At 72.7% G+C, this 93,238-nt stretch carries 84 protein-coding genes, 1 tRNA gene, 1 other RNA gene and 1 pseudogene; 59 read left to right on the top strand and 28 right to left on the bottom strand.

The genetic code is table 11. The annotated features are described in order from the left end of the window. The first annotated feature begins 213 nt into the window (after positions 1-213). The 5 genes from AB0D28_RS20700 to AB0D28_RS20680 all read left to right on the top strand — a co-directional run bounded on the left by AB0D28_RS20700 (position 214) and on the right by AB0D28_RS20680 (position 5,724). Positions 214-2,739 (top strand): bifunctional FO biosynthesis protein CofGH, encoded by a 2,526-nt coding sequence (locus tag AB0D28_RS20700; protein WP_357387982.1) that lies wholly within the window; start codon positions 214-216, stop codon positions 2,737-2,739. 150 nt (positions 2,740-2,889) lie between these two features. Beyond that, positions 2,890-3,183 carry a hypothetical protein gene (locus tag AB0D28_RS20695; RefSeq protein ID WP_357387980.1) on the top strand — a complete coding sequence of 98 codons (294 nt, stop codon included), beginning with the start codon at positions 2,890-2,892 and terminating at the stop codon, positions 3,181-3,183. A gap of 71 nt (positions 3,184-3,254) precedes the next feature. Further along, a complete protein-coding gene (locus AB0D28_RS20690) occupies positions 3,255-4,652 on the top strand; it encodes a DUF4331 domain-containing protein (RefSeq protein WP_357387978.1) in 1,398 nt (465 codons plus the stop codon). Positions 4,653-4,665: 13 nt separating this feature from the next. Next, positions 4,666-5,004 carry a phospholipase gene (locus tag AB0D28_RS20685; RefSeq protein ID WP_357387976.1) on the top strand — a complete coding sequence of 113 codons (339 nt, stop codon included), beginning with the start codon at positions 4,666-4,668 and terminating at the stop codon, positions 5,002-5,004. Positions 5,005-5,463: 459 nt separating this feature from the next. Next, a complete protein-coding gene (locus AB0D28_RS20680; protein ID WP_013284161.1) occupies positions 5,464-5,724 on the top strand; it encodes a WhiB family transcriptional regulator in 261 nt (86 codons plus the stop codon). Positions 5,725-5,825: 101 nt separating this feature from the next. Here AB0D28_RS20680 and AB0D28_RS20675 read toward each other — a convergent pair whose 3' ends face one another. Then, positions 5,826-6,275 carry a metallopeptidase family protein gene (locus AB0D28_RS20675; RefSeq protein ID WP_357387974.1) on the bottom strand — a complete coding sequence of 150 codons (450 nt, stop codon included), beginning with the start codon at positions 6,273-6,275 and terminating at the stop codon, positions 5,826-5,828. A gap of 153 nt (positions 6,276-6,428) precedes the next feature. Here AB0D28_RS20675 and AB0D28_RS20670 point away from each other — a divergent pair, with 153 nt between their 5' ends. Next, the gene (locus AB0D28_RS20670; protein WP_357387972.1) at positions 6,429-6,800 is read left to right on the top strand and encodes a DUF3499 domain-containing protein; all 372 of its coding nucleotides are present in this window, start codon (positions 6,429-6,431) and stop codon (positions 6,798-6,800) included. A 125-nt stretch (positions 6,801-6,925) separates the two neighbouring features. On the opposite strand, the gene AB0D28_RS20665 is transcribed toward AB0D28_RS20670, so the two are convergent. The 3 genes from AB0D28_RS20665 to AB0D28_RS20655 form a co-directional block, all read right to left on the bottom strand. Continuing rightward, on the bottom strand, positions 6,926-8,305 hold the full coding sequence (locus tag AB0D28_RS20665; protein ID WP_357387988.1) for an FAD-dependent oxidoreductase: 1,380 nt from the start codon (positions 8,303-8,305) through the stop codon (positions 6,926-6,928). 5 nt (positions 8,306-8,310) lie between these two features. Further along, positions 8,311-9,657, bottom strand: coding sequence for an aspartate aminotransferase family protein (locus tag AB0D28_RS20660; RefSeq protein ID WP_116504134.1), 1,347 nt, complete (start codon positions 9,655-9,657; stop codon positions 8,311-8,313). 148 nt (positions 9,658-9,805) lie between these two features. Next, entirely contained in the window at positions 9,806-10,318 is a 513-nt protein-coding gene (locus AB0D28_RS20655; RefSeq protein ID WP_357387970.1) for an Lrp/AsnC family transcriptional regulator, read from the bottom strand. 206 nt (positions 10,319-10,524) lie between these two features. Here AB0D28_RS20655 and AB0D28_RS20650 point away from each other — a divergent pair, with 206 nt between their 5' ends. From AB0D28_RS20650 to AB0D28_RS20610, 9 genes and pseudogenes are all read left to right on the top strand, one after another. Then, positions 10,525-11,709 (top strand): spermidine/putrescine ABC transporter substrate-binding protein, encoded by a 1,185-nt coding sequence (locus AB0D28_RS20650; protein WP_357387969.1) that lies wholly within the window; start codon positions 10,525-10,527, stop codon positions 11,707-11,709. After that, positions 11,706-12,863 carry an ABC transporter ATP-binding protein gene (locus tag AB0D28_RS20645; RefSeq protein ID WP_357387968.1) on the top strand — a complete coding sequence of 386 codons (1,158 nt, stop codon included), beginning with the start codon at positions 11,706-11,708 and terminating at the stop codon, positions 12,861-12,863. The genes AB0D28_RS20650 and AB0D28_RS20645 overlap by 4 nt, the downstream gene beginning before the upstream one ends. Before the next feature lie 22 nt (positions 12,864-12,885). Next, positions 12,886-13,794 carry an ABC transporter permease gene (locus tag AB0D28_RS20640; protein ID WP_357387966.1) on the top strand — a complete coding sequence of 303 codons (909 nt, stop codon included), beginning with the start codon at positions 12,886-12,888 and terminating at the stop codon, positions 13,792-13,794. A 58-nt stretch (positions 13,795-13,852) separates the two neighbouring features. After that, complete coding sequence (locus AB0D28_RS20635; protein WP_357387964.1) at positions 13,853-14,683, top strand: ABC transporter permease; 831 nt, start codon at positions 13,853-13,855, stop codon at positions 14,681-14,683. Continuing rightward, a complete protein-coding gene (locus tag AB0D28_RS20630; protein ID WP_357387962.1) occupies positions 14,680-16,101 on the top strand; it encodes an FAD-dependent oxidoreductase in 1,422 nt (473 codons plus the stop codon). Before AB0D28_RS20635 ends, AB0D28_RS20630 begins: the two co-directional genes overlap by 4 nt. After that, positions 16,101-17,303 carry a saccharopine dehydrogenase C-terminal domain-containing protein gene (locus AB0D28_RS20625; protein WP_357387960.1) on the top strand — a complete coding sequence of 401 codons (1,203 nt, stop codon included), beginning with the start codon at positions 16,101-16,103 and terminating at the stop codon, positions 17,301-17,303. Before AB0D28_RS20630 ends, AB0D28_RS20625 begins: the two co-directional genes overlap by 1 nt. Next, a complete protein-coding gene (speB, locus tag AB0D28_RS20620; RefSeq protein WP_357387958.1) occupies positions 17,300-18,313 on the top strand; it encodes an agmatinase in 1,014 nt (337 codons plus the stop codon). The genes AB0D28_RS20625 and speB overlap by 4 nt, the downstream gene beginning before the upstream one ends. A gap of 40 nt (positions 18,314-18,353) precedes the next feature. Then, a pseudogene (locus AB0D28_RS20615) lies at positions 18,354-18,712 on the top strand (type II toxin-antitoxin system RelE/ParE family toxin); the annotation flags it as partial. Positions 18,713-18,740: 28 nt separating this feature from the next. Beyond that, positions 18,741-19,052: a helix-turn-helix domain-containing protein gene (locus AB0D28_RS20610; protein WP_216932161.1), complete on the top strand. Its 312-nt coding sequence runs from the start codon at positions 18,741-18,743 to the stop codon at positions 19,050-19,052. 18 nt (positions 19,053-19,070) lie between these two features. Here AB0D28_RS20610 and AB0D28_RS20605 read toward each other — a convergent pair whose 3' ends face one another. The 4 genes from AB0D28_RS20605 to AB0D28_RS20590 all read right to left on the bottom strand — a co-directional run bounded on the left by AB0D28_RS20605 (position 19,071) and on the right by AB0D28_RS20590 (position 22,798). After that, positions 19,071-19,520 carry a hypothetical protein gene (locus AB0D28_RS20605; protein WP_357387956.1) on the bottom strand — a complete coding sequence of 150 codons (450 nt, stop codon included), beginning with the start codon at positions 19,518-19,520 and terminating at the stop codon, positions 19,071-19,073. Between the two features lie 101 nt (positions 19,521-19,621). Then, positions 19,622-19,969 carry a DUF779 domain-containing protein gene (locus tag AB0D28_RS20600; protein WP_357387954.1) on the bottom strand — a complete coding sequence of 116 codons (348 nt, stop codon included), beginning with the start codon at positions 19,967-19,969 and terminating at the stop codon, positions 19,622-19,624. After that, complete coding sequence (adh, locus tag AB0D28_RS20595; protein WP_357387952.1) at positions 19,969-21,474, bottom strand: aldehyde dehydrogenase; 1,506 nt, start codon at positions 21,472-21,474, stop codon at positions 19,969-19,971. The genes AB0D28_RS20600 and adh overlap by 1 nt, the downstream gene beginning before the upstream one ends. A 40-nt stretch (positions 21,475-21,514) precedes the next feature. Next, entirely contained in the window at positions 21,515-22,798 is a 1,284-nt protein-coding gene (locus AB0D28_RS20590) for a transcriptional regulator (RefSeq protein ID WP_357387950.1), read from the bottom strand. Positions 22,799-22,985: 187 nt separating this feature from the next. On the opposite strand from AB0D28_RS20590, the gene AB0D28_RS20585 reads away from it, so the two are divergent. Further along, on the top strand, positions 22,986-23,645 hold the full coding sequence (locus AB0D28_RS20585; RefSeq protein ID WP_357387948.1) for a hypothetical protein: 660 nt from the start codon (positions 22,986-22,988) through the stop codon (positions 23,643-23,645). An 84-nt stretch (positions 23,646-23,729) separates the two neighbouring features. Here the strand turns inward: AB0D28_RS20585 and gabT are convergent, their stop codons facing one another. Beyond that, positions 23,730-25,001 (bottom strand): 4-aminobutyrate--2-oxoglutarate transaminase, encoded by a 1,272-nt coding sequence (gabT, locus tag AB0D28_RS20580; protein WP_357387946.1) that lies wholly within the window; start codon positions 24,999-25,001, stop codon positions 23,730-23,732. A gap of 6 nt (positions 25,002-25,007) precedes the next feature. Continuing rightward, complete coding sequence (locus tag AB0D28_RS20575) at positions 25,008-26,444, bottom strand: gamma-aminobutyraldehyde dehydrogenase (RefSeq protein WP_354865071.1); 1,437 nt, start codon at positions 26,442-26,444, stop codon at positions 25,008-25,010. Between the two features lie 142 nt (positions 26,445-26,586). On the opposite strand from AB0D28_RS20575, the gene AB0D28_RS20570 reads away from it, so the two are divergent. Continuing rightward, positions 26,587-28,026, top strand: a complete 1,440-nt coding sequence (locus AB0D28_RS20570) for an aldehyde dehydrogenase family protein (protein ID WP_357387944.1) — start codon at positions 26,587-26,589, stop codon at positions 28,024-28,026. Between the two features lie 3 nt (positions 28,027-28,029). Here AB0D28_RS20570 and AB0D28_RS20565 read toward each other — a convergent pair whose 3' ends face one another. Continuing rightward, entirely contained in the window at positions 28,030-29,262 is a 1,233-nt protein-coding gene (locus tag AB0D28_RS20565; RefSeq protein WP_357387942.1) for an SUKH-3 domain-containing protein, read from the bottom strand. Positions 29,263-29,343: 81 nt separating this feature from the next. Between AB0D28_RS20565 and AB0D28_RS20560 the strand changes: the two genes are divergently transcribed. From AB0D28_RS20560 to efeB, 14 genes are all read left to right on the top strand, one after another. Further along, positions 29,344-29,757, top strand: a complete 414-nt coding sequence (locus AB0D28_RS20560) for a YbaB/EbfC family nucleoid-associated protein (protein ID WP_357387940.1) — start codon at positions 29,344-29,346, stop codon at positions 29,755-29,757. A 3-nt stretch (positions 29,758-29,760) separates the two neighbouring features. Further along, a complete protein-coding gene (locus tag AB0D28_RS20555; protein ID WP_357387938.1) occupies positions 29,761-30,117 on the top strand; it encodes a hypothetical protein in 357 nt (118 codons plus the stop codon). A 24-nt stretch (positions 30,118-30,141) separates the two neighbouring features. Then, complete coding sequence (locus AB0D28_RS20550) at positions 30,142-34,347, top strand: toxin glutamine deamidase domain-containing protein (RefSeq protein ID WP_357387986.1); 4,206 nt, start codon at positions 30,142-30,144, stop codon at positions 34,345-34,347. Continuing rightward, a complete protein-coding gene (locus AB0D28_RS20545) occupies positions 34,347-34,781 on the top strand; it encodes a hypothetical protein (RefSeq protein WP_357387936.1) in 435 nt (144 codons plus the stop codon). The genes AB0D28_RS20550 and AB0D28_RS20545 overlap by 1 nt, the downstream gene beginning before the upstream one ends. A gap of 16 nt (positions 34,782-34,797) precedes the next feature. Beyond that, positions 34,798-35,517, top strand: a complete 720-nt coding sequence (gene nfi / locus AB0D28_RS20540; protein WP_357387934.1) for a deoxyribonuclease V — start codon at positions 34,798-34,800, stop codon at positions 35,515-35,517. Between the two features lie 105 nt (positions 35,518-35,622). Beyond that, positions 35,623-36,618, top strand: coding sequence for a hypothetical protein (locus AB0D28_RS20535; protein ID WP_357387932.1), 996 nt, complete (start codon positions 35,623-35,625; stop codon positions 36,616-36,618). A 199-nt stretch (positions 36,619-36,817) separates the two neighbouring features. Further along, positions 36,818-37,024 (top strand): Trm112 family protein, encoded by a 207-nt coding sequence (locus AB0D28_RS20530; protein WP_357387930.1) that lies wholly within the window; start codon positions 36,818-36,820, stop codon positions 37,022-37,024. Beyond that, positions 37,021-38,217 (top strand): SIS domain-containing protein, encoded by a 1,197-nt coding sequence (locus AB0D28_RS20525; RefSeq protein WP_302904039.1) that lies wholly within the window; start codon positions 37,021-37,023, stop codon positions 38,215-38,217. The genes AB0D28_RS20530 and AB0D28_RS20525 overlap by 4 nt, the downstream gene beginning before the upstream one ends. Before the next feature lie 28 nt (positions 38,218-38,245). Beyond that, entirely contained in the window at positions 38,246-39,304 is a 1,059-nt protein-coding gene (locus AB0D28_RS20520) for a cation diffusion facilitator family transporter (protein WP_357387928.1), read from the top strand. Between the two features lie 3 nt (positions 39,305-39,307). Continuing rightward, a complete protein-coding gene (gene manA, locus AB0D28_RS20515; protein ID WP_357387926.1) occupies positions 39,308-40,468 on the top strand; it encodes a mannose-6-phosphate isomerase, class I in 1,161 nt (386 codons plus the stop codon). A 289-nt stretch (positions 40,469-40,757) separates the two neighbouring features. After that, positions 40,758-42,257 (top strand): adenosylhomocysteinase, encoded by a 1,500-nt coding sequence (gene ahcY / locus AB0D28_RS20510; RefSeq protein WP_357387924.1) that lies wholly within the window; start codon positions 40,758-40,760, stop codon positions 42,255-42,257. 188 nt (positions 42,258-42,445) lie between these two features. Further along, positions 42,446-43,345, top strand: coding sequence for an iron uptake transporter permease EfeU (gene efeU / locus AB0D28_RS20505; RefSeq protein WP_357387922.1), 900 nt, complete (start codon positions 42,446-42,448; stop codon positions 43,343-43,345). Between the two features lie 28 nt (positions 43,346-43,373). Next, positions 43,374-44,501 carry an iron uptake system protein EfeO gene (gene efeO / locus AB0D28_RS20500; RefSeq protein WP_357387920.1) on the top strand — a complete coding sequence of 376 codons (1,128 nt, stop codon included), beginning with the start codon at positions 43,374-43,376 and terminating at the stop codon, positions 44,499-44,501. Further along, a complete protein-coding gene (gene efeB / locus AB0D28_RS20495) occupies positions 44,498-45,820 on the top strand; it encodes an iron uptake transporter deferrochelatase/peroxidase subunit (protein ID WP_357387918.1) in 1,323 nt (440 codons plus the stop codon). Before efeO ends, efeB begins: the two co-directional genes overlap by 4 nt. Positions 45,821-45,827: 7 nt before the next feature. Here the strand turns inward: efeB and AB0D28_RS20490 are convergent, their stop codons facing one another. Then, on the bottom strand, positions 45,828-46,769 hold the full coding sequence (locus AB0D28_RS20490; protein ID WP_357387916.1) for an RDD family protein: 942 nt from the start codon (positions 46,767-46,769) through the stop codon (positions 45,828-45,830). Positions 46,770-46,810: 41 nt separating this feature from the next. Here AB0D28_RS20490 and AB0D28_RS20485 point away from each other — a divergent pair, with 41 nt between their 5' ends. After that, entirely contained in the window at positions 46,811-47,764 is a 954-nt protein-coding gene (locus AB0D28_RS20485) for a stage II sporulation protein M (protein WP_357387914.1), read from the top strand. Here the strand turns inward: AB0D28_RS20485 and AB0D28_RS20480 are convergent. From AB0D28_RS20480 to AB0D28_RS20460, 5 genes are read right to left on the bottom strand one after another with little or no spacing between them, the layout of a single operon-like run. Beyond that, positions 47,742-49,052, bottom strand: a complete 1,311-nt coding sequence (locus AB0D28_RS20480; RefSeq protein ID WP_357387912.1) for a DUF58 domain-containing protein — start codon at positions 49,050-49,052, stop codon at positions 47,742-47,744. The two genes, AB0D28_RS20485 and AB0D28_RS20480, sit on opposite strands and share 23 nt — an antisense overlap. Continuing rightward, a complete protein-coding gene (locus AB0D28_RS20475; protein ID WP_357387910.1) occupies positions 49,049-50,026 on the bottom strand; it encodes a MoxR family ATPase in 978 nt (325 codons plus the stop codon). The genes AB0D28_RS20480 and AB0D28_RS20475 overlap by 4 nt, the downstream gene beginning before the upstream one ends. Beyond that, positions 50,023-51,321, bottom strand: a complete 1,299-nt coding sequence (locus tag AB0D28_RS20470; RefSeq protein WP_357387908.1) for a DUF4350 domain-containing protein — start codon at positions 51,319-51,321, stop codon at positions 50,023-50,025. Before AB0D28_RS20470 ends, AB0D28_RS20475 begins: the two co-directional genes overlap by 4 nt. Continuing rightward, positions 51,318-51,908 carry a DUF4129 domain-containing protein gene (locus AB0D28_RS20465; protein ID WP_357387906.1) on the bottom strand — a complete coding sequence of 197 codons (591 nt, stop codon included), beginning with the start codon at positions 51,906-51,908 and terminating at the stop codon, positions 51,318-51,320. Before AB0D28_RS20465 ends, AB0D28_RS20470 begins: the two co-directional genes overlap by 4 nt. Further along, positions 51,905-52,750, bottom strand: coding sequence for a hypothetical protein (locus AB0D28_RS20460; protein WP_357387904.1), 846 nt, complete (start codon positions 52,748-52,750; stop codon positions 51,905-51,907). The genes AB0D28_RS20465 and AB0D28_RS20460 overlap by 4 nt, the downstream gene beginning before the upstream one ends. A gap of 213 nt (positions 52,751-52,963) precedes the next feature. Between AB0D28_RS20460 and mtrA the strand changes: the two genes are divergently transcribed. The 5 genes from mtrA to raiA all read left to right on the top strand — a co-directional run bounded on the left by mtrA (position 52,964) and on the right by raiA (position 58,795). After that, positions 52,964-53,653, top strand: a complete 690-nt coding sequence (gene mtrA, locus AB0D28_RS20455) for an MtrAB system response regulator MtrA (RefSeq protein ID WP_013284210.1) — start codon at positions 52,964-52,966, stop codon at positions 53,651-53,653. A gap of 13 nt (positions 53,654-53,666) precedes the next feature. Then, positions 53,667-55,400, top strand: a complete 1,734-nt coding sequence (mtrB, locus tag AB0D28_RS20450) for an MtrAB system histidine kinase MtrB (RefSeq protein WP_357387902.1) — start codon at positions 53,667-53,669, stop codon at positions 55,398-55,400. Continuing rightward, on the top strand, positions 55,397-57,193 hold the full coding sequence (locus AB0D28_RS20445; RefSeq protein WP_357387900.1) for a hypothetical protein: 1,797 nt from the start codon (positions 55,397-55,399) through the stop codon (positions 57,191-57,193). The genes mtrB and AB0D28_RS20445 overlap by 4 nt, the downstream gene beginning before the upstream one ends. Positions 57,194-57,199: 6 nt before the next feature. Then, complete coding sequence (locus AB0D28_RS20440; protein WP_357387898.1) at positions 57,200-57,904, top strand: ComF family protein; 705 nt, start codon at positions 57,200-57,202, stop codon at positions 57,902-57,904. Between the two features lie 249 nt (positions 57,905-58,153). Then, positions 58,154-58,795, top strand: coding sequence for a ribosome-associated translation inhibitor RaiA (gene raiA, locus AB0D28_RS20435; RefSeq protein ID WP_357387897.1), 642 nt, complete (start codon positions 58,154-58,156; stop codon positions 58,793-58,795). 41 nt (positions 58,796-58,836) lie between these two features. Here raiA and AB0D28_RS20430 read toward each other — a convergent pair whose 3' ends face one another. Both AB0D28_RS20430 and AB0D28_RS20425 read right to left on the bottom strand, forming a co-directional pair. Further along, positions 58,837-59,943, bottom strand: coding sequence for a GNAT family N-acetyltransferase (locus tag AB0D28_RS20430; RefSeq protein ID WP_357387895.1), 1,107 nt, complete (start codon positions 59,941-59,943; stop codon positions 58,837-58,839). After that, positions 59,940-61,097, bottom strand: coding sequence for a GNAT family N-acetyltransferase (locus AB0D28_RS20425; protein ID WP_357387893.1), 1,158 nt, complete (start codon positions 61,095-61,097; stop codon positions 59,940-59,942). The genes AB0D28_RS20430 and AB0D28_RS20425 overlap by 4 nt, the downstream gene beginning before the upstream one ends. Positions 61,098-61,266: 169 nt before the next feature. Between AB0D28_RS20425 and secA the strand changes: the two genes are divergently transcribed. Next, complete coding sequence (secA, locus tag AB0D28_RS20420) at positions 61,267-64,167, top strand: preprotein translocase subunit SecA (protein ID WP_357387891.1); 2,901 nt, start codon at positions 61,267-61,269, stop codon at positions 64,165-64,167. 455 nt (positions 64,168-64,622) lie between these two features. Here the strand turns inward: secA and AB0D28_RS20415 are convergent, their stop codons facing one another. Continuing rightward, on the bottom strand, positions 64,623-65,201 hold the full coding sequence (locus AB0D28_RS20415) for an Rv3235 family protein (RefSeq protein WP_357387889.1): 579 nt from the start codon (positions 65,199-65,201) through the stop codon (positions 64,623-64,625). A gap of 95 nt (positions 65,202-65,296) precedes the next feature. Beyond that, positions 65,297-65,524, bottom strand: a complete 228-nt coding sequence (locus tag AB0D28_RS20410) for a helix-turn-helix domain-containing protein (RefSeq protein WP_013474124.1) — start codon at positions 65,522-65,524, stop codon at positions 65,297-65,299. A 195-nt stretch (positions 65,525-65,719) separates the two neighbouring features. Between AB0D28_RS20410 and AB0D28_RS20405 the strand changes: the two genes are divergently transcribed. Further along, a complete protein-coding gene (locus AB0D28_RS20405; protein ID WP_357387886.1) occupies positions 65,720-66,229 on the top strand; it encodes a hypothetical protein in 510 nt (169 codons plus the stop codon). A gap of 12 nt (positions 66,230-66,241) precedes the next feature. Here AB0D28_RS20405 and AB0D28_RS20400 read toward each other — a convergent pair whose 3' ends face one another. Continuing rightward, a complete protein-coding gene (locus AB0D28_RS20400) occupies positions 66,242-67,246 on the bottom strand; it encodes a hypothetical protein (protein ID WP_357387984.1) in 1,005 nt (334 codons plus the stop codon). A gap of 375 nt (positions 67,247-67,621) precedes the next feature. Between AB0D28_RS20400 and pruA the strand changes: the two genes are divergently transcribed. From pruA to AB0D28_RS20355, 9 genes are all read left to right on the top strand, one after another. Then, entirely contained in the window at positions 67,622-69,250 is a 1,629-nt protein-coding gene (gene pruA / locus AB0D28_RS20395) for an L-glutamate gamma-semialdehyde dehydrogenase (RefSeq protein WP_357387884.1), read from the top strand. Positions 69,251-69,384: 134 nt separating this feature from the next. Then, positions 69,385-69,900, top strand: coding sequence for a PadR family transcriptional regulator (locus AB0D28_RS20390; protein ID WP_354865139.1), 516 nt, complete (start codon positions 69,385-69,387; stop codon positions 69,898-69,900). Positions 69,901-70,002: 102 nt separating this feature from the next. Next, complete coding sequence (gene prfB / locus AB0D28_RS20385) at positions 70,003-71,124, top strand: peptide chain release factor 2 (RefSeq protein WP_357387882.1); 1,122 nt, start codon at positions 70,003-70,005, stop codon at positions 71,122-71,124. Between the two features lie 118 nt (positions 71,125-71,242). Further along, on the top strand, positions 71,243-71,923 hold the full coding sequence (gene ftsE / locus AB0D28_RS20380) for a cell division ATP-binding protein FtsE (RefSeq protein WP_013284225.1): 681 nt from the start codon (positions 71,243-71,245) through the stop codon (positions 71,921-71,923). A 64-nt stretch (positions 71,924-71,987) separates the two neighbouring features. Beyond that, entirely contained in the window at positions 71,988-72,863 is an 876-nt protein-coding gene (gene ftsX, locus AB0D28_RS20375) for a permease-like cell division protein FtsX (protein ID WP_357387880.1), read from the top strand. Between the two features lie 133 nt (positions 72,864-72,996). Further along, a complete protein-coding gene (smpB, locus tag AB0D28_RS20370; RefSeq protein WP_116511188.1) occupies positions 72,997-73,476 on the top strand; it encodes an SsrA-binding protein SmpB in 480 nt (159 codons plus the stop codon). Between the two features lie 103 nt (positions 73,477-73,579). Then, positions 73,580-73,955: a transfer-messenger RNA gene (gene ssrA / locus AB0D28_RS20365) on the top strand. Positions 73,956-74,132: 177 nt separating this feature from the next. Continuing rightward, entirely contained in the window at positions 74,133-74,561 is a 429-nt protein-coding gene (locus AB0D28_RS20360; protein ID WP_357387877.1) for a hypothetical protein, read from the top strand. Between the two features lie 38 nt (positions 74,562-74,599). Next, the gene (locus AB0D28_RS20355; protein WP_357387875.1) at positions 74,600-75,544 is read left to right on the top strand and encodes a hypothetical protein; all 945 of its coding nucleotides are present in this window, start codon (positions 74,600-74,602) and stop codon (positions 75,542-75,544) included. A 3-nt stretch (positions 75,545-75,547) separates the two neighbouring features. On the opposite strand, the gene mdlC is transcribed toward AB0D28_RS20355, so the two are convergent. Both mdlC and AB0D28_RS20345 read right to left on the bottom strand, forming a co-directional pair. After that, positions 75,548-77,140 (bottom strand): benzoylformate decarboxylase, encoded by a 1,593-nt coding sequence (mdlC, locus tag AB0D28_RS20350; protein ID WP_357387873.1) that lies wholly within the window; start codon positions 77,138-77,140, stop codon positions 75,548-75,550. Between the two features lie 110 nt (positions 77,141-77,250). Then, a complete protein-coding gene (locus AB0D28_RS20345) occupies positions 77,251-78,051 on the bottom strand; it encodes an S-methyl-5'-thioadenosine phosphorylase (RefSeq protein ID WP_357387871.1) in 801 nt (266 codons plus the stop codon). A 148-nt stretch (positions 78,052-78,199) separates the two neighbouring features. On the opposite strand from AB0D28_RS20345, the gene AB0D28_RS20340 reads away from it, so the two are divergent. Both AB0D28_RS20340 and AB0D28_RS20335 read left to right on the top strand, forming a co-directional pair. Then, positions 78,200-78,790: a YqgE/AlgH family protein gene (locus AB0D28_RS20340; protein ID WP_357387869.1), complete on the top strand. Its 591-nt coding sequence runs from the start codon at positions 78,200-78,202 to the stop codon at positions 78,788-78,790. A gap of 88 nt (positions 78,791-78,878) precedes the next feature. Beyond that, a tRNA-Ala gene (locus tag AB0D28_RS20335) sits at positions 78,879-78,951 on the top strand. Between the two features lie 297 nt (positions 78,952-79,248). Here AB0D28_RS20335 and AB0D28_RS20330 read toward each other — a convergent pair. Beyond that, positions 79,249-79,875: a hypothetical protein gene (locus AB0D28_RS20330; protein WP_357387867.1), complete on the bottom strand. Its 627-nt coding sequence runs from the start codon at positions 79,873-79,875 to the stop codon at positions 79,249-79,251. A 288-nt stretch (positions 79,876-80,163) separates the two neighbouring features. On the opposite strand from AB0D28_RS20330, the gene AB0D28_RS20325 reads away from it, so the two are divergent. The 3 genes from AB0D28_RS20325 to AB0D28_RS20315 all read left to right on the top strand — a co-directional run bounded on the left by AB0D28_RS20325 (position 80,164) and on the right by AB0D28_RS20315 (position 81,393). Further along, entirely contained in the window at positions 80,164-80,418 is a 255-nt protein-coding gene (locus tag AB0D28_RS20325) for a hypothetical protein (protein WP_030501430.1), read from the top strand. Next, positions 80,415-80,816 carry a type II toxin-antitoxin system VapC family toxin gene (locus tag AB0D28_RS20320; protein ID WP_357387865.1) on the top strand — a complete coding sequence of 134 codons (402 nt, stop codon included), beginning with the start codon at positions 80,415-80,417 and terminating at the stop codon, positions 80,814-80,816. Before AB0D28_RS20325 ends, AB0D28_RS20320 begins: the two co-directional genes overlap by 4 nt. Positions 80,817-80,913: 97 nt before the next feature. Continuing rightward, positions 80,914-81,393 (top strand): GNAT family N-acetyltransferase, encoded by a 480-nt coding sequence (locus AB0D28_RS20315; protein WP_357387863.1) that lies wholly within the window; start codon positions 80,914-80,916, stop codon positions 81,391-81,393. Positions 81,394-81,397: 4 nt separating this feature from the next. On the opposite strand, the gene AB0D28_RS20310 is transcribed toward AB0D28_RS20315, so the two are convergent. Next, positions 81,398-81,886: an anthrone oxygenase family protein gene (locus AB0D28_RS20310; protein WP_357387861.1), complete on the bottom strand. Its 489-nt coding sequence runs from the start codon at positions 81,884-81,886 to the stop codon at positions 81,398-81,400. 70 nt (positions 81,887-81,956) lie between these two features. On the opposite strand from AB0D28_RS20310, the gene AB0D28_RS20305 reads away from it, so the two are divergent. Both AB0D28_RS20305 and AB0D28_RS20300 read left to right on the top strand, forming a co-directional pair. After that, on the top strand, positions 81,957-82,901 hold the full coding sequence (locus tag AB0D28_RS20305) for an AraC family transcriptional regulator (protein WP_357387859.1): 945 nt from the start codon (positions 81,957-81,959) through the stop codon (positions 82,899-82,901). Continuing rightward, the gene (locus AB0D28_RS20300; protein WP_357387857.1) at positions 82,898-83,239 is read left to right on the top strand and encodes a VOC family protein; all 342 of its coding nucleotides are present in this window, start codon (positions 82,898-82,900) and stop codon (positions 83,237-83,239) included. Before AB0D28_RS20305 ends, AB0D28_RS20300 begins: the two co-directional genes overlap by 4 nt. A gap of 35 nt (positions 83,240-83,274) precedes the next feature. Here AB0D28_RS20300 and AB0D28_RS20295 read toward each other — a convergent pair whose 3' ends face one another. Continuing rightward, positions 83,275-85,644, bottom strand: coding sequence for a DUF4153 domain-containing protein (locus AB0D28_RS20295; protein ID WP_357387855.1), 2,370 nt, complete (start codon positions 85,642-85,644; stop codon positions 83,275-83,277). Between the two features lie 155 nt (positions 85,645-85,799). Here AB0D28_RS20295 and AB0D28_RS20290 point away from each other — a divergent pair, with 155 nt between their 5' ends. Next, positions 85,800-86,702, top strand: coding sequence for a lytic polysaccharide monooxygenase (locus tag AB0D28_RS20290; RefSeq protein ID WP_357387853.1), 903 nt, complete (start codon positions 85,800-85,802; stop codon positions 86,700-86,702). Between the two features lies 1 nt (position 86,703). On the opposite strand, the gene mgrA is transcribed toward AB0D28_RS20290, so the two are convergent. Continuing rightward, positions 86,704-87,693: an L-glyceraldehyde 3-phosphate reductase gene (mgrA, locus tag AB0D28_RS20285; protein WP_357387851.1), complete on the bottom strand. Its 990-nt coding sequence runs from the start codon at positions 87,691-87,693 to the stop codon at positions 86,704-86,706. A gap of 57 nt (positions 87,694-87,750) precedes the next feature. Between mgrA and AB0D28_RS20280 the strand changes: the two genes are divergently transcribed. From AB0D28_RS20280 to AB0D28_RS20270, 3 genes are all read left to right on the top strand, one after another. After that, positions 87,751-88,719, top strand: coding sequence for an aldo/keto reductase (locus AB0D28_RS20280; protein ID WP_357387850.1), 969 nt, complete (start codon positions 87,751-87,753; stop codon positions 88,717-88,719). A gap of 67 nt (positions 88,720-88,786) precedes the next feature. After that, a complete protein-coding gene (locus AB0D28_RS20275; protein WP_357387848.1) occupies positions 88,787-90,322 on the top strand; it encodes a magnesium chelatase in 1,536 nt (511 codons plus the stop codon). A 2-nt stretch (positions 90,323-90,324) separates the two neighbouring features. Further along, the gene (locus tag AB0D28_RS20270; RefSeq protein WP_357387846.1) at positions 90,325-92,280 is read left to right on the top strand and encodes a VWA domain-containing protein; all 1,956 of its coding nucleotides are present in this window, start codon (positions 90,325-90,327) and stop codon (positions 92,278-92,280) included. Positions 92,281-93,238 lie beyond the last annotated feature (958 nt).

The raw sequence follows: 93,238 nt of genomic DNA, 5'->3' as shown, positions 1-93,238 counted from the left end.
CGCCCCCCCGCGCCCCCCCAAACACCCCCGCCGCCCCCGGGGGGGGGGGGCGCCGACCCCCCCGGCCCCCCCCCCCGGCGGTTCCGCCGCGCGGCCGCCCCGGTCGTACGCGTCCGGGCCGTCGCCGTGCGGCGGGTCACCGCCGGCGTCCCGCTGCCCGGACCGGAACCGGGCGCGGGCGGCGAGGCGTCCGGCAGCGCATAGGCTGGGCGGATGGTTGATCGCAGCGACCCCGAACCGACCGAGGCGAGCATCCGGCGGGCGCTGGGGCGGGCCGCCACCGGCCGGGCGCTCGACGCCGCCGAGGCGGGCGCGCTGCTGGCCGCGCGCGGGCCGATGCTCGACGAGCTGCTCCGGATCGCCTCCGACATCCGGGACGCCGGGCTGCGCGAGGCCGGGCGGCCGGGCGTGGTCACGTACTCGAAGAAGGTCTTCATCCCGCTGACCCGGCTCTGCCGGGACCGCTGCCACTACTGCACGTTCGCCACCGTGCCGCACCGGCTGCCCGCCGCCTACCTGGAACGCGACGAGGTGCTGGCGATCGCCCGCGAGGGCGCCGCGCAGGGCTGCAAGGAGGCGCTCTTCACGCTCGGTGACCGGCCGGAGGAGCGGTGGCCGGCGGCCCGCCGGTGGCTGGACGAGCGGGGGTACGACTCGACGCTGGACTACCTGCGCGCCTGCGCGGTGGCGGTGCTGGAGGAGACCGGCCTGCTGCCGCACCTGAACCCGGGCGTGCTCACCTGGTCGGAGTTGCAGCGGCTCAAGCCGGTCGCGCCGAGCATGGGCATGATGCTGGAGACCACGGCCACCCGGCTCTGGTCGGAACCGGGCGGCCCGCACTACGGCTCGCCGGACAAGGAGCCCGCGGTACGCCTGCGGGCGCTCGACGACGCCGGCCGGGTCGGGGTGCCGTTCACCACCGGAATCCTGATCGGCATCGGCGAGGACCGGGCGGAGCGGGTCGACGCGATCTTCGCGATCCGCCGGGCGATGCGGGAGTACGGCCACCTCCAGGAGGTGATCGTGCAGAACTTCCGCGCCAAGCCGGACACCGCGATGCGCGGCATGCCCGACGCGGAGCTGCACGACCTGGCCGCCACAGTGGCGGTGGCCCGGGTGCTGCTCGGCCCGAAGGCCCGCATCCAGGCCCCGCCGAACCTCATCGCGGGCGAGTACGACCTGCTGCTGAGCGCCGGCATCGACGACTGGGGCGGCGTCTCCCCGGTCACGCCCGACCACGTCAACCCGGAGCGGCCCTGGCCGCACCTGGAGGAGCTGGCCGCGCGTACCGCGATTGCCGGGTTCACGCTGCGCGAGCGGCTGACCGTCTACCCGGAGTACGTCCGCGCGGGCGAGCCGTGGCTCGATCCGCGTCTGCTGCCGCACGTCACAGCGCTCGCCGACCCGGCCACCGGGCTCGCGGTCGAGACGGCCCGCCCGGTGGGCCGGCCGTGGCAGGAGCCGGAGGAGGTCTACGGCGGCCGGACGGACCTGCACGCCACCATCGACGTCACCGGCCGCACCGGGGACCGGCGGGGCGACTTCGACAGCGTCTACGGCGACTGGGCCGAGGTGGCCGGCAAGGTGGCGCCGGAGGCGCGCGCGAGCGTACCCCCGGGTGGTGGCGCGGACGCCGACCTGCGCGCGGGCCTGCGGCTGGCCGCCGACGACCCGGCCGCGCTGCTCACGCCGGCGCACGAGGCCAAGGCGCTGGCGCTGTTCGGCGCGGACGGCCCGGCGCTGGACGAGCTGTGCCGGCTCGCCGACGACGCGCGCCGGGACGCGGTCGGCGACGACGTCACCTACGTGGTCAACCGCAACATCAACTTCACGAACGTCTGCTACGTGGGCTGCCGTTTCTGCGCGTTCGCCCAGCGGGAGAGCGACGCCGACGCGTTCCGGCTCTCCCTGGAGCAGGTCGCCGACCGCGCCGAGGAGGCCTGGGTGGCGGGCGCGACCGAGGTCTGCCTCCAGGGCGGCATCGACCCGAAGATGCCGGTGACCGGTTACGCCGACATCGTCCGCGCGATCAAGGCGCGGGTGCCGGGCATGCACGTGCACGCGTTCTCCCCGATGGAGATCGTCACCGCCGCCGCGAAGGCCGGCGTGCCGGTGCGGGAGTGGCTGCTGCGGCTCCGCGAGGCCGGGCTGGACACCATCCCGGGCACCGCCGCCGAGATCCTCGACGACGACGTGCGCTGGGTGCTCACCAAGGGCAAGCTCCCGGCCGCCGCCTGGGTCGAGGTGGTGAGCACGGCGCACGAGCTGGGCATCCGGTCCAGCTCCACGATGATGTACGGCCATGTGGACCACCCGGGGCAGTGGCTGGCCCACTTCCGGGTGCTGGCCGGCGTGCAGGACCGCACCGGCGGGTTCACCGAGTTCGTGGCGCTGCCGTTCGTGCACACGAACGCGCCGATCTACCTGGCCGGCATCGCCCGTCCGGGCCCGACCTGGCGGGAGAACCGGGTGGTGCACGCGATGGCACGGCTGCTGCTGCACGGCCGGATCGACAACATCCAGTGCTCCTGGGTGAAGCTCGGCGACGAGGGCACCGTGGCGATGCTGCGCGGCGGCTGCAACGACCTGGGCGGCACGCTGATGGAGGAGACCATCTCCCGGATGGCCGGCTCGGGCAACGGGTCGGCCCGTACCGAGGAGCAGTTGCGCGCGATCGCCACCGCTGCGGGGCGGCCGTTCCGCAAGCGGACGACCGCGTACGGTCACGCCCGCGCCTGAGGTCGAACCTTTCCCCGCCGCGCGCCGTACCTGTGGATGCCGGCGGCGGTTTCGGCGAGGACCGCCGCCGGTGACCCCGAACCGGGGCCCGGCGGCGTCCGGGTGCCCGGCCCGCTGCGGCGCTGCGGCGCCGGTCCGGAAAGGTTGCCGATGAGCACTGACGAGACCACCGACGCGCCGAAACGGCGGACCTGGCCGCGGTTGACCCGCAGGCAGACGCTCACCGCCGCGGCGAGCGCGACACTTGGCGCCGCCGCCCTCACCGTGCCGGGCCTGTCCGCCGCCCAGAACGCCCCCACGGCGAGCCGGCGCGACGAGCCGATCGTGGTCCACCTGCGCGACGCCGCCGCCGGCGTCATGGACGTCTTCGTCGGTACCAACCGGGTCGAGGTGCGCGACCGCGGCCTGGCCGACCGCCTGGTGCGCGCCGCCGGCCGGCGCTGATCCACGCTCCGCCGGCGCGGTTTCCCGGCGCCGGTTCCGCTTTCCGTTCCCCCGACGAAGGTGCGTCCGCCATGTCCTCTCACCGCGAGGCCCCGGAGATCGCCAAGGATCCGGTCGCCGACAGTTCCGACCTGTACGCGTTCGTCACGCCGAGCCAGCCGGACACCGTCACGTTGATCGCCAACTACGTGCCGGTGCAGCTCCCCTCCGGCGGCCCGAACTTCTTCGAGTTCGGAGACGACGTCCGGTACGAGATTCACATCGACAACGACGGAGACGGTTATCCGGACGTCACCTATCGTTTCGAATTCACTACCGAGATCACGAACCAGAACAGTTTTCTCTACAACACCGGGCCGATCGAGTCGCTGGAGAGCAAGAACTGGAACCGGCGGCAGTTCTACCGGCTGACCCGGATCGCCGACGGCCGTGCCCGGGTGCTGGCGCACAAGCTGCCCTGTCCGCCGTGCAACGTCGGCCCGCTCTCCACGCCGAACTACCAGAACCTGGTCCGGCAGGCGACGTTCAAGCTGTCCACCGGCGAGAAGGTCTTCGCCGGCCAGCGTGCCGACGGTTTCTTCGTCGACCTGGGCGCGGTGTTCGACCTGGGTACGCTGCGGCCGTTCCAGCAGTTGCACGTCGCCGGCAAGAAGCTGTTCCGGAACGAGGGGGAGCCGGTCAACGCGCTGGACCGGCTCAACGTGCACTCCCTCGCCGTGCAGGTGCCGCTGAACCAGGTACGCCGCAAGGCCGCCCGCTACGGCTACGCCGACCGTGCCTCGACGATCGGGGTCTGGACCAGCGCGTCCCGCCAGCAGGTGCGGGTGCTCGGTGACCGGGTGTCCGCCGACACCGCAGCCGGGCCCTTCACCCAGGTGTCGCGGCTCGGTAACCCGTTGTTCAACGAGGTCGTCGTGCCGATGTCCAGGAAGGACCTGTGGAACACGCTGCCGCCGTCGGAGGACAAGCGGTTCGCCGGGTTCGTCGAGCGGCCCGAGCTGGCCGCGCTGCTGCCGGCGCTCTACCCGGGCGTGTTCGGAAACCTGGACGCGCTGAACAAGTCCAAGAAGCCGCGCGCCGACCTGGTGGCGATCCTGCTCACCGGCATCCCGGCCGGACTGATCGACGGCTTCGCCAACACCACCGGCGACACGCAGGCGGACATGCTGCGGTTGAACACGGCGATCCGGCCCACCGGCAAGCCGGACCGGTTCGGCGTGCTCGGCGGCGATCTGGCCGGGTTCCCCAACGGCCGCCGGGTCGCCGACGACGTGGTGACGATCGCGCTGCGTGCCATCGCCGGGCTGACCGTGCCGCTCGTCGACAAGACGTTCCGGCCGGACGCCGCGGCGGCGGCCGTGACACCGGGCCTGAGCGCGGCCGACGTCACCGCGCCGTTCCTGGCCGACTTCCCGTTCCTCGGTACGCCGTACGACGGGTTCGGCAACCCGCAGGCGAAGAAGTCCTGACGGGAGCCGGCGAATGTCACACCGTCACGATCTCGGCCCGTCTGAGGTCGGCAGCGTCGTGCTCGACCTCGGCGGCGACCGGGGCGCACTGATCATCCACACCGGCCGGGACCTGCACGGCCGGGAGATCGAGATCAGCCGCGTGGACCTCGGCGGTCCGCGGACGCACTCCGCCGTACGCGAGCGGCACGTCCGGGACGGGGTTTTCCACAGTGCCGTCTACCCGGATCTGGAGGCGGGTGTCTATACCGTCTGGTGGGACGAGAAGACGTCGGCCGGCGCGATCTCGGTCACCGGCGGGTCGATCGCCGAATTCGTCTGGCCCACCAGCTCACCAGCCCGCTTGGACTGATCCGTCAGTCACGCCGGAACCCGCGCCCCGTCCACATGGTGGACGGGGCGCGGTCGGCGTCGGCCGGCTCGACGGGCGGTACCGCGGGAGGCGCGTTACCCTTTGCCCCACCATTCTGATCTTGGTACGAGCGGCCGGCGGGGGCGTCCGGCCGGCCTGTCGGCGATACGCCACGGCAGAAAACTTCCGGCAACTCGCCGGGGAGGGCGTTACTCGTCCGGGGTCTGAATCGATAGGGCAGGTTGCGAGGCTACGGGCGACCGCGGCGGTCGTCCCGGACGTGTCGGGAGGGCGACTCCATTATCAAGTTTGGCTTGACGGCGCACGCATTACACGCGTGTAATTTGAATGGGGTTGTTCGCACGGAACGCAACAAATGGTGACCGTACGGACAGGCACGCCTTTCGCGTGGGGGGTTGCAGCGGCGAATGACGCCGGTGCGCGACAAGGAGGCAATCGATGGACGGCCAGCTCGAGGTGGCCGACCTGCTCGGGAACGCGCCGGAGTGGCAGGAGCGAGCGCTCTGCTCGCAGACCGACCCGGAGGCGTTCTTTCCCGAGAAGGGCGGCTCGACCCGCGAGGCGAAGCGCATCTGCTCGCGGTGCGAAGTGAAGACGGAATGCCTGGAGTACGCGCTCGGCCACGACGAGCGGTTCGGAATCTGGGGTGGCCTCTCCGAGCGGGAGCGGCGCAAGCTCAAGCGGCGGGTCGCCGCCTGATCCGCGTACGGGTCCGTGGGCGGTGGGGGCCGCCCGGACCCGGGTCGCCGTCCGGCCGGCGCGTCCGGCCGGGTGGCGGCGCCCAGCCGGGCCGGCCGAGGTCAGGCCAGTTCGTCGGGGTCGACCCCGAGCAGGTTCGCCACCTGCTCGATGATCACGTCGTGCACCAGGTCGGCGAGGTCCTCGCGGTCCATCGCGCGGAACTCCAGCGGCCGCCGGTAGAGCACGATCCGCGGCGGCACCTCCTGGCGGCCGGGACGCCCGGGCAGCAGCCGGGCGAGCGGCACCTCGCCGTCCTCCAGCACGTCCGAGTCGTAGACGTTCAGATCCGGCGGTACGTCCTCGACTGCGAACTCCACCCCGGCCAGCTCCTTGGCGAACCGGCGTTCGAGCGACTCCACCGTGTCGAGCACCAGATCGTCGAAGACCTCGGCCTTCGTCCGGGCCAGCGGCACGGTGGCCGGCACCAGCCGCCCGCGCAGCCCGCGACCGTGCCGGTCACGATGGGTGCGCCGGCCGGAGCCGGGACGGCGGTTCTGGGGGCTCGTCATGTCGGACAGGGTAGCCCGGGCCGGCGGTCCACCCGCCGTCGCGCGGCCGTCCGGCGTGCCGGTGCGTCGATCGGTGGAATTGTGATCACCAAGACGGGCGTGTCGTAACGCGAAGCGGTGCGCCGGACCCGGTAATGGGGATACCCTGCCGCGGTGAGGTCACCACGGCGCTGCTCCCGTAACGGCTGCCCCCGGCAAGCGGTCGCCACGCTGACCTATGTCTACAACGAGTCGACAGCTGTGGTGGGCCCGCTCGCCGCGTTCGCCGAGCCGCACACGTACGACCTGTGCGAGCCGCACGCCCGCAACCTGACCGCCCCGCGCGGCTGGGACGTGGTGCGGCACGAGGGCGAGTTCGAGCCGCCGCCGCCCACCACCGACGACCTGGTGGCGCTGGCCGAGGCGGTACGCGAGGCCGCCCGCCCCGCCCCACCGCGCCCTCCCGAGGACGAGCCCACCACGAAGCCCCAGACCCCCCAGCAGGGCCGCCGGGGCCACCTCCGGGTAATCCCACCCCACCACTGACCCCCACCCCGGTCCTCCGCGCGTTGATCAAGGAGTTTGTGTCACGGAACCCGTGTCCGGAAGACACAAACTCCTTGATCAACGGCGTGGGAGCCGGGGTGAGAGCCGGGTGGGAGCCGGGTGGGTCAGTGGCCTAGGAAGCGGGTGAAGGTCTGGGCCCGGCGGGACGGGCGCTGGGTGCGGTGCTCGGTGTGGTCGGCTGAGGACATGACCCTCAGGCCGGCGTTCACCGCCAGCCAGCGCAGCGGTTCCGGCTCCCAGCGCGGGGAGCGGTGGCCCACCCAGGGCAGCGCGGTCAGGTCGCTGTCCACGCCCCGGATCAGGTCGGCGAGCGTACGCCCGGCGAGGTTGCTGGTGCCGACGCCGTCACCGACGTAGCCCCCGGCCCAGGCCAGCCCGGTGCGGCGGTCCAGCCCCACCGACGCGGCCCAGTCCCGGGCCACGCCGAGCGGCCCGCCCCAGGCGTGCGTCACCGGCGCGTCCGGCCCGAGCACCGGGAACAGCTCCCCGAGCGCCCGGCGCAGCGCCGCGAACACCCGGGGCTCCCGGTCGAATCCCTGCCGCACCCGGGAGGCGTAGTGGTAGGGCGCGCCCCGCCCGCCGAACGCGAGCCGGCCGTCGGCGGTGCGCTGGCCGTACACGATGACGTGCCGGTAGTCGGAGAACGTCTCCCGCTCCGCCAGCCCGATCCGCGCCCAGGTCTCCTCGGGCAGCGGCGGGGTGGCCACCATCAGCGAGTAGACAGGGGCCACCGTCCGCCGCTGGCCGGGTAGCCCCGGCGTGTAGCCCTCGGTCGCGCGGACCACCACCGGTGCCCGGACCACGCCCGCCGGGGTCACCGCCGCGCCCGGCCGCAACGCGGTCACCGGGGTGCGCTCGTGGATGCGTACGCCCCGGCGTTCCACCGCCCGGGCCAGGCCCCGGACCAGCTTCGCCGGGTGCACGGCGGCGCAGTGCGGCGTGTACGTGCCGCCGCGTACCCCGTCGGCTGCGCAGCGCGCGGCGGCCTCGCCGGCGTCGAGCAGCGTCAGGTCGTCGTCGGTCAGCCCGTGCGCGTGGGCCTGGGCGACCTCGGCCCGGGCCCGCTGGAGCTGCGCCTCGTTGCGGGCCAGTGTCACCGTGCCGCCGGCCCGCCAGTCGCAGTCGATGCCCTCGGCGGCGGCGACCCGCCCCACCTCGGCGACCGTGTCGTGCATGGCCCGCTGCATGGCCAGTGCCCGGTCCCGGCCGTGCCGCCGGGCCAGCGCCGGCAGCGAGGTGGGGAACAGCGCCGAGCACCAGCCGCCGTTGCGCCCTGACGCGCCGTACCCGGCGATCTCCCGCTCCAGCACGACGACGCGCAACGTGGGGTCGGCCTCGGCCAGGTAGTAGGCCGTCCACAACCCGGTGTACCCGGCGCCCACGATCGCCACGTCGGCGTCCGTGTCGCCGGGCAACCCGGGTCGCGGTGTCAGCGGTTCTTCCAGGCCGGACAGCCAGTACGACAGGTGCCGGTAGTCGGTCATCGGGGTCAGAGCCGCGACCACGCCTCGGTCAGCACCGCGCGCAGGATCTGCTCGATCTCGTCGAAGTGCTGCTGGTCGGCGATCAGCGGCGGGGCGAGCTGCACGACCGGGTCACCCCGGTCGTCGGCCCGGCAGTAGAGCCCGGCGTCGAACAGCGCGGTGGACAGGAAGCCGCGCAGCAGCCGCTCGGACTCGGCCTCGTCGAACGTCTCCCGGGTCGTCTTGTCCTTTACGAGCTCGATGCCGTAGAAGTAGCCGTCGCCCCGGACGTCGCCGACGATCGGCAGGTCGTACAGCTTCTCCAGGGTGGACCGGAACGCGCCCTCGTTGGCGCGGACGTGCCCGATCAGGTCCTCGCGGGCGAACACCTCCAGGTTGGCCAGCGCCACGGCGCAGGAGACCGGGTGCCCGCCGAACGTCACGCCGTGCGCGAACATGCCGGTCTCGGTGAGGAACGGCTCCATCAGCCGCTCGCTGGCGATCATCGCGCCGAGCGGGGCGTAGCCGGAGGTGATGCCCTTGGCGGTGGTGATGATGTCCGGCTGGTAGCCGTAGCGGACGGCGCCGAAGTACTCGCCGAGCCGGCCCCAGGAGCAGATCACCTCGTCGCTGACCAGCAGCACGTCGTAGGCGTCGCAGATCTCGCGGACCCGCTCGAAGTAGCCGGGCGGCGGCGGGAAGCAGCCGCCGGAGTTCTGCACCGGCTCCAGGAAGACGGCGGCGACCGTCTCCGGGCCCTCCCGCTCGATCGCCCGGCCGATCTCCTCGGCGGCCCAGCGGCCGAACGCCTCGGGGTCGTCGCCGTGCTCGGGGGCCCGGTAGAAGTTGGTGTTCGGCACCTTGATGCCGCCCGGGACCAGCGGCTCGAAGTCGGTCTTGATGCCGGGCAGCCCGGTGATCGACAGCGCGCCCATCGACGTGCCGTGATAGGCGATGTAGCGGCTGACCACCTTGTGCTTGGTGGGCTTGCCGGTGCGCTTGAAGTAGGCCCGGGCCAGCTTCCACGCCGCCTCGACGGCCTCCGAGCCGCCGGTGGTGAAGAAGACCCGGTTCAGGTCGCCGGGCGTGAGCGTGGCGATCTTCTCGGCCAGCTCGACGGCCTTCGGGTGGGCGTACGACCAGAGCGGGAAGTAGGCGAGCTCGCCGGCCTGCTTCGCGGCGGCCTCGGCCAGTTCGGCGCGGCCGTGGCCGGCGTTGACGACGAACAGCCCGGCCAGCCCGTCCAGGTAGCGGCGGCCCTGCGCGTCCCAGACGTACGCGCCCTCGCCCCGGACGATTGTCGGAACCTCGCCGGCGGGGTAGCTCGCCATGCGGGTGAAGTGCATCCACAGGTGGTCGGTGGCGTTGGCCATGTCAGCCCCATCGGGTCTCGGGCCGGTCAGGGGTGACACCGGCCGCTCTGCCCACGGTTATCCCACAGGCGGTGCCGATAAGGCAAGTGAACAAGCCTCAGGGCGACGAATTCAGCGTCGCCTGAGCGTCACGCCAACGGAATCCGCATCAGGCGGTGCCCCAGCTGTAGGTCTGCTTGCGCAGCTTCAGGTAGACGAACGCCTCGGTGGAGAGCACGCCGGGAACCCCGCGCAGCCTCTGCAGGATCTCCAGCAGGTGCGCGTCGTTGCGGCAGACCACCTCGGCCAGCAGGTCGAACGAGCCGGCGGTGATCACCACGTAGTCGATCTCCTCGAACTCGGCCAGCCGGTCGGCGACCGACTCCAGGTCGCCGTCGGTGCGCAGCCCGATCATGGCCTGGCGGGGAAAGCCGAGCTGGAGCGGATCGGTGACCGCGACGATCTGCATGACGCCCGCGTCGAGCAGCCGCTGCACCCGCTGGCGTACGGCCGCCTCGGAGAGTCCGACCGCCTTGCCGATGCTCGCGTACGGGCGGCGCCCGTCCTCCTGGAGCTGCTCGATGATCTGCTTGGCCACGTCATCGAGCAGAGCGTGGTTGGCACCATCACGCACAGTGACGCGACGGCCGCCGTTTCCGTTCTCCTGATGCCGGTTGACCATCGAGCGCTCCTTGTGTCCGATTCTCGGTGTCGAGCGTAATGCCCCGACGCAGTCTGGCGTAATTCGTGGTGACTAGCTATTCCGGCAACGGAATCCCTTGTGAGTGATGGTTTCTCATGTCAGGATCAGTCGTCCATCGCCACTGACCCTCCCGCCGGCGCGCCCCTCCGTCCCGCCGCCGACGATGCCCCCCAAGGAGTCGTCACATGCGTCGTCCCCTCCGGCCCCTCACCCGGCGTGGTCTGCTCACCGGGACCGTCGGCTCGGCCGCACTGCTCGCCACCGCGGGCACCCTGGCCGGCTGCGGGACCAAGGGCGCCCAGCAGACCGAAGCCGGATGCAAGAGCGAGGACCTGTCCGCCACCGAGAAGAAGGTCGCCTTCTCGAACTGGCCGCAGTACATGGACACCGACGAGAAGGACGAGTCGAAGCGCCCGACGCTCGACGCCTTCGTCGCCGCCTCCGGCATCCAGGTGACGTACACCGAGGACGTCAACGACAACAACGAGTTCTTCGGCAAGGTACGCAACCAGCTCGCCGGATGTCAGAGCACCGGCCGGGACATCATGGTGCTCACCGACTGGATGGCCGCCCGGGTGATCCGCCTCGGCTGGGTGCAGAAGCTTGACAAGTCGAAGATGCCGAACGTCGAGGCGAACCTGCTGCAGTCGCTGCGCGGTCGCTCCTTCGACGCCGAGACCCAGCTCGCCGTCCCGTGGCAGTCCGGCCTGGCCGGGCTCGCGTACAACGCCAACGTCACAAAGGAGATCCGCACTGTCGACGAGCTGCTCACCCGCCCCGATCTCAAGGGCAAGGTGACTGTGCTGTCGGAGATGCGCGACACCATCGGCCTGTTGCTCCAGTCGCTCGGCCACGACCCGGCCAAGTTCACGTCGGCCCAGTTCGACGACGCGCTGAACAAGCTCAAGAAGGCCGTGGACAGCAAGCAGATCCGGCGCTTCACCGGCAACGACTACGCGCCCGACCTGGCCAAGGGTGACATCGCCGCGTGCATCGGCTGGTCCGGCGACGTGGTGCAGCTCGGCTTCGACGACGAGAAGATCAAGTTCGTGGTGCCCGAGTCCGGCGTGATGCTCTGGTCGGACAACATGCTGGTGCCGAACAAGGCCACCCACAAGGCCAACGCCGAGGCGTTGATGAACCACTACTACGACCCGGCGGTGGCGGCGAAGCTGGCCGCGTACGTCAACTACATCTGCCCCGTGCAGGGCGCGCAGGCCGAGATGGAGAAGATCGACCCGGATCTGGCGAAGAACCCGCTGATCTTCCCGGACGACGCGATGCTGTCCAAGGCCAAGGTCTTCATGGCGCTCGACGAGGCGCAGGAGAAGGAGTACGAGACCAAGTTCCAGCAGGTGATCGGCGCGTGAAGGGGCAGCAGACCCCGGCCGGTGACCTGCGACTGGTCGACCTGACCAAGCGCTTCGGCGTCTTCACCGCCGTCGACGACCTCACCCTCACCATCCCGCAGGGCTCGTTCTTCGCCCTGCTCGGCGCGTCCGGCTGCGGCAAGACCACCACGCTGCGGATGATCGCCGGGCTGGAGCAGCCCACCAGCGGAAAGGTGCTGCTCGGCGAGCAGGACATCGCCGGGCTGCGGCCGTACAAGCGGCCGGTGAACACCGTGTTCCAGAGCTACGCCCTCTTCCCGCACCTGGACATCCACGAGAACGTGGCGTTCGGGCTGCGCCGCCGCGGCATCCGCAAGGTCGGTGACCAGGTCGAGCGGATGCTCGCGCTGGTCCAGCTCGAAGGCTACGGCCGCCGCCGTCCGGCCCAGCTCTCCGGCGGCCAGCAGCAGCGCGTCGCGTTGGCCCGGGCGCTCATCAACCACCCGCAGGTGCTGCTGCTCGACGAGCCGCTCGGTGCGCTCGACCTCAAGCTGCGCCGGCAGATGCAGATCGAGCTGAAGCGGATCCAGACCGAGGTCGGCATCACGTTCGTGCACGTCACCCACGACCAGGAGGAGGCCATGACGATGGCCGACACGGTCGCGGTGATGAACGCCGGCCGGATCGAGCAACTCGGTGCGCCCGCCGACATCTACGAGTACCCGGCCACCGCGTTCGTGGCGAACTTCCTCGGCCAGTCCAACCTGCTCGCCGCCGAAGCCGACGGTCGCGCCGCAGACGACGTGCTGGTCACGGCGCACGGCGCGCGCTTCTCGGTGCCCGCCGGCCGGGCCCGGCTCACCGACGGTCCGGCCTTCCTCGGCGTACGTCCGGAGAAGCTGCACCTGGCCGACGGCCCGGACCGGGTGCCGGCCGGGCACCAGCACGTCGGCGGCGTCGTCACCGATGCCTCCTACGTCGGGGTGAGCACCCAGTACCTGGTGCGCACCGCGTGGGGGAGCGAGCTGACCGCGTTCGCCGCTAACAGCGGGCTGGGCGGTCAGTTGGCGGTCGGCACGGCGGTGACCGCGCACTGGGATCCGCGGCACGCGTTCCTGCTGCCCCGGGCCGCCGGTGAGGACGACCAGACCGCGCCGCTGCTCGACGAGCCGCCGGTGGGTGCGCTGCCATGAGCGAGCGAAGCGGAGTGGCGGCATGAGCGCGCTGGCCCACGTACCGACCTCCGCCGGGAAACCGGCGCCACCGCCGGTGCGGCGCGGGCGCAGCCGCCTCCTGCCGTACCTGTTGCTGCTGCCCGGCGCGGTCTGGCTGCTCGTCTTCTTCGCGCTCCCGCTGGTACAGCTCGCCTCGGCCAGCCTCTACGACCCGGCCGGGTCGCTCTCCACCGGGTACGCCATGACCTGGGCGTTCAGCAACTACCCGGAGGCGTTGCAGGCGTACTGGCCGCAGTTCTCCCGGTCCTTCCTCTACTCGGCCATCGCGCTGGTGCTCGCGCTGCTGATGGGCTACCCGCTGGCGTACGCGATCGCGCAGAAGGCCGGCCGGTGGAAGAACCTGCTGCTGGTGGCGGTGGTCGCGCCGATGTTCACCAGCTTCCTGGTGCGCACGCTGGCCTGGAAGACCATCCTGTCGGACAACGGCGCGCTGGTCGGGCTGCTGCGCGACGTGCACCTGCTCGGCCCGGACGGCCGGCTGCTGGCCACGCCGATCGCCGTGGTGCTCGGCCTGACGTACAACTTCCTGCCGTTCCTGGTGCTGCCTCTGTACGCGAGCCTGGAGCGGCTCGATCCCCGGCTGCTCGAGGCGGCGAGCGACCTGTACGCGAGCCCGGCGCGCGCGTTCGCCAGGGTGACGCTGCCGCTGTCGATGCCCGGCCTGATCGCCGGCACGCTGCTGTTCTTCATTCCGGCCACCGGTGACTACATCAACGCCGAACTGCTCGGTACCCCGAACGAGTACATGATCGGCAACGTCATCGACTCGGCGTTCCTGGTCCGGCTGGACTATCCGCAGGGCGCGGCGCTGTCGTTCCTGCTGATGGCCGCGATCCTGGCGATCGTCTTCGTCTACCTGCGGAAGGCCGGCACGGAGGAGGTGCTCTGATGAGCGCGAGGAGCGCAGCGAAGCGGAGCCCCGCAGTCGCGAATGGAGGCAGGCTCTGATGAGACTCAGGCGCTGGCTAGCCGACCGGTGGGTGATGGGCGTGGCACTGCTCGTCCTCGGCTACCTGACGCTGCCGATCATGGTGGTCGCCGGGCTCTCCTTCAACCGGCCCTCCAGCCGGCTCTCCTACGACTTCAACGAGTTCACGCTCGACAACTGGAAGCAGCCCTGCGCCACCTCGGACATGTGCGATGCCGTGGTGCGCAGCATGCAGATCGGCCTGATCGCCACGGTCGTCTCCACACTCCTCGGCACGCTGATGGCGTTCGCGCTGGTCCGGCACACCTTCCGGGGCCGGTCCGGGCTCAACGGGCTGATCTTCCTGCCGATGGCCACCCCGGAACTGGTGATGGGCACCTCGCTGCTCGCCCTGTTCGTGGCCGCCGGGGTGCCGCAGGGCTTCTGGACCATCGTCATCGCGCACGTCATGTTCTGCCTGTCGTTCGTGGTGGTCACCGTGAAGGCCCGGCTCGCCGGCATGGACCGGCGGCTGGAGGAGGCCGCCATGGACCTGTACGCCAGCGAGTGGCAGACGTTCCGCCGGATCACGCTGCCGCTCGTGCTGCCCGGCATCATGGCCGCGTCGCTGCTGGCGTTCTCGCTCAGCTTCGACGACTTCATCATCACGAACTTCAACGCCGGCACCACAGTCACGTTCCCCATGTACGTCTGGGGCGCCTCCCAGCGGGGCATCCCGCCGCAGGTGAACGTGATCGGCACGGCCATGTTCGTGATCGCGTTGCTGCTGGTCGGGGTCACCTCGCTGCGCGGGCGGCGGGCCCGACGCGCCGCCCTCGCGGTGGTCGCCACACCCGCGGGGAAGCCATGACACTGCCGCATACCGGCCGGGCGCTGGCCGACGCCGCGCCCGTGCCGTACTGGCTGGACCGCCCGGTTCGGCCCGACCCGCTGCCGCCGCTGTCCGGGTCGCACGCCGCCGACCTGCTCGTGGTCGGCGGCGGGTACGCCGGGCTGTGGACCGCGCTGCTGGCGAAGGAGGCCGACCCGGACCGCGACGTGCTGCTCGTCGACGCGGGCACGTGCGGCTGGGCGGCGTCCGGGCGCAACGGCGGGTTCTGCGCCGCGTCGCTCACCCACGGGCTCGCCAACGGCGTCGAACGGTTCCCCGGCGAGATCGCCGAGCTGGAGCGGCTGGGCCGGGAGAACCTGGACGCCATCGCCGCCACCGTGGCGAAGTACGACATCGACTGCGACTTCGAACGCACCGGTGAGCTGGCGGTGGCGGTCGAGCCGTACCAGCTGGACGGGCTCGCCGCCGACGCCGAGCTGGCCCGCCGGTACGGCCACGACGTGCGGCTGCTCGACCGCGACGAGGTACGCGCCGAGGTGGCGTCGCCGACGTACCTGGGCGGGATGTGGGACGCCGACCGGGTGGCCCTGCTCGACCCGGCGAAGCTCGCCTGGGGACTGCGCCGGGCCGCACTCGACCTGGGCGTACGCGTGCACGAGCACACCCGTGTCACCGGCCTGGCCGACGACGGCGCCGCGCTGCGCGCCACCACGGCGGGCGGCGCTGACGCGGTGCCCGGCGCGGTACGGGCGCGGCAGGTCGTGCTCGCCACGAACGCGTTCCCGCCGCTGCTGCGCCGGCTGCGCTCCTGGGTCGTGCCGGTCTACGACTACGCGCTGATGACCGAGCCGCTGACCGGGGCGCAGCGCGACGCGATCGGCTGGCGGCACCGGCAGGGGCTCGCCGACACCGGCAACCAGTTCCACTACTACCGGCTCACCGCCGACAACCGCATCCTGTTCGGCGGCTACGACGCGATCTACCACTACGGCAACCGGGTGGCGCCCGCGCTGGAGCAGCGTGAGGCCACCTTCGACACGCTGGCGGCGCACTTCTTCACCACGTTCCCGCAACTGGACGGGCTGCGGTTCAGTCACCGCTGGGGCGGCGTCATCGACACCTGCACCCGGTTCTGCGCGTTCTTCGGCACCGCCTACTCCGGGCGCCTGGCGTATGCGGCCGGGTTCACCGGGCTCGGCGTCGGCGCGACCCGGTTCGGCGCCCGCGTGACGCTCGACCTGCTCTCCGGCACCGACACCCCGCTGACCCGGCTCGACCTGGTGCGCCGCAAGCCGCTGCCGTTCCCGCCGGAACCGGTCCGGTCCGTCGGCATCAACCTCACCCGCTGGTCGCTCGCCCGCGCCGACGCGCACGACGGCCGGCGCAACCTCTGGCTCCGTACTCTCGACCGTCTTGGACTGGGGTTCGACTCCTGATGCGTATCCTGCTCGTCGGCGCCGGTGGCGTCGGCTCCGCCGCCGTATCCATCGCCGCCCGCCGTTCCTTCTTCGAGACCATGGTGGTCGCCGACCACGACCCGGCGCGCGCCGAGCGGGCCGTCGCCGGGCACGGCGACCGGTTCGTCGCCGCCACGGTCGACGCCTCCTGCGCCGACGCGGTGGCCGCGCTGTGCCGGGAACACCGGATCACCCACGTCCTCAACGCGGTCGACCCCCGCTTCGTCATGCCGATCTTCGACGGCGCGTTCGCCGCCGGGGCCGACTACCTCGACATGGCGATGTCGCTGTCCCGGCCGCACCCCGAGCGTCCCTACGCCGAGACCGGGGTCAAGCTCGGCGACGAGCAGTTCGCCGTCGCACAGCGGTGGGCCGACGCCGGCCGGCTGGCGCTGTGCGGCATCGGCGTCGAACCGGGCCTGTCCGACGTCTTCGCCCGCTACGCCGCCGACGAACTCTTCGCCGAGATCGACGAGATCGGGGTACGCGACGGCGCGAACCTGACGGTCGCCGGCTACGAGTTCGCGCCCTCGTTCTCCATCTGGACCACCATCGAGGAGTGCCTCAACCCGCCGGTGATCTGGGAGGCCGGGCGTGGCTGGTTCACCACCGAACCGTTCAGCGAGCCGGAGGTGTTCGACTTCCCGGCCGGGATCGGCCCGGTCGAGTGTGTCAACGTCGAGCACGAGGAGGTGCTGCTCATCCCGCGCTGGGTCGAGGCGAAGCGGGTCACCTTCAAGTACGGCCTCGGCGCCGAGTTCATCGAGGTCCTGCGCACGCTGCACAAGCTCGGCCTCGACTCGACCGAACCGGTGCGGGTACGCGGCGTCGAGGTGTCCCCGCGTGACCTGGTGGCCGCCGCGCTGCCCGACCCGGCCACGCTCGGCGACCGGATGAGCGGCAAGACCTGCGCCGGCACGTACGTCACCGGCACCGGCCCGGACGGGCGGCCACGTCGCGTCTACCTGTACCACGTGGTCGACAACGAGTGGTCGATGGCCGAGTACGGCCACCAGGCTGTGGTCTGGCAGACCGCCGTCAACCCGGTCGTCGCGCTGGAACTGCTCGCCACCGGTGCGTGGACGGGCACGGGCGTGCTCGGGCCGGAGGCGTTCCCGCCGGTCCCCTTCCTGGACCTGCTCACCGGCTACGGTTCGCCGTGGGGGATGGAGGAACGATGACCCGGTACGGCCCGATGTTCGGCCCCGACATCACGTTCCTCGGCGTGCCGCCGTGCACAGTCGAGGAGCCGGTCACGTACGCCGACGCGGACGTCGTGATCATCGGCGCGCCGTTCGACGGCGGCACCTCGCACCGGCCGGGCACCCGGTTCGGGCCGTCAGCCATCCGGCAGGCCTGCTACCTGCCGCACGACGGCTCCCGCCCGTCGCTGGCGCTGCGCGTGGACGGGCTGAAGGACCTGTGCGTCTACGACGCCGGCGACGTGGAGATGTTCAGCGGCGACATCGAACGTTCGCTCGCCGCACTGGAGACCGCCGTGCACGCGGTCGCCGCCGCCGGGGCGATCCCGGTGGTCCTCGGCGGCGACCACTCCATCGCGCTGCCGGACGCGACGGGCGTGGCCCGGCACCACGGGCTCGGCCGGGTGTCACTCGTGCACTTCGACGCGCACGCCGACACCGGCGACGTCGAGTTCGGCTCACTGCACGGGCACGGCCAGCCGATGCGCCGGCTGATCGAGTCCGGCGCGGTACGCGGCGACCGCTTCCTCCAGATCGGGCTGCGCGGCTACTGGCCCGGCCCGGACACGCTGGCGTGGATGGCGGAGCAGCGGATGCGCTCGTACGAGATGACCGAGATCGTGGCGCGCGGGCTGGACACCTGCCTGACCGAGGCGTTCGGCATCGCGACCGACGAGTGCGAGGGCGTCTTCCTCTCCGTCGACGTGGACGTGGTCGACCCCGGCATGGCACCCGGCACCGGCACGCCCGAGCCGGGCGGGTTCACCTCCCGGCAACTGCTCGACGCGGTCCGCCGGGTCTGTTACGAGCTGCCTGTGGTCGGGCTGGACGTGGTCGAGGTCGCCCCGCCGTACGACCACGCCGACATCACCGCGTACCTGGGTAACCGGGTGGTGCTGGAGGCCCTGTCCGCGATAGCCCGCCGCCGCCGCGACGCCGCCGGCGGAACCCAGTGGAACCCCACCCAGCCCTTGTTGGACGGCCGCTGACCGCTACCCCGGCATGTTTAGCTCAAGCTATAGTCGGACCATGGGTGCGGACGGGAAGCGCTGGTCGGTCCGGGTGACCGGAGAGGTCCGGCACTGGCTGCGCGACCTGTGGGACCACGACCCGGCGTCGTACGAGAGCGTCCGGGTGGCGGTGGACAAGCTGGCCGAGGTCGGACCAGGGCTGGGCGCCCACTCGTGGACACGCTGCGCGGAAGCAGTCTCCGTAATCTGAAGGAACTGCGGCCTCGCTCCGGTCGGGAGGTGGCGATCCGGGTGCTGTTCATCTTCGATCCCTGGTCGCAGGCGGTCCTCCTGGTCGCCGGCAACAAGGCGGGCAACTGGACCCGCTGGTACCGGCAGCACATCCCGGCAGCGGAGGTTGCCTACAAGGCTTGGCTCGACAGCGAGCGCGAGCGAAGGGGGAGTCGTGACCGACTTCTATCACTGGGACGAGGTCCGCGCCGAACTCGGCGGCGACGACGAGGCGTACGAGGCGGAGCGCGCCCGGACCGACGCGTGGGTGAGCGCGTTCCACCTGGCCGAGGAGCGCAAGCGGCTGGGGCTCACCCAGCGGCAGGTCGCCGAGATCATGGGGGTCACGCCCGGCCGGGTGAGCCAGATCGAGAACGGCGACCTCGACGTCAACGAGGTGGCCACGCTGAGCCGGTACGCCAACGCCCTCGGCGCCCGGCTACGGATCATCTTCGACTACGGCGACGACCTCCGGCAGATCGCCTGACCGGAGGCCGTCGACCGGTCAGGGGCGGGCGCAGCGGGGGCGCAGGCGCACGGGTTCGGTGGTTTCGGTGAGGGAGTTGGGCTCCACCACCAGGCGGGCTGTCGTGGTGGCCGGGCCGGGGCGGAACCTGCCCTGGTCGGCGGGGATGGTCGCGGTCCAGGTGCCGGCGGTGCGGTCGTCGGTGCAGGCTCCGATCACGCCGAATCCGAAGCCGGTGACCGACCCGCGCCGTACCCGCTGGTCGAGGTGCACCTCGATGTACGCGAGGCCGCGTTCGGCCCCGCAGTCGAACCGGCCGCCCACGGTGGCGGTGTGCGCCCGCGCGTCGGCCGAGCCGAACCAGTTGACGGAGATGGTGGGGGAGGCCGCCGGGGCGGCCACGGCGGCGCCGGGCGCGAGCCCGAGCGTGGCGGCGGTGGCCAGGGCGGTGAGGCCGGAGGCGAGCAACGACTGTCGGACCGGGTTCATGCGCGGTCTCCTGTCGGGCGGTGGTGGGACGCGGATTCCGAAGTGGACGGCGTCAGCATCCCACCGCCGCGATGCCCGCGAGCTGCAAGATCTCGGACAGATCAGCGGTTCAGGTGGGAGCGGATGAGGAAGCGGACGCCCTCCGGGGCCTCCAGGGAGAAGCCGCTGCCCCGTCCGGGCACCACGTCGACGGTGAGCCGGGTGTGCCGCCACAGCCCCCACTGGGCCTTGGACATCCAGAACTCCACCGGCTCGGGCACGCCGTCGACAGCCAGCGAGGCGAGCAGCACATCCGAGCCGCCGGTACGGAACTCACCGGCCGGATAGCACATCGGGGCGCTGCCGTCGCAGCAGCCGCCGGACTGGTGGAACATCAGCGGGCCGTGCTGCCCCCGCAGCGACCGGATCAGGTCGGCCGCCGCGGGGGTCACTGTCACCGGGTCACCCATCAGAAGAAGCCCAGCTTCTTCGGCGAGTAGCTGACCAGCAGGTTCTTGGTCTGCTGGTAGTGCTCCAGCATCATCTTGTGGTTCTCCCGGCCGATGCCGGACTGCTTGTAGCCGCCGAACGCCGCGTGCGCCGGGTAGGCGTGGTAGCAGTTCGTCCACACCCGCCCGGCCTGGATGGCCCGCCCGGCCCGGTACGCCGTGTTCAGGTCCCGGGTCCACACGCCGGCGCCGAGCCCGTACAGCGTGTCGTTGGCGATCTTCACGGCGTCGTCCAGGTCGGCGAAGGAGGTCACCGACACCACCGGGCCGAAGATCTCCTCCTGGAAGATCCGCATCGAGTTGTCGCCCTCGAAGATGGTCGGCTGGACGTAGTAGCCGCCGGACAGCTCGCCGCCCAGGTCCGCCCGCTCGCCGCCGGCGAGGACGCGGGCGCCCTCCTGCCGCCCGATGTCCAGGTAGGACAGGATCTTCTCCAGCTGGTCGTTCGACGCCTGCGCGCCGACCATCGTGTCGGTGTCCAGCGGGTGCCCCTGCTTGATCTGACCGGTCCGGTCCACGGCGGCGGCCAGGAAGTCGGAGTAGTGGCCCTGCTGGATGAGCGCCCGGGACGGGCAGGTGCACACCTCGCCCTGGTTGAGCGCGAACATGGTGAAGCCTTCGAGCGCCTTGTCCCGGAAGTCGTCGGACGCGGCGCTGACGTCGTCGAAGAAGATGTTCGGGCTCTTGCCGCCCAGTTCGAGGGTGACCGGCTTGATGTTCTCGCTGGCGTACTGCATGATCAGCCGCCCGGTGGTGGTCTCGCCGGTGAACGCCACCTTCGCCACCCGCGGTGAGGAGGCCAGCGGCTTTCCCGCCTCGACGCCGAACCCGTTCACCACGTTCAGCACGCCCGGCGGCAGCAGGTCGCCGATCAGCGAGAGCAGGTAGTGGATCGACGCGGGCGTCTGCTCGGCCGGCTTGAGCACCACAGCGTTGCCGGCGGCGAGCGCCGGGGCGAGCTTCCACACCGCCATGAGGATCGGGAAGTTCCACGGGATGATCTGCCCGACAACGCCCAGCGGCTCGTGGAAGTGGTACGCCACCGTGTCGTCGTCGATCTCGCCGAGCGAGCCCTCCTGCGCCCGGATCGCCCCGGCGAAGTAGCGGAAGTGGTCGATGGCGAGCGGGATGTCGGCGGCGAGCGTCTCGCGTACCGGCTTGCCGTTCTCCCACGTCTCGGCGATCGCCAGGGACTCCAGGTTGTCCTGCATGCGGTCGGCGATCCGGTTGAGGATCAGCGAGCGCTCGGCGACCGACGTGCGGCCCCACGCGTCGGCAGCGCCGTGCGCCGCGTCCAGCGCCTTCTCCACGTCCTCGGCGGTGCCCCGGGCCACCTCGCAGAAGGTCTGCCCGGTCACCGGGGTCGGGTTCTCGAAGTACTTGCCACCGTGCGGCTTCACGTACTCGCCGCCGATGTAGTGGTCGTAGCGGGACTGCCAGTGGGTCGGGGCGTCGTAGCGCGTCATGGGTACCTCCGCCGTCCGTCTGGGGTGGATGGCGGGCAGGCTAGTTTCCGGGACGTTGCAGGAACGTTGCGCGCGGCAGCGCGTACTCCTCGGCGAGCTGGCGGGCCCGCGCGAGCGCGAGCGGCCGGCGTGGCGCGCCCGGCGGCAGCGCCCGCGCCAGGGCCTGCCAGACGGCCAGGTCGTCGGACCCGGCCGCCGTCGCGGTCCAGGCCGCGAGCAGCCCCGGGTCGCCGCCGGCCAGCACGGCGGCGCGCAACTGGCCGTCGACAAGGCGGCGCAGTCGCGCGACTCCCGGCGCGTCCGACAGGGGCAGCAGGGGCCCGGGGTACGCGCGCAGCGCCGCCGCCGGGTCGCCACGTTCCAGCAGTTCGGTGACGGTACGGAAGTCGGCGCGCACGGCCGGGCGCAGCCGGTACGGGCGGGAGTCGAGCAGCTCCTCGCCGAGCACGCGGCGCAGGCGGGACAGCTCGGCGCGCAGCGTGACCGGGTGCCGCCGGTCGTCGCCGTAGAGGTCGAGGCCGAGTTGTTCCCCGGTGCGCCCCTCCGGATGGTCGACGAGCAGCACCAGCAGTTCGCTGTGCCGGCGGCCGAGCCGGATGCGCCGGCCGCCGACGCGCAGCTCCGCCACGTCGCGGCCGAGCGCCGACACGTACGCCACGTCCGGCGCGGCGGGCGCGGCGCCGGCCAGGAACGCCTCGGCGGCCCGGGCGGTGGCCCGGACCAGCGCCAGGCTCTGCGGGGCGGCCAGGTGGTCCCCGCCGGTGATGTCGACGGCGCCGAGCAGCGCTCCGCTGACCGGGTCGTGGATCGGCGCGGCGGCGCAGGTCCAGCGCTGCACCGGCCGGACGAAGTGCTCGGTGGCGAAGATCTGCACGCCGTGGTCGACGGCGAGGGCGGTGCCGGGCGCGTTGGTGCCGGCGTGCGCCTCGTCCCAGCGCGCGCCCGGTACGAAGTTCATCCGCTCGGCGTGCCGCAGCACCCCGGGGTGGCCCTCCACCCAGAGCAGCCGGCCGGCGGCGTCGCAGACCGCCATCAGGTGCGCGCCGTCCTGCGCGATGCCGCCGAGCAGGTCACGGAACAGCGGCATCACCCGGGCCAGCGGGTGCGCGGCCCGGTACGTCTCCAGCGCGTCGTCGACGAGGTCGACAGGCGGCGTGGCTTCCGGGTCCAGCAGCGCGGACCGCCTCCAGGAGCGGGCGACCACCTCCCGGACCCCGCCGGTGGTGGTGCCGGCGGCGAGGAACGCCTCGTGGGCGGCACCGACCTGCGCGATCCGTTCCGCCGGATCCGCGCCGAACTCCAGGGCGAGCCACGGGTCAGCCACCAGCGCCTCCTTCCACCCATCGTGACCCACCTCACCCCCGAGCGCCAAGGCGTGGCGGCAGGTACCGGCACGGACGGCCGGAGCGTCACCGGACCGTCACCTTCCGCTGTGGACCGCCGGCCGGATCGAACGGTCCGGCCCTCCCGTCCGTACCACGCGTCGAACAGCAGCGACGACGGGAGAGAACGTGAGGGTGCAGCGCAAGCACGTGCTGGCGGCGACGGTGGCGGTGACCGCCACGGTGGCGGTCTCGGTGGGCACCGGACTCGGTTTCGCGGACACCGCGCCGGCCGCGCGATCGGTCTGCGCCGGGTCGGTGACCTTCTCGGCCGAGGGCGGACCGCCGGCCGCGACGAGCGACCGGTTCCCGGTGGGCACCCGGCTACGGGTGACGAACCTGGACAACCGCAAGGTGACCACGGTGACGGTGACCGGGCCGTCCGGGAGCTGCGTGCTGCTGAACGCCGCCGCCATGGACCTGGTACGCGAGCCGGGCAAGAACGTCGTCCGCCGCAACGTGGTGGAACGCCTCGACGGCGCCGCCGCCCCGGCACCCGGCGCTCAGCCGGGCCAGACCCGGCCGGGCGCGGCGCAGCCGATCGGCGGCAGCGTCTGCTCCGGCGCGATCACGTTCTTCGCCGAGAACGGGGCACCCGCCGCCACCAGCGGCCAGTTCCCGCTCGGCACCCGGCTGCGGGTGACGAACCTGGACAACAACAAGGTGGTGACGGTGACGGTGACCGGGCCGTCGGGCAGTTGCGTGCTGCTCAACACCGCCGCCATGGACGCGATCCGGGAACCCGGCAAGAACCTGGTCCGGCGCAACACTGTGGAACTGCTCCGCTGATCGTCCGCGCGGAACACCATGGGCCGGTCCTGGGAGATCGGGCCCATGGTGTTCCCGTGCGGGATCAGGTGTTCCCCGTGCGGGTCAGCCGAATGCGGCCGCCAGGATGTCCAGGCCCCGGCCCAGCTCGTCGTCGGAGATCACCAGCGGAGGCAGGAACCGCAGCACGTTGCCGTAGGTGCCGCAGGTCAGCGTGAGCAACCCGGCCGCGTGGCAGGCCGCCGAGATCGCCGCCGTGGCGGCCGGGTCCGGCGTCAGCGTGCCGGGTGCCACGATCTCCACGGCGAGCATCGCGCCCCGGCCGCGTACCTCGGCCACACGCGGGTCACCGGCGGCGATCGCGCGCAGCCGCTCGCCCATCACCGCGCCGATCCGGCGCGCGGCGGCGGCCAGGTCCAGCTCCCGCATCGTCTCCATCGCCGCGAGCGCGGCGGCGCAGGCGATCGGGTTGCCGCCGTACGTGCCGCCGAGGCCGCCGACGTGCACCGCGTCCATCAGCTCCGCCCGGCCCGTGACGGCCGCCAGCGGCAGACCGCCCGCGATGCCCTTGGCAAGCGTGATCAGGTCCGGCTCGACGCCCTCGCGCTCGCAGGCGAACCAGTCGCCGGTGCGGCAGAAACCGGTCTGGATCTCGTCGGCGACGAACACCACCCCGGCCGCCGTCGCCCACTCGCGCAACGCCGGCAGGAACCCCTCCGCGGGTACGACAAAGCCGCCCTCGCCCTGGATCGGCTCGATCAGCAGCGCCGCCACGTTCTCCGCGCCCACCTGCTTCTCGATCATCTCGATCGAGCGGGCCGCCGCTGTGGCGCCGTCCAGCCCGCCGTCGCGCAGCGGGTACGACATCGGCACCCGGTAGACCTCACCGGCGAACGGCCCGAACCGGTGCTTGTACGGCATGTTCTTCGCGGTCAGCGCCATGGTCAGGTTGGTCCGGCCGTGGTACGCGTGGTCGAACACCACCACCGCGGGCCGCCCGGTCGCGTGCCGGGCGATCTTCACCGCGTTCTCCACCGCCTCGGCGCCGGAGTTGAACAACGCCGAGCGCTTCTCGAAGCCACCCGGGGTCAGCGCGTTGAGCTGCTCGCAGACCGCCACATACGACTCGTACGGCGCGACCATGAAGCAGGTGTGGGTGAACCGTTCGACCTGCGCGCGTACCGCCTCGACCACGCGCGGCGCGGAGTTGCCCACGTTGGTGACCGCGATGCCGGCGGCGAAGTCGATCCACTCCCGCCCGTCCACGTCGGTGATCGTGCCGCCGCCCGCCCGGTCCACGTACGCGGGAATCGTGCTGCCCACGCCCCGCGCCACCGCCTCGACGCGGCGCTTGTGCAACTCCTCGCTGCTGGCCATCGCCGATCAGCCCTCGATGTTGTGCATGACGTGCTTGATCCGGGTGTAGTCCTCCAGGCTGTAGACCGACAGGTCCTTGCCGTGGCCGGAGTGCTTGAAGCCGCCGTGCGGCATCTCCGAGACGAACGGGATGTGCGTGTTCACCCAGACGCAGCCGAAATCCAGCCGGCGGGTCATCCGCATGGCCCGGCCGTGGTCGCGCGTCCACACCGAGGCGGACAGGCCGTAGTCCACGCCGTTGGCCCAGCGCACCGCCTCGTCCTCGTCGGAGAAGCGCTGCACGGTGATGACCGGCCCGAACACCTCGTCCTGGATGATCTCGTCGGTCTGGCGTACGCCGGAGACCACGGTCGGGGCGTAGAAGAAGCCGCGCTCGCCGACCCGCCCACCACCGGTGGTGACGTTCGCGTGGTCCGGCAGACGGTCCACGAAGCCGCTCACCCGGGCGAGCTGGTTGGCGTTGTTCAGCGGGCCGTAGAGCACGTCGGCGTCGTCCGGCGCGCCGGTGCGGGTGTTGCGGGCCTGCTCGGTGAGCGCGGCCACGAAGTCCTCGTGGATGCCCGGCCCGGTGAGCACGCGGGTCGCCGCCGTGCAGTCCTGACCGGCGTTGAAGTAGCCGCCCATCGCGATCGCCTCGGCCGCCGCCGCCACGTCCGCGTCGTCGAAGATCACCACCGGGGCCTTGCCGCCCAGCTCCAGGTGCGTCCGCTTCAGGTCCGGCGCCGCCGCGGCGGCGACCTCCATGCCCGCGCGGGTCGAGCCGGTGATCGACACGAGCTGCGGCGTCGGGTGGGAGACCAGCGCACGGCCGGTGTCCCGGTCGCCGCAGACCACGTTGAAGACGCCCGGCGGCAGGTGCTCGGCGGCGATCTCGGCCAGCAGCAGCGTCGACACCGGCGTGGTGTCGGACGGCTTCAGCACCACCGCGTTGCCCGCCGCCAGCGCCGGGGCGATCTTCCAGACCGCCATCATCAGCGGGTAGTTCCAGGGGGTCACCTGGGCGCAGACGCCGATCGGCTCGCGCCGCACGTACGAGGTGTGCCCGGCCAGGTACTCACCGGCCGAACGCCCCTCCAGCAGGCGGGCCGCACCGGCGAAGAAGCGCAGCTCGTCCACTGCCGGCGGCAGCTCCTCCTCGGTGGTGAGCTGCCGGGGCTTGCCCGTGTTGCGGACCTCCGCGTCCACCAGCTCGGCGGCCCGCGCCTCCACCGCGTCGGCGAACTTCAGCAACGCCCGCTGCCGCTCGCCCGGCGTGGCGTCCCGCCAGGTCTCGAACGCGGCGGAGGCGGCCTTCATCGCCGCGTCCACGTCCGCCGCGCCGGAGACCGGGGCCTGGGCGAAGACCTCGCCGGTGCACGGGTCGATCAGGTCGGCGTAGCCGCCGTCCACCGGTTCGACGTACTCGCCGTTGACGAAGTTGCGCAGCTGCTGCTGGTCGCTCATCAGAAGTCTCCGAGAAGGTGGCCGGGGAGAGGGTCAGCGGAGGTTATCGCAATCTGACTGCCATCTTGGCTACTAAATCCGAGGCAGACAAGGGTTTGGGCAACTGTTTCCGCGTGGGCGCTTCTGGTCTAGGCTGCCGGGCGTGGAGCCGAGAGCCTTCTACGTCGCCGGTCGCCCCGCCCACGGCGAGAGCGAACTGACAGTCACCCACCCGTACGACGGGCAGCCGGTGGGGCGTACCACACTCGCCACGGCCGACCAGGTCGAAGCCGCCGTCGCGGGCGCCGCCGGGGTGGCCGCGGAGGCCGCGGCCCTGCCCGCGCACGCCCGCGCGGCGGCCCTGGACCACGTCTCCCGCCGGCTCGCCGAGCGGGCCGACGAGGTCGCCGCGCTGATCACCGCCGAGAACGGCAAGCCGGTCAAGTGGGCCAGGGCGGAGGTGGGACGCGCGATCTCCACGTTCCGCTGGGCCGCCGAGGAGGCCCGCCGCTTCTCCGGCGACCTGCAGCGGCTCGACACCGACCCCGCCGCCACCGGGCGGATCGCCCTGGTCCGGCGCGTGCCGCGCGGCCCGGTGCTCGGCATCACCCCGTTCAACTTCCCGCTCAACCTGGTCGCCCACAAGGTCGCCCCGGCGCTCGCCGTGGGCGCCCCGATCGTGGTCAAGCCGGCCCCGGCCACCCCGCTCACCGCGCTGCTGCTCGGCGAGATCCTGGCCGAGACCGACCTGCCCGAGGGCATGTTCTCGGTGCTGCCGCTGCCGAACGAGCGCGCCGCCGAACTGGTCACCGACCCCCGGCTGCCGGTGGTGTCGTTCACCGGCTCCGGACCGGTCGGCGCGGCCATCCGCCGGGCCGCGCCGGACAAGCACGTCACGCTGGAACTCGGCGGAAACGCCGCGGCGGTGATCTGCGCGGACTGGTCGGCCGACGAGGACCTGACCTTCGCCGCGCAGCGCATCGCCACGTTCTCCAACTATCAGGCCGGGCAGTCGTGCATCGCGGTGCAGCGGGTCTACGTGCACGAACGGCTCTACGACGGTTTCCTGCCCCGGCTCGTCGCGGCGGTGCGGGCGCTACGCACCGGTGACCCGCGCTCCGAGCAGACCGACGTCGGCCCGCTGGTGTCGGTCGAGGCGGCGCAGCGCGTCGAGGACTGGGTGGACGAGGCGGTCGCCGCCGGCGCGGTGGTCGAGGCCGGCGGGCGGCGCGACGGCGCCACCTACCCGCCCACAGTGCTCAGCGGCGTGCCCGCCGACGCCAAGGTGTGCGCCGAGGAGGTGTTCGGGCCGGTGCTCGTGGTCGCCCCGGTCGCCGACGACCGGGCCGCGTTCGCCGCCGTCAACGACTCCGCGTACGGCCTCCAGGCCGGCGTGTTCACCCACCGGCTCGACGTGGCGTTCGACGCCGCCCGCACGCTGGAGGTCGGCGGCGTGATCGTCGGAGACGTGCCGTCGTACCGGGCCGACCAGATGCCGTACGGCGGGACGAAGGGCTCCGGGGTCGGGCGGGAAGGGCTGCGCAGCGCCATGGACGACTACACCGAACCCCGGGTCACGGTGCTGACCGGCGTGGCCCTCTGATCGTCACCAGGTGCCGTCGTCGCGGACCCGGGCGGGGGCGCGGCCGAGGAGCAGGGTGGTGAGGGCGGCGTCGATGTCGGCCCCGAGGAACCACTCGCCGGCCTGGTCGAGGGCGAAGATCCGGCCGTGCTCGTCGACCGCGAGGATGCTCTCCTGGCGTTCGCTGCCGAGCGGGAAGAGGCGGGCGCCCAGGACGGCGGCGAAGTCGGCGAGGGAGTCGGCGGTGTGCGCCACCTTCCGCGGTCGCACCTCGAAACGGGAGATCCATACCGCCTCACCCGGGCCCTGGCGTGCGGTCACCAGCCCGGGAAAGGTGGTGAGCGTCGCCAGCGCGGCCGGGAAGCTGGCGTGGGTGTGCTGAGCGCCCCGGACCTCGCTGACCTTGCGTACCGAGGCGGTGGCGGACACCTCGTCGCCGAAGTGGGGCCGCCAGCCGGCGGTCACGAGCGCGTTCGCCACTTCTGCGGGGAATCGGCCGGGCTCGGGGGCCGTCTGGGGTTCGGACTGCCATTCCTCGGCGTAGGCCAGTTCCGGCCAGGGCAGCACGTTGACGTGCACCAGGAACCTGATGCACGACTCGCAGCGCAGCTCGGCCGGGCCGGCGGCGGGGTCACCGGCCTCGCGGATGCGGAAGCTCTCGATCCGGCTGGAGCCCAGCAGGTCACGGGCCTCCTCGATGGACAGTGGCGGCAGACCATCGGCGGCCCGGCGGTGGTCGTGCTCGTACAGCGCGTCGGAGACGACGATCATCTCGGCGTGCCGCTCGCCGCCGCGTACCAGGTGGCCGGCGGGTAGTTCCTCCAGATAGGACCGCACGAGCGGGTGGTGCCGCACCTCGATGTCGCCCTTCGCGCCCTGCGCGACGTGCTGCCGGCCGTCGAGCGTGAGGTGCGCTGCCGCGCCGGGCGTGGGCAGCCGGGTCAGCTCGCGGAGCAGTTGGGCGGCCGGATCGACGGTACGCGGAGCGCGTGGCTCGGCCGGGCGTCGCTGGCGGTACATCTCCTCGACCGCCGGAGCCGGGATCCGCGGCCAGGTCGACACCTCGCCGGTCTCCTTGTCGATCACAGTGGTCGGCAGGTCGCCGGGCAGCGCCCGGGCGTCGGTCGACACCGTGGAGCTGACCAGGTAGCCCAGGTCGAACTCCTCGACCACAGGAGTGCAGGGAAAACCGAGACGTTCGGAGTCCCGCCGGGCCCACACGGAGGCGATCTGCTCGGCCTGCTGTCGCTCGATCACCACCTGAAATTACCGGACCCCACGGGTTTCGTGGCACCCGGTATGGTCGGCCCTACCCACGGTGACGAAAGGGGAGCGACGGTGGCCGAGAGTGCGGACCGGGATGCGAACCGTGCACTGCGCGCGCGATTCGACGAGGTGTACGGCCAATACCAGCGCCTGCGGTCCGGTCTGGACGAACTCCAGATCAAACTGGCCGAGCTGCGGGTGACCGAACGCTCCGACGACGGTCAGGTGACCGCGGTGGTGGGCGCGCGAGGCGAGCTCATCAGCGTCGAGGTGAGCCCGGCGGTGTTCCGCGACCGGGACGCCCGGGCGTTGAGCCGGAAGATCACCGAGACCGTGCTGCGCGCCTCCACCGCCGCGACCACCGCGACCCGGGAGCTGGTCTCCGGCTACCTGCCGCCGGGTTCCCCGTCGGTCGAGTTCCTGCGTACCAACGACTTCGGCGCGCTGCTCGGCCGGGCCGACTCCGTGCTGGCCCGCGGCGAGTGACAGGTGGCCGGGGGAGAGATCTGGCTGGACCCCGACCGGGCCCGCCGCGGCGGTGCTGACCTGGCGTTGTCGGGGCGGGCGGTGAGCGCGGCCCGGCGGGAGACGGGCGATCCGATCGCCGTCGCGAGCGCCCAGCGGCCCTGGGGCCGCGACGACATCGGCGCCGCCTTCGACAAGCACTACCAGGGTTACGCCGAGACGCTGCTGCGCGCGTGGGAGCTTCTCGGCCGGTCGCTCGACGTGCTCGGGTCGGACGTCGTCCGTTCGGTCGCGGCCACCGTCGAGACGGACCTGAGCAACGCCCGCGACCTCGGGAAGATCCCGCAGCAAGGGCACCACCCCCATCGGCCCCGGCGCTGACCACCGGAGGACCCGCGCGTGAGCATGCTGCCCAGCCCGATCCCGCACCCGCTCGACTTCTGCCCTTGGGACGTGCCCGGCTGGATCTATGAGGCGCTCGACTGGGTGGTCGGCGTCGAGTGGCCGGAGGGCAACGAGCGGTCCGTCTGGGACCTGGCCGACCAGTGGTACGGCGTGGCCGGCGTCCTGACCCGTCCGCGCGACGACGCGATGACCGCAGCCGGTGAGGTGAGGAGCGGCTACGGGGGAGTCGGCCTGGTCGCCGGCGCGTTCGACAAGGCCTGGCACAAGCTCGCCGAGGGCGACGACGCGCCGCTGCACGTCCTGATCTCGGCCACCGACGAGTTGGCGCGGCTGGTCGACTCCTGCGGCTGTGACATCGAGGGCGCGAAGCTGGAAGCCTGGATCGAGCTGGGCATCCTGGTCATCGAGTTGCTGTCGCTGGCGGTGGCGGCAGTGCTCACCCTGGGCGCCGCCTCCCCGGCGGCCGCCGCAGCGGTCACCGCCACGCGGGTCGTGGTGCAGCAGATCTTCAAGCGGCTGGTGGCCCAGCTCGCACGGAAGGCGGTCAAGCAGGGCCTCAAGGAGGCGGGTGAACGGGCCGCGAAGGAGGTGGCCAAGTCCGGTGCTCGCAAGCTGGCCCGGCAGGCCGTGGTCGGTGGGCTGCTGGAGGCCGGTCAGGAGGCGGCCACCAGCCTCGGCACCCAGGCGTATCAGAACTCCACCGGCCGGCGGAGCGGCCTCGACCTGACCGACGTGAGCACGTCGGCCCTCGGCGGATTCGCCGGCGGTGCCGTCGCCCCGCTTGCCGGTCTGGGCCGGCACGCCAACGGGCGCTTCGCCGAGATCGGCGAGCGTTTCGGGCGGGAGATGGCCGGCGAGACGCTCGCCGAGACCGCCGCTGGTCTGGCCACCGGCAACGGACCGTCGCTGGAGGATCTGGCGCGTGCGGCGGCCTCCGGTGTGACCGGGTCCGCCACCGGCCAGGCGGACTCGGCACTGCACCACCGCCTCGACGGGAAGTTGAGCGGCCTGCCGGTCTCGCCGGTCGGCCTGGACGTGCCGCCCGTCACCGATCCGGTCGGGCTGATCCCGGCCCAGCGGGTCGCCGAGCCGGTCGTCCAGACCGGCGATGCGACGGCGGGGGCGGTCCCCGTGACCCCCACGCACGTCTCGCCCGAAGTCGCCGGGGCACACCCGCTCGCCGTGGACCTGCCCCGCCCGGGCCCGGAGCCGACGGCCACGGCGCCGCACGCCGATACCGTGCCGCACGACGCGGCACGTCAGACGGCCTTCAGTCCCACGTTGTCCTCGGTGGTCACCGACGCGCCAGTCGCCAGCCCGTCTCTGCCCGCGACCGGAGCCCACGGCGGCGCTGGTCCGATCGGGGCGTCGATCGACAACGCCCCGCCGCCGTCGACCCCGGTACAGGCGGGAGCGGTGCCGGCCGCGTTGTCGCCGCCCACTGCGAATCATCCGCCGCTGGCGCCGCCGTTGTCGGACCGGACCGGCCCGGGCGTCGGCCACCCGGCGCCGCCCGCGCCGTCGCCGCAACCGCAGGCGGCGCCGTACCCGGGACTGCCCGGCCCTGATCCATGCCCGACCCCGATCCCCCGCTTCCCCCTGCTGGAGTCCTTGGCACCGCCCCGGCCGTCCGCTGATTCCCCGGGCCCCGACCTCGGCAGACTCGACCCACCGCCTCCCGACCTGCGAACCATCCGAGAGCGCGCCGCACGGCTGGTGGCCGACCGGGAATCATTCGACCGGCGTCGTTATCACGGTCATCTGCAGTCCCAGCGGACGTGGTTCGAGGACCGCCGGCGTGACACCAGAGCCGACTGGCTGCATGAGCGGGCGACGTATCACGAGGAGCGGGCGAGTGACTGGGCCGCTCAGGCAATGGAGTTGCGTTGCGCCGGTCGGACGTTGGCTGCCGAACGATGGCATCGGGAGTCGCATGAGGCCGCCCTGGAAGCGGCCGATCTGCGCGAGGAGGCGCGGCACGTCCTCTCCGGGAGGCTCGTTCCGGCGGAGGTAATGGTCGAGGACGACCTCGACTTCTACCGGATCAACGACGACGTGGCGGACCTGGCCGTCGGTGCGGTGGAGACCACCGACCGCTCCGCGCTCACCGGTAACGGTCACCCCGAGCCGGTCGACAGATCCCGGCCCTACGGCCGCCGGGGAGGACTCCGGCCTCCGCTCGCGTTGCACCAGACCGACCTCGAACGGCAGATGCCCCGCAACCCGGACGGCAGCGTCGCGCGTACCGCCGATCCCCGGCGCGGCGGCTGGTTCCGCCTCGCCAACGACGGCGGACCGGCGGCCGACGCCACCCGGGGGATCAACTGCCTCGACTGCACGTTGTCGCTGTTCGAGACCTGGGTCCACGGGCGGCCGCGCGTCGCCGCGCCGCGTACGTTCGACGGCTATCTGAACGGCGACGTGAACCGGCCGGTGGGCGGCGAGGCGGACGGACCGCTGCGGGTCGAGCAGACGACCGGCGGCCGGTTCCAGAACCTCTGCCCGCCGGATCGGCCCGGGATCACCGGCCGGGACCGGCAGCGGCTGGTGGACGGCGGCTACCGGGACCTGTATGCGCAACTCGCGTCGGGCGGCCACGGCAGCTACGCGTTCCTCATCACCAGCTTCGAGGGCGGCGGGTCGCACGCGTGGGTGGCGTTGAACCAGAACGGCACTGTCCTCTTCCTCGATCCGCAGTCGGGCGCGGTGGCGGACCGGCCGATCTACCACCACAGCGGCCGTCCGGACCGCAGCAACGTGGTGGGTGTCGACGCTCTGGTGCTCGGCCCCGACGGCCGCCCGATGCCGCTCACCGGCCGCCCACCCGGCACCTACAACGTCCTGCCCGAGCCGCTGCCCCGCCCGGTGCCGCCACGGCCGCCGGCGCCGCCGCCGGTCGTCGACGGCCACGTTCCGGACTTCAACCACGTTCACCTGCTCGGCGAGTCCACCACCTTCCACCGCGGGACTGACGGACCGCTGCCGGGCAACGCGCCGCCGGTCGAGCCGGAACCGAACCGGGTACGCCAGGACCACCGGCGGGCGCACGCCGACCGGATCGCGGCCGGGCTCTACGTGCGTGACGTGCTCGCGGCGAGCGGGAACCTGGATGCCGCCTTCGCCGCCGGGGTGACGCCAGTCGAACTGGCGCAGCACGCCGACGTGCCGGCGCTGCGGCGGCTCGTACCCGGCCTGGACGAGGGCGCCGCGACCGATCTCACCCGGTTGTTCGCCGACCCGCGCCTACAGCGGATGCTCGACCAGAGCTGGGAGGCGCCGCCGCGACGGGAGGAGTTGCTGGCCGAGACGCTGGTGCGGCAGCTCGCGGAGCGGCCCGACCTGGTCCGGATGATCCTTGCCACACCCGAACTCGCCAACTCGCTGACCGCCCGCCCGCTGACCCTGCACCACCTGGCCAGCCACCAGCAGGCCATAGACGTGTTGCAAGGCGTGGTAGGCGAGATCCGGGAACGTGGGGCTGACGTAGTTGCAACGACGAAACAGCCGGCCCCGATGCCGACTCCATTGACAGTCGCCCACTTGGCGGTGAGTGGATCTTTTACGACTGATGGCGCAGAGGCGGTACAGCCGGGTTTCGATCTGGCACGACTCGGCGACGCCGTCTATGGAAAGCAGTATCTGGACCAGTTGTATGAGGAAGCTGCCGTCGCGCAGTCGGAGCTCAACTCCCTGGGACGAGATTTGGCAGAGTCATGCGGTGGTGGTGCCGAATATCACCCGCGTCGCGAGCCCAAGGACCGCGCACGGGCCGAGGACAAGATCAAGGGCTACGGCGGCGATGCGTCACAGCTGAAGGATCTCGCGGGCGGCTACGTCTCGTTCGACAACCTGGACGAACTCTACGGCGGGCTCGCGCGTCTGAGGAACGACTGGCGATTGCATCTGGTGAAGTTCGAAGACCGCTTCCAGAGCCCCCAGAACAGTGGATACCGAGACGTGCAGATGTTCCTTCGTGCCTCCAACGGGCACATCGCAGAGTTCCGGCTGCAACTGGCGCCACTCGACAAAGTGGCGACCTGGGAACACTCGCTCTTCGAAGTGCGCCGTGACCTCGAAGCGGTTGCTCGCGAGGAGGGACGTAGCGTGACGGTGACGGAGTCCGCCATTCGTCGGGGGGTGCTTCGGCGCCAGCGTGAGCTGTTCTGGGCGGCTCTGCAGACGGCGCTGCACCAGGAGAGTGAGTGATGGCCACAGCCGACGGCATCGAACTTCCCGCCTATTTCGAGCACTACGACACGCCTGTGAAGCTGGTCGCCACGCCGGACGGCGGCCATGCCGCCTGGAAGCTGGATCGCTCGACGGGGGGTTGGCGGCCGGCAGACGATCTCGTCGACGACGTGATCGGTGGCGTGGGCGGCGAGATCTATGTGCGCTCCGCTGATGCCTTCGTGCAGCACGTCGAGCAGCTGCGCGGACGCTACCTGAAGGGCGAGGGGCCGATCTTCGCGCTCTACGAAACGGTCCGAGCGCTCGAGGCGCCCGCCATCGCGGAGAGGCGACCGTTCACCACGGAGGAGGCGGCGCTGATCAAGGGGATCCGGCGGCGGACCTTCGTGATGTTCGAGGAACAGCTCCAACAGGCCGGTGACCCCGCCGCCGACCCCACCATCGCCTCCTGAGACAGCCGCGAACGACATGCCCTCCACCGACGGCCCACCCGTGCCCTATGTGCCGCCCGCCGACGCGGCGGAGGCGAGACGCGTACAGGAGGAGTTGCGGTCCCGGGTGGACCTGACCGGGCCCGGTCCTGCCGCGCCCGCGACGGTGGCCGGGCTGGACGTGGCGTACGCGCAGGACGCTGACCTGCTCGCGGCGGCCGTCACGGTCCTCGACGCGGCGACCCTCGAGGTGGTGGACGAGGCGGTGTGCGTGGGGCGACCCGCCTTTCCGTACGTGCCGGGGCTGTTCGCGTTCCGCGAGATGCCGGCGTTGCTCGCCGCGCTGGACCGGCTCACCACCCGTCCCGAGCTGCTGGTCTGTGACGGGCACGGGCTTGCGCACCCGCGCCGGTTCGGGCTGGCTTGTCACCTTGGCCTGGTGACCGGGCTGCCCGCGATCGGGGTGGGCAAGACGCCGCTCGTCGGCACGTGGACCGGGCCGCCCCCTCGGCGTGGTGACAGCGCCGACCTGTGCGACGGCGGCGAGGTGGTCGGGCGGGTGCTGCGGACCCAGGACGGTGTCCGGCCGGTCTTCGTCAGCGTCGGCCACCGGATGGGGTTGGACGACGCGGTGGATCGGGTACTGGCACTGACGCCCCGGTACCGGCTGCCGGAGACGACCCGTACGGCCGACCGGCTCTGCCGGCAGGCCCTCGCCGGGGCGGACGCGTCGGGCGGTGACCTGGGCGGGCGGTGATCGCGTGGCGCGGCGCACATGTGGGCCGCTCGATGCTCCGGGGCCTGACCGGGCCGGTAGTAACCTGGCCGGCGGATCCGGTCCGGACGCAACGGTGAGGTGGAGATGTCGGCAGGGCGGCAAGCGGCGCGATGGGCCATCGTCGGCGCGCTGCTGGGTGGCCTGATCGCCGTCCCGGCGTCACCGGCGTCGGCCCGGGACGACCGGGTGGGACTGCGCTCGGCGAAGAGCTTCACCGCCGGTGGCGCGCCGGGCACCGTGGCGATCGAGGTGCGCAAGCGGACGGACGGCTGCGTGCGGTTGCGTACCGTGGTCGGGCTCCGCCTGGACGGCCTGCGGGCCGATCAGGTCCGGGTAGAGATGGCGTCCGGGCGGCGATGGGTGCCGGTGCGGGTCTCCGGGGACGGCGGCACCGTCGCCACGGCCGCCGTCGCGCCGGTCGACCGGCCGCTCTGCAAGGGCAAGGCCGTCACCGTGCGCTACCGGGTGTCCTTCCTGGCCGGGGCCGCCGATGGTCGGCTGGAGCTGGCCGGCGAGGCGAGTGCCGCGGACGGCGAGGTGCTCGGCCGGGCCGGTGGGTCGGCCCGGCTGGTCGGCGACCCGCGCACACCCAGCCCCAGTCCGTCCCGCAAGCCCTCGCCCACGCCCAGCGCGAGCGAGACCACGGCGGCCGAGGCGGCCGACACGTCGCCGGTGGCCGCCGCCGTGCCCCCGGCCACCGCCGCGGCCGACGACTCGTCGTTCGGAGGATCCATGATCATGTGGTTCGGTATCGGGCTGGTGCTCGCCGGCGCCGCCCTCATCGTCCTGCTGCTGCGCCGCAACCGCGCCGACCGCGCCGGTGGCGGCGCGGACGCCGGCCTTCCGCCGGTGCCGCTGCCGCGCAGCACCACCACCTACCGTTCCGGCACACCCGGACCGGCCCCCACGGTGTACGGGGGCACGCCGCCGCCCCGCGCGGCCGGCAACGTGTACGGCGCGCCCGCGCCCGCCCCGGCGCCACCGGCACCGGCGGGCGGGGACGCGACAATCGTTGTGCCGCCGCCCTCGCCCCCGGCGGGCGGCGACGCGACGACCGTTCTGCCCCGCTTGCCGGACTGAGCCGGAACCCGACCCGCTCCCGGGGTTACCGTGACCGTGAGTGGTCATGCCGTTACCCGGAGGGCGCCACCTGTCCGGCTGGAGGACGGAACACCGGGGCCGAACGGGGCCCGGTGCCGTGGCCGCTCGGCCGATAAGATCGCGTGCGCCGCTCGGCACCGCCGACCGGTGAGACCGCATACGTGGAAGGAGCCGCGCCGTGGCCCTGGACCCGCAGTTGCTCGACATCCTCGCCTGCCCGGACACGCACCACGCCCCGCTGGACTACGACGCGGGGGCGCAGACGCTGACCTGCACCGAGTGCGGTCGCATCTTCGAGGTCCGGGACGACGTCCCGGTGCTCCTGCTGGACGAGGCGCGCGGTGGCCCCGCCGCCGACGAGGCGCGGGGCGGGTCGTCGCGGTGATGGAGGGTACGGCCGGGGTCAGCGGGCACCGGCACGCCGACGAGGCCCTGCTGGACGACGCGGCGCAGCTCTCCGAGCGGGATCCGGGCGGCATGCTCCGGCACACCGCGTCCGCAGGTGCCCAGGTACGTGAGTCGGCGGCGCTTGCCGCCGAGGCCAATCTGTCAGTGCTTGCCGACGACGGCCGGCCCCGCGCGGTGGTCATCGCCGGCATCGGCACCGCCGGGCGTACCGGTGACGTGCTGGCCACGGTCGCCGGGCCGCGCTGTCCGGTGCCGGTCATCCCGCACCGCAGCGCCGGCGTGCCGGGCTGGGTGGGCGCGGCGGACGTGGTCATCGCGGTGAGCGCGTCCGGTCGCAGCCCGGAGGCGCTCGGCGCGGCCGAGGCGGCGCACCGGCGCGGCGCCCGGCTGGTGGCTGTCGGCGCGCCCGACTCGCAGCTCCAGTCGGTGGCCGAGCGGGCCCGCGCGCCGTTCATCCCGGTGCCCCGGCGCGCGCCGGCCCGGGCCAGCCTCTGGGCGCTCACCGTGCCGGTTCTGCTCGCCGCCCGTACCCTCGGGCTCGTGAAGGTCAACGAGGCCGATCTGGCCGAGACGGCGGCCCGGCTGGACGCCGACGCCGATCGATGCCGGCCGACCGCGGAGTCCTTCGTCAACCCGGCGAAGTCGCTGGCTCTGGGCCTGTCCGGTTCGATCCCGATCGTGTGGGGTTCGTCCCCGCTGGCCACCGTGGCCGCCCGGCGGTTCGGTGACACGCTGTCCGCGAACGCCCGCTACCCGGTGGTCGCCGGTGCGCTGGGTGAGGCGGGCCGGGGCCGCGTCGGCCTGCTCGACGGGGTGTTCGGCGGCCTGGCGGAGGGCGAGCGGGACATCTTCGCCGACCCGGGCGACGACGAGTCCGACGGCACCCGGCTGCGGCTGGTGCTGCTGCGCGACGGCGGCCTCAACGCCGACGACGACACCGACGAGCCGCTGGCGGTGGAGGAGCGCCGCGCGGACGCGGTGCAGACGCTCGCCGAGCGCCGCGGCGTGCGCTGTGACGTGGTGACCGCCGAGGGCGGTTCCGCGCTGGAACGGCTCGCGTCGCTGGTGGCGGTCCCCGACTTCGCCTCGATCTACCTCGCCCTGGCACACGGGCTGGACCCGATGGCGGTACCGGCCATCACGGAGATGAAGGAGCTGGCAAACCAGTGAACATACGGGGCATCGAGCGAGGCGGGGAATGAGCGCGAACGGGGGCACCAAGGCGATCGTCGCCGCCCTGGCGGCGAACCTCGGCATCGCCGTCACCAAGTTCATCGCGTTCGCCCTCACCGGCTCGTCGTCGATGCTGGCCGAGTCGATCCACTCGGTGGCCGACTCGGGCAACCAGGGCCTGCTGCTGCTCGGCGGCCGGCGGGCCAAGCGGCAGGCCACGCCACAGCACCCGTTCGGGTACGGCCGGGAGCGCTACATCTACGCGTTCATCGTGGCGATCGTGCTGTTCAGTCTCGGTGGCCTGTTCGCGCTCTACGAGGCCTACCACAAGGCGTCCGACCCGCACCCGATCGAGAACTGGCAGTGGGTGCCGGTGGCGGTGCTGGTGGCCGCGATCGTGATGGAGGGTTTCTCCTTCCGTACCGCGATCAAGGAGTCCAACCTGATCCGGGGCAACCAGTCCTGGGTCCGGTTCATCCGCCGGGCCAAGGCCCCGGAGCTGCCTGTGGTTCTGCTGGAGGACTTCGGCGCCCTGGTCGGCCTGGTGTTCGCGCTGTTCGGCGTCGGCATGACGCTGATCACCGGCAACGGCATGTGGGACGCGGCGGGCACCGCGATGATCGGCGTCCTGCTCGTGGTCATCGCGGTCACGCTGGCGGTCGAGACCAAGAGCCTGCTGCTCGGCGAGGGCGCCGAGCAGGGCGAGCTGACAAAGATCGAGCAGGCCGTCACGAGCGGTCCCGAGGTGGAGCGGATCATCCACATGAAGACGCTCTACCTGGGCCCGGAGGAGCTGATGGTGGCCGCGAAGATCGCGGTGCCGGCCTGGGAGACCGCCCACGACCTGGCCCGTGACATCAACGCCGTCGAGGCGCGGATCCGGCGCGAGGTGCCGACCGCCCGGGTGATCTACCTGGAGCCGGACATCTACTCGCCGGCCGCCGAGCGCGCGGGCACCGGTCAGGCGGCGGACACCGCCGTCCCGGAGGCGGCGACCACCGACGAGGCGCACAGGGCCGGTGACACGCACACGGCGGGTGAGGCGCACGCGACCGGCGAGGTGGCCGGGCGGCCCGGGAGCTGACCGATGGAGTTGTTGCAGGGCCGGATCCGTGACTACGCCTGGGGCTCGCGCACCGCTATCGCCGAGTTGCAGGGGCGGCCGGTGCCGAGCAACGGGCCGGAGGCGGAGCTGTGGCTGGGTGCCCACCCGGGCGCCCCGGCCACCGTGCAGCGTGACGGCCGGCCGGTCAGCCTCACCGAACTGCTGGTGGCCGAGCCGGATCACTGGCTGGGTGAGCGGCTGGTCGGCCGGTTCGGCACCCGGCTGCCGTTCCTGCTGAAGGTGCTGGCGGCCGAGTCGCCACTGAGCCTCCAGGCCCATCCGGACGCCGAGCAGGCCCGCGCCGGGCACGCCGCCGACGTGGGGCGGGTCAACTACGTGGACCCGTACCACAAGCCGGAGTTGCTGGTGGCGCTGTCGGAGTTCGACGCGCTGTGCGGCTTCCGCGACCCGGGGGAGTCGGCGGCGGCCATCGCCGCGTTCGGGGTACCCGTGCTGGAGCCCGTGGTGGCGGCGTTGCGCGACGGGCCGGCGGGGTTGCGGGAGGCGGTACGCCTGTTGTTGAGCTGGCCGGTGGCGGAGCGCGCCGGGCTGGTGGCGGCCGTGCTGGCGGCGGCGGAGGCCGCGCCGGGCTCGGCGGACGCCGAGCTGGTCCGCATGCTGGCGTCCGGCTATCCGGCCGACCCGGGCGTGGTGGTGGCGCTGCTGCTGCACCACGTCCGGCTGGCGCCCGGCGAGGGCATCTGGATGCCGGCCGGGAATCTGCACGCCTACCTGCGCGGCACCGGCGTGGAGATCATGGCGGCCAGTGACAACGTGCTGCGCGGCGGGTTCACCGCGAAGCGGGTCGACGTGGACGAGCTGCTGCGGGTGCTCCGGTTCGAGGTGCTGACCCGGCCGGTGCTGCGGCCGGAGCAGGTGGAGCCGGGGGTGCTGACCTGGCCGGTGCCGGTGGAGGACTTCGCGCTGCACCGGGTCGAGGTGACCGCCGGGTCGCCGGGGGTGCGGCTGACACTGCCCGGGCCACGTCTGGTGCTGTGCCGGGCCGGGAAGCTGACAGTGGACGACGGCGTGGGCGTGGTGACGCTGGACGCGGGTCAGGCAGCCGTGGGTACGGCGGCCGGGGGGCCGCTGGCGGTGAGCGGGGCGGGTGAGGCATTCGTCGCCACCTGCGGGATGCCCTGATCCGGGCAAGTCCGACTTTCCCGAAACGGCTTGACGGTCCTCCAATGCGGTGTGACCCTATGGGTACGCAGCGTTGTCGCGCCGAAAGGTCCGGTGACGTGCGGGGGAACCAAACCGGGGGGATGCGCGGGGCGGCCGGGCCGTGAGTGGAGAGTTCGCTCACCACCGACCGCCCCGTGCGCTGTCCGCCGACCGGCCGATTGCGCGGTCGGCAAACCGGGCACGGAGGGAGTGGTCCGCGAGCGTAAGGTGGAAAGCTGCGCACCACCATCGTTCGACAGGAGCTTCCATGACCAGCACCCTCCCGGCGGCCTCCAGCGGCGCGTCGTCGCAGGCCCGGCCGAGCACCCTCGCCGAGGGCGACTACAAGGTGGCGGATCTGTCGCTCGCCGAGTTCGGGCGCAAGGAGATCCGGCTCGCCGAGCACGAGATGCCGGGCCTGATGGCCATCCGGCGCGAGTTCGCCGAGGCCCAGCCGCTGGCCGGCGCCCGGATCACCGGCTCGCTGCACATGACCGTCCAGACCGCCGTCCTGATCGAGACCCTTGTCGCGCTCGGCGCGCAGGTCCGCTGGGCGTCCTGCAACATCTTCTCCACCCAGGACCACGCCGCCGCGGCGATGGTGGTCGGCCCCGAGGGCACCCCGGAGGCCCCGGCCGGCGTGCCGGTCTACGCCTGGAAGGGCGAGACGCTGCCGGAGTACTGGTGGTGCACCGAGCAGGTGCTCAACTGGCCGGACGGCCAGGGTCCGAACATGATCCTGGACGACGGCGGCGACGCCACCCTGCTCGTCCACAAGGGCGCCGAGTTCGAGAAGGCCGGTGTCGTGCCGCCGGTCGAGTCCGCTGACTCCGAGGAGTACGCGGTCATCCTCGAACTCCTGCACCGCTCGCTGGCCGAGGACGGCCAGCGGTGGACCCGGATCGCCGCCGGCATCAAGGGCGTCACCGAGGAGACCACCACCGGTGTGCACCGGCTCTACGAGATGCACCGCGCCGGCACGCTGCTCTTCCCGGCCATCAACGTCAACGACTCGGTGACCAAGAGCAAGTTCGACAACAAGTACGGCTGCCGTCACTCGCTCATCGACGGCATCAACCGCGCCACCGACGTGCTGATCGGCGGCAAGATGGCAGTGGTCATGGGCTACGGCGACGTGGGCAAGGGCTGCGCCGAGTCGCTGCGCGGCCAGGGCGCCCGGGTCGTGGTGACCGAGGTAGACCCGATCTGCGCCCTCCAGGCGGCGATGGACGGCTACCAGGTCGCCACGCTCGACGACGTGGTGGAGCAGGCCGACATCTTCATCACCGCGACCGGCTGCTTCGACGTCATCACCAACGAGCACATGGCCCGGATGAAGCACCAGGCCATCGTGGGCAACATCGGCCACTTCGACAACGAGATCGACATGGCCGGCCTGGCCAAGCGCAGCGACGTGACCCGCGAGAACATCAAGCCGCAGGTCGACGTGTGGCGCTTCGACGACGGCCACGCCATCATCGTGCTCTCCGAGGGCCGCCTGCTGAACCTGGGCAACGCCACCGGCCACCCGAGCTTCGTGATGTCGAACTCGTTCGCCAACCAGACGATCGCCCAGATCGAGCTGTTCACCAAGACCGACGAATACCCGATCGGCGTCTACGTGCTGCCCAAGCACCTGGACGAGAAGGTAGCCCGGCTGCACCTGGACGCGCTCGGCGCGAAGCTGACCACGCTCACCAAGGAGCAGGCCTCCTACCTGGGCGTCTCCCAGGAGGGCCCGTTCAAGCCGGACCACTACCGCTACTGAGTCTCCACGCTCCCGGAGGGACCGGGGTCGGCCGCCGCGCGGCCGTCCCGGTCCCTTTTCGCGTACGGGGAAGGCTTGCGGATGTCGAACCGGGTGACGTTACGCGGATCAGCTTGACGTTTGCTGGGAAGAGGAGCAAGGTATGGCTGCCCTAAGTTAACTGAGGCAAGCCTGACTACGGAGTTCCCATGTTCGCCACGTACCTGATCGGCCTGCGTGAGGGCCTGGAAGCGACACTCGTGGTCAGCATCCTCGTCGCCTTCCTGGTCAAGTCGCAGCGCCGGGACCGGCTGCCGCAGGTGTGGGCCGGCGTCGGCCTGGCCGTGGCGCTCTCCGTCGTCTTCGGCTCCCTGATCCAGTACACCTCCACCTCGCTGCTGCGCACCTCCGAGTCGCGCGAGCTGTTCGAGGCGGTCACCTCGGTCGCCGCCGTGGTCTTCGTGACCTGGATGATCTTCTGGATGCGCCGGGCCGCCCGCACCATCGCCGGTGAGCTGCGCGGCAAGCTCACCGACGCGCTCGCGGTCGGCTCCCTGGCCGTCGCCGGCATGGCGTTCCTCGCCGTGATCCGCGAGGGCCTGGAGACCGCGCTGATCTTCTACGCGGCCGCCGAGAGTGCGGCCGGCGGCACCGGGCCCGGCGCGCTGCTCGCCCTGGCCGGCGGCATCGCCACCGCCGTCGTGATCGGATTCCTGCTCTACCGCAGCGCGGTACGGATCAACCTGAGCCGGTTCTTCACCTGGACCGGCGCGCTGCTCATCCTGGTCGCCGCCGGCATCCTCAAGTACGGCGTGCACGACTTCCAGGAGGCGGGCGTGCTGCCCGGCCTGAACGACCTGGCGTTCGACATTTCGGGCACGCTCGACCCGAGTTCCTGGTACGGCGCGCTGCTCGCCGGCATGTTCAACGTCACGGCCGCGCCGACGGTGCTGGAGCTGATCGCCTGGGTCGCGTACGCGGTGCCGGTGCTCGCGCTGTTCCTGCGCAAGCCGGGCCGGCCGGTCAAGCCCGCTCAGCCCGTCGAGCCCGCTCAGCCCGTCGAGCCGGTTGCGGCCGACGTGGCCGCCGTCCCGTCATCCCGCGCCTGACCCGCCCCTTCCGAGGAGACCCCGCGCCATGCGTACCACTCGACTCGTCGCGCCCGCCGCCGCCGGGCTGCTCGCCGTCGCCGGCCTGGCCGGGTGCGGCGGTGACGACGCCGACGCCACGAACGGCGGGCCGATCGCCGTCAAGGCCACCGACACCGCCTGCGAGGTCGGCGACACCGAGATCGACGCCGGTCAGGTCACCTTCAAGGTGACGAACAGCGGTTCCAAGGTCAACGAGTTCTACGTCTACGCCGCCGGTGACCGGGTGATGGGCGAGGTGGAGAACATCGCCCCCGGGCTCAGCCGTGAGCTGCGGGTCGAGCTGGCCGCCGGCACGTACGAGACGGCCTGCAAGCCGGGCATGAGCGGCCGGGGCATCCGGGGCGCGCTGAAGGTCTCCGGCACCGCCGCGACCGTCGCACCCGACGCCGCGCTCACCCAGGCCACCGAGAGCTACCAGCGGTACGTGCGCAGCCAGACCGCCGCGCTGCTGACGAAGACCGAGGAGTTCGTGGCGGCGGTCAAGGCGAACGACGTGGCGAAGGCCAAGGCGCTGTACCCGGTGGCCCGCACCTACTGGGAGCGGATCGAGCCGGTCGCGGAGAGCTTCGGCGACCTCGACCCGAAGATCGACGGCCGCGAGGAGGTGGTCGAGGAGGGCATGGAGTTCACCGGCTTCCACCGGATCGAGAAGGACCTCTGGACCACCGGCGACGTCAGCAAGGACGGGCCGATCGCCGACCGGCTCCTGGCCGACGTCAAGGCGATCGTCGCCAAGGCCGACGCCGAGAAGCTCACCCCGCTCCAGCTCGCCAACGGTGCCAAGGCGCTGCTCGACGAGGTCGCCAGCGGCAAGATCACCGGCGAGGAGGAGCGCTACTCGCACACCGACCTGTGGGACTTCAACGCCAACCTGGAGGGCTCGAAGGCGGCCATCGCCGCACTGCGCCCGGCGCTGGAGCAGCGCGCGCCCGACCTGGTCAAGCAGCTCGACGGCGAGTTCGCGAACGTGGAGGCGACGCTCGGCAGGCACCGGGCCGGCGACGGCTGGAAGCTGCACACGCAGCTCGGCAAGGCTGAGCTGAAGGAGCTGTCGGACGCGGTGAACGCGCTGGCCGAGCCGGTCAGCAAGGTCGCGGCGGCAGTCGCGCGATGACCGGTCCGGCCGGCGGCGACGCGTCGAGCGAGCCGAACAGCGAGCGGAGCGGCCGTGGCCTGTCCCGGCGCCGGGCGATGACACTGGCCGGCGTCGGTGTGGCCGGGGTCGCCGGGGTGGCGGGCGGCGCGGGCGCTCTGCTCGCCGGCGGGAACGAGGCGTCCGCCACCGGATCGGCCGCCGGTTCCGTGCCGTTCCTCGGCGAGCACCAGGCCGGCATCACCACCCCGGCACAGGACCGGCTGCACTTCGTCGCGTTCGACGTGGTCACGAAGGACCGGGACCGGCTCGTCGCGATGCTCCAGGAGTGGACCGCCGCCGGGGCCCGGATGACCGCCGGCAAGGACGCCGGGGTGATCGGCGCGGTCGGCGGCATGCCCGAGGCCCCGCCGGACGACACCGGTGAGGCGCTCGGACTGCCCCCGTCGCAGCTCACCCTCACCGTGGGCTTCGGGGCGACGCTGTTCCGCGACGCGCAGGGCCGGGACCGCTTCGGCATCGCCGCCCGCCGTCCGGCCGCGCTGGCCGACCTGCCGCACTTCGCCGGGGACGCGCTGCGGCCGGAGCTGTCCGGCGGTGACCTCTGCGTGCAGGCCTGCGCCAACGACCCGCAGGTGGCGGTGCACGCCATCCGCAACCTGGCCCGCATCGGCATGGGCGTGGTGAGCGTGCGCTGGTCGCAGCTCGGCTTCGGGCGTACCTCGTCGACGTCGCGGGACCAGGCCACGCCGCGCAACCTGTTCGGCTTCAAGGACGGCACCGCCAATCTCAAGGCCGAGGACGCCGGCCTGCTGCGCGACCAGCTCTGGGTGCAGCCCGGCGACGGCCCGGACTGGATGACCGGCGGCTCCTACCTGGTCACCCGGAAGATCCGGATGCTCATCGAGACATGGGACCGCAGCCCGCTGGCCGAGCAGGAGATGATCGTCGGCCGGACCAAGGGCAGCGGCGCGCCACTGGGCCGGCGCGACGAGTTCGACGAGCCGGACTTCGCCGCGAAGGGCGACGACGGCGAGCCGCTCATCGCGGCCACCGCGCACGTACGGCTTGCTCACCCGGATGCGAACAACGGCGCCCGCCTGCTGCGCCGCGGCTACAACTTCGTGGACGGCTCGGACGGGCTGGGCCGGCTCGACGCCGGTCTGTTCTTCATCGCCTACCAGCGGGACCCGCGCCGGCAGTTCGTGCCCGTCCAGACCCGGCTGGCCCGCAACGACGCGATGAACGAGTACCTGCGGCACGTCTCCAGTGGCCTGTTCGCCTGCCCGCCGGGCGTCCGCGACGCGGCCGACTGGTGGGGGCGGGAGCTGTTCGCCTGAGCGCGGCTCAGCGGCGTACCGGACCGGGTGCGGCCTCCGGCGCGGCGGGCCGTAACCCGGCGGCCGGCGCGGCCGGGTGCGGTACGCCCGCCTGCGCCGGGACCAGCTCCGGCCAGAGCGTGGCGGTGACCGTCCGGGCGCGGCCCAACCGCAGCGCGGCCCGGCGCCCCCGCTCGGCCAGCACGGCGGACAGGTAGACCCAGTCCTGCGCCGCCCAGGGCGGAGGCGGTGAGGTGACCGTCGCGACCTCGGCCCACAGCGCCCGGCCCAGCCGGGACCGGTCCGGCTCGGCGAGCTGGGGCAACCGGTCCAGGTACTGCCGGACGGCAAGCGCCAGCCCGTCGTCGAACCGGGTCAGGTCGAGCGTGGCCGCCCAGGCCAGCAGCGGCGGGGGTGCCGGCGGCAGCGGCCGCCACATTCCGGCGCCACGGGTGTGCACCACGAGCGTGCCGGCGACCAGGTCGCCCAGCCGGCGACCACGCGGGTCGGTGAGCATCACCGTGACGCCGGCGACCCAGCTCAACAGCGGCAGCACCAGGCCGGGCCACTCCACCGCGACACCGACGAGCGCCCGGGTCAGCGACTGGCCCACACCGACCGGGCCGCCGTCGGCCCGTACCACCCGCAGCCCCACGGCCAGTTTGCCCACCGTCCGGCCACCGGCGAAGCGCTCCATCACCACCGGATAGCCGAGCAGGACCAGCACCAGCAGCACGGTCTGGAGCGCGCCGGCCAGCGCGGCGTCGAGGACGTCACCGAGCAGGGCGAGCGCCACCACCGTCAGCACCGTCCCGAGCAGCAGTGCCAGCACGAGCTGGATCACCGCGTCGATCAGCAGGGCGAGCACCCGGGAGCCCAGCCGGGCCGCCCGGATGTCCAGCTCCACCGCCTCGCCGCTGACCAGACCGGCGTCGGCCCACCGGGGCGGTGGGGGAGGTTGCGCGCGCACCCCGACAGTGAACACCATGGACGCCGGACGGGGGAGGGTGAGTGGATCTCGACGCGTACGTGGCCGAGCACAACGCCGAATGGCGGCGGCTGGAACACCTGACCGGGCGGCGTCGCCTCGACGCGGCCGAGGTCGACGAGCTGGTCGCGCTCTACCAGCGCAGCGCCACGCACCTGTCCGCGCTGCGCGCCCGGGCCCCCGAGCCCGCGCTGGTGAACCGCCTGTCCCACCTCGTCCTCGCGGCCCGGGCGCGGGTCACCGGCCGCCCCCGGCTGTCCTGGACGGCAGTGGGCCGGTTCCTGGCCGCCGACCTGCCCGCCGCGCTCTACCGGGCCTGGCCCTGGTGGTGCGGCGTGGCCACCGCGTTCAGCGCCCTGACCGCCTTCCTCATCTGGTTCGTCGCCGCCAACCCGGACACCGCCGCCGCGTTCATCGGCGAGCAGGCCGCCCGGGAACTCGTCGACTCCGGCTTCGCCGGCTACTACAGCGAGTACGCCGCGCCTACCTTCGCGTTCCACCTGTGGACGCACAACGCGTGGCTGGCGGCCCAGTGCCTGGCCGCCGGTGTGCTCGTGGTGCCGGTGTTCTGGCTGCTGTGGCAGAACGCGCTGAACATCGGCGTGGTCGGCGGCGTGATGGTCTCCTACGGCCGGGCGGACGTCTTCTTCGGCATGATCACCCCGCACGGGCTGCTGGAGCTGACCGGCATCTTCGTCGCCGCCGGGGTCGGACTGCGTACCGCCTGGGCCTGGATCGCCCCGCCCGCGCACCTCGGCCGCGGCCCGGCGGTCGCCGAGGCGGGAAAGCTCGCCGTCGTGGTCGCGGCCGGTCTGGTCGGCATGTTCGCGGTCTCCGCGCTGATCGAGGCGTTCGTCACCCCGGCGCCGGTGCCGGTCGTGCTGCGGGTGGCGGCCGGTGCCGCGGTGTGGCTGGCCTTCCTGGCGTACGCGCTGGTGCTCGGCCGGCGTGCGGTCAGAGCTGGCCGAGGGACTTGAGCCGCAGATAGGTGTCGGCGACGGCCGGGGCCAGCCGGTGTGCGGGCACGTCCACCACCGTCACGCCGTAGCGCGACAGGGCGGCGCGTACCCGGTCCCGCTCGGCCAGCGCCCGCCACGCCGACGCGGCCGCGTACGGGTCGTCCGGGCCGGCCGGGGTGGCGGTGGCGAGCCCGGTCAGCACCGGGTCGCTGGCGGCGGCCAGCACCACCCGGTGCCGGGTGGCCAGCCGGGGCAGCACCGGCAACAGCCCGTCACCGATCGCGCCCGCCTCCAGCGCGGTGAACAGCACCACCAGGCTGCGCTGCCGTTCCCGGCGCAGCACCTCGGCGGCGATCAGCTCGAAGTCGGTCTCGGCCAGCGCGGGCTGCAACGGCGCCACCGCGTCGACCAGCCGGGCGAGCAGCGCCGGGCGGCCGCTGCCGGTGACCCGGGCCCGGATCTCGGTGTCCGCCGCCAGCAGGTCCACCCGGTCGCCCGCGCGGGCGGCGAGCGCGGTGAGCAGCAGCGCCGCGTCGATGGCGGTGTCCAGCCGGGGCTCGTCGCCGAGGCGTACCGCCGACGTGCGGCCGGTGTCCAGCACGCAGACCAGGCGCCGGTCCCGCTCCGGGCGCCAGGTGCGCACCAGCACGTCGGCGCGGCGGGCGCTGCCCCGCCAGTCGATCGAGCGGACGTCGTCGCCCACCGCGTACTCGCGCAACGTGTCGAACTCGGTGCCGTGACCGCGCCCCCGGGTCACCTGCACCCCGTCGATGACCCGCAGCCGGGCCAGCTTCTCCGGCAGGTGCCGGCGGGAGTCGAAGCGGGGCAGCACCCGCAGCGTCCACTGTGGGGTGGCCGGGCGCCCGGCGCGCTGCCGGGCACCCAGGCGCATCGGCCCGAGCGAGCGTACGGTCAGCGCCACCGCCCGCCGGTCGCCGCGCCGGGTCGGGGTGAGCCGGACCGGCAGCGTGGCGGCGTCACCGGGCGGCACGGTGAGCAGGCGGTCCGGCGGCACGTCCGGGCGAGCCCCGGCCGACGGCACCCAGGCGTCGCGCACCTGGGCGTACAGCGTGCGGTCGGTCGGGTTGGCCAGGTGCAGCGAGACGGTGGCGGTGCCGCCGAGGCGGACCGTCCGCTCCCCGGAACGGGTCACGACCAGCGCGTCCGGCGGGACCGCCAACGCCCGGTCGAGCAGCACCAGCAGCAGCACCACGGCGGTCAGCACGGCGACGCCGAGGAACGGCGCCGGCCAGAACGGCAGCGTCAGCGCGCCCGCGCCGAGCAGCAGACCCGCCCGCCAGGTCATCGCGGCGTCGGCACGGTGGCCAGCACCGACTCCAGCACCGCGTCCACGGTCACGCCCTCCAGCTCGGCCTCCGGGCGAGGACGCAGCCGGTGCCGCAGCGTGGGCCGGGCGACCGCCTTGACGTCGTCCGGCGTGACGTGGTCGCGGCCGGCCAGCCAGGACCACGCCTTGGCCGTGTTCAGCAGCGCGGTCGCGCCTCGCGGGGACGCGCCCAGCTCCAGCGCGGGCGCGGAGCGGGTGCCCCGGCACAGGTCCACGATGTAGCCGAGCACCGGTTCGGCCACGTGCACGTTCCGCACCTCGGCCCGGGCGGCGGCCAGGTCCGCCACGCCGGCCACCGGGCGTACGCCCGCCGCGCCCAGGTCGCGCGGGTCGAACCCGGCGTGGTGCGCGCGCAGCACGCCCAGCTCCTCCTCCCGCTCCGGCAGCGGCACTGTCAGCTTCAGCAGGAAGCGGTCCAGCTGCGCCTCGGGGAGCGGGTAGGTGCCCTCGTACTCGACGGGGTTCTGGGTGGCCGCGACGATGAACGGGTCCGGCAGCGGACGGCGCTCGCCCTCGACGGAGACCTGCCGTTCCTCCATCACCTCCAGCAGCGCCGACTGCGTCTTGGGCGGGGTGCGGTTGATCTCGTCGGCGAGCAGCAGGTTGGTGAAGACCGGCCCCTCCCGGAACGTGAAGGCGGCGGTGCGCTGGTCGAAGATCAGCGAGCCGGTGACGTCGCCGGGCATCAGGTCGGGGGTGAACTGCACCCGCTTGGCGTCCAGGTCGAGCGCGGCGGCCAGGGTCCGCACCAGCAGCGTCTTGGCCACCCCCGGTACGCCCTCCAGCAGCACGTGCCCCCGGCAGAGCAACGCGATCACCAGGCCGGTGACCACGGCGTCCTGCCCGACGACGGCCTTCGCCACCTCGGCCCGCAGGCGGTGCAGGGCGGCGCGGGCGCCGGACGGGGCGGTGGTCGTGACGGGTCCGGTCACCGGGGGTCTCCTTCGCTCGGATGCGGGGCCAGGGTACGGGTCAGGGCGTCCAGTTCGCGGGCCAGCTCCAGCAGCTCGCGGTCGTTGGCCGGGGCCGGGCCGTGGAGCAGGTCGGCCACCCGTTCCGGGTCGGCGCCGGCGCGCTCGGCGACCCGGGCGGCCACCTCGTCGTCGGGTGTCCCAGGGGGCAGGTTGAGCCGGGTCGTCAGCCGGTCCAGCGCGGCGGCGCGCAACGTCCCGGCGACGGTCTCCCGGGCGCCCGCCCGGCGGTAGAGCCGAGCCCGGCCGCGCACCGTCTCGGCGGACCGGACGGTCACCGGCAGCGGCTCCGACACCGGCGGCCCGTGCCGGCGGGCCCGCCACAGCACCACGAGCAGCCCGGCCAGGGCGAGCTGCACCAGGACGGCCCAGAACCACTGCGGGAAGGCGCCCCAGAGCGGGTTCTCCCACGACCGGTCGGCGCGGTCGGGCGGATCGGGTCGTTCCGACCGGCCGCTGCCGGCCGGCGCGGGCTGCTCGGTGAACGGTGCCGGGGACCAGCTCGGGCGGGTCGGCGCCGGTACCGGCTCGGGCAGGTCGAGCCAGACCAGCGGGCGGTCGCCGCCGAGCAGGCCGGTGGCGAGCGCCTCGTTGCTCCACTCGCCGATCCGGTCGTTGCGGAACGGGTCACTGGCGCCGGCCAGCACCACCTCGACCCGCCCGGGGACGCGCAGCAGCGCGCCGCCGTAGCAGTGGTCGACCTCGGCCGGTCCGGCGTAACGCTGGAGGTCGATCGCGGCGACACCGGCCCGGACCGCCTCGGGCAGCCGGCACGGCGTGCCGTCCGCGTCCGGCGGCACCGCCCGCGCGGCCCAGCGAACGCCGGCCGGCTCGACCGGGACGTCCAGTTCGGCGAGCACCCGCCGGGACGGCTCGACCAGCACCAGCCGGCTGCCCGGCGGGAGGGTGGTCAGGCCGTCGAGCAGGTCCGGGTGCACGAGCCCGGGCGCGGGCACGAACAGCGTGCTCGGCTCGGCGCGGGCGGTACGCAGCGCCGCTGTCAGATCCGTCTCCCGGCGTACCGGCACGCCCTGCGTACGCAGTGCTTCCGCGAGCCGGCTGGCGCCGTCGCCGTCGGTGGCGACCGGGGACAGGAAACCGGGCTCGTCCGCGTCGGGCCGGTCGACCGCGCGCAGCACGAGCGTGGTCACGATCAGCAGCACCGCCAGCCCGAGCGGGACGAGCAACCGGTACGGCCGCCGACGCGGCGCAGTCGTGGCCGCAGTCGTGGTCTCCGGTTCGACGGTGGCGGTCACCGCGGCTCCTCCCCGGTCAGCTCGCGACTCAGGTCGGCGGCGAGATCACGCATCCGCCGGTCGTGCGCGGCGGTGGCGGGGCGCTGGGCGTACCAGAGGTCGGAGAAGATCGCCCCGGCCTCGTGCAGCGTGGGCCGGACCCTCGGCCGGGCACGGGCCGCCGCCTCGGTCAGCTCGACGACTGTGAGCCCGGGGCGGGGCTCCACCACCTGCCGCACGACCAGGAGCCGGACCATCTCGCGCAGCCGCTCCCGGACCGCCTCCGCGTACCGGCCCTCGGCCGCCAGCCGGTCGGCCAGCCCGGGCCCGGCCGGTTCCGGCAGCCGGGGCGCGGGCAGGCGCACGGGCGGCGGGTCGTCGTCACGGGACCGGCGAGGACGCCGGAACCGGGGCCACCTCAGCCGGGGCAGGCGTGGCCACCGCAGCCGGGGGAACCGGAACCGGGGCAGCCGGCGGGGCACCCACGCGGGGAAGAAGTACCATGCCAGCGCCACCAGCAGCGCGACGCCCAGCAGGATCAGCGCGGCCAGCGGCAGCGGCACCACGTCACCGAGGGCCGCCACCGTCTCGGTCCACCACCGGCTCACCGGTACGCCGCCAGCAGGGCGGGCTCGGGCACGCCGGCGGGCGCGCGGGAGAGCCGGATGTCCAGCCCTTCGGTGCGGATCCGGGTCTCCAGGTGGAGCACCGCGTCCAGGCAGGCGAGCGCCGAGTACGCCAGCGCGTTCACGGCGGTGAAGGCGGCGATCGTCACCGGCAGCGCCCAGGCCGAGACGTCGAACAGACCCAGCATGCCCAGCCCGTAGTAGACGCCCAGCCCGATGCCGAGCCGGATCAGCCACCAGCCCAGGTAGCCCAGCAGCCGGATCGCGGCGGCCCGCGCGCCGACCCGGCCGGCGAGGCGTACCGCCCGCCACGGCGCCCGGTGCGCCGGCACCCCGTCCAGCACCAGCACCGGCACCACCAGGCCGAGCAGCGCGTACGCCAGGAACCAGCCCGGCCCGGTCAGCGCGGCGGCGGTGACGGTCAGCCCGACCAGGACGGCGGCCGGCAGCGTCGCGCCCGGCCGGGCGCCGCGCAGCAGCTCCGACGGCGCGGAACGGCGGCCCAGCAGCGCCGCGCCGGCACCGCGTGCGGCCGGGGCGCCGAGCAGCGCGATGATCGCGGCTTCGGTGCCGGCGCCGGCCGCCAGCAGCAGCCAGTACCCGGGAAGGGTGTCGCCGATCTCCGCCGGCCACCAGGCCGGCGGTTCGGCCGCGACCAGCATCCGCAGCGGGTGGAGCACCGCCTGTTCGGCGAGGGCCAGCAGGAGGGCGAGGGGGACGAGCACCCGCGCCTGGTCGCGCAGCAGCAGCACCGCCGCGTCGAGCAGCTCGCCGACGGTCAGCGGACGGCGCGGCAGCACCGCGGTCGGGCCGGCGTCGGGCACGCGTACTCCTGGGCGGGGGAGCGGAGGTGGCGGGCGGGGCGACGCCCGGGGGATCATGGTTGCACGGCGGGTCCGCATCCGGTGGACCCGACCACCCCGGCACGCCACGCTGGGCGGCCACGCCGACTGCTGTGGTGCGTGGGGCCGCTCGGCGCTACGGTTCCGTGGAGACGCCGAACACTCCAGACGAACGGGGATGGAACGATAAACCCCATGAGAGCCCGGGTACTCGTGGTCGACGACGACCCCGCCCTCGCCGAGATGCTCGGCATCGTGCTGCGCAGCGAGGGCTTCGTGCCGTCCTTCGTCGCAGACGGCGAACGGGCGCTGGCCGCCTTCCGCGACAACCGACCGGACATCGTCCTGCTCGACCTGATGCTGCCGGGCATGAGCGGCATCGACGTGGCCCGCGCCATCCGGGGCGAGTCCGGCGTGCCGATCGTGATGCTGACCGCCAAGAGCGACACCGTCGACGTCGTGCTCGGGCTCGAGTCCGGCGCCGACGACTACGTGGTCAAGCCGTTCAAGCCCAAGGAGCTGGTGGCCCGGATGCGGGCCCGGCTCCGCCGGGGCGAGGACGTGGCGCCGGAGATGCTGACCATCGGCCCGCCCGGCAACCAGATCACCATCGACGTGCCGGCCCACACGGTCAGCCGCGACGGCGAGGAGGTGAAGCTGACGCCGCTGGAGTTCGACCTGCTTGTCGCGCTCGCCCGCAAACCGCGCCAGGTCTTCACCCGTGAGGTGCTGCTGGAGCAGGTCTGGGGCTACCGCCACGCGGCGGACACCCGCCTGGTCAACGTGCACGTGCAGCGGCTGCGCGCCAAGATCGAGCCGGATCCGGAGCGACCCGAAATCATCCTCACCGTGCGAGGCGTGGGCTACAAGGCGGGCACCGGATAGCCTGGTCAGCACTGTGTTGACCCCGCTACCCTCCGCGCCCCGCCGGCTACCCGCCGTGCGGGCGCTCTGGCTCGCCCTGACCGGCCGGGCCGCCCGGCTCGCGGCCGCGGTGCACCAGGCGTGGCGGCGGTCGCTCCAGGTCCGTGTCGTCACCATCACGCTCGTGGCGTCGAGCCTGCTGGTGGGCGGTTTCGCCTACCTGATCGCCGACAAGATCACCAGCATCCTGCTGGAGAACGCCGAGACCGACGTGCGACTGCGGCTGAGCAACGGCAGGGAGTACGCGGCCAAGCAGTTCAACCTCTACAGCCAGCCGCAGGAGGCGCAGCTCCAGAACACCATCGACGGCACGGTCAACTACCTGGCCGGCGGAGACCCGACCCAGACCAGCGGCGTGGTGGTGGCGATCACCGCCGACAACTTCGCCGAGTTCATCGAACCGCGAACCACGCCCGAGGTGCCCGTGGACGCGGTGATCGGTGACGAGCTGCGGGCCGCCGTCGCCTCCGGCAAGGTCGCCCACCAGATCCGTACCGGCTCGCTCGGCGGCGAGCGCACGAAATACCTCGTCTACGGTTCCCCGGTGCCGACCAAGTTCGGGCAGGTCGAGCTCTACTACCTCGTACCGCTGGCGCGGCAGGACGCGACGGCGGCCGACGCCCGGGCCACCGTGGTCGCCACCGGCGTCGCGCTGGTGCTCCTGCTCGGCCTGCTGGCCGCCCTGGTCACCCGCCTGGTGGTGACGCCGGTACGGGTGGCCGCGCGCACCGCGCAACGGCTCTCCGCCGGGCTGCTCGACCAGCGCATGGTGGTCTCCGGCGAGGACGACCTCGCCCTGCTGGCCGCCTCGTTCAACCAGATGGCGACGAACCTGCAACGGCAGATCCTCCGGCTGGAGGAGATGTCCCGCCTGCAACGCCGGTTCACCTCCGACGTCTCGCACGAGCTGCGGACGCCGCTGACCACGGTCCGGATGGCCGCCGACCTGATCTTCGCCGAGCGCGACGAGTTCGACCCGGCGGTGGCCCGCAGCGCCGAGCTGCTCCAGGCCGAGCTGGACCGGTTCGAGGAACTGCTCACCGACCTGCTGGAGATCAGCCGGTTCGACGCCGGTTTCGCGGTGCTGGACAGCGAGCCCACCGACCTGGTGCCGGTGGTGCACCGGGTGACCGAGCGGCTGGCCGGGCTGGCCGAGCGGGTCGGCGTGACCATCGAGCTGGACCTGCCGGACACTCCGGTGATCGCCGAGGTCGACCCGCGCCGCGTCGAGCGGGTGCTGCGCAACCTGGTCGGCAACGCGGTCGAGCACGGCGAGGCCAAGCCGGTACGGATCACCCTGGGCCAGGACCAGAGCGCGGTGGCGATCACCGTGCGGGACCACGGCGTCGGCCTCAAGCCGGGGGAGGAGAAGCTGGTGTTCAACCGCTTCTGGCGGGCCGACCCGTCGCGGGCCCGGCAGACCGGCGGCACCGGGCTGGGCCTGTCGATCAGCCTGGAGGACGCCCGCCTGCACGGCGGATGGCTGGAGGCGTGGGGAGCGCCGGGGCAGGGCGCGCAGTTCCGGCTCACCCTGCCGGCCCGCGCCGGGGACCGGCTCACCACCTCCCCGCTGCGGCTGGTGCCGGCCGACGCCACGGTGCCGTTCGGTGGCCCCCGTGACGGCGGCCTGCCCGCTGTCGGGCCCGGTGGCGTACCGGCACTGACCGCCGGACCGGCCGGCGGCGACCACGCGGAGGCGCGGCCGTGAACCGCCGCGTCCTGGCCCTGTTGCTGACCGGCGCGCTGCTGCCGGTCACGCTCGCCGGATGCGGCATCCCGGACGAGACCGACGTGCAGGTGAACGGTTCGGTGCCGGCCGCCGAGTCCGGGGTGTTCAACGGCAGCCCGGCCCGGCCGCCCGAACCGGCCGACAGCAACGAGCCGGTGCCGTTCATCGAGAACTACCTGCGGGCCGCCGCGGCCGGGGAACGCGACCAGGCGTACGCCCGGGCCCGGAAGTTCCTCGCCGAGGAGGCCCGCGACCTGCTTCCGGGCAAGCCGCAGACCAGCGAGATCGAGTTGACGGTGGTGCGGCTGCGGGAGAAGCCGGAGAGCACGCCGCCGAACAACCAGGGCACCAGCACCGTGACGCTCAAGGTGCAGCAGGTGGGCGTGCTGCGCGCCGACGGCACGCTCGGCCCGCCGGTGGCGAGCGAGACGCAGTACGTCTTCGAGCTGCGCCGCGCCGACCCCGGCACCGGCCTGCTGATCACCGACCTGCCGAACATCCTGCTGGCCAGCGACTCGGCGGTGCGCGAGTACTACCGCGCCCGCACCGTCTACTTCTGGAACACCGACCTGACCCGGCTGGTGCCGGACCAGCGCTACCTGCTCTCGACGGCGCCGACCGAGCGGCGCATCACCGAGGTGATGAAGTGGCTGGCCGACCGTCCGTCGGACTGGCTGGCCCCCGCCGTGACCGGGCTGCCGGACGGCACCCAGCTGATCAACAACGCGACCGGCGCGGACGGTCACTGGGAGATCAACCTCAACATGCCGGGCGCCAACGAACAGCGGCTGACCCGGCTCGGCACGCAGTTGGCGTGGTCGCTGTCGGACCTGGACGGCCAGGTCGACCTGAAGATCCAGAACCAGAAGCGGCTCACCGTCGACCTGCGGCGGGAACGCGTCTCGGTCACCGCCTATCCCCGCGGCGCGGATCCGATGCGGTACGCCGTCTACGACGGCGCCGTCCGTCCCCTCGGGTTCGGCAACGAGTCCCGGGCCGCCGCGCCGTTGCCGCCCGCGGAGAACCGCAACGTCGTCTCCGCGTCGCTCGCCCGCGCCGAGGACCAGGTGCTCGCCGCGCTCGTGGTGACCGGGCCGGACAACCGCAGGCGGCTCAAGGTGGGCACCGGCCCGGAACCGGTCGCGGTGTTCAGCCCCGGCGACCGGACGTTCCGGGCCATGAGCCGTCCCACCTGGCTGCGGTCGCTGAGCAAGACCCGCCCGGGCGGTCTGGTGGCGGCCGACGGCCGGCTCTACCGGTTCGACGGCGTGGGCCGGATGAGTGAGATCCCGCTGTCGGTACCCGGGCCGGTGACGGCTGTCGCCGGCTCACTCGACGGGCACCGGATCGTGCTGGCCTCCGGCGGCGCGGTCTTCGTCGCCGCGGTGAGCGTCGACGGTGGCGTGGTCAGCCTCGGACAGCCCCGCCGGGTCACCACGCTGCTCACCGGCGTGACGGTGGTGGACTGGGTGGCGGAGAACGAGCTGGCGCTGGCCGGCAACGAGGCGGACCGGCGTTCGGCGATCCATCAGCTCAGCGTCGACGGCGCCTGGGAGACCCCGCTGACGGTGGAGATCGGCGCACCGGTGACCCAGCTCGCCGGGTATCCGGGCGGCGGTGACCGTGGCCTGGCCGCGTTCTCGTTCATGTTCGAGACGGACGGCGCGGCCTGGCGGAACAACCCGTTCGACTACGTGAAGCGGGAGCAGGTGCTCGACGTTCCGGCGGGAAGCCGGGCGACAAACCCGACCGCGCCGTTCTTCCTCTACTGACCGCCCGTGCGTGACCTGGGCGGGCTCTGGTCGGACCTGACCGACCTCGTGCTGCCTGCCGGGTGCGCCGGTTGTGGCGCGACGTCGGTGCGGCTGCGGCACGGCTTCTGCTCCGGCTGCGTGCGCGAGCTGGAGTCGTTGCGTCCAGCACCGGCCCGGCCCGATCCGGCCCCGCCCGGCCTTCCGCCCTGCGTGGCGCTCGGCCCGTACGGCGGCGCGCTGCGCGAGGGGCTGCTGGCGTACAAGGAGAGGGGTCGGCACGGGCTGGCCCGGCCGCTGGGGGCGCTGCTGGCCGAGGTGGTCGCGGCGGCGGTGGGGCCGCCCGGCCCGGTGACGCTGGTGGCGGTCCCGGACACCGCCCGCGCGGCCCGGGCCCGCTACGGCGACCACCTCGACCGGTTGGTCCGGCCGGCGGCGGACCGGCTGCGCGCGGCCGGGTGGCCGGTACGGGTGCTGCGCCCGCTGCGCGCGCTGCCCCGGACCGACTCGGTGGAGCTGGACAGCGCCGGGCGGGCCGCCGCGGCCGAGGCCGCGTTCCGGCTGCGCCGTCCGCCGGGCGGACACCGGCCGGCCGGCACTGTCGTGCTGCTCGACGACATCGTCACCACCGGCGCCACGCTGGCGGTGGTGAGCCGGATGTTGCACCGCGCGGGAATGACGCCAAAGGCCGCGGCGGTGCTCGCCGCAACGCAAAAGCGGCACCATCGGTGACGCTTCGTGCATCCGTTTCACCCCTTGGTGTATGAGGTGTTAAATTCCGCGACCGCCTTCGGCAACCAGGGGTGACGGGTGGCCGAACAGGAGTTAGCGTTTCGGTGTCGGGGGTAGTGAGGATGCCAACCTTCCCCCGGCACTGGAAGGAGGCGTAGCCGAACAACACCGGTCGACGCCGAGCGGGCCCTCCCGGGTGCGTCGACCGGATGATCCGGACCGAACGACCGTCCGAACAAGGGAGGTCACGTGGACATCGTGGTCAAGGGCCGTAACGTCGAAGTGCCGGACCATTACCGGGTACACGTAGCCGAGAAGCTCGCGAAGATCGAACGCTACGACCAGAAGCTAATTCGCGTGGACGTCGAGTTGTTCCACGAGCGCAATCCACGCCAGGCGGACACCTGCCAGCGGGTGGAGATCACGTGCGTGACGCGCGGCCCGGTGATCCGGGCCGAGGCCTGCACGAACGACTTCTACAGCGCGCTCGACGCCGCCATCGCCAAGCTGGACACGCGCTTCCGCCGCGCGGCGGACCGCCGCCGGGTGCACCGGGGACGGCCGCCGATCTCAGTGGCCGCCGCGACCGCCGGGCTGCCGGTGGCCGACCTCGACGGGCCCGGTCTGGCGGCGCGCGACGGCCACGGCGCCGCCACCGCCGTCGCCGAGCGTCCCGACGAGGACCGTTACGCCGAATACGACGACCAGCCGTGGCACATCGCCCGGGCGAAGGTCCACCCCGCCGACCCGATGACCGTCGATGACGCGTTGTTCCAGATGGAACTGGTCGGCCACGACTTCTACCTGTTCCAGGACAAGGAGTCCGGCCGCCCGAGCGTGGTCTACCGGCGGCACGCGTACGACTACGGGATCATCCAGCTCGACACGTGACCCCTCGACCGGGCAGGACGGGCTCCGCACGGGGCCCGTCCTCAGCTCCCGTCGGTGGCCAACCGGCCGTAGACCACCGAGTCGACGCGGATGCCCTCCGGGCCGGGAAGCCGGCCGCGCAGCAGCCCCTCCCGCCGGAAGCCGGCCCGTTCCAGGACCCGCTGCGAGGCGACGTTGTCCGGCCGGGTACCGGCCCAGAGCCGGGCCACCCCGATGCCGAACGCCCATTCGGCGACAAGCCGGACGGTGCGGGCCGCCAGCCCGCGCCCGCGCGCCTCGGGCAGCAGGCTGTAGCCGAGCATGGCCTGCCCGGTGGCCGGCTCGTCGTAGAACAGCGCGCAGCCGCCGACGACAGTGCCGGTGGCCGCGTCGAGGATCGCCAGGTCGGCGGCCTCGCCCGCCAGCCAGCGGCTCGCCGCCAGCCGGCAGCGCCGCGCGAGCGCCGCGCGCTCCGGTGCCACCGGCGGCACCCGGTTGGCCACCACCTCCAGCAGCGTGTGCAGCCGGTACAGCGTGTCGGTGTCCGCCGGCTCCACCGGGCGCAGTGTCACGACGCCGTCGGTGAGCCGGCCGTCCGGCAGGTCCGGCAGCAGCCGGGCGACCGGCCCGGGCGGGTCGTCGGCCAGCCGCACCCAGGCGATCAGATCCTGGCGTACGCCGTCGCCGTCCGCCCCCGCCGCCCGGCGTACGCCCTCGTGCCGGTAACCGCAGGCGAGCGCGATGCGCTGGCTCGCCACGTTCTCCGTCCGGGTGAGCAGTTCCAGCCGGGCCGCCCCGGCGGTGAACGCCCGCTCGGTCAGCAGCCGGGTGGCGGCGGTGGCCACGCCCCGGCCGCGCGCCGCCGGTCCCACCCAGTAGCCGATCTCGTACGTGGCCCGCTCCGCGCTGAGCCGGGTCAGCCCGATGCTGCCGAGCAGCCGGTCGGTCGCCGGGTCGGCGATCGTGTACGCGGCGCCGCCCGCCGCCCACGCCGCCGGTGCCCCCTCGGTGATCCACCACCGGGCGGCGTCGGCGTCGTACGGGTCGGGCAGCAGGGGCATGAACCGGCGGATCTCCGGATCCGCGCAACCGGCCACCATGTCCGGTACGTCCGCGAGGTGGCACTGCCGCAGCCGTACGCCGTACCCCTCGGTCGTCTCCGGCGTCACGCCAGGTCGCCCGGCAGGAGGCCGCCGATCCACACGTCCTGCCGCTCGCCGCGGTGCTGGACGCCGCCGCGCAGCGTGCCCTCGACGGTGAAGCCGGCCTTCTCGGCGGCCCGCCGGGAGGCGGTGTTGCCGACGTTCGCGCGCCACTCGATCCGGGCCAGGCCGAGCGTGGTGAAGCCCCAGGCGCACACCGCGGCGAGCGCGGCCGGCAGGTAGCCCCGGCCGCGCGCGTGCGGCGCGGTCATGTAACCCACGTCGGCCACCAGCGGGTCTCCGGCCATGATGCGCAGGTCGATCGACGCGACGTAGCGGTCGTCCGGGTCGGCCACGGCGAACGTCACCGCGGTGCCCCGCGCCCAGGCCGGGCGCACCACGTCGCGCAGGAAGCCCTCGGCGTGCTCCGGCCGGTACGGGTGCGGCACCGTGGTCCAGTGGACGGTCTGCTCGTCCTGACAGGTGCGCGTCACCTCGGGCAGGTCGCGTTCCTCCAGCGCGCGCAGCCGCAGCTCGGTGTTCCCGGCGGTGGCGAACAGGACCGGCTGCGGCCGGCCGAAGACGGCGGCCCGGCGAGCCTGGAGCGTGTCCGGGCCGTAGGGGATCGGCTCGCCCGCCGCGGCGACCTCGCCGGGGAGCAGCGAGCCGATCCAGCCCTCGGCCCGCCCGCCGGGGCTGGGATGTGCCAGCCGCAGCTCACCGTCGATCCGGAAGCCGGCGCGCAGCGCGACCAGCCGGGAGGCGTGGTTGCCGATCTCGGCCTGCCAGGTGAGCCGGCGCAGCTTGAGCGCGTCGAACGCCCAGCGGGCCAGCGCGCGGGTGGCGCGGACCGCGACGCCCCGGCCCCGGGCCCACGGCGCGGTCCAGTAGCCGACCTCCGCCGACTCCAGCGCGCGGTCGACGGAGACCAGGCCGATCGAGGCGAACAGCTCACCGGTGCCGGCGTCGCAGACCGCGAACTGCGCGGCGGTGCCCTCGGCCCAGGCGGTGGCGCTGATCGTGGTGACGAACTCGGTCGCGTGCTCCGGGAGGTACGGGCGAGGTACGGTGGTCCAGCGCTGGATGTCCGGATCCTGGCAGGCGCGGTGCACCGCGTCGGCGTCCTCGGCGCGCCACGGGCGCAGCAGCAGGCCGTCCTCGATGATCTCCACAGGCTCCATTCGAGCCATCGTGCCGGATCGTTCGCGCACGGCGTAACCCGATTAGCGGCCGGTGGCGCACGGTGGCGGCGTTATGTCGGTTTCCGGAGTCCGGACCGCCGCCACCAGTGACCATCGTCGCGTCGGAGCGCCTACGATGGTTCGAGACCGTCTAGGGGAGCGTTGATCCGTGTCGATTCTGGAAAAGGTCCTTCGCGCCGGCGAAGGCCGCATGGTGCGTCGGCTGAAGGCCATCGCGGCCGCCGTCAACTCGATCGAGGACGACTACGTCAACCTCAGTGACGACGAGCTGCGCGGCATGACCGACCAGTTCAAGGAGCGCCTCGAGGACGGCGAGACCCTCGACGACCTGCTGCCCGAGGCGTTCGCGGTGTGCCGGGAGGCCGCCTCGCGGGTGCTCGGCCAGCGCCCCTACGACGTCCAGGTGATGGGTGGCGCGGCGCTGCACTTCGGCAACATCGCCGAGATGAAGACCGGTGAGGGCAAGACGCTGACCTCGGTCATGCCGGTCTACCTGAACGCGCTCGCCGGCAAGGGCGTGCACGTGATCACCGTGAACGACTACCTGGCGGAGCGCGACGCCGCCTGGATGGGCCGGGTGCACGAGTTCCTCGGCCTGAGCGTCGGCGTGGTGCTGCCCAACCGGCCCGCCACCGAGCACCGCGCGGCCTACGAGTGCGACATCACCTACGGCACGAACAACGAGTTCGGCTTCGACTACCTGCGCGACAACATGGCCTGGTCGAAGGAGGAACTGGTCCAGCGCGGCCACTTCTTCGCCGTGGTCGACGAGGTCGACTCGATCCTGATCGACGAAGCGCGTACCCCGCTGATCATCTCCGGCCCGGCCGAGCACTCCGCCCGGTGGTACCAGGAGTTCTCCGCCGTGGTGGCCCGGCTCCAGCCCGGCACCGACGGCGAGGGCGACTACGAGGTCGACTACGCCAAGCGGACCATCGCCATCACCGAGCGCGGCGTGGCCAAGGTGGAGGACCGCCTGGGCATCGACAACCTCTACGAGTCGGTGAACACCCCGCTGGTCGGCTACCTGAACAACGCCATCAAGGCCAAGGAGCTCTACAAGCGCGACAAGGACTACATCGTCAACGACGGCGAGGTCCTGATCGTCGACGAGTTCACCGGCCGCATCCTGCACGGCCGTCGCTACAACGAGGGCATGCACCAGGCGATCGAGGCCAAGGAGGGTGTGGAGATTAAGCAGGAGAACCAGACGCTGGCCACCATCACCCTCCAGAACTACTTCCGCCTCTACGAGAAGCTCTCCGGCATGACCGGTACCGCCCAGACCGAGGCGGGCGAGTTCAACAAGGTCTACAAGGTCGGCGTCGTGACCATCCCGACGCACCGGCCGATGGTCCGGCTCGACCGGCCCGACGTCATCTACAAGACCGAGAAGGCCAAGTTCAACGCCGTCGTCGAGGACATCGCCGAGCGGCACGAGCAGGGCCAGCCGGTGCTGGTCGGCACCGTCTCGGTGGAGAACTCCGAGATCCTGTCGCACATGCTGCGCCGCCGCGGCATCCCGCACTCGGTGCTGAACGCGAAGTTCCACGCCAAGGAGGCGGAGATCGTCGCGCAGGCCGGGCGCAAGGGCGCGGTCACCGTCGCGACGAACATGGCCGGCCGCGGCACCGACATCCTGCTCGGCGGCAACCCCGAGTTCCTCGCCGCGAACGAGCTGCGCCAGCGCGGGCTCGACCCGGTCGAGCAGCCGGAGGAGTACGCCAAGGCGATGGAGGAGATCCTCCCGACCTGGAAGCAGGCGTGCGACGTCGAGGCGGAGGAGGTCGCCGCCGCCGGTGGGCTCTACGTGCTGGGCACCGAGCGGCACGAGTCCCGCCGGATCGACAACCAGCTGCGCGGTCGTGCCGGCCGCCAGGGCGACCCGGGCGAGTCCCGCTTCTACCTGTCGCTGCAGGACGAGCTGATGAAGCGCTTCCGGGCCGGCGCGGTCGAGGCGGTGATGGACCGCTTCAACATCCCCGAGGACGTGCCCATCGAGTCGAAGATGGTCACCCGGCAGATCAAGAGCGCCCAGGCCCAGATCGAGGGCCAGAACGCCGAGATCCGCAAGAACGTCCTCAAGTACGACGAGGTGCTGAACAAGCAGCGCCAGGTGATCTACGCCGAGCGCCTCCGGGTGCTCAACGGCGAGGACCTGTCCGACCAGGTCCGCAACATGATCGACGACGTGGTGACCGCGTACGTGGTCGGCGCGACGAGCGACGGCTACGCCGAGGACTGGGACCTCGAACAGCTCTGGTCCAGCCTCAAGCAGCTCTACCCGGTCGGCATCACCATCGACGAGCTGGAGGAGGAGCTCGGCTCCCGCTCCGGCATCGACCAGGACTTCCTGCTCGCCCGCCTCAAGGAGGACGCGCACGCCGCGTACGACAGGCGTGAGGAGAGCCTCGGCGAGGAGGCGGTCCGCCAGCTGGAGCGGATGGTCCTGCTCCAGGTGATCGACCGCAAGTGGCGCGAGCACCTCTACGAGATGGACTACCTCCAGGAGGGCATCAGCCTCCGGGCGTACGCCCAGCGCGACCCGGTCATCGAGTACCAGCGCGAGGGCTTCGACATGTTCGCCACCATGATGGACGGCATCAAGGAGGAGACTGTCGGCTTCCTCTACAACCTGGACGTCCAGGTCGAGGAGGCGGAGCCGGATGCCGAGGAGGTGCAGCTGCTGGAGAAGCCGGTGGAGATCCGGGCGAAGGGTCTCAACCGCGCGCCGCAGCAGCAGGGCCTGCAATACTCCGCGCCCGCCGTGGACGGCGAGGCCGGCCGGGGCGCCCCGGTGATCGAGCGGCCCGAGCAGCAGGCGCCGGCCCTCGGCATCGGCCAGCAGTCCTCGGAGCGCCCGGCCGCCGCCACGCCGCGCCGTGCTCCGGCCGGGGCGAGCGGCCAGGCTGTGGCCGCCAGCACCGCCCGGCGGGCCGCTCCCGGCCAGGTCGACGGCGGCGAGGGCCCGTCCCGTAACGCGCCCTGCCCGTGTGGCTCGGGCCGCAAGTACAAGCGCTGCCACGGCTCGCCAAACGGCGGCAACTGACCCCGAACGCGCGCCCCGACGGGCCCCGGCCTTCCGGCCGGGGCCCGTCGTCGTCCTCCGGCCCGTCCTCCCGTCCTCCCGTCCGTCCTCCCGTCCTCCCTGGGCCGATCTTGCAGTTGCGGCCCCTGTTGTGACCGATTCATGCCGACATGGGGGTCCGAAAGTGCAAGATCGCGGGATTTGGTGGGGTGGCGCGGGCCGGAGATCCTGGTTGTTGCACTGACCTCTCGTTAGGCGAGATTGGCGTTCCGCCTAGTGGAAGCGGCGGAGATCTTGGTAGGAAAGGGCCCCTATGGGGGCCGTTTGGTACCAAGATCTCGCCGGGAGCCGGGAGCCGGGAGCCGGGAGCCGGGAGCCGGGAGCCGGGAGCCGGGAGCCGGTTGGCTACGCCCGCTCACAGGTCGACGCGGGTGGCCGCGGCGCGTCGAGTCAGGTCGGAGAGGCGACGGCCGGGCTCAAAGGACGTCCAGCACCTGGCACAGCCAGGTGCCTCGGCGGCGTTCCAGGCGTATCGCGACCGCCCAGCTCGCGCCGCCGGCCCCGGCGAACACGGCGGTGGCCTCGACCGCGCCCGCGCGGGGCTCGCAGACCCGCAGACGCCGCAGCAGCAACGCCGGTCGGGCGGTACGGCGGCGCACCGGCGTGACCCGGCGGGCCGCGCGGGTCAGCTCGACCGACACCGGACCGGCCGCCTCGGGCACGCAGAGCGGCCGGAGCTGGCCGGGCGGCCGGAAGCCGTTCACGATCTCCAGGAAGGTGCGCACGAACAGGTGCGCGGCCCGCGCTCCCTCGGGCGTGGCGGAGGCGAGGGCTGTTGCGGGCGTGCCGGACCAGCGTGGCCACGCTGCTGCCGGGTCGGGGGCGCGGCCGGGCGGGCGCGCGGTGGCACGGGGGCGCGGGCCGGCCAGGTCGAGTGTGAGCTGCCCGGCGGGACTCCAGAGCGGTTCCTCGTCGGTGCAGGGTGGATCGAGCGGCGGGGCGGGCCGGAGACGGACCGGCGGGCGGGGTGCGCGGGGACGGCGGGTGTCGACCATCTCAAATCCTTGCGTTTGCCTTCGTTTGCCTCCGACAGGCTCTCATCTTCCCGGACTCGTGCGACCGCCGTCAATGGCGCACGGTTGGCGGGCGGTCACTCCTCGTCGCGCTCGCCGAGCGGGTTGCCGCGCACCCATTCGGCGGTCTCGGCGTACTTGCGCTCGATGTATTCCTCCAGCCGGGCGCGCTCGACCCGCCACTGGCCCCGGCCACCGATCTTGATCGCGGGCAGCTCGCCGCTGCGGACCATGTGGTAGACCTGCGAGTCCGAGACGTTCAGCTCGGCGGCGACGTCGGACAGCAGCAGGAACCTCGACTCCACGGTGACTCCCGGGGTTGGTTTCGTTTGCTTCAGTTTGCCATCACTGAGTGACACGGCCATGTGCCCGTTCGGGAGACACACCGGCGGGAGACTTCACCCGCGCGGGTGCCGGGTGTATGACGGTCTCGGCGTACGGCATGATCGGCGCCCGGAGCCGGCGTCCGCCGGCGATCGGCCTGAGTGTGGGAGTGACCGGTGACCGACGAGCTTGTCCGGGTGTACCTGCCGGCGACTGTCCCCATGCTCGCCCGGCTGCGCGACGAGGGGCTGAGCGCCGAGGCGGCGCACGCAGTGACCCCGGAGCTGCGCGAGTGGTACGCCGAGGGCGACGAGGAGGAACTGGAGTACGTGGCCTTCACCCGGGCCGCCCAGGACGCGCTGCTCCTGCTCCGGCACGATCCCGCCGCGCCCCGGCGACGGGTGGTGGTCTCGGCCGACCTGCCCGCCCGGGCGGTCGGCCGGGTCGTCGGCGACCTGGGATCGAGCGTGGTCCGGCCGGCCGGGCCGGTGCCCGTGAAGTCGGTGGCCGCGCTGCACGTGGACGGCGCTGACGCGGTCGAGGACGTGGCGGCCGCCGTCGACGTGGTGGTGGAGGCCCAGGCCGGCGACCCGGACGCCCAGTTCACAGTCGACGGCGCCGAGGACCACGAACTGGAGTGGTACGACGTGACCGAGCTGGACCTGCTGCTGCGCGAAGCGGGCTGACGGCGCGGCGGTTCAGGCCGCCGGCTCGTCCTCGTCGTCCACCGGACGCGGGCCGAGCGTGCGCCCGAAGACGATGAGCGTGGTCAGCGCGCCCACGAAGAGCACCCAGATGCCGTTGTCCACCCGCGAGGTGCCCAGCGCGGTCTGCGCCACTTCGTCGGCCTCGCTGAGCGCGGCGGCCAGGTCGAGCAGCCCGCGCCCGCCGATCCGGATGATCACCTCGGTGAGCAGCAGGAGCAGGCCCGCGCCGGCGCCGGCGATCAGGTACGCCGGCCAGCGCAGCGGCGACGCCGCGCCGTCGCGGCGCTCCGCCCGGCGCCGGGACCAGGTGAGATAGAGGTACGCGGCCAGCCCGGCGAGCAGCCCGGCGAGCAACGACTCGGTACGCGAGACCCACTTCGCGGCGTCCAGCACCGACTGCTGCGTCTCCCCGGCGCCGAACAGGTCGGAGAGCGGGTCGCGGGCACGGCTGAACAGCACCACGAAGATCTGCGCGGTGAGCGTCGCGACGGTGATCGCCCCCACCACCCGGGCCTGGCGCGCACCGGCCATCGCCCCGCCGATGATCGCGGCTGCCGCCGTGGTGCCGGCGATGGTGTTCGTGGTGGCGTTGTCCGCGTACGTCAGGTTGATCGCCACGGCGGCGACGAGCCCGACCAGGAGGCCGGCGCCGACGGCGGCCAGGAAGCGGAGCGTGGCGCGGCCCAGCCGGTTGGTCGCGAGCAGGGCCACTGTGGCGCCGGTGACCAGCGCGGCGGTGATGACGCCGGGCAGCGCGTACGCGGAGAGGCTGATCGCGGTGACGCCGGCAGCTGTCGAGTGGATCGCCTCCCGGGTGGACCAGAGCATGGCGGCCAGCCACCCGATCGAGACCAGGGCGAGCACGAGCGCGCCCGGGGCGAACTCCGGACGCCCGGCCGCGACGACCTCGTCCGTGTTCGCCTCGCCGACCGACGGCTCGACGGCCTCGGGCTGATCCGTCTCGGCGGCCGTGGAGCTGCCGGGCTGGTTGCTCATCGTCTTCCCTTCGACGGTCGCCGGATCTCCCCGCGCCGGGCCGGGCAGGTCACCGGTCATCCAGCGTACGCGGCGTGCCGCCGCTCCTCGGGCGGGCCGGGCGCGGCAGGCGCCAGAACCGATCACGCCGAAGGATCAACGACGTGTCGTCCCGTACTCCGATGTTTCGTCGGTCGTGGGTGGGCGGCGGCCGAAGGTCCGGAGACAGCCGGCTTGTCCGGTGTGCCGGGGAGGCGCGGCCCGCGGGCGCGTCTCGTGACAGAATCGGGGGCAGGTCCCGCCGCCGCCTCACCCCGCGGTGTCCGGCGTCCGGCCGCCCGGCCGGGGCCCGCGGGTCCGGTTTCGCCGCCGTCGTCGAGATCGCCAGGAGCTGTGATGGACGCCGTGTTCTCCGTACCCGAGCCCCTCAACGAGCCGGTACACACCTACGAGCCCGGCAGCGCCGACCGGGAGCGGCTCCAGCGGAGGCTGGCCGAACTGGCCGCCGAGCGGATCGAGCTGCCGATGACTATCGCCGGTGAGCGGCGGATGGCCGGCGGCGCGTCGATCGACGTGGTGCAGCCGCACAAGCACGCGCACGTCCTCGGCGTCACCGGGCACGCCACCCACGACGACGCCCGCGCCGCGGTCCGGGCCGCGAAGGACGCCGCGCCGATGTGGCGCGCGCTGCCGTTCGAGGAGCGGGCCGCGGTCTTCCTGCGCGCCGCCGACCTGCTGGCCGGCCCCTGGCGGGACACGCTCAACGCGGCCACCATGCTCGGCCAGTCCAAGACGGCCGTCCAGGCCGAGATCGACTCGGCCTGCGAGCTGATCGACTTCCTCCGGTTCAACGTGCACTTCGCCCGGCGGCTCCTGGCCGAGCAGCCGCTGTCCTCGCCCGGGGTCTGGAACCGCCTCGACCACCGGCCGCTGGAGGGCTTCGTCTACGCGATCACCCCGTTCAACTTCACCGCGATCGCCGGCAACCTGCCGTCCGCGCCGGCCATGCTCGGCAACACGGTGGTCTGGAAGCCGTCCCCGACGCAGCAGTTCGCGGCGCACTTCACCATGCGCCTGTTCGAGGCCGCCGGCCTGCCGCCCGGTGTGATCAACATGGTCACCGGGCGCGGCGAGGAGGTCTCCGAGGTGGTGCTCGCCGACCCGGACCTCGCCGGCATCCACTTCACCGGCTCGACGAAGGTGTTCCAGCACCTGTGGAAGACCGTCGGCGACAACATCGCCCGCTACCGGGGCTACCCCCGGCTGGTCGGCGAGACCGGCGGCAAGGACTTCGTGGTCGCGCACACCAGCGCCGACGTGGACGCGCTGCACACCGCGCTGATCCGGGGCGCCTACGAATACCAGGGCCAGAAGTGCTCGGCCGCCTCCCGGGCGTACGTCCCGCGGTCGCTCTGGGAGGGCGGGCTGCGCGACCGGCTCGCCGCCACCGCCGACTCGCTGACCTACGGCGACGTGACCGACTTCAGCAACTTCGGCGGCGCGGTGATCGACGACAAGGCGTTCGGCCGGCACACCGCCGCGCTGGAGCTGATCAAGGGCGACGACTCCTGCCGGATCCTGGCCGGCGGCACCGCCGACGACTCGGTCGGCTACTTCGTCCGTCCGACGCTGTTCGAGTGCTCCGACGCCGCGCACGAGACGTTCACCACCGAGTACTTCGGGCCGATCCTCGGCGTGCACGTCTTCGACGACGCCCGCTTCGACGAGGTGGTCGCCCAGGCCGAGTCGATCGCGCCGTACGCGCTGACCGGGTCGATCTTCGCGACCGACCGCCGGGTAATCGACCAGGTGGCGGAGAAGATGCGGTACGCGGCGGGCAACTTCTACATCAACGACAAGCCGACCGGCGCGGTCGTCGGGCAGCAGCCGTTCGGCGGCGCCCGGGCCAGCGGCACCAACGACAAGGCGGGTTCCTGGCACAACCTGGTCCGCTGGATGTCGCCCCGGACGATCAAGGAGACGTTCGTCCCGGCGACCGATCACGTCTACCCGCACATGGGCTGAGGCGCTCGAAGAGGGCCCGTCCCGGCCGGGGCGGGCCCTCTTCCTCATCCGACAGTGCACATCGGACCCGTCATCGGGTGCCGAAATGAGCAAATCCTGGACGCCGGAGCCGACAAAGTGGCAGCTTAGAGGGCATGGCGGAATCCGGAGTCAACCCGACGGCAGCAGCTCTGCTCGGTCTGCTGCACGACGGCCCGATGACTGGCGGCCAGTTGATGGCCGCCGCTGAGCGCCGTCTGGCGCCGTACTGGTCGATGACCCGCAGCCAGGTCTACCGGGAGCTGCCGGTCCTGGCCGAGAAGGGTCTGGTGCGGCTCGGCAAGCCCGGGCCGCGGATGAGCCAGCCGTACGCGCTGACGGCGGCCGGAAAACGGACATTCTCCCGCTGGCTCGCGGAGAATCCCGGCAAGGACACGATCCGTAACCCGATAGCGCTACGGATCGCGTTCGGCGGCCTGCACTCGGCGAGCCAGCTCAAGAACCTGTACGCCACGGCGAACGAGTACCACACCGAGGCGCTGGCGGCGGTGCGGGAGCAGGTCAAGAACGCCAAGAAGGAAGGCGACAGCTACGACGCCAGCGCGCTGGAGTTCGCCGTCGCCTACCACAAGGCGGCGCTGTCCTGGCTGAAGACCGCGCCCGTCGGCTGACCACCTGGGGCGCACTCGCTGGAGTGGGCAGCGCAGACTTTTCGCGCGTGACTGCGGGGCTCGCAGGCTCACTCCTCGCACGCGCCGGTAGTCTTGTCTGTCGTGACCGCTGCCGATTACGCCGAACAGCTCAAGGATCTCGACGCCACGCTGCGCAACATCGAGGCCGTGCTCGACCTCGACAAGCTGCGCGAGCAGAAGGCCCGGCTGGAGCAGGAGGCCTCCGCGCCCGACCTCTGGGACGACCAGGCCAAGGCGCAGCAGGTGACGTCGCAGCTGTCGTACGTCAACGGCGAGATCACCAAGCTGGGTGACCTGCGCTCCCGGCTCGACGACGCCGGCGTGCTGCTGGAGCTGGCCCAGGCCGAGGACGACCCGGGTGTGCTGACCGAGGTCGAGTCGGAGATCACCGGGCTGACCAAGGCCATCCAGGAGATGGAGGTCCGCACGCTGCTCTCCGGCGAGTACGACTCGCGGGAGGCGCTCGTCGCGATCCGGGCCGGCGCCGGTGGCGTGGACGCCGCCGACTTCGCCGAGATGCTGCTGCGGATGTACCTGCGCTGGGCCGAGCGGCACGGCTACCCGACCGAGGTCTACGAGACCTCGTACGCCGAGGAGGCGGGCCTCAAGTCGGCCACGTTCACGGTGAAGGTGCCCTACGCCTACGGCACGCTGAGCGTGGAGTCCGGCACGCACCGGCTGGTGCGGATCAGCCCGTTCGACAACCAGGGCCGCCGGCAGACCAGCTTCGCCGGGGTCGAGGTGCTGCCGGTCACCGAGCAGACCGACCACATCGACATCCCGGAGAACGAGGTCCGGGTGGACGTCTACCGGTCGTCCGGGCCGGGTGGGCAGAGCGTCAACACCACCGACTCGGCGGTGCGGCTGACCCACATCCCCACCGGCATCGTGGTGACCTGCCAGAACGAGAAGTCCCAGCTGCAGAACAAGGCCTCCGCGATGCGGGTGCTCCAGTCCCGCCTGCTGGAGCGCAAGCGGCAGGAGGAGGAGGAGAAGCTGGCCGGCCTGAAGACCGGCAGCACCAGCTCCTGGGGCGACCAGATGCGCTCGTACGTCCTACACCCGTATCAGATGGTGAAGGATCTGCGTACCGAACAGGAGACGGGCAATCCGTCCTCGGTCTTCGACGGTGACCTGGACAGCTTCATCGAGGCGGGAATCCGCTGGCGGAAGCAGCAGCAGCTCACCGCTGACGGTGCGTGATCACGTTTGGACGCAGCGCGTCATCGATCTCGTGTTGACCGGGTAAATCGATGACGCGCACCGCTTCGGCGGGGCGTGGGGCTTGGCTCTGCGGTTACACCGCGTAGACTACCGACCCGTGATTCAGCTTGAGCAAGTGACGAAGACGTACCCGAAGGCGTCCCGGCCTTCGCTCGACAACGTGTCCGTCTCGATCGAGAAGGGCGAGTTCGTCTTCTTCATCGGTCCATCCGGCTCCGGCAAGTCCACCATCATCAAGTTGCTGCTGCACGAGGTCACGCCCAACAAGGGCCGGGTCGTCGTCAACGGCAAGGACGTCACCTCGATGCGTTCCTGGAAGCGACCCCACTTCCGGCGTTCCATCGGCTGCGTCTTCCAGGACTTCCGGTTGCTGCCGAACCGCACCGCGTACGAGAACGTGGCGTTCGCGCTGGAGGTGATCGGTAAGACGAAGGCGGTCGCCCGCCGGGTCGTGCCGGAGGTGCTGGAGCTGGTCGGTCTCGGCGGCAAGGAGCACCGCTACCCGCACGAGCTGTCCGGTGGTGAGCAGCAGCGTGTCGCGGTGGCCCGGGCGTTCGTCAACCGGCCGCTGATCCTGCTGGCCGACGAGCCGACCGGAAACCTGGACCCGGACACCTCGATCGAGATCATGCGCCTGCTGGACCGGATCAACCGCACCGGCACGACCGTCGTGATGGTCACGCACGACTCCAACATCGTGAACCAGATGCGGCGCCGGGTCATCGAGATCGAGAGCGGCCGCATCGTGCGCGACCAGGCCCGGGGCGTCTACGGCTGAGCCGGCCGACGTTCCGTAGACCCTGACGACGAAACCTCACGCCGGAGAGCCGGAGGATATCCCGATGCGGATGAAGTACGTCCTGTCCGAAGTACTGGTCGGGCTGTGGCGCAACGTCACGATGACCATCGCCATGATCATCACAATGGCGGTGTCGCTGTTCATGCTGGGCGGCAGCGGCCTTCTCTACCAGAAGGTCGGCGACATGAAGGACCTCTACTACGAGAACGTCGAGGTCTCGATCTTCCTGAAGACCGATGCCACCAAGGAACAGGTCGACGCGCTGGGCCAGCAGCTCGGCCAGGACCCGCTGGTCAAGGACTCGACGTACGTCAACAAGGAGCAGGCGTACGAGCGCTTCCAGCAGATGTACGCCGACGCCCCGGACCTGGTCAGCGCCGTCAAGCCGGACCAGCTTCCCGAGTCGTACCGGGTCAAGCTGAACGATCCGGAGCAGTACAAGGAGATCTACGACAAGTACAAGGCCACCGAGGGCATCGACACGATCGTCGACCAGAGCAAGCTGCTCGACAAGGTCTTCGGCGTGCTGAGCGGCTTCCAGAACGGAGCGCTCGCGATCGCCACGGTGATGGCCATCGCCGCCCTGCTGCTCGTCGCGAACACCATCCAGGTCGCCGCGTACAGCAAGCGGCGTGAGGTGGCGGTCATGAAGCTGGTCGGCGCGTCGAACTGGTTCATCCAGGCGCCGTTCGTGCTGGAGGCGGTGGTGGCCGGTCTGTTCGGCTCCATCCTCGGCCTGCTCGCGTTGATCGGGGTGAAGGTGGTGGCGGCCGGCAGCTCGATGGCCGCACTGGAGGGCCTGATCACCCCGATCTCCTGGTCCGAGATCTTCCTGACCTTCCCGCTGATGGCCGCCGTCGGTGGCGTGGTCAGCGCGGTCACCGCCTGGGTCACGCTCCGCTTCTACCTGCGGGTCTAGTCACCTCCTGCGGCTCGACGAGGGCCCTTCCGCGCCGGAATAAACCGCGCGGGAGGGCCCTTGTGGTTCCGGTAGCATGATCTCCGCTCGCCGGCCGGTGGCCGGTGAGTCGATCGGGAAGGGGGTGGCGCCGATGCCACGGGAAAAGGGTCGGAAGGTGGTCGCCTCCAACAAGAAGGCACGCCACGACTACGCCATCCTCGACACGTACGAGGCGGGCATGGCGCTCACCGGTACCGAGGTGAAGTCGCTGCGGGCGGGGCGGGCGTCGCTCGTGGACGCGTTCGCCCAGGAGCGGGACGGCGAGATCTACCTGCACGCCATGCACATCCCGGAGTACGCCCAGGGCACCTGGACCAACCACGAGCCCCGGCGCACCCGCAAGCTGCTGCTCAACCGGCTGGAGATCGACCGGCTGCTGGGCAAGCTCAAGGAGAGCGGCCTGACGCTGGTGCCGTTGCAGGTCTACTTCTCCGACGGCTGGGCCAAGGTGGAGATCGGCCTGGCCCGGGGTAAGAAGTCGTACGACAAGCGCCAGGACCTGGCCAAGCGGGACGCCGCCAAGGAGATCGCCCGGGCGGTGGGCCGGCGCGGCAAGGGCATGGCTGAGTGATACGTCCGGTTCGTCCGGCTGCCCGCGTCCAGTGGGCCTCGGGATGAATCCGGTTGCGCCAGGCGTTACGCTTGGTGTGCTGCCGACAGGGGCAGCGCTTCGAGGGGGTGACTGGTTTCGACTTCGTACGCAGCGACAGGGGAAGCGAGCCGAGGAAGCCGACGTCGTCTCGAGAATCGGTCGTCGGAAACCAATAAGCGCCAAGAACAATCGCGCTGACTTCGCTCTCGCCGCCTGAGGCGAGTAGCAAGTCTGTCGGCCTGGGAGCGCCTTCGACCCAGTTAGCCGGCATCAGCTAGAAGGCTGGCCAATCGGACCCGGTCGCGGGGTCCGTGCGGCGAGATCAATCAGCGACTGGGCCCGTCACACCAACTTGCTCGCGTGAGCGGTGGGGCCGAGTAGAGGCATAGCGAGCTGCGCTCGGAGAAGCCCTGACAAACCGGCGAAGGACCCGGGTTCGATTCCCGGCACCTCCACTACACGGCCTGTGCGCCCCGGTCTACGAGGACCGGGGCGCACAGCCGTCTGAGGCGCGAGATGCGATCGGGGCAGGTGAGGCCCGAGGGGCAGATGAGGCGGCCCCGACCGCTGGACAGCGCCGGTGACCGGGTTCACCATCGCCATACGGGTTCGCACCCAGCAGCGGGAGGTGTCCCATGGTCACCAGTCCGATCCAGCAGCCGACCGTAGTGCTCCCGAGCGCCTCCGGCGACCTGCGCGCCCTCGGGCGGGCGCTGGCCACCGCCGGGCCGCGCTGGCGGGAGAGACTGCTCGCCGACCTCGACCCCGTCCGGCGGGGCTTCGCCGAACACGTCCGCGTCACCGAGGAACCGGGCGGCCACTACGCCGACCTGGTGCGCGCCGCGCCGCGACTGGACCGGGGCGTACGCCTGCTGGTCGCCGAGCACGCCGCGATCAGCGGGGCGCTCGCCGCGCTCCAGCACGCCGTACGCCTGCCGGGGGTGTCCGCGGCGGAGGTGCGGGCGCGCACCCGCGACCTGCTGCGCGCGTTGGACCGGCACCGGCGGCACGGTGCCGACCTGCTCTGGGAGGCGTACCAGGCCGACCTCGGCGGCGAGGACTGAGCCGGGAACCGGCCGGGGCGGCCACGCGTCCAAGCGGTATGCGCCGCGTGCTCGCCCTGCTCGGGATCCCGTTGCTGGCCCTCTCCGCCTGCGCCTCGCCCGGCGCCGATCCGGGGGTGGCCCCGCCGGCCGGCCCGGACCAGCGGACCGCGTTCACCGAGCGGGCGCAGGAGGTCGCAGCGGGCTGGCGGCCCGTGCCGGGCTGGCGCGACGGGTACGTGCCGCTCCAGGAAGCCACAGTGCTCACCGGCGACCCGGGCTTCACCGACGAGACGAAGACGGCGTTCGGGGCCGGCTGGTACCGGGACCAGATCCCGATCCCGGCCGCCGTGCCGAAGGACGGCACGATCCGGTTCCCCGACGGCACGCTGCGGGTGCCGCTGGTGAGCGCCGCCGACGCGTACGCCCAGCTCCGCCAGGGCGACCCGCCGCCCTGCGACGGGCGCCCGGCCGCACCGGACCCGGCACCGACCGGGCGGCCCGGCCCGAACGACCCGGTGTCGACCTCGGCGCCGGGCGCGTGCGTGGCGCTCACCGTGACCGGGGTACGGCTGGGCAGCGCGCCGGTGTTGACCAGCCGTGGCCGCGCCGAGGTGCCCGCCTGGCTGTTCACAGTGGACGAGCTGGCCGTACCCGTGGCGCGGATCGCCGTGGCGCCGCGCGTGACCGGCCGGGCCCCCGGCGGCGCGGTGCCCACCCGGCCGCTGCCGGCGGGCCTGGTGTCCGCGCAGGAGCTGCGGGCGGTCGAGGGCAACCGGATCGACTACGTGCTCGGCGTCGGCGCCTGCGACGGGCCGCCCACCCCGCTGGTGCTGGAACGGCCGGACGTGGTGGTGATCGGCGGCGCCGTGATCGCCTCCACCGGCGTCTGCACCGCGCAGCTCGTGCTGAAGCCGGTCAGCGTCACGCTCGACGCGCCGCTCGGCGGACGTGTCGTGCTGGACGCCGGCAGCGGCGCCCCGTTGACCGTCCGGCCCGGCTGAGGCTCACAGGATCCGTGGCACGTCGGTGCTGATCGCCACCGGCAGCACCGTCGGCCGGTCCGCGGCCAGCGCTGTGGCGAGCGCCGCACCGAGCCCGTCCAGGGTGGTCGCCTCACCGGCGCAGCCGTAGCCGTGCGCCACCGCCGTCACGTCGAGCCCGGGCAGGTCCAGCGCCGGCACGCCCGGAGTGTGCTTCAGCTCGGCGAACGCCTTGAGGATCGCGTACTGCCGGTTCACCGGGACCACGACGGCGAGCGGCAGGCGCAGCCGCGCCGCCGTCCACAGCGCCTGCACCGAGTAGTGGAACGAGCCGTCGCCGACCACCGCGACCACCGGGCGGCCACGCCCGGTGTCGCGTTCGGCAAGGGCCATCCCGACCGCAGCCGGCAGCCCGAACCCGAGACCGCCGCTGGCCATCGTCAGGTACGAGCGCGGCCGGTCGATCGGCAGCCGGCGGCGCAGCGCGGCCAGGTTCGACGGCGACTCCTGCACCAGCACCCCGTCCGCCGGCCACGCGTCAGCCAGCGCGGCGAACAGCGCGTCGGCGCTCGGCGGGTCGGCCGGCTCGGGCGGGGCCGGCCGCGGTCGCGGTGACGGCGCCGCCCGGCCGGTCGCCGGCAGAAGCTCGCACAGCGCGGCCATGGTCAGCCCGGCGTCGCCGAGCAGGCTCTCGCCGACCGGCGCGCGGGCCGCCTCGTCCGGGTCGTCGGTGACGTGCAGCAGCCGCGTGTCGCCGGGCAGGTAGTCGCCCGGCACGTGCGGGTAGTAGCGGAACACCGGGGCACCCACCACGAGCACCACGTCGTGGCCGCGCAGCGCCTCCGACAGCGGTCCGATCGCGTACGGCAGCACGCCCCGAAAGTGCGGATGCCGCTCGGGGAACACGGCCCGCTCCGGCGCCGGGGCGGCCCAGACCGGGGCGGCCAGGTGCTCGGCCAGCGCGACCGCCTCGGGCCAGGCGTCCGACCGGTCCACCGCCGCTCCGAGCACCAGCGCCGGGGTCCTGGCGGCGGCCAGCACGTCGGCGAAGCCCCGCAGCCGGTCCGGGTCCGGCGCGATCCGGGTGGCGACGGTGCGCACCTGCGGCGGCGGGTCGGCCGGGCGGTCCCAGTCGTCCATCGGCAGGGAGAGGAACACCGGCCCGGCCGGTGGCTGCACCGCCGAGGCGTACGCCCGCATGAAGGCCGCCGGGATGTCCTGTGCGCGGGTGGGCTCGTGCGCCCACTTGACGTACGGCTGGGCCAGCTCGACCGCCCGCGGGCTGGCCAGGCGCGGTTCGATCAGCAGCATCTCGCGGGTCTGCTGCCCGGCGCTGACGATCAGCGGGGTCCGGTTGTGCCAGGCGGTGACCAGGTTGCCCATGCCGTTGCCGGTGCCCGGCGCGGTGTGCAGGTTGACGTGTGCGGGCCGGCCGGTGCCCTGGGCGTACCCGTCGGCCATGGCGACCGCCGACGCCTCCTGGAGCGCGTGCACGTAGTGGAAGTCGTCCGGGAAGTCGGCGAGGAACGGCTCCTCGGTCGAGCCGGGGTTGCCGAAGACGGTGGTCAGGCCGAGCGCGCGCAGCAGGTCGTACGTCGCCTCCCGCACCGTCGCCATGGCCGGCCGCCTCCGTCCTCACACGCGGATGCCGGATCCGGTCCGGTGCCCAGTCTCCCGACCAGCCGAATCTATCGGGCTTAAGCCGACTTTTCGGGCGCTTCCCGCGCTCAGGGCAGCGGGAACGGCAGCGTGATCCCGTCCAGCGCGCTCCCGCACCGGCAGTCCCGCTCGGCGGGCAGCGCCGCCACGGCGTCCAGCAGCAGCCCACGCAGCCGGTCGGTGTTCTCCGCGAAGACCCGGAACACCTCCTCATGGGTGACCGACTCGCCCGCCTCGACGCCCGCGTCCAGGTCCGTCACCAGCGCGATCGACGTGTAGCAGAGCGCCAGCTCACGGGCGAGCACCGCCTCCGGGTGGCCGGTCATGTTGACGATCGTGCCGCCCATCGAGGCGAACCAGCGCGACTCCGCCCGCGTCGAGAAGCGCGGACCCTCGACCACCACGACGGTCCCGCCGTCCACCGCCGGCACGCCACGCCCGGCCGCCGTGTCCAGTAGCGTGCGCCGCCCGGCCGGGCAGTACGGATCGGCGAACGACACGTGCACCGCGCCCCTGTCGTAGTAGGTCTGCGTGCGCCCGCTGGTGCGGTCGATCAACTGATCCGGCACCACGAACGTCCCCGGGCCCAGCTCCGGCCGCAGGCCGCCCACCGCGCACGGCGCCAGCACCTGGCGTACGCCCAGCGACCGCAGCGCCCACAGGTTCGCCCGGTACGGGATCAGGTGCGGCGGGTACCTGTGGTCGCGCCCGTGCCGGGGCAGGAACGCCACCCGGCGACCGCCCACCTCGGCGACCGTGATCGGGCCCGACGGTGCGCCGTACGGGGTGTCCACCACGTGCTCCACCCCGTCGAGCAGGGCGTAGAGCCCCGACCCGCCGATCACCGCCAGTTCGGCCTGCGCCGCCATTCGGCCCTCCCTCGATCCGTCGTGATCACCCGCCGTCAGACCTTAACCAGCGGGCCGGGTGCAGGCTATGGTGCGTGACATGGCGTTGACAGGGTGGACGGTCGACGGCCTCGGGCCCGTACGGGCACACGGCTGACGGGTGTCGGACATGCAGGGTAAGGGGCAAGAGATCGGTGGCCGGGCCATGGAGTCGATGACCGGACGGCTGCTGGTCGCGACACCGGGGCTCAAGGACCCGAACTTCGACCGTACGGTCGTGCTGCTCGTCGCCCACGAACCCGGCGGCGCCCTCGGGGTGGTGCTGAACCGCGCCACCGAGGTCTCGGTGGCCGACGTGCTCGGCGACTGGAGCGACCTGGCCGGCGACCCGGCGGTGCTGTTCGAGGGCGGCCCGGTGCAGCCCGACTCGGCCATCTGCCTGGCCCGCATGCGGCACCCGGTCCGCCCGGTCAAGGGCTTCCACCGCGTCTCCGGCGCGGTCGGCACCATCGACCTCTCGGTCGACCCGGAGAAGCTGCGCGAGGCCATCGGCGGCATCCGGGTGTTCGCCGGCTACTCCGGCTGGGGCGCCGGTCAGGTGGAGCGCGAGATCGAGGAGGGCTCCTGGTTCGTGTTCGACGCGCTGCCCGGCGACGCCTTCGTCGACCGGCCGGATGATCTCTGGCCGATGGTGCTGCGCCGGCAGGGCGGCATGATGGCGGCGGTGGCCCACTTCCCGCCGGACGTGGCGCTGAACTGACCCGGGTGCGGGGGACCCCGCGAGATGACCATGCCGGACGGCGTGTGTATAGTTCTCTCCGTGCCCGGGCGACCGGGGACGACCGCAAGGGGCCGTGGCGCAGCTGGTAGCGCACCACACTGGCAGTGTGGGGGTCAGGGGTTCGAGTCCCCTCGGCTCCACCCTTGGGACAACAGGTCAGCGGCCTGGTCGGATGATCATCGACCGGGTCGCTGATTGCTTTTCGCCCGACGTTCCCGCTTGTTGTCATTGCCCATTCCTCTGAGGGGCGAGGAACTGGGCACCGCAGTGACCAGTTGTCGAGGCAGCAATTGGCATGCCTGCACGACGGTCCCTGCCGACGGTTCTGAGTGCGCGCGACGGCAGGCGGGGTGGCGGTCGGTCAGCGACACCGGTAGTGCTTGGTCCTTGCTTGGAGGGCCTCTCCGGCCTCTATTCCGTGGTGCAACGGCTGGGCGCTATCCCAACAGAGTGCGGGCCCTTTGGCTCGGCCTTAAGGTCGTGACCTTGTACGGGCAGTTCCTGTCCGTCAGCAAGGTGTAGGCATTGATGGCGCGATCGGCGGCGTCCCAGGCTTGCTCGGCCGGCGACATGCCTCTGCCGCGGTTCCGGAAGAGAGCGCCGTAGAACGCGGAGCAGAACACGCCGCTCTCGTGCCAGCCGACGTTTGCGGAGGTGCCGATGTAGGTCACTTCCCCTTGTAGGCAGTCGCGCACCGCCTTCTGCCACACGCCGGTGCCGGTCCTGCAGCCGTCCGCGATGATGGCGCTCGTCGAAATCCCCTTGCTCTGTGCCGCCGCCACCTCCCCAAGATGCTCCAAGGAGATCTCGACCTCGCCGTCCGTGCTGCTGAATGTCGGCGTGATTGTGTGGTCGCCGTGCGCCATGACGTGAAGGACATCGCATGACGCGGTGAATGCGGACAACACCGTGCTGGGATCTCGGGACCGAACGAAGTCGATGTCGACGACGGGTTCGTCGCACCCGGCGTTGATGTTCTGAAGCGTCGACTGCACGAAGGTCATCGCCGCGTCGAACGATGAATCCAGGCCGAGGTCCAGCAGGCTTACTCGTCTGCGCTTCATATGGCCCTCCCCATATCGCGGCTGCGATGCGAAAGGACTGACTTTATGTTCCCGTGCTCGCCGTGTCGTTCGGATGAGTGTCCGCTCGGCACTCGCCCTTCGGCGGGCATCGATATCCGATGGGTTGAACGATCAGCGGGAGGGGCCGAGCGTGTAACGAGGACTTGAGCGGGCCGGCGAGCCACTCCCGCCAGCGATGGAGGGCTCCATGCGAGCGAAACGCTCTGGTGGGAGCACAGCCTCGCAGGACTCTGCTGTGCAGGCCCCTTCTGCATGCATAATGAATGCATGGTTGCTCTTCAGATCCGCGACGTGCCGGAAGAGGTGCGAGATGCCCTGGCGGCGCAGGCAAAGGCGCGCGGGCAGTCGCTCCAGACGTACCTGCTGGAACTGGTGGAGACGCAGGCTCGACGGCTGCGAAACACAGCCGCCCTCGATCGCTTCGCCGGTCGATCGGACGGCGCTCGCTCCCTGCCGGGCGAGAGTGCCGCCGAGCTGAACGACCAGCGGGAGCAGCGCGGGCCGCAGGGGAGCGCCGCGTGATAGTGGTGGATGCGTCGGTGCTGGCCGACGCCCTGATCGACGACGGTCCGATCGGGGATGCGGCGCGAGCGGAACTGACCGGAGATCCACACTGGGCCGCGCCGAGCCATCTGCTGGTCGAGGTCATGTCCGTGATCAGGGGCAAGGTGCTCGGTGGGAGGCTCGGCCCTGCCCGGGCGCAGGAGGCGATCGACATCCTGCCCTCGCTGGTCATCGACGAGGTAGGCGTCGCAGCGCTGTTGGACCGGATGTGGCAGTTGCGGGGCAACGTGTCGGCGTACGACGCGGCCTACGTCGCCGCGGCGGAGCTGCTGGCCTGCCCCCTGGTCACCGGTGACGGACGGCTCGCGAAGGCCGGCGGCGTGCGCTGCGAGGTCCGACTGCTCGCGGCGTCCTGACGGCAGCAGTCTCGGCCCGAAAGTCGGATCATCAGGCGGTGCCTCCGGGGGATGATCATGAGCGTCCACCCGTGATTCGACCGTGAGGGAGAGCACCGTGAACGACGCCATCCGCATCCGCCAGGCCGGCCCGGACGACGCGGCTGCGGTGGACGCCCTGGTCCGGGAGATCGCGGCCCACGAGGGGGAGAGCGAGCACGTCGGCGCGACCCCCGATCGATGGCGCGAGGTGCTCGGCCGCGCCGACGTGACGGTCCTGCTGGCCGAGCGGAACGGTGAGACGCTCGGCTACGTCTCCGCGCAGCGGCGCCTGCACATGTGGAGCGGTGAGGACATCGTCGCGCTCGACGACCTGTTCGTCCGTGCCGAGGCCCGGGACGGTGGTGTGGGCCGACGGCTGATGACCGCGCTGGCCGAGCGGGCCGCCGTCGACCGGCTCGTCATCCGGTGGGAGGTGAAGCCGGAGAACGAGGCGGCGCAGCGGTTCTACCGCCGGCTCGGCGGCATGCTCTTCCCGAAGGTGGTCGTCCGCTGGCTGCCCGAGAGCTACCTGCCGCTGATCGAAGACCCGCGGTAGCAGTTCAACCGGCCGCCGGGCCCGCAAGCGCCAGCGCCCAGCACAGCGCGCCGAACCCGGCCGTGCTCGCCAGCGTCCGGACCACGTTCCAGGTGACCCAGGCGGACTCGAAGCGCTCCCGCGCCACACCGGGATCCGCCGCCCCGGCCGCCGCGAGCGCGTCGTTGAGCGGCACGTTCACCGCCACGGTGACGGCGAACATCACCAGGTAGAGCGCCAGCCCGGCGACGATCCACGGCAGCGCCGGCCGGGCCGCACCCCGCCACGCCAGCACCGCCGCGAGCGCGGCCAGCACCGGCGTGCCCAGGAAGGCAAGCAGGAACCAGCCGTTGACGATGGTGACGTTGACGCGCTGCATGGCGTCCACGAACGTGCGGTCGTCCGCGCCGCGCAGCGCCGGCATCACGGCGTACGCGAACGCGGCGAACAGGCCCGCCATCAGCCCGGCCCCCACTGTGGCACCGACCAGCGTCAGTTGTTGTACGAGTCGCATGTCCTCATCGAACCGCCGCGCGGTGAGACGGCCCATGGTCAGGACGCGCGACCCTGTGTTCAATCGTCTCGTGGACGCCGTCTCCGGCCTGCTCGACGGTCCCCGGGCGCGGGGCGCCTTCCTGCTGCGCTCGATCCTCACCCCGCCCTGGTCGATGCTGATCCGGGACGAGGCACCGCTCACGCTGGTCGCCGTGGTGCGCGGGGACGCCTGGATCGTGCCCGAGGAGGGGGAGGCCGCGCGGCTCGGCGACGGTGACGTGGCGATCGTGCGCGGGGCGTCCCCGTACACGGTGGCGGACGACCCGGCGACGGTGCCGCAGGTGGTCGTGCACCCGGGGCAGCGCTGCACCACACCGGACGGGCGCGAGCTGTTCGCGATGACGCGCTGGGGCGTACGCACCTGGGGCAACGGGCCGGACGGCCGGACCGTGCTGCTCACCGGCACGTACCCGGTGCGGGGCACTGTCGGGCGGCGGCTGCTGGACGCGCTGCCGCAGCTCGCGGTGGTCCGGCGCGAGTCCTGGGACACGCCCCTGGTGCCGCTGCTGGCCGCCGAGATCGTCAAGGACGACCCCGGCCAGGAGGCGGTCCTCGACCGCCTGCTCGACCTGCTGCTCATCGCCGCGCTGCGGGAGTGGTTCGCCCGGCCCGGCGCCGCCGCGCCCGCCTGGTACCGGGCGTACGCCGATCCGGTGGTCGGCCGCGCGCTGCGGATGCTGCACCACGAGCCGGCCCGGCCGTGGACGGTGGCGTCGCTCGCCGCCGAGGTGGGGATGTCCCGGGCGGCGCTGGCCCGGCGCTTCACCGCGCTGGTCGGCGAGCCGCCCATGTCGTACCTGACAGGCTGGCGGCTGGCGCTCGCGGCCGACCTGCTCCGCGAGCCCGGCGCCACAGTCGGCGCGGTGGCCCGCCGGGTCGGCTACGGCAGCTCGTTCGCCCTGAGTACGGCGTTCAAGCGCCGGTACGGCGTGAGCCCGCGCCGGCACGTCGCCCCGGCTAGATTGGCCGGATGACTGTCGACCTGTTCGCCGGCGTCCCGATCAGTGATCTCGCCATGTCGACGGCCTGGTACGAGCGACTGCTTGGCGACCCGCCGCAGTTCCTGCCCAACGACCACGAAGCGGTGTGGGAGCTGGCGGAGCACCGCTACCTCTACATTGAGGTGCGGCCCGGCCACGCCGGTCACGCCATGCAGACGATCTTCGTCGAAGACTTCGACTCCCGTGTCGCGGCGATCGCCGCCCGCGGGCTGGAGCCGGCCGCGCGGGAGACCTACGACAACGGCGTCCGCAAGGTGATCTTCCACGACCCGGACGGCAACGAGATCGGCTTCGGCGGCGCCCCGGCCTGACCGGGCCGCGGTGATCCGCGGCCCGGCCGGCGAGGTCAGCGGGGGCGTCGCGTCTTCGGCAGGTCGAACTGGTCGGCCCGGCGGCAGTCCTTCTGGCCGCCGATCGCCTGCGGGCCGACCTTCTCCAGCGCCTTCCGGGCGCGCTGGCGGCCCAGGTTCCAGGCGTACCAGGGGTCCGGCTCGGCGAGGTCGTCGGCGATCCAGCTCAGCGTGCACCGGCGTACCGGATCGGGGAGCTTGGCGAGCGCCGGCGTGGCGTCGGCGGACAGCGCCCGCAGGTACCACGCGTCGATCTTGCCGGTCTGCTCGTAGCGCAGCGTGTTGCGGCGGGCGACGTAGTCCTCGGGGTTGAGCACGGCCAGGCCGAGCAGCATCGCCACAGCCAGCGCGAGCGTGGTGCCGGGAATCCACCGGCCCCGCCACCGCACGCCCGCCGCGAGGATCATCAGGAACACCGTGCCGAGCAGCATCTCGAAGGCCATCACGAAGATCCGCTCGCCGGTGAAGCTGTAGACCTTCTGGTACGTCCACATGCGGGACAGCGCCGACGCCACGATCACCACGCTCAGCGCGCTGATCAGCCCGAGCAGGACGCGCAGCAGGAGCCGCTCGACCGGCTGCTCCCGGCGTGCCCAGCGGCTCACCCCGCCCAGCACCACCACGGTCAGCAGCGTGACGAACAGCAGCTGCCAGAAACCGCTGCGCGCGTACTCGGCGTAGCTGAGACCGGCCACCCGCTGCACGTGCCGCTGCCCGCCGAAGAGCGTGGTGAACTGCACCACCACGAACCCGGCGAACAGCAGCGTGAGCGCGCCGATGGCCGGGGCCCACTCCAGCAGGCCGAGACGGCGCTCACCCGCGCGATCCACGGTGGACAGGTCGGGCGGCGCGGCGAGCGTGTAGAGCGCGGCCACGGCGATCAGCCCGCCCACCACTGCGAGGAACAGCCAGCCGAACACCGTACCGATGTTGATCTCGGGAACGAGCGAGCCGAGCGCCTCGGAGAACGCCGCGTCGGCCGACGCGAGCAGGCTGCCGAAGACCAGGAGCACCACGACCGTGGCGACGACCGAGACGGTCACCTTGCGCACCGTCGCCTCCTGCGGCGAGGCGGTGACGTGCCGGCGTACCCAGGGCAGGCCCCGCAACGCCGCGAACGGCGTGGCCACCAGGCCGAACAGGATCGAGCGCACCAGCCGGCCGCCGATGATCGCGAGCGTGGCGCAGCCGAGCGCGCCGAGCACACAGAACGTCACCAGCCACCAGGCGTTGCGGAACGCCGGTACGGCGATCAGGGCCAGGGCGGCCACCGCCCACCCGGCCCGGATGAGCTTGTCGGCGCGCGGCAGATCCGTGGTCCTGGACCGGACCGCCAGCCCCACCGCGAGCGTGAGCGTGAGCCACCCCAGGAACCAGCCGACGCCGACGCGGCCCAGCGGCACGAAGACCGCGCTGCCGATCGCGGCGGCCAGCACCGCGAGCGGCACGGCCCGCCCGGTCGCCGCCTTCGGGCCGGGCCAGCGCGCGCCGAGGAACGAGGTCCGTGGCACCGGCGGGCGCGGCGCCCACACCGGCGCCTGCGGGTGCCCACCCCACGCCATGCCGGGGTGCGGCGGCGCGGGCGTCGGCCCAACGCCGGGTGGAGGCGGCGTACCCGGAGCGCGCGGCGCACCCGGCGCGGGCGACGGCCCGGAGGCCGGCTGCGTCCCCGGCGCCACCCATGACCCGGATGCCGGCTGCGTGCCCGGGGGAGCAGCAGGCGTTTGCGAGGCTCCCGGCGGGCCGGAGGTCGCGGGCGTGGCCGTCTGCGGAGCGCCATCTCCGGGAATCGCGCCGGCCTCACCGGAGCCGGTCGTGGCCGCCTCCGCTGCGGCGGCGCCTGCGACGGACGGCTTCGAGTCGGCCGCCTGGGTGCCGGCCGACGCCGCCGGGGCGGCATCCGGCGTGGACGATGCCGCGTCGCCGGTGGCCGAGGACGTTCCGCCCGCCTGCTCCCGGCGAGCGGCCGGAACGGCGTCCGGTGGGGCGGCGACAGGCTCTTCGCCCGCCGGCCGGTCGGCCAGTGCGGCGGCAGGGGCGACGCCCTCCACGGGGGAGCGCTCGGCGGCGGGCGCGGTGGCCTGGGCGGGCACCGCCGCCGCAGGCTGGCCGGTCGCCGTCGGCTGGCCGATCGCGGGGACCAGCGGGAGGAACAAGGCGTACCCCTGGGTGCCGGGCGGCACGCTGACCGGAATGGCCCAGCCGGGCTGCCCCTCGGCGCCGGGCCAGGGCACCGGCGGGGGAGCACCCTCCACTGTGGGCAGGACCAGCAGGTACGGCTGCGCGGTGGCGGGGACGTCGCCCGGGGCGGGGCCGGCCGCGGGGGCGGCGCGGGACGGCTCGGGGGACGGTGCCGGCTCGGTCAAGGGGCGCTCCTCGATCACAGGGTTTCGTCACTGTAGGACCCCTACGGCGTCCGCCGCCGTCCCGGTTGTCCGTTCGGTCACGTTGCCCCGGCCGATCGGCGCGGATCGAACCTTTGGCGGCTCGTGGCCGTACCAGTGCGCGGGAGGTCGATCACATGGCCGCACGTCGCGCGCTCGCCGCGCTCGCCGCCGTCGCCGCGACGGTGCCGCTGACCGCCGCGCCGGCCGCGGCGCACGGTGCGCCGACCAGCCCGCTGAGCCGGGCCGCCGCGTGCGGGCCGGAGGGCGGTCGGGCGAAGACGCCCGCCTGCCGGGCGGCGGTCGCCGCCGGAGCGGCGGTACGCGAGTGGGACAACATCCGGGTGGCCCGGATCGACGGGCGGGACCGGGAACGCATCCCGGACGGGGAGCTGTGCAGCGGCGGGCTGTCCGCGTACCGGGGACTGGACCTGCCGCGCGCCGACTGGCCGGCCACCACGTTGACCGCCGGGGCGTCGCACACGTTCCGCTACCGCACCACCATCCCGCACCGGGGCACGTTCCGGTACTACGTCACCACCGGCTCGTACTCACCGAAGCGCGTGCTGACCTGGGCGGACCTGGAGAAGAAGCCGTTCCTTCAGGTCACCGACCCGCCGATCCGCTCGGGCGCGTACGAGATGCGGGGGCGGCTGCCCGCCGAGCGGACCGGCCGGCACATCGTCTACGTCATCTGGCAGAACTCGGACACCCAGGACACGTACTACTCCTGCTCGGACGTGATCCTCCGGGCGGCACGCGGTGAGCCGGACGCGCCGCCGGCAGCGCCGCAGGCGAGCGCGTCACCTCCGCGTACCCTCGCCGGAGCGGCGACCGGCGACGAGCCGGCGGTGCCGGTCGCGGCGGTGACCGACGACGGACCGCTGTCCCGGCCGTTGCTCGTCGGCGCGGCGGCGCTCGTCGTCGCGCTGCTCGCGGCGGCAGTGGCCGGGATGCGGCTGAGCCGGACCGGCGGGCCGCCGCCCGGGCGGCCGTGCGGTGTCCGCAACCACCGCGCCGGGCGGCGCCGGATCTGGTGACTCAGCCCAGCACCGCCCTGATCGCGGCCAGGTCGTCACCGTCCAGGTCGAGGTCCTCCAGCGCGGCGACGTTGCCCTCCAGCTGGGCCACGCTGCTCGCGCCGATGATGAGGCTGGTCATGCGCGGGTCGCGTAGCGCCCAGGCCAGGGCGAGCTGCGCGAGGGTCTGCCCGCGCCGCCGCGCCACCGCCGCGAGCCCGCGGACCGTCGCCATCGTCTGGTCGTCGAGGTCGCTCTCGTCCAGGAAGACGCTCGTGCGCACCCGGGAGTCGGCCGGGATGCCGTCCAGGTAACGGTCGGTGAGCAGGCCCTGGGCGAGCGGGCTGTAGGCGATGCAGCCGGCACCGACGCGCTCCAGCGTGTCCAGCAGGCCGTCGCGCTCGGTCCAGCGGTTCATCATCGAGTACGACGGCTGGTTGATCAGCAGCGGCGTGCCGAGGTCGCGCAGGATCGCGGCGGCCCGCTCGGTCTGCTCCGAGTCGTAGTTGGAGATGCCCACGTAGAGCGCCTTGCCGGAGCGGACGATCGCGTCGAGCGCGCCCATCGTCTCCTCCAGCGGGGTCTCCGGGTCGAACCGGTGCGAGTAGAAGATGTCGACGTAGTCCACCCCGAGGCGGCGCAGCGACTGGTCCAGCGAGGAGATCAGGTACTTGCGCGAGCCCCACTCGCCGTACGGGCCGGGCCACATCAGGTAGCCCGCCTTGCTGGAGATCACCAGCTCGTCCCGGTACGGCTTCAGGTCGGTGGCGAGCAGCCGGCCGAAGTTCTCCTCCGCCGAACCGGGCGGCGGGCCGTAGTTGTTCGCCAGGTCGAAGTGGGTGATGCCGAGGTCGAAGGCGCGGCGGACGATGTCGCGCTGCCGCTCGAAGGGGCGGTCCGGTCCGAAGTTGTGCCACAGGCCGAGGGAGATGACGGGTAGCTTCAGCCCGCTCCGGCCGCTGCGCCGGTAGATCATCTCGTGGTAACGGTCGTCGCTGGCGAGGTATGTCACGAGGTCATTCTGTCGCCGTGGGAGTGTGGCCGCAGCGGCGCGGGTACGTTCGGCCTCATGCGTTACGTGCCGCTCGACACCCCCAAGCCCATTTCCAAGATCGGCCTCGGTACCTGGCAGTTCGGCTCCAAAGAGTGGGGCTACGGCCCGGAGTACGAGCGCCGCGCCGCCGAGATCGTCCGGCGGGCGCTCGACCTGGGCGTCACGCTGTTCGACACCGCCGAGCTGTACGGCTTCGGCCGCAGCGAGCGCATCCTCGGCGAGGCGCTGGGCGAGGACCGGGCCAAGGTCGTGGTCGCCACCAAGATCTTCCCGCTGCTGCCGGTCGCCCCCGTGGTGCAGCAGCGCGCTGTCGCCTCCGCCGCCCGGCTCGGCGTCGAGGGCATCGACCTCTACCAGGTCCACCAGGCCAACCCGGTGGTCGCCGACACCACCACCATGCGCGGCATGCGCGCGCTGCAGGACGTCGGGCTGGTCGGCGAGGTCGGCGTCAGCAACTACGGCCTGCGCCGGTGGCGGTTCGCCGAGGCCGCGCTGGGCCGCCGGGTGCTGAGCAACCAGGTCCGCTACAGCATGATCGACCGCGGCCCCGAGGAAGACCTCATCCCGTACGCGGAGCAGGCCGGCCGGATCGTCATCGCGTACTCCCCGCTGGCGCAGGGTTTCCTCTCCGGCCGCTACGACGCCACGAACCCGCCCGCCGGGGCGGTACGCCGGGCCAACCCGTACTTCCTGCCGGAGAACCTGGAACGCGGCGCCGCGCTGATCGCCACGCTGCGTGAGGTCGCCGACGCGCACGACGCCACGCCGAGCCAGATCGCGCTCGCGTACGTGCTGCGGCACCCCAACGTGGTGGCCATCCCGGGCGCCTCCGGGGTCGAGCAGATGGAACGCAACGCGGCCGCCGCCGAGATCGATCTCGCCGACGACGAGTACGCCGCCCTGGTCGCCGCCGCGCACGCGTTCCGCCCGGTCACCGGGCTGGCCGCCGTGCCCCGGATGGTCCGCGCCCGGCTCGGCAGGTGAGCGTTCCGGCGGCCTCCCCTGTCGCGACATCGACGACGGAGGCCGCCGGCCGCCGGAGCGCGCTAGCGTGGATCGGGTGACCGCTCCCAATCAGGTTTCCCCGGTCCCGCCCGCCGACCTGCCGAGCACGCTCGGCGAGCTGCGCGCCGCCGGCCACCGTTACCGCACGGTCAAACAGGAACTCCGAGACAACCTCCTCGCCCGGATGGGCTCCGGCGAGGACCGCTTCCCCGGCATCGTGGGCTACGAGGACACGGTCCTGCCCGAGGTCGAGCGCGCGCTGCTCGCCGGGCACGACATGGTGCTGCTCGGCGAGCGCGGGCAGGGCAAGACCCGGCTGATCCGCTCGCTCGGCGCGCTGCTTGACGAGTGGACCCCGGTGATCCCCGGCTCGGTGCTGAACGAGCACCCGATGCACCCGCTCACCCCCGCGTCCCAGGCGCTCGTCGCCTCGGCCGGCGACGACCTGGCGATCACCTGGCTGCACCGCTCGATGCGGTACGGCGAGAAGCTCGCCACGCCGGACACCAGCGTCGGTGACCTGATCGGCGACGTCGACCCGATCCGCCTCGCCCAGGGCCGTACGCTCGGCGACCCGGAGACCATCCACTTCGGGCTCGTACCGCGCACCAACCGGGGCGTCTTCGCCGTCAACGAGCTGCCCGACCTGGCCGAACGCATCCAGGTGGCGCTGCTCAACGTGCTTGAGGAGCGCGACATCCAGGTGCGCGGCTACCAGCTGCGGCTGCCGCTGGACCTGCTGCTGGTGGCCAGCGCCAACCCGGAGGACTACACCAACCGGGGCCGGATCATCACGCCGCTCAAGGACCGGTTCGGCGCCGAGATCCGCACCCACTACCCGCTCGACCTCGACCTGGAGCTGGCGCTGATCCGGCAGGAGGCAGACCTGGTCGCCGTCGTGCCGGAGCACGTGCTGGAAGTGCTCGCCCGGTTCGCCCGCGACGTGCGGGAGTCCCCGTCGGTGGACCCGCGCTCCGGAGTGTCCGCCCGGTTCGCCATCGCCGCCGCCGAGACCGTCGCGGCCGCCGCGTTGCGCCGCTCGGGTCTGCTGGCTGGTGCTGGTGCTGGTGCTGGTGCTGGTGCTGGTGCTGGTGCCGTCGCCGGTGCCTCTGCCGTCGCCTCGGCTTCGGCCGCCGCCGGGTCGGCGTCCCGGCCGGAGGCGCCGGTGGCCCGGATCGGAGACACCGTGTCGGTGACCTCCACGCTGCGCGGCAAGGTCGAGTTCGAGAGCGGCGAGGAGGGACGCGAGATCGAGGTGCTCGCGCACCTGCTGCGTACCGCCACCGCCGAGACGTTCCGCGCCCGGCTCGCCGGGCTCGACCTGTCCGGCTTCACCGCGCTGGTCGCCGAGGGCGGCGCCGTCGAGACCGGCGAGCTGGTCTCCTCGGCCGAGCTGCTGCGCCAGGTCGGCACCGTACCGGGGCTCGCCAAGGTGCTCGACCGGCTCGGGCTCGGCGACGCGCCCAGCCCGGAGGAGGCCGCCGCCGGCATCGAGTTCGTGCTGGAAGGGCTGCACCTGACCCGCCGGCTCGGCAAGGACGTCACCGACTCCGGGCGCACCGTCTACGGGGACCGGGACTGACGATGGCCGGCGGCAACCGCTTCCGGTACGGGCAGTGGCGCGGCGGACCCGATCCGCTCGCCCCGCCGTACGACGTGCGCGCCGCGGTGGACGCGGTCGGCTCGGACGTGCTGGCCGGCGGCAGCCTGCGCGAATCGCTGCGCGAGCTGCTGCGGCGCGGTCCGCAGGGGCGCGGCGGGCTGGACGACCTGGCTGCCCGGGCCCGCCGCCTGCGCCGGGAGGCGCTGCGCCGGGGCGACCTGGACGGCGCTGTCACCCGGGCCCGGGCCCTGCTCGACCAGGCGCTCGCCACCGAACGCGACGAGCTGCGCGGCCGCGACGGCGACGACGCCCGGTTCGCCGAGGCCGTGCTCGACAACCTGCCGCGCTCCACCGCCCGCGCGGTGTCGGAGCTCTCCGGGTACGACTGGGTGAGCGCCGAGGCGCGGCAGACGTACCAGCGGATCCTCGACGGGCTGCGCGGCGACGTGCTGGAGCAGCGCTTCGCCGGGCTGCGCGACGCGGCCCGGGCCACCGCCGACCCGGCCGTCCAGCGGCAGCTCGCCGAGATGATGCGCGACCTCAACGACCTGCTCGCCCGGCACGCCCGCTCCGAGGACACCACAGACGCGTTCGCCGAGTTCATGCGCCGGCACGGCGAGTTCTTCCCGGAACGGCCCAGGGACGTCGACGAGCTGATCGACGTACTGGCCCGGCGGGCCGCCGCCGGGGAACGGCTGATGCGGTCGCTGTCGGACCGGCAGCGCGAGGAACTGGCCGGGCTGATGCGCCAGTCGCTCGGCGACCGGCTGTCCGGTGAGCTGTCCCAACTCGACGCCCACCTCCGGTCGCTGCGACCGGACCTGAACTGGCAGCGCGGCGAGCGGGTCCGCGGCGACCAGCCGCTCGGCTACGGCGAGGCCACCGGCGCGCTGGACGAGATCGCCGAACTCGACGAGCTGCTGGACTCCCTCGACCAGGACCAGCCCGGCGCCACACTCGACGACGTCGACGTGGAGGCGGTCGCCCGCACGCTGGGTCGCGACGCCGCCGACGACGTACGCCGGTTGCAGGAACTGGAACGCGAACTGCGCCGCCAGGGCTGGGTCACCCGCGACGCGGAAGGGCTGACGCTCAGCCCGAAGGCGCTGCGCCGCCTCGCGAGCACCGCGCTGCGGCGCGTCTTCTCCGACCTGACCGCCGGCCCGCGCGGCCAGCACGACCTGCGCACCGCGGGCGCCGCCGGCGAGGTCAGCGGGGCATCACGCCCCTGGGAGTATGGCGACGAGCAGCCGCTCGACGTAGTGCGCACGCTCACCCGGGCGGTACGACGGGTCGGCCCCGGAGTGCCGGTGCCGCTCGCTGTCGAGGACTTCGAGGTGGTGGAGACCGAACGGCGGGCGTCGGCGGCTGTGGTGCTCTGCGTCGACCTGTCGTACTCGATGATCTCGCAGGGCCGCCGGGGTCCGATGAAGCAGACCGCGCTGGCCCTGTCACACCTGATGGCCACCCGGTTCCCGCAGGACGCGCTGCAGATCGTCGGCTTCGGCCGGGAGGCGATGCCGCTCACCCAGCAGGAGCTGGCGGCGGTCGAACCGGACATGCAGCAGGGCACCAACCTCCAGCACGCGCTGCGGATCGCCGGGCGGCACCTGCGGCGCCATCCGGGTGCCGAGCCGGTGGTGCTGGTCGTCACCGACGGCGAGCCGACAGCGCACCTGGACCCGGAGGACGGCGAGGCGTACTTCCACTGGCCGCCGCTGCCCGAGACCATCTCGGCGACGATCCGGGAGGTGGACCGGCTGACCCGGTACGGTGCCACGCTCAACCTGTTCATGCTGGGTGACGACCCGGGACTGCGGCGGTTCGTGGACGCGGTGGCGCGGCGTTCGGGCGGCCGGATGTTCACCCCGGACCTGGACGACCTGGGCGAATACGTGGTCTCCGACTACCTGCGCGCCCGCCACGGCCGCCGCTGACTCAGACCTACCGCCCGCCCTCCCTCCCGCCCGCCTCCCGCCCGCGTCGATCTTGGAGTTGTGGTGCCACAGGATGCCCTGGTCTGACACCTTTCGCGAGGTGCCACAACTCCAAGATCGGCAGCTGTTCCGGCGTGCCCGTCCGCGATCTTGCACTTTGGTGCCCCGCAAACCTCGCAAATAGGGCAAAGGGCGGGCACAAAGTGCAAGATCGCGCAGGCGACGCCGCGATTGCTGCGCACCCCTCACGTGTCCGGCCCGTTCGAGTCGTCCCCCCATCCCCGACGGCCCCTGGTCTTCGCAGCCCAGCGGCACGGATCGCCCCCAGTGCGGTCGATCATGAGGTTGGCAACGGCAAACCGGACACCGGCCGCCGTCAACCTCATGATCGACCACGCAAGGTGGGGCCGGGGTGGTTCAGGGGGGGTGATCAAGGAGTTTGTGTCCTCGTCGGCGCAGAAAGCTGCCGCAAACTCCTTGATCACGGGTGGCAGGGCGCGGTGCTGGGGGCGGGGCTGGGGGTTTGGGGTGGGTGTCTGGTTCGGGGGTGGTGGGCGGCACTCTGGGGGTGGAATCGTCGGCGGGTCGGTGGCGTTGTAACCGGGTGAACGACCGAGCGCGGCTTGCCCCAGGCGGGGCGGGTCCCGGGGAATCTCGCCGGGCCGCCACGCGTTGAGTACGGTTCTGGCGGCGTGAGTCGTTGGGAATCATCCCGGCAGGCACGTCGTTGAGCACGGTTCCGGTGGCGTGCACCTGCTATCCACGGTGCGTGAGACGTCCTCGGGAATCATCCCGGGCCGCCGGTCGTTGGACATGGTTCCGGCGCCGCGACGTGGCACCCCCTGCCCCGCGAGCAGCCGGATCCCCCGAGACTTTTTGAGCGCCTGACGGTGCCACGTGCCCCCCCGGGTGCGTCGACCCCCGAATGGAGCCCCCTCATGAACACGATCCTGCGTAA

It is taken from the genome of Micromonospora sp. NPDC048169, from assembly GCF_040652815.1.
Classification (GTDB): Bacteria; Actinomycetota; Actinomycetes; order Mycobacteriales; family Micromonosporaceae; genus Micromonospora.
Note: the sequence above shows the minus strand (reverse complement) of the source record. Positions and strands in the feature narration are given on the sequence as shown.

What these genes read in the sequence shown, in the direction of transcription:
- AB0D28_RS20355 (WP_357387875.1), top strand. Translation starts at nt 74,600, where the DNA reads ATGCGCCGCGTGCTCGCCCTGCTCGGGATCCCGTTGCTGGCCCTCTCC.
- AB0D28_RS20360 (WP_357387877.1), top strand. Translation starts at nt 74,133, where the DNA reads ATGGTCACCAGTCCGATCCAGCAGCCGACCGTAGTGCTCCCGAGCGCC.
- AB0D28_RS20625 (WP_357387960.1), top strand. Translation starts at nt 16,101, where the DNA reads ATGCGTATCCTGCTCGTCGGCGCCGGTGGCGTCGGCTCCGCCGCCGTA.
- AB0D28_RS20415 (WP_357387889.1), bottom strand. Translation starts at nt 65,201, where the DNA reads ATGGTCGACACCCGCCGTCCCCGCGCACCCCGCCCGCCGGTCCGTCTC.
- ftsX (WP_357387880.1), top strand. Translation starts at nt 71,988, where the DNA reads ATGCGGATGAAGTACGTCCTGTCCGAAGTACTGGTCGGGCTGTGGCGC.
- AB0D28_RS20390 (WP_354865139.1), top strand. Translation starts at nt 69,385, where the DNA reads ATGGCGGAATCCGGAGTCAACCCGACGGCAGCAGCTCTGCTCGGTCTG.
- AB0D28_RS20550 (WP_357387986.1), top strand. Translation starts at nt 30,142, where the DNA reads ATGCTGCCCAGCCCGATCCCGCACCCGCTCGACTTCTGCCCTTGGGAC.
- AB0D28_RS20655 (WP_357387970.1), bottom strand. Translation starts at nt 10,318, where the DNA reads ATGGTCAACCGGCATCAGGAGAACGGAAACGGCGGCCGTCGCGTCACT.
- AB0D28_RS20575 (WP_354865071.1), bottom strand. Translation starts at nt 26,444, where the DNA reads ATGAGCGACCAGCAGCAGCTGCGCAACTTCGTCAACGGCGAGTACGTC.
- AB0D28_RS20425 (WP_357387893.1), bottom strand. Translation starts at nt 61,097, where the DNA reads ATGGAGCCTGTGGAGATCATCGAGGACGGCCTGCTGCTGCGCCCGTGG.
- AB0D28_RS20635 (WP_357387964.1), top strand. Translation starts at nt 13,853, where the DNA reads ATGAGACTCAGGCGCTGGCTAGCCGACCGGTGGGTGATGGGCGTGGCA.
- AB0D28_RS20700 (WP_357387982.1), top strand. Translation starts at nt 214, where the DNA reads ATGGTTGATCGCAGCGACCCCGAACCGACCGAGGCGAGCATCCGGCGG.
- AB0D28_RS20680 (WP_013284161.1), top strand. Translation starts at nt 5,464, where the DNA reads ATGGACGGCCAGCTCGAGGTGGCCGACCTGCTCGGGAACGCGCCGGAG.
- AB0D28_RS20520 (WP_357387928.1), top strand. Translation starts at nt 38,246, where the DNA reads ATGAGCGCGAACGGGGGCACCAAGGCGATCGTCGCCGCCCTGGCGGCG.
- mtrA (WP_013284210.1), top strand. Translation starts at nt 52,964, where the DNA reads ATGAGAGCCCGGGTACTCGTGGTCGACGACGACCCCGCCCTCGCCGAG.
- AB0D28_RS20690 (WP_357387978.1), top strand. Translation starts at nt 3,255, where the DNA reads ATGTCCTCTCACCGCGAGGCCCCGGAGATCGCCAAGGATCCGGTCGCC.
- efeB (WP_357387918.1), top strand. Translation starts at nt 44,498, where the DNA reads ATGACCGGTCCGGCCGGCGGCGACGCGTCGAGCGAGCCGAACAGCGAG.
- AB0D28_RS20400 (WP_357387984.1), bottom strand. Translation starts at nt 67,246, where the DNA reads ATGAGCAACCAGCCCGGCAGCTCCACGGCCGCCGAGACGGATCAGCCC.
- AB0D28_RS20330 (WP_357387867.1), bottom strand. Translation starts at nt 79,875, where the DNA reads ATGAAGCGCAGACGAGTAAGCCTGCTGGACCTCGGCCTGGATTCATCG.
- AB0D28_RS20480 (WP_357387912.1), bottom strand. Translation starts at nt 49,052, where the DNA reads ATGACCTGGCGGGCGGGTCTGCTGCTCGGCGCGGGCGCGCTGACGCTG.
- AB0D28_RS20605 (WP_357387956.1), bottom strand. Translation starts at nt 19,520, where the DNA reads ATGAACCCGGTCCGACAGTCGTTGCTCGCCTCCGGCCTCACCGCCCTG.
- efeU (WP_357387922.1), top strand. Translation starts at nt 42,446, where the DNA reads ATGTTCGCCACGTACCTGATCGGCCTGCGTGAGGGCCTGGAAGCGACA.
- adh (WP_357387952.1), bottom strand. Translation starts at nt 21,474, where the DNA reads ATGACGCGCTACGACGCCCCGACCCACTGGCAGTCCCGCTACGACCAC.
- AB0D28_RS20675 (WP_357387974.1), bottom strand. Translation starts at nt 6,275, where the DNA reads ATGACGAGCCCCCAGAACCGCCGTCCCGGCTCCGGCCGGCGCACCCAT.
- ahcY (WP_357387924.1), top strand. Translation starts at nt 40,758, where the DNA reads ATGACCAGCACCCTCCCGGCGGCCTCCAGCGGCGCGTCGTCGCAGGCC.
- mdlC (WP_357387873.1), bottom strand. Translation starts at nt 77,140, where the DNA reads ATGGCGACGGTGCGGGAGGCGACGTACGACCTGCTGCGCGCGCTCGGC.
- AB0D28_RS20695 (WP_357387980.1), top strand. Translation starts at nt 2,890, where the DNA reads ATGAGCACTGACGAGACCACCGACGCGCCGAAACGGCGGACCTGGCCG.
- AB0D28_RS20665 (WP_357387988.1), bottom strand. Translation starts at nt 8,305, where the DNA reads ATGACCGACTACCGGCACCTGTCGTACTGGCTGTCCGGCCTGGAAGAA.
- AB0D28_RS20310 (WP_357387861.1), bottom strand. Translation starts at nt 81,886, where the DNA reads ATGCGACTCGTACAACAACTGACGCTGGTCGGTGCCACAGTGGGGGCC.
- AB0D28_RS20600 (WP_357387954.1), bottom strand. Translation starts at nt 19,969, where the DNA reads ATGGGTGACCCGGTGACAGTGACCCCCGCGGCGGCCGACCTGATCCGG.
- AB0D28_RS20535 (WP_357387932.1), top strand. Translation starts at nt 35,623, where the DNA reads ATGTCGGCAGGGCGGCAAGCGGCGCGATGGGCCATCGTCGGCGCGCTG.
- AB0D28_RS20660 (WP_116504134.1), bottom strand. Translation starts at nt 9,657, where the DNA reads ATGGCCAACGCCACCGACCACCTGTGGATGCACTTCACCCGCATGGCG.
- manA (WP_357387926.1), top strand. Translation starts at nt 39,308, where the DNA reads ATGGAGTTGTTGCAGGGCCGGATCCGTGACTACGCCTGGGGCTCGCGC.
- speB (WP_357387958.1), top strand. Translation starts at nt 17,300, where the DNA reads ATGACCCGGTACGGCCCGATGTTCGGCCCCGACATCACGTTCCTCGGC.
- efeO (WP_357387920.1), top strand. Translation starts at nt 43,374, where the DNA reads ATGCGTACCACTCGACTCGTCGCGCCCGCCGCCGCCGGGCTGCTCGCC.
- AB0D28_RS20345 (WP_357387871.1), bottom strand. Translation starts at nt 78,051, where the DNA reads ATGGCGGCGCAGGCCGAACTGGCGGTGATCGGCGGGTCGGGGCTCTAC.
- AB0D28_RS20685 (WP_357387976.1), top strand. Translation starts at nt 4,666, where the DNA reads ATGTCACACCGTCACGATCTCGGCCCGTCTGAGGTCGGCAGCGTCGTG.
- AB0D28_RS20290 (WP_357387853.1), top strand. Translation starts at nt 85,800, where the DNA reads ATGGCCGCACGTCGCGCGCTCGCCGCGCTCGCCGCCGTCGCCGCGACG.
- AB0D28_RS20545 (WP_357387936.1), top strand. Translation starts at nt 34,347, where the DNA reads ATGGCCACAGCCGACGGCATCGAACTTCCCGCCTATTTCGAGCACTAC.
- gabT (WP_357387946.1), bottom strand. Translation starts at nt 25,001, where the DNA reads ATGGCCAGCAGCGAGGAGTTGCACAAGCGCCGCGTCGAGGCGGTGGCG.
- smpB (WP_116511188.1), top strand. Translation starts at nt 72,997, where the DNA reads ATGCCACGGGAAAAGGGTCGGAAGGTGGTCGCCTCCAACAAGAAGGCA.
- AB0D28_RS20325 (WP_030501430.1), top strand. Translation starts at nt 80,164, where the DNA reads ATGGTTGCTCTTCAGATCCGCGACGTGCCGGAAGAGGTGCGAGATGCC.
- nfi (WP_357387934.1), top strand. Translation starts at nt 34,798, where the DNA reads ATGCCCTCCACCGACGGCCCACCCGTGCCCTATGTGCCGCCCGCCGAC.
- AB0D28_RS20300 (WP_357387857.1), top strand. Translation starts at nt 82,898, where the DNA reads ATGACTGTCGACCTGTTCGCCGGCGTCCCGATCAGTGATCTCGCCATG.
- AB0D28_RS20640 (WP_357387966.1), top strand. Translation starts at nt 12,886, where the DNA reads ATGAGCGCGCTGGCCCACGTACCGACCTCCGCCGGGAAACCGGCGCCA.
- AB0D28_RS20280 (WP_357387850.1), top strand. Translation starts at nt 87,751, where the DNA reads ATGCGTTACGTGCCGCTCGACACCCCCAAGCCCATTTCCAAGATCGGC.
- AB0D28_RS20630 (WP_357387962.1), top strand. Translation starts at nt 14,680, where the DNA reads ATGACACTGCCGCATACCGGCCGGGCGCTGGCCGACGCCGCGCCCGTG.
- AB0D28_RS20340 (WP_357387869.1), top strand. Translation starts at nt 78,200, where the DNA reads ATGCAGGGTAAGGGGCAAGAGATCGGTGGCCGGGCCATGGAGTCGATG.
- AB0D28_RS20650 (WP_357387969.1), top strand. Translation starts at nt 10,525, where the DNA reads ATGCGTCGTCCCCTCCGGCCCCTCACCCGGCGTGGTCTGCTCACCGGG.
- AB0D28_RS20270 (WP_357387846.1), top strand. Translation starts at nt 90,325, where the DNA reads ATGGCCGGCGGCAACCGCTTCCGGTACGGGCAGTGGCGCGGCGGACCC.
- pruA (WP_357387884.1), top strand. Translation starts at nt 67,622, where the DNA reads ATGGACGCCGTGTTCTCCGTACCCGAGCCCCTCAACGAGCCGGTACAC.